Raw genomic sequence first — 99,621 nt, 5'->3', positions numbered from 1 at the left:
GAGACGAGCTTTCCGTCCGCCGGCAGCGGTGCCGCCCGCGTTCTTGAGGCGGTTTCTAGGCCCAACACCCCAATCTGTCAACGACCAAATCATAACCCCAACCCCATTTTGCCAATTCTTCATGACACCCTGTGGATAATCTCGCGCCACACAGCCCAAAACAACAGCAATCCTACAAAAGCCAGCACAGACCGGAAAGTGAGCGCGCGGCTTTCGCGATCTGCCTGCACTCGATAGGCAAATCGGGCCGAGAAATTCGGTTCGCTGGCGCCGTGATGCCGAGCCACGATCTGCGCCTGCCCAGATTGTCATCCGACGCGACCCGCCCGATCAGCCAGCCAACGTCGCGCAGGCGAGGCCGGAGAGCCGATCCACCAGTGTGATCGATCCATGCCTTTATCGCGTCAAGCGCGCCTTCGTCCGTCATGCGTGGATGCGCTGGCATGCTCGCTTGTGCCCCGGTCGCCAGACGTGGCATCGTGGATTCGGACGTTTCGCTCTCCAATGCTGGCCCCCGATGCTCGAGCCGTACCGCTTTTCGACATTCGGCGAGAGGGCTGAAGATCAGTTCGATGCCTGGCATTTCGCGATGGAGATGTCTATCGACGTGTCGCGGCCGCGCGACGAGCCGAATGCGACCGGATTTCCCGCCACGCTCGAAGTCTGGGACACAGGCGGCATCGGACTGGCCTCCATGTCGATGCCGGGCGCGGGCTATACGCGTCAATGGGCCCACAAGACCCGCGCGGCGGCTGATCACTGGACGCTGCTCGTTCCGGTCCGCAACGGAGCGGGCGCCCTCTATAGCGAGCGGCCGCTTTCCTTCGGCTCACTCGGACGCCCGTTCACCGGCGCTGGCGACGACACCAAAGTCGTATCACTCTTCATCGCCCGCGATCTCTTCGCCGGGAGCGCGGGGCTCTTCGACACGGTGTCGCCACGGATCGCGGATGCGGGTGTCGTCGGCCTGCTCGCCGACTTCATCGTGGCGCTGGAACGCAGGCTCGGCGAGGGCGACGGCCTCGACGCCGCAGCGCTCGGCGGCGCACTCCAGTCGATGCTCCTCTCCTGCCTCGTTCCGAGCCGGGACAGGCTCCAGGCCGCACGGCACCCGCTCAGATCGGCGCTCGTCGAGCGGATGATGGCCTATGTCAGGGCCAATGTCGCGTCTCCGGGACTGGACCAGGACGATCTCTGCCGGCGGTTCACGGTGTCGCGCACGACGCTCTACCGCCTGTTCGAGGAAACCGACGGCGTCGCGGCCTTCATCCGGCGCGCGCGCCTCGACGCTGCCCATGCCGCCTTGTGCAATCCCGGCGATGACAGCAGCATTGCGGCGATCGGCGAGCGTTTCGGCTTCGGCGATGCGTCGTCGTTTTCGCGCGTGTTTCGCGCCCAGTTCGGCGTATCGCCACGACACATCCGCGAGGCAGCCCTGGCACACGAGCCCTTGGCGCAGGACGAGAACCGCGCGCCGATCGGCCTCGACGCTTTCCTGCGCAGCCTCAGACGGGCCGATCGCGCCGCTTGAGCCACGCTGCTCTCAATCACAGGACATGATCCGACGCGCAGATCGGCGCGCCGCAGCATGCGCCGCCCTGCCCTGCCGGCAGCAAGGTCTCAGGCCGTCAGGTGCTCGATCAGGATCGAGACGCCGAGGCCGACCAGAGCGATGCCACCGATGATCTCGGCATAGCGGCCGAAGCGGGCGCCGACGAGCCGTCCGGCGAGGATACCGCTCGTGGATGCGACCGTCGTGGCGAGGCCGATCGCCAGCGCGATGACGATGATGTTCACGTCCAGGAAGGCGAGCGACACGCCCACCGCCATGGCGTCGAGGCTGGTGCCGATGGCGGTTGCGAGCAGCGTGCCGATGCCGCCGCTGCTGCGCGGCGCATCCTCCGCCGCGGCGCCGCGGGCGACGGCGTGGAAAGCCATGCGCCCGCCGACGGCCGCGAGCAGGCCGAAGGCGATCCAATGGTCGATCGCCTGGACATATTGGCTCGCGGCGATGCCGAGAATCCAGCCGACCAGCGGCGTCATGGCCTCGACGAGACCGAATATGGCGCCGGTCTTCAGCGCGGTCGGGAAACTGGGGCGATGCAGCGTGGCGCCGCGGCTGATCGATGCGATCAGGGCGTCGATAGACATGCCGATGGCGAGCACGGCAATGGCGAGCGGTGACATGGCGGATCTCGAAAGGACGGAAACCGGGCGGACTCGATCATCCTGTCCGACAGATGATCCCCACCACGGTCTTGCCGAGCCGGTCTATCCGGCCGACCGCACCACGCGCGACAGCGCGAGGATGTTGATACGGTCCCGTCCGCAGACGGTGGCTACTCCCCGATGAGGCCGACTTAGGGTCTCGCGTCGGGGGTGTCAACCACCATCTATCTCATTGAAACGCTTCTGATAATCGTTCGCAATACCCTCGTGGCGGGAGGGGCCCGCGCTCCTCAGGAGGCGGGCCTCAAATGCCGGACCGGGTGATAGGGCGCGAGGGCTGCGGCCGCGCGCGTGATCGCCGCGGCGTCGATGCCGTGATGGCGGTAGAGGTCGGCGATCGTGCCGGTCTGGCCGAAATGCTCGACGCCGAGCGAGCGCGTGCGATGGCCGGCAACCGCGCCGAGCCAGCCCAGCGTCGCCGGATGACCATCCATCACCGTGACCAAGCCGCAATGCGCCGGCAGCGGCTCGAGCAGCCGTTCCACATGCGAGCGGGCATGGACGAGGCCGCGCTCGCGGGCCCGCGCGGCAGCGGTCCAGCCGGCATTGAGCCGGTCGGCCGAGGTGATGGCGAGGAGGCCGATATCGCGGCGATCCTCGGCGAGAAGGCCCGTCGCCTCGATCGCCTCGGGCGCGACCGCGCCCATATAGGCGATGACCAGTTCGGCATTCGGCCCGGGCTCGCGCAGCCAATAGGCGCCATCGACGATGGCGCGGGCGAGCGTCTCGTCGATCGTCCGGATCGGCTGCTCCAGCGGTCGCGTGGAGAGGCGCAGATAGACCGAACCGCCGGTCTCGTCGCGGAGCCAGGTCCGCTCGTCCGGCTCGCCGTCGCCATCGCGCTGGATATAGTCGAAGCCGAAGCGCAGGATCGTCGCGAGTTCGTCGACAAACGCCGGCTCGAAGGCCGCGAGCCCATCCTGGGCGAGGCCGATCAGCGGCGTGCCGATCGACTGGTGCGCCCCGCCCTCCGGCGCCAGCGTCACGCCCGACGGGGTCGCGACGAGGATGAAGCGCGCATCCTGGTAGCAGGCATAGTTGAGCGCATCGGCGCCGCGATAGATGAACGGGTCGTAGAGCGTGCCGATCGGCAGCAGCCGCTCGCCATTGATCGAATGGCTGAGGCCGAGCGCCGAGAGCATCAGGAACAGGTTCATCTCGGCGATGCCGAGTTCCAGATGCTGGCCGGCGGGCGAGAATTCCCAGTTGAAGGTCGAGGGAATGCGCTCGGCCTTGAAGAGATCCGCCATGGTCTCGCGCGCGAACAGGCCGCGCCGGTTGACCCAGGGGCCGAGATTGGTCGAGACGGTCACGTCGGGCGCGGTGGTGACGATGCGGCTCGCAAAATCCGAGCGCTCGCGCGCGACCTCGTTCAGGATCTGGCCAAAGCCCGCCTGCGTGGAAAGCTGCTTGCCGCCGATTGCGGGCATGGGGAGCGCTTCGGGCACGGCGATGAAGGGCGTGACCGGCGCCGGACGGCGCTGGGCGAAGGGCACAGCGCGCAGGAAGGCGGCGAGGCGCTCGGCCGGAACGGGCAGCCCCTCGAAGGGCTCCCACTCATGGCCCGGGCGGACATGCATCGCCGCCTGCAGCGTCTCCACCTGCGCCGGCGTCATCAGGCCGGCATGGTTGTCCTTATGGCCGGCGAGCGGCAGGCCGAAGCCCTTGATCGTATAGGCGATGAAGCAGGTCGGCCGGTCATGCGTGCCGGCGCGGGCGAAGGCGTCGAGCAGGGTCGGCAGGTCGTGACCGGCGAGATTGGTCATCAGCCGCGCCAGTTCCGCGTCGGTGCGGGCCTCGATCAGCCGCGTGACCACGCCCTGATCGCCAATATCGTCCAGCAGGCGCTTGCGCCAGGCCGCGCCGCCCTGGAAGCAGAGCGCGGAATAGAGCTGGTTCGGGCAATGGTCGATCCAGTCGCGCAGGCGCTCGCCACCGGGCTCGGCAAAGGCGGATTCGAGCAGTGTGCCATATTTCAGGACAACGACGTCCCAGCCGAAATTGGCGAAGATCGCCTCGAAACGCTGCCAGAGGCCCTCGCGCACCACGGCATCGAGGCTCTGGCGGTTATAGTCGACGATCCACCAGCAATTCCTGAGCCCGTGCTTCCAGCCTTCGAGCAGGGCCTCGAAGATATTGCCCTCGTCCATCTCGGCGTCGCCGACCAGCGCGATCATGCGCCCCTCCGGCCGGCCGCCAGTCCAGCCCTTGGCGCGGACATAATCCTGCACCAGCGAGGAAAACAGCGTCTGTGCGACGCCGAGGCCGACCGAGCCGGTCGAGAAATCGACGTCGTCAATGTCCTTGGTGCGCGAGGGATAGCTCTGCGCGCCCTTGTAGGCGCGGAAATTCTGCAGCTTCTCGCGGGTCTGCCGGCCGAGCAGATACTGGATCGCATGGAAGATCGGGCTCGCATGCGGCTTGACGGCGACGCGATCCTCCGGCCGGAGCGTGGCGAAATAGAGCGCCGTCATGATCGTCGCGAGCGAGGCGGAGGAGGCCTGATGGCCACCGACCTTGATGCCCTCTTCATTCGCGCGCAGATGATTGGCGTTGTGGATCATCCAGGCGGCCAGCCAGAGCACCTTGTGCTCCAGCGCCGCGAGAATCTCCAGCGTTTCGCCGGAAGGCTGGCCGCCCGGCGTCAACGCATCGACCGGGGAACCCTTGGTCGTCGACATGGATCTTCCTCCCTCAATCCATGGCCTCTTCTCCCAGCCTAGCCGCCTTCCGCCCCCGCTGTCGATTGCATGAATGCTGCCACGCGATCATTCGTCACGGCGGGCGGGAAAGACGGATCAGGGGGGCGCGCTATTCGGCGGCGATCCGCTGCGGCGCGGCGGCGAGGAAGCCGACGATTTCATCGGTCGTCATGACGTCGGCGAAGATCGAGACCATGTTGTTGAGTGTCGCATTATGGTCGGCATCGGAGAGCGCGGCCGTGCCATCGGCGACGAAGATGACCTTGTAATCCATCTGCATCGCGTCGCGCGCCGTCGATTCACAGCAGCAATTCGTGACCGTGCCGGTGATGATGACGGTGTCGATACCGCGCGCCTGCAATTGCGCGTGCAGGTCCGAGCTGCCCGGCACGAGCGCGCTGAAGCGCGACTTCGGCACCATGAGATCGCCGGGCCGCACGACGAGATCGGATGCGATCGCGCCGCCATGAGCGCCCGGCGCGAACAGCGCCTTGGCGTTGTCACCCCGTTCCGCCGTGCAGAAATAGCCGAGCCAGGTCGACCAGTTCTTCGGTGTCTCGTCATCCACGACGAAATAGACGAACACGTTGAGCCCGCCCGCTTCCGCCATCGCGGCCGAAAGGCGGTTGATGTTCGGCACGATCTCGCGGCTCTCCGGCACCTCCATCTCGCTGCCGGCTTCCGTAAAGCCGTTCTGCATGTCGATCACGACCAGCGCCGTGCGGGCCGGATCGATATCCTCGAACATATGGTCCTTGCCGCGCCAGCGCGTGACACGCTCCAAGGTTTCCGGATCGATGGCGATCGTGTGCATCTCGGTTGGTCCCTGGCTTTGCGCTCGAATTCACCAGATGAAACCGCTTTACGAACCGCCCGGCAATGGCGGGGCTGGCGATAATTCAGGCATCGAGCCATGTTTGTCGGCGCGGCATCGCCCGTCGGGCGTGGAAGCGCACACGACCGGTCGCGCCGCGTCCAGACTGCACGCGATCCGTGCTTTGCCCGGCGCCGATGGCTGACTAGTCTGGCCGCGCCCTGTTGCTGCCGGAGCCTCCATGCCCTTCGATCTCGTCCTGCGCCGTGCCCATGTCCCGGAGCTCTCCCTCGCGCTGCTCGCGATCGGGATCAGGGACGGACTGATCGCCGCGATCGAGCCGGACGCGGCGTTTGCGTCATCCGACGCCCGCATCGAGGATGCCGGCGGGCGGCTGGTCGTGCCGGGCTTCGTCGATTCACATCTCCATCTCGACAAGTCCTGCATTCTCGACCGCTGCTCCGCCGAAGGCTCGCTCGCCGAGGCCATTGCCGAAGTCGCGCGGCTGAAGCACGATTTTACCGAGGATGACGTCTATGCCCGTGCCGAGACGACGCTGGTCAAGGCGATCCTGCAGGGTACGACGCGCATTCGGACCCATATCGAGATCGATCCGCGGATCGGGCTGCGCTCGTTCGATGCGCTCACCCGGCTGAAGCGCGATTATGCCTGGGCCGTCGATATCGAGATCTGCGTCTTCCCGCAGGAGGGCCTGACCAACGATCCCGGCACGGAGGAGCTTCTGGTCGAAGCCTGCGAAGCGGGCGCCGACCTGATCGGTGGCTGTCCCTATACCGATACCGACCCGGACGAGCAGATCCGGCGCATCTTCGCGATCGCGCGGCGCTTCGACCTCGATATCGACTTCCATCTCGATTTCGACCTCGATGCCCGCTGGACCCATCTCGATGCCGTTATCGCCGCGACGGAGGCGGCCGGCTGGGGTGGGCGCGTCGCGGTCGGTCATGTCACCAAGCTTTCGGCCATGCCGCCGGACGCATTCGCCGCCATGGGCCGACGCCTGGCCGCTGCCGGCGTCGCTGTCACCGTGCTGCCGGCGACCGATCTGTTCCTGATGGGCCGCGCCCATGACCACAACGTGCCGCGCGGCGTGACGCCGGCGCATCGGCTCGCCGATCTCGGCGTCACCTGCTCGCTGGCGACCAATAATGTCTTGAACCCGTTCACGCCATTCGGCGATTGTTCGCTCAACCGCATCGCCAATCTCTACGCCAATATCGCCCAGCTCGGCCGCAAGGCGGAACTGGCGCTCTGTCTCGACATGGTCACGACGGCGCCGGCGCGGCTGATGCGCTGCGCCGATTACGGCATCGCCGTTGGAAACCCCGCCGATTTCGTGGTGCTGGATGCGATTGCCCCCGCGCTCGCCGTGGCCGAGATCGTGCAGCCGCTGGCCGGTTTCAAGCGCGGCATCAAGACGTTCGAGCGCGCCCCGGCCCGCCTCCTCCGGCCATGACCGGCGGGAAGACCGCGTCGTCGTTGACAAGGCGAGCCCGCTCCTGTCCGATCGCCGGACTGTGAGCGGCAGCGCGAGGTTCGGGTGACTGGGGAAACACGCTTGGGGACGGCGGCGATGATCGCGCTGATCGTCGTACTGGCGGGGCTCGCCGTGGTCGACGCGCTCGACCAGTTCGGCGCCGACACGCTGGTTGTCTCGGTTTTCCCGGTCATACCATTGGCGATCGCGCTCGCCATCGCCTTCCACCTGCGCGGCATCGGCTTTGGCGACATCATTCGCGGCGGCGCGATCGATTCATGGGCGCCGGGCGGCGCGCTCGCCGGCACCAGCCTCTCGGCCGTCGTGCTGGTCGGCAGTCCGGCTGCCGTCGCGCTCGGCGGATGGTACGGCCTTGCGCTGATCGGCGCGCTGGTCGCGGGCCTGCTGCTTTCATCCATGCTGGTCATGCCGGAACTCCGCGCAACCGGCAGCGCCACCTTGGCCGAGGCGATCGGCACGCGTTTCGGCCGACAGGCCCGGCTCCTGTCCGTCGTGGCGATCGTCATGGCAGCCCTGCCGCTCATCGCCGCGGAAGCCACCCTCGGCGGGACGATCGCCGGACGGATGCTGGGATTGACGCCGGCTTTTGCGCGCGACGCGATTATCCTGCTGGCCGCCATCGCCTGCATTCTCGGCGGGCTGCGCGCGGCCCTCGGCATGGCCGCCGTTCTCGCGCCGATCGTGGCGCTCGCCTTTCTCCTGCCCGTCACGATCGTTGCGGAACGACAAGGCCTGCTGCCGCTCCCCTGGACGGGACTGACCGATCCAGCCGCCTTCGAGAGCGCGGCCGCGATTCCGTTCAGCGTCGTGCTGGCGCTGCTCGCCTCGCTCGTCGTCGGCGTCGCCGCCATGCCGAGCCTGCTCTTTCCCGCCTGGTCGACCTTCAAGCGCCCGCCCCATGGCCGCAAGCTCGCGCTCGGGCCGCTGATCGTCGCGGCCGTGCTGCTCGCCGCGCCGAGCTATGCCGTCTATGGCCGGCTCGCCGCGATCGACCCGACCACCAACCCGGCCGGCCTCGTGCTGAATTTCCCCGAGCGGATCGGGCTTTCGGCCGCCCCTTCCGTACTTCTGATCGGAAGCCTGCTCGCGGCGGCACTCATCGCCATGGCAATGGGCCTCGCGACGCTCGCGGCATCGATCGGCCATGATCTCTATGGCGGGTTCGTCGAGAGAACGGCGCTGGAGGGTCGGCGCGTCTTCATCGCGCGGCTCGCCATGCTGCTCGCGGCAGCAGCCGCGATCGGCGTCGGCCGCCTTCCCGGCGCCAATGTCGCCATGCTGGCGAGCGTCGGCCTGTCGGTGAGCGCGGCGAGCCTCGGTCCGATCCTGCTGTTCGGCTGGCGGCGCCGCGCGGTTACGAGCGAGGCCGCAATCGCCGCGATCGCCGTCGGCCTCTGGCTGACGGCCGCCAATGTCGTGCTGGCGACACTTGCGCCCGATTTCTCGGGCCGGTTTCTCGGCATGGGCGTCGTGGCGCCGACCGTCCTCGGCCCGACCGGCTGGTTCGGCCTCCCCGTCGGCCTTTCCGGCCTGATCGGCCTCGTCTGCGGGCTGATCACCCTGGCCGCCTTCACATGGCTCCCCCGCTTGAACTGGCCATTGCTGCGCCTCAAGTTCCGCTGGCTCGCGCGCCATTTCCGCCGCAGGGTCGAAACGGCGCTGGCGGAGCGATCGAGGGCCCGGGCCCCAAAGGCCGTGGCGAAGCCGGCCAGTGTGGCGGAGAACCCCGCGCCTGCGCCGGACGCTCCCCGCCCCGACAGCACGCCGCGCAACAACGCACACCCCGCTCAACCCATCTGATTGTCTGGAGCCTCCCTTGACCGCCGATTCCGCCGCGCAGAGCCGCCTGCAACTCTTTCCGCCGATCGAACCCTATGCCGTGCACCGCATCAGGGTTTCGGACATTCACGAGATCTATTTCGAGGAGTGCGGCAACCCCGAGGGCAAACCCGTGCTGATGGTGCATGGCGGCCCGGGTGCCGGTGCCGGCCCCAATATGCGCCGCTATCACGATCCCGCCGCCTACCGGATCATCCTGTTCGACCAGCGCGGCTGCGGTCGCTCGACTCCGCACGCCGAGCTTGCCGAGAACACCACCTGGGATCTCGTGGCCGACATGGAGCGCATCCGCGAGCGGCTCGGCATCGAGCGCTGGCAGCTCCTCGGCGGCTCCTGGGGCTCGACGCTGGCCCTCGCCTATGCCGAGACCCATCCGGAGCGCGTCAGCGAACTGCTCCTGCGCGGCATCTTCACATTGCGGCAGAGCGAACTGCTCTGGTTCTACCAGAACGGCGCCTCATGGCTGCTGCCGGAGGCCTTCGAAACCTATCGCAACGAGATCCCACTCGACGAGCAGCACGACATGATCGGCGCTTATTACCGGCGGCTGACGAGCGACGACGAGGCGGTGAAGCTCAGCGCCGCGCGGGCCTGGAGCATGTGGGAAGGCGGGGCGCTGTCGCTCCTGCCCGATCCGGGGCGTGTGGCGGCCTTCGGCTCGCCGCATTACGCGATCGCCTTCGCGCGCATCGAGGCGCATTATTTCGTCAATAAGGGCTTCTTCGACCAGGACGACTACTTGCTCGCCCATGCCGACCGGATCGCCGCGATCCCCGGCGTGATCGTCCATGGCCGCTATGATCTCTGCACGCCGGCGGCGATCGCCTGGGACCTCCACAAGGTGTGGCCGATCGCCGACCTGCGCATCGTTCCGGATTCCGGCCATGCCATGTCGGAGCCCGGCATCGTGCACGAACTCGTCGCCGCGACCGAACGCTTCAAGGCTGATCCGGCCTGACCCGACGGAACAACCTGCACCTTTCGGCAGGGCTCAGGTCCTGTCGTCGCTTTCGGCGCGCTTCATCTCGCGCACCATGCCGAAAAAGCGCTGCATGAGTTCCTGGCTGAGATTGAGGGCCCGATCGACATCGTCGTCGGTCGGGCTCGGGGCCTGAGCCTGGGGTCGCTGTTCGAGCGCATCGACGCGCATGCGCAGCGCCGCGACCGTCTGGCCGAGCGTCTCGACCGCCTCGGTGAGCTCGGTCAACGCGTCGGGCTTGTTCAGTGTCTCCTCCGGGATGGCGGCGCAGCGCCAGACGCCGGCGGCGCCCTCGCCTTCGCGGCGGCAATGCGACACGACCCCGGTCTCGGTATCGAGCCGCACGAAGCCGCCTTCGGCGGGCACCATGGTGAAGCGCCCAGTACGCGGCGCCGGAGCGTCGCCCGGGGCAGTTGCTGGCGCGGCGTCATCGGCCCGCGCGCCGGTCGCCATGGCGAGCAGGACGAACATCAGCACGGTGATCAGGCGGGCGGCAAGGCCGTAAGGCATGGCTCTCTCCCTCGATGCCACGGTTGCTATCCTATCACATCCGCCACCCAAGATCGATTGCGGGGCGTTCATGAGGTCCGTGGGCGCGACAATGGCCGGATGCCGTGCATGGTGCCGGCAAGCCAAGGCCGGCACCCGCGGGAGGAGAACGAGCACCGGCCCCGATTGCCGCGCGTACAATGCCGTCGCGGCAACCCGATTTCCTGACCGGAAAGCGCCTCAGCCGCCGCCGGCTTCCTTCTGGCGCAGCAATCCCGCGACGACGTCGACCGTGCGACGCAATTCGTCCAGCGCCTGCTCGATATCGACCTTCTGGCGCTCCAGAACCTCGATCTGCTCGTTGAACTTCTTCAGCGCCAGGCGCATCTGCATCACCTGGCCGTCCTTCAGATCGTAGAGATCGAGCATCTCCTTGATCTCGGTCAGCGAGAAGCCGACCTTCTTGCCCATCAGCACCAGCTTGAGGCGCGCGCGGTCGCGGCGCGAATAGATGCGGTTCAAGCCTTCACGGCGCGGATTGAGCAGCGCCTTGTCTTCATAGAAGCGCAACGTCCGCAGCGTGACGTCGAACTCGCGCGAGAGGTCTCCGATCGTGAAGGTCGTCTGCTTATTCCCGTCGTTCGGACCAGAGCCATCGACATCGTCACGCGAGATTCCCGCGAGGTGCGCCATGCTCATCCTATCATCCTTGCATTCGTGGTGGGGGGGACACCGACGGCTGTCAGCCGCCGAACGAATGCCTTCCTCATGCAGATGTCGCAGCGTCAGGTAAAGCGCTTTAGCCCCAACTTACGGAAATCCGCGTGCTCATTACCGTTAAGTGACGCGATTTTTGACGCCCATGAGCGGGCGACCGAGGAAATCTCGTTAAGGGACATTACCGAACCGTGCATGGGCCTCAATCAAGTTAACCCATTGTTTACCATGTCGGACCCAAGGTTGACCTGGGCAATGAGATTCGGCCGGCCGCGAGGGTCAGCATACGATCGGCGCCAGATTACCTCGAGGTGATCGGGCGCGCTGGTCGAGGCCGGGAATACAGGCATGCTGGGACGGCAGGCAATGAGATCGGGCAACAGATTCGGCTATGATGCACCCCGCTCCGCCCCTGCCCAGGCGCCGAGCGAGCCCACCCGCGCCCGCCAGCCAAACAGCGCCACGCGTCTCGCTGCCCTTGCCTCGCTCGTGGATGAACTCGGCGCCCAGATCGACGCCATCGAAGGCGCCTCGCGGCGCGGCGCGATCAAGCGCGGCATAGAGCAGGCGGCGACAGCGCCACGAGAGCCTGTTTCAGCTTCGAGGGAAGCGGCTTCGACCCGGCCGGCGCGCCAGCCCAACGACGCCGAGCGCCTTGCCAATATCGAAGCCCGGCTCGCCTCCATCAGCCAGCACCTGACCGGCCCGCAGAAGGAGGCCTCCGCCCGCCCGACCGTGCCACCGGCCAGGTCGCGCAGCGCGGACTCCACACCGGCGAGTCAGGCGCTGGACGAATTGCAGGCGGCGATCGCCGAGATCTCCGCCCGGCAGCACACGATCGACCGCGACGAGGGACGCGGTCTCCCGACGGTCGATACGATCGCGCTCGAGGATGCGATCGCCAATCTGCGCGACGACATCGTCGCGATCGGCCGCAGGGTCGGCCTCGACCAGCGCCGTGGCGCCGAGAGCTTCGATGTGGTGCGGGACAATCTCGCCGAGATCCGCCAGGCGATCGAGCTCACCGCGCGCGAAGCCACGCTCGCCAGCATGGAATCCGGCTATGGCCACATCGTCGAGCGGCTCGACGAGATCGTGCGCCGCGTTCCCGAGCGCGACCGGATCGACGATATAGCGCGGGAGATCGCGCGGCTCGCGGCCATTGCCGAGCGCCCGGCCGTGAGCCTCGCCGTGGAGGCCGAGCTCGACGATATCCGTGACGCCATCGCATCGTTCTCGACCGCGCGCCCGGCGGCGGATGCCCATGAAATCGCCGAATTGCGCAAGGCGATCGACGCGCTCGCCAGCCGGTCGCCACAACCGATCGACCTGACGCCGGTGGAGCAGGAGATCGCCGCCATCCGGCGCGAGATCGGCAGCCTCGGCAAGAGCATCGATCCCGCGCTTCTCGCCCGGCTCGAGGATCAGGTCACGGCCATTCGCGGCGCCATCGACCGCTCGCCCAGCCCCGAAACGGGCCTGCCGGCTGCCGCGCTGACGCGGCTGGAGGATCGTCTCGACGCGCTCGCCGGCCGGTTCGACGCGCTTGTCGACCTGCCCGGCCTCAAGGCGCGGCATTCGACCGACGCCATAGACCTTCTCCGCAACGAGATCGGCGCCCTGCGCCGGGACATCGTCGCGCGCGAGCCCATTCGCCTCGATTCGATCGAGGAGCAGATGCGCGGGCTGATGCGCCGGCTGGACGACACGACGAGCCGCGACGACAATCACGGCTTCGCGCAGCTGGAAGCGCAGGTCGGCGCGCTCGCGGCGCAATTTTCCGAAGCCCGTCCCTCGCCGGGCGCGCTCAGCAAGGTGGAGCAGAATCTCGACCGGCTCGAGGCCCTGCTCGGCGATACAAGGCGCGAGACCGTCGAGGCGGCGCGAAACGCGGCGCGGCTGACGGTCCAGGAATTCGCCGGCGCGATGCCCGCCGCCGACGAGAGCCTGATCGGTGCCCTGCGCGACGATCTGCGGGCGCTGCAGGCGGCCGCCCAGCGCTCGGACCGCAAGACGCACGACACGCTCGAAGCCGTGCACGACACGCTCGCCAAGGTCGTCGACCGCATTGCCGAGATCGAGGGCAATAGCGACGCGCTCGCCACGACCCGCCCGCCCACGGCCGGCAGGACCGACCGGCAGGCATCGATCGGCATCGATCCGATCGAGGATTACCGGCCGCTCGCGCCCGGTTCCGGCAAGCCGAAGCCGTCCACCGAGCGCCCACCGGTCCGCGACAGCAGCGCCAATGCCGGCGGCGACCGCAAGGCCGATTTCATCGCCGCCGCCCGCCGCGCCGCCCAGGCGGCGCAGGCTGAAACCGCGCTTGCGCGGATGGAAGAGGAAGCCGCGCAGGAAGACGACCGGCCGGGCGCGCTCGCGCGCATCGGCCAGGCCTTCCGCGCGCGCCGTCGCCCGCTGGTGCTGGCGATCGCGGCCATCGTGCTCGCCCTCGGCGCGGTCCAGCTCGGCCCGACGATCAGCGAACAGATCGCCAAGGCGACCAACACGCCGGCGGCGCTCGACCCGGTTCCGACCGGTTCGGTCGCGCCCAAGCCGATGCGTGACGTGACGCCGGCCCCGGCGCCCGCGCTGGTGCCGCAGCCCGCGGCATCGACATCGACGCCGCTGGTGGCGCCCGCCGGCAATGGCGATACGCCGCTCGCCTTCCAGCCGGCCGATCCGATCACCGACTATATCGCCGCGCTGCCGACGGCGCCCTCGCCCTCGACCTTTGCGACGCCCGGACAGGCGGCAAAGACCCTCGACATCGGCATCGTCCAGGCGGCGGCCGCGAAGGGCGACGGCGTGGCGGCGTTCGAACTGGCAAAGCGCTTTGCCGATGGCGATGGCGTCCCGCGCGACGCCGCGCGCGCCGCCAACTGGTATGAGCGCGCCGCCAAAGCCGGCCTCGCCATCGCGCAGTACCGCCTCGGCAGCCTCCATGAGCATGGCGAAGGCGTGAAGCTCGACCGGGCGATCGCGCAGGATTGGTATGAGCAGGCAAGCGCCGCCGGCAATGCGCGCGCCACGCACAATCTCGCCGTCCTGATCAGCGAAGGCGCCAATGGCGCACCCGATTTCGCCAAGGCGGCGGCGCTCTTCGCCATCGCCGCCGATCTCGGCGTCGCCGACAGCCAGTATAATCTCGGCGTCCTTTATGCGCGCGGGCTCGGCGTCAGTGTGGATCTCATTCAATCCTACACCTGGTTCGCGCTCGCCGCGCAGCAGGGCGACCAGGATGCCGGCAAGCGCCGCGACGAGGTCGCCAAGGCGCTGACGCCCGACAATCTCGCCAAGGCGCGCGCGGCGGTGCAGGCCTTCCGGCCGAAGCCGCTCGACGCCGTCGCCAATAGCGAGCCCACGCCCAAGCCCGAATGGCTCACGGCCGCCGGCCAGACCACGATGCTCGCACCTGCGGCAAGTGGCTCAAAAGGCTGATTTCATCGCCTCGGGGAATCGAAAAGCCGCGCGTTGACAGCCGCGTTATGAAAGGCTTTATCGCCGGCACGGCATAATGGGCCGGCAAGCGCCTTTTTGAAGCTCCCAACGGCCAGCGGTTCTGTCGTCGTGCAGATCTACCTCCCCATAGCCGAACTGCCGGTAAACATGTTTCTCATCTTCGGCATGGGTGCCGCGGTGGGATTCCTGTCAGGGCTTTTCGGCGTCGGCGGCGGGTTCCTGCTGACGCCCTTGCTGATCTTTTCCGGCATTTCCCCCGCCGTCGCGGTGGCGAGCACCACGGCGCAGGTCGTCGCCTCCTCCTCTTCGGCCGCGCTGACCTACTGGCGGCGGCGGATGATCGATCTGAAGCTTGCCGGGGTGCTGGTGGTCGCCGGCGTGATCGGATCGTCGATCGGCGTCGGCATCTTCAGCATGCTGCGCCGCTTCGGCCAGCTCGATCTCGTCATCTCGATCCTCTATGTGACGTTTCTCGGCCTCGTCGGCGGGTTGATGCTGACGGAATCGATCCGCGCCATCATCAATACGCGGCGCGGCCGGCCCGCGCCGCTGCGCCGGCCGGGACAGCACAACTGGGCGCACGGCCTGCCCTTCAAGATGCGCTTCAAGCGCTCGAAGCTCTATGTCAGCGTGATCCCGATCATCGCGATCGGCGTCGGCATCGGCATTCTCGGCTCCCTGCTCGGCATTGGCGGCGGCTTCATCCTCGTGCCAGCGCTGATCTATCTGCTGCGCGTGCCGACCAGCATCGTGATCGGCACCTCGCTGGTGCAGATGACCGGCACGATGGCAGTGGCGACGGTGCTGCAATCGGGTGCCAATCATTCCGTCGACGGCGTGCTGGCGCTGATCCTGATGGTGGGCGGCGTGATCGGCGCGCAGTTCGGCGCCCGGGCCGGCGCGCTGGTGCGCGGCGACCAGCTCCGCGCCATGCTGGCTCTGCTGGTGCTCGCGGTCGGCATCCGATTCCTGGTCAACCTCGTCATCACGCCGGCCGAGCTCTATTCGCTGACGACGCTTGCGGGCGATGCGCGGTGAAAGAGCTCGCCACCGCGTTCTCACCCGTCCTGCCGGCCTTCCTGGCGCTCATCGCCATTCTCGTCGGCCGGCCGGTGATGGCGGAGGAACTGATCGTCGCGCTCTCGTCCGAGGAAGTGAAGATCACGTCGAACTTCACCGGCACCGGCATCGCCGTCTTCGGCGCCATCGAGCGCGACGCGGCGACCATATCGCGCGGATCGTTCTACGATGTCGTCGTGGTGCTGAAGGGGCCGCCGGAAACGGTGGTGACACGGCGGAAGGACCGCCTTCTCGGCATCTGGCTCAACAGCGCCGCGCGCACCTATCCCGACATGCCGTCATTCTATGCGGTCAACTCGTCACGTCCTGTGGCCGAGGTCGCGACGGCGCCGGTCCTGAAACGCTTCCAGCTCGGCTTCGACAATCTCGCCTTCGAGACGACCGAACACGAGGAAGCCATCACGCCGGAGGATATTTCGTTCCGCGACGCCTTCGTCCGGCTGAAGCAGCAGGCCGGCCTCTTCCGGCAGGAACATTACGGCGTCACCTTTCCCGGCACGAATGTCTTCCAGACGACGCTGCAGATCCCGGCCAACGTCCCGGTCGGGCGCTATGAAGTTGCGGTCTATCTCTTCCGCGATTCCGCCTTTCTCGCCTCGGACAGCGCGGAAATCCGCATATCCAAGACCGGCTTCGAGCAGTTCACCTTCGATCTGGCCCATGGCTACGGCTTTCTCTACGGCGCGATCTGCGTGGTGCTGGCGATCTTCACGGGCTGGCTCGCCGGCGTGATCTTCCGCAAGGATTAGCTTCTTCGCCTCCGAGCAACACTGCGCTCGAATGCGCGCGCCTCAGCCGCGTCCGCTGCCCATATTGAACAGGCGGATGATGATCCAGAGCGGTACAACGATGACGGCGCCGAGCAGGAAATAGCGCCAGATCCATTCGATCGCGCCGAAGCCCATGTTCCAGACCCGCATTATGAGCTGCTGGACCTTGTCGATGATGTCCATCGGCGAGAGGCCGAGCGCCGACAGGATGATGCCGACGATGAAGGAGAGCACCACGAGGCGCAGCAGCACCTGCCCGGGCGATCCGCCCATGAAACGCTGAAAACTGCTCATCGATCGTCTCCCGTCGCGCCCGAATCGGCGGCTCGATGGTAGCCTGCGGCAAGATCGCGGCGATAGAATTTCGTATCGACCGCCACGCGCGGAAAAGCGGCCGGCAGGGCATCCGGCGCGATCTCGGCGAAGCCGTTCTTCTCATAGAAGCGATGCGCGGCATGAAGCGCATCCGTCGTGCCGAGATAGACCTCAGCGAGGTCGCATCGTTTGGCGTGGTCGAGCAATGCGTCGAGCAGCCGGCGCGCCGTGCCGTCGCCGCGATGGTCGGCGCGGACATACATCTTGCGCAGGGCGCCGCCGCCGCCGAAATCCTTGAGGCCGATCGTGCCGACGAGCGCCTCGCCGTCGACCGCGACCCAGAAACCGCCCCCGTCCCGCTGATAGACGTCCTCGATCGCGGCGAGGTCGGGCTGCCCCTCATACGTGACGGGAATGGCGAACTCGTCCTGCTGGATCGGCAGGATCAAGGCGGCGATGGCGGCCGTGTCACCGGCCTGGAACGGGCGAATGATAACCATCCTGCCTCCTTAAGGCGGCCGCGCCGGCTGTCAATCGCTGGTCGCGAGCAGCGCTTCCAGCATCTCGATCCGGTCGGCCTCGCGCGGCGGCTTGTCCCAGCGGAGCCGCGAAATGCGGGGGAAACGCATGGCGACGCCGGATTTATGGCGGCTGGACCGGTTCAGCCCCTCGAAGGCGACTTCGAAGACGAGGCCCGTATCGCCATCATGCGTCACCTCGCGCACCGGCCCGAAGCGGTTCACTGTATTGCGGCGGACGAAGCGGTCGATCTCCGCCAGTTCATCGTCGGTGAAGCCGAAATAGGCCTTGCCGACCGGCACGAGCTCGTCGCCGCCATCGCCTGCCTTCCAGACGCCGAACGTATAATCCGAATAGAAAGAGGAGCGCTTGCCATGGCCGCGCTGCGCATACATCAGCACGGCATCGACGGTATAAGGATCGCGCTTCCATTTGAACCACGGCCCCTTGGGCCGGCCGGGCTCATAGACCGAATCCCAGCGCTTCAGCATCAGCCCTTCGATGATCGGCGCAGGCGGAGCGATCCGCCGGGCCATCAGATCCTCCGCCGTCTCATAGGCGACCAAGGGGGAGAGATCGATCCGCCGCGCCAGCGACGTCGCCACGAGGCGTTCGAGCCGGTTCCTGCGCGCGCGGAACGGCAGGGCCCGGACATCCTCGGCGCCATCCATCAGGCAATCATAGGCGCGGATAAAGGCGGGATGGGAAATGACGAGCTTGCCCGAGACGGTCTTGCGGTTCAGCCTCTGCTGCAATTCCGAGAAGGTGCCGGCATTGATCGCCTCGCCTTCGAGGCGGCCGACCAGCAATTCGCCGTCGATCGCGCCCTCTATGTCGAGCGCGTCGAGCACATCGGGGAACGCATCGCCAATATCCTCGCCCGTGCGGGTATAGAGCCGGCGCACGCCCTGATCCGATACGGCCTGGACGCGGATGCCGTCCCATTTCCATTCCGCCGCATAGATCTCCGGCTGGATCAGCTTCAATTCGGGCTCGTCGAGCGGCTGCGCCAGCATGACGGGCCGGAACGGCGCGCGCGCCGCGGAAACCGGCTTTTCGGCCCGTCCCTCGAGCCAAGCGAAGAAGGCGACATAAGGCGGTTTCAGCCCATGCCACAGCTCCTCGATCTCGATGATCTCCTTGCCGCCGAAATCGGCGAGCGCCTGCTTGGCGAGGCGGGACGATACGCCGATGCGCAACCCGCCCGTGACGAGCTTCAGCAGCGCCCAGCGTCCGGACGGATCGAGCGCATCGAGAAAGGATGCGACGAGCCTCGGCCCGTCGGAGCGCGAGGCGATGAGCAGCGTCTCGACGATGGCTGAAAGGGATGGCGTGTTGCGGCGGGGGCCCCTGAGGTCCGCGGGATGGCTGGCTCCAGAGGCCGTGCGGCGAGCCCCCTCTCCAGCTCTCCCCCCTTCGGGGAGAGAGGGCGGGCCTGTGTCTGCGACAAAGACATCGGAAACGCCGGCCGAAAAGCCCTCTCCCCGAAGGGGGGAGGGTTGGGAGGGCGTTCCACGCGAAGTCCCGTTCCCAGGGGAACGAGCGTCCTCCTCCCAGACCAGCGCAATCGTCTCCGCGAGATCGCCGACATAATCATAGGAATAGGCGAACAGGATCCCATCGATCCGCTCGGCCACCAATGCGCGCAGCATGGCGGGCTTCACGGCCGGTATGTCGAGCTCGCCCGTCAGCGCCGCCAGCGCCCAGCCGCGATCGGGATCGGGCGTCGCGCGGAAATAGTCGGCGATGAGCGTCAGCTTCGCATTGCGCGAAGGCGTCAGGATCAGCCGGTCGAGGAGGGCAGCAAAGGCTTCCATGTCCAACAAGTAGAATGCGCGGCCACGGCAAAAAAGTCTTGGGCCGACCGATATTGCGATGCGATGTGCGATTGCCTAGATTTGGCGGGCTCGGGCCTTGCCCGGGTCTCGTTCTCAGGGCGGGGTGAAACTCCCCACCGGCGGTAAGAAGACATCCGTCTTCAAGCCCGCGAGCGCCTTTCCGTTCCAACGGAAAGGGTCAGCAGATTCGGTGTAATTCCGAAGCCGACGGTCATAGTCCGGAAGGAAGAGAACAGCCGATATCGGGGCGTCCCGGCTCATGGCCGGCGCGCGCCTCATCGCATCGGCATGCCCTGATTTCGTGTTCTTCATTCTCGGGAAGCAACATGAGTCAGAATTCGCAGTCCACCACCAGCCTCCTCCCCTCCACCAGCGCACCCGTCTCCGGCGCCTTCTGGATGGTGCTCGCCGGCGTCGCCTTTGCCGGCGTCAACACGCTGGAGCAGATCGCGACCACCACGGCCGGCCTGCCGGCGCCGACGGCCGCCTTTCTCCAATATCTGATCGCCTTCGTCGTCGTGCTGCCCTGGGCGGTGCGCAAGGGCCTGCCCTCGCTGAAGACGCGGCGTCCCGCCCTGCAGGCGATCCGCGTGATCCTTGCGGCGCTCGGCGTGCAGTTCTGGGTCGCGGGCCTCGCGCATGGCGTGCCGATCGGCGCGGCCATCGGCCTCGTCATGACCTCGCCCTTCTTCGTGACGCTCGGCGCCGGCCTCTTCCTGCGTGAGAAGGTCACGATCGAGCGCTGGCTCGCCGTCACCGTCGGCTTTGTCGGCGGTCTGCTCATCCTCGATCCCTGGTCGGGCGTGTTCAGCGTGGCGAGCCTCTATCCGATCGCGGCGGCCGCGCTCTGGGCAGGCGCCTCGCTCTACCAGAAGCGGCTGCTGGCCGAGGAAAGCCCGGAATCGACGACCGCCTGGCTCCTTTTCCTGCTCGCGCCGATCAATCTCGTGCTCGCGGTCCCTTCGGGCCTGCTGCCGCATACGGTCGAGGCGTTCTGGATCATCGCGGCCGTCGGCGTGCTCACGGCGCTGGCGCAGGGTTTCCTCGCGCTCGCCTACTCCAAGGCCGATGCCGCCTATGTGCAGCCCTTCGACCATATCAAGCTGCCGCTCAACGTGCTCGCCGGCTGGCTGGTCTTCGGCTGGATGCCGCCGGGCCAATTGTGGATCGGCGCGGCGCTGATCATCGGTGCATCGATGTATCTGCTCTGGCACGAGCGCCGCTGAGGCAGGCCGGGGACGGGGCTATTCGGCCTCGTCCTCATAGCCGACCATATGCAGTGGCCGCGCGCGAATGCCGGCGAGCGTGCACCAACGCACCAGCGCCTCCTCGCGGCCATGCGTCACCCAGACTTCGCCCGGGCCGATCTCGGCGATCGTGTCGGTCAGTTCGTCCCAGTCGCAATGATCGGAGATGATGAGTGGCAGTTCGACGCCGCGCTGCTTGGCGCGCTGGCGGATCGTCATCCAGCCGGACGCGAAGCAGGAGACGGGATCGGGGAAGCGTCGTGCCCAGCGATCGGCAAAAGCCGAGGGCGGGCCGATCACCACCGCGCCGGCAAAGTCCGTCCTGCCCGAAGACTTGCGGCCGGCCTCGATCGTCGCCGCTTCGAGCGGACCGAGGTCGATGCCCTCTTCCTGGTAGAGCGTGCAGAGCTTTTCGAGCGCGCCATGGATGTGGATCGGCGCGTCATAGCCTTCCTCGCGCAGCCGCTTGATCAGGCGCTGCGCCTTGCCGAGCGCATAGGCACCGACAAGATGGGCGCGCTCGGGAAACGCCTTCAGCGAGGCGAGAAGCTTGTGGATCTCGATGCCGTCATCGGGATGACGGAAGACCGGCAGGCCGAAGGTCGCCTCGGTGATGAAGACATCGCAGGGAACAGGCTCGAAACCGAGGCAGGTCGGATCGCGGCGGCGCTTGTAATCGCCCGAAACGACAATCCGCATGCCCTTCGCCTCGACGGCGATCTGCGCGGAGCCCAGCACGTGGCCGGCCGGATGGAATGAAACGCTCACCTCGCCGATCCGCATCACTTCGCCCAGCGTCGCGACCTGCTCGTGGCCGGCGAAATTCTCGCCATAGCGCGCGGCCATGATCAGCAGCGTCTCGCGCGTCGCCATCACGGCCGCATGGCCTGGCCGCGCGTGATCGGCATGGCCATGAGTGATCAGGGCGCGCTCGACCGGGCGCACGGGATCGATATGGAAGCCGCCCAGCGGACACCAGAGACCATCGGCGGTGGGGACGAGGAGATCTTCGGGGCGGATCATGAGGGCAAGATAGTGTCGAGGGCCCGCATAAGGAAGGAAGCCGCGGCCGGCGACGGCTCGACTCCCCGGCTGCGCGACACTACCTCTAACGTGTGACAGCGCGCGCCAAACCCCGACCGACCGACGATCTGTTGCCCGCGCCCTTTCGCGACTGGTTTGCCCGGCGCGGCTGGGTGCCGCGGCCGCATCAGATCGCGCTTCTGGAAAAGGCGCGCGAAAACCGCTCCGCCCTGCTGATCGCGCCGACCGGCGCCGGCAAGACGCTGGCCGGCTTCCTGCCGAGCCTCGCCGATCTCGCGACACGGCCCCCCGCCGGCAAGGCCGGGCGCGGCCCGCATACGCTCTATATCTCGCCCTTGAAGGCGCTCGCGGTCGACATTGCCCGCAATCTGGAAGCGCCCGTCGCCGAGATCGGCCTCAAAATCGCGATCGAGACACGGACCGGCGATACACCGGCCCATAAGCGCCAACGCCAGAAGCTGAAGCCGCCGGACATCCTGCTCACCACGCCGGAGCAATTGGCGCTCCTGCTCTCCAACTCCGATGCCGGGCGCTTCTTCGCCGATTTGAGGACCGTCATCTTCGACGAATTGCATGCGCTGGTGACGGCCAAGCGCGGCGATCTGCTGGCGCTCGGCCTCGCACGGCTCCGGAAGCTCGCGCCGGATCTGCGCGTCGTCGGCCTCTCCGCGACAGTCTCCGAGCCGGATGATCTCCGCGCCTGGCTGATGCTGCAGCCGGATGAGGGCGAACGCCGGCTCGCCGATCTCGTCACCGTCGCAGGCGGCGCCAAGCCAGAAGTCTCGATCCTCGATACGGAGGAGCGCCTGCCCTGGGCCGGACATTCGGCCGTTCACGCCATGGGCGAGATCTACGCGGCGATCAAGGCGAACCGCATGGTGCTCGTCTTCGTCAACACGCGCAGCCAGGCCGAACGCATCTTCCAGGAACTCTGGCGCATCAATGAAGACGTGCTGCCGATCGCGCTCCATCACGGCTCGCTCGATGTCGGGCAGAGGCGGCGGGTCGAGACGGCCATGGCGGCGGGCAGCCTGCGCTGCGTCGTCTGCACCTCCACGCTCGACCTCGGCATTGACTGGGGCGATGTCGATCTCGTCGTCAATATCGGCGCGCCGAAGGGTGCGAGCCGGCTCGCACAGCGGATCGGCCGCGCCAATCACCGCATGGACGAGCCCTCGCGCGCGATCCTCGTGCCGGCCAACCGCTTCGAGGTGATGGAATGCACCGTGGCGCTCGAAGCGAACACGATCGGCGCGCAGGATACGCCGCGCCTCAAGACCGGGTCGCTCGACGTGTTGGCGCAGCATGTGCTCGGCATGGCCTGTTCGGCACCATTCTCGCCCGATGATCTGCATGCCGAGATCGGTTCGGCCGCGCCCTATCACGCGCTCACGCGTGAGGCTTTCGACCGTGTCGTCGAATTCGTCGCGACCGGCGGTTATGCGCTGAAGAGCTATGAGCGTTTTGCCAAGATCCGCCGCGGCCAGGATGGGCTCTTCCGCATCACCCACCCTTCGGTGGCGCAGCAATATCGGCTGAATGTCGGCACGATCGTCGAGGCGCCGCTGTTGAAGGTCCGCTTCGCCTCGCGCAAGCGCGGCGGCCCGGTCGGCATGGGCGGGCGCGTGCTTGGCGAGGTGGAGGAATATTTCGTCGAGACGCTGGCGCCGGGCGATACGTTTCTGTTCGCAGGCCTCGTGGTGCGGTTCGAGGGAATCCGCGACAATGACGCGGTGGTGAGCCGCACCATAGACGAGGCGCCTAAGGTTCCGGCCTATGCCGGCGGCAAGTTCCCGCTCTCGACCTATCTCGCCGCCGGCGTGCGTGGCCTGCTCGCCGATGAAGGCTCATGGGCGCGCCTGCCGGACCAGGTTTCCGATTGGCTACGCCTGCAGAAGCGGGCTTCGGTGCTGCCAAAGCGCGACGAGCTCCTCGTCGAGACCTTTCCGCGCGGAAATCGCTTCTACATGGTCGCCTATCCCTTCGAGGGCCGGCTCGCCCACCAGACGCTCGGCATGCTGCTGACGCGGCGGCTGGAGCGGGCGCGGCTGAGGCCGATGGGCTTCGTCGCCTCCGATTATGCGCTCGCCGTCTGGGGCCTCGGCGATATGGGCGCTGCCTTCGCCAAGGGAAAGCCGACGGTATCGGACCTGTTCGACCAGGACATGCTGGGCGACGATCTCGACGCCTGGCTCGCGGAAAGCCATCTGCTGAAGCGCACCTTCCGCGCCTGCGCGCTGATTTCGGGCCTGATCGAGCGCCGCCATCCCGGCAAGGAGAAGACCGGCCGGCAGGTCACGATCTCGACCGACCTGATCTATGACGTGCTCCGCAGCCACGAGCCGGACCACATCCTGCTTCAGGCGACCTGGGCCGATGCGGCGACGGGCCTGCTCGATGTCCGTCGCCTCTCCGACATGCTCGGCCGCGTGCAGGGACACATCCTGCACAAGCCGCTCGACCGGATCTCGCCGCTCGCCGTGCCCGTCATGCTCGATATCGGCAAGGAGCCGGTCGGCGGCGAGGCTTCGGAGGACATATTGCGCGAGAACGCCGACGATCTCGTGCGCGAGGCGATGGGCGAATTGCAGGCGGAAGCAAAGGCCGGGGAGACGCTTTCCTGAGCCTTCACCATCGGGGCAGCGCCGCGCCGTTCCTTTCGGGAGGACCCGAAGGCAGTCGGCTGCGATGGCACCCAGCTTGCGCCGGCGAATGTCTCTTCCCTATGATCGGATGAGAACGAATCGAGATCATCCTGAGATGCACGGCACCATCGCCCCCTCGCACGAACGCGCGCCCGACCCGTTTGCGGCGTGCACGGTCGCGTCTGTGCCGCTGGCATTGCTCGCCGAGGGCGCGCTCTGGTGGGCCGAGGAGCGGACGCTCGTCGTCGCCGATCTTCATCTCGAGAAAGGCTCGGCCTTCGCCGCGCGCGGGCAGATGCTGCCGCCTTACGACACGATCGCGACGTTGAAGCGGCTCGCGGCGCTGGTGGCGCGGATGAAGCCGGAGCGCGTGATCGCGCTCGGCGACAGTTTTCACGACATGCGCGGCAGCGGCCGCATGAGCGCGACCGACCATGGCGCCCTCGCGACGCTGACCAGGGCCGCCGAGTGGATCTGGATCGCCGGCAACCATGATCCCGAGCCGCCGAAGGATCTCGGCGGACGCGCGATGCAGGAACTCACCATCGGGCCGATCATCTTCCGCCACGAGCCGCGCCCGGGTACGGCGCCGGGCGAGATTGCCGGCCATCTCCACCCTTCGGCGCGGATCGTCGGCCGTGGCCGTTCGATCCGTCGCCGCTGCTTCGCCAGCGACGGCCGGCGGCTGGTCATGCCGGCCTTTGGCGCGCTTGCCGGCGGGCTCAACGTGCTGGACGAGGCCTTCCGGCCGCTGTTTTCGGGCCGCGCCTTCCACGCCTTCATGCTGGGCGAGAGCGTCCATCCAGTTGCCGGCCGGCGTCTGGTCGGCGGATAGCAGGCGCGCGGGACCTCAGCGCGCGGTCCGGACCCGGATCGCGGCGGGGCGTTGAACCGGCTTGGCGGGTTCCCGGCTGCGCCGGCCGTGATGCGGCGTCTTTTCCCAGCGGTGCGGCGCGATGACGAGCTGGAACAGCGCGCGATAGCAGGCGAGCGATTGCAACAACCAATAGCAGGGCAGGAACCAGAGCGCGCCGGGCGGCCGCCTGATCCGGCGCATGCGCAAGGTGGCGGCGGAGAGCAGCGCGAAGACGGCATAGGCCGAGACGAAGTTGAACAGGCTGAGCGCGAGGGCTGCCGCCATGATCGGGCTGTTCGCCCGCCAGAGCACGCTTGGATCGACGAGGAGCAGGACGGCACTGGCGAGATAGAGCGGATGCACGGCCGCCGCGACGATCGAACCCAGCGATGTCAGCGTGAAGCCCAGCACCCGCCTCCCGCCGATTTCGCGCCAGAGGCGGCGCGGCTGGCGCGTATGGACCAGCCAGGTCTGCATCCAGCCCTTCAGCCAGCGGGTTCTCTGCTTCAGCCAGAGCCGGCTGCTGCGCGGCGCCTCCTCATAGGTCGGCGCGGCGATGGTCGACGTGCGATAGCCGAAGCGGGCGAGGCGAACGCCGAGATCGGCATCCTCGGTCACGTTGTAGGGGTCCCATCCCCCAGCGGCGACCAGGGCGGAGCGGCGGAAATGATTGGATGTTCCGCCGAGCGGCAGCGGCATGGAAAAGGCGGCGAGCGTCGGCAGCAGGCCATCGAACTGGATCGAATATTCCATGGCGAAGAGCGCCGTCAGCCCGTTGAGTCCGGCATTGTCGATCAAAAGCGGCGCCTGGACGCAGGCGAGATCGTCGCCGCCAGCCATGAAGGCGGCATAGGCCTCGCGCAGCTGACCGGGATCGGGCCGGTCCTCCGCATCATAGACGGTGACGAAATCGCCCCGCGCCAGCGGCAGCGCGAAGGCGAGCGCCTTCGGCTTGGTCCGGGGGCTGCGATCCGGCACGATCACGATCTCGAAGGGCGGCTCGAGCCGAAGCGCCTCCGCGGCTCGGCGCGTCGCGCGGTCGCGCGCCTCCAGCACGAGCTTGATGTCCAGCCGCTCGCGGGGCCAATCGAGCCGGGCGAGCGCGCGGACGAGTTCCGGCACCATATGCGCTTCGTCATAGAGCGGGACGAGGATGGAATAGATCGGCAGCGCCGCCGGATCGATCGCGAGCGGCGGCGGAGGCCGCAGCATCCGGTCGAGCACGACGCTGATCGCCAGCGTCCGGAGCATGATCAGCGCCAGGAAGAGCAGGCCGAACATCAGGTTGAGCGCGGCTATGGCCTTCCAGCCGAAGAGCCAGAGGGCGATCGCCAGCAGCAGCGCGCAGAGGGCGATCGCGACCGACTGGCCCGCCGAGAGCAGCCGGCGCGCGGAGAATTCCGGATGACGCGTCGCGAGGTCGCCGAGCGCATGGTCGAGCAGCGGCTGAGCGGCGGCTTCCGTCAGCAGGCGGCGGATCGCCGCCGGCGTCGTAACCGTCAGCCGTGCCCTGATGTCGTCGAAGCCCTCGAGCTTCTCGGCGATCCGCTCGATCTCCGCCGCGCGCGGGGCGATCGCCAGCCGGACCCCGGTGGGTTGGCGCAGGAAGGCGACGCGGCCGACACGAATTCCAGCGGCAAACGCCTCGATCCCCTCGGCCTTCCTTTCGACCGGCAGGAAGGCCCTTCCCTTGGGCTGCGCCTCAAACGGCAAGCCGAGCCTCCGGGCGCGCTGGGCATAGGCGCGATCGCCGGCGAGACCATCCTCCTCCGGGAGGAAACGTTCGCGAATGCCCAACCCAGCCGCCCCCGCCGCTGTGGCCGCGGGGCTCTCGCCCGCGCGGCAAACCGTCTATACTCCCGCGAAACCTCGGCCCCCGTCAGTGACGTTAGGGAACTGCAACTTTGAGTTATAGAGATGCGAAGTCGTCCTTGGCAACTCGTGCCGTGATGGTCGTGGCGCTCGTGATGGCGCTGGCCGGCATCGTCATGCCCCCGCGAGCGGCCGCACAGGACGCATCTGCACCGAATGCAGCCGCGGCAAGGGCGCCGCGCACGGGCGGGACCGTCGCGATCCCCGATTTCTGGGACCCGAACCGCCGTCTCGATCGCCCGCCCGTCGAGGCCGTGAAGAGCATCCGCTTCACCACGACGGACGATTTCCCGCCCTTCAACTTCATCGGCAGCAATGGCCAGCCGACCGGCTTCAATGTCGATCTCGCCCGCGCGATCTGCGACACGCTCGCCATTCCCTGCACGATCCAGATCCGTCCGTGGGACGGATTGATCGAGACGGTCGCCGCCGGGCGCGTCGATGCGGCGATCGCGGGCATCGCAATCACGCCGGAAAGTCGCGCCAAGCTCGCCTTTTCCGATGTCTATCTGCGCCCCGCCGCCCGCTTCGCGACCCGCACGGGCCAACCGGCCGGGCCAATCACGCCGGGCGCGCTTTCAGGGCGGAAGGTCGCGATCGTCAAGGGCAGCGCGCATGAGGCCTATCTGGCCGCCTTCTTCCCGAAGGCCGAGCGCGTGCCCTTCGATACAGCTGCCGCGGCGCGCGAGGCGCTGAAGGCCGGCACGGTCGATTTCCTGTTCGGCGATGGCGGCCAGCTGGCCTTCTGGCTGCAATCGGATGCGGCGGCGGGTTGCTGCGCCTTTGTCGGCGGCCCCTATACCGAACCGCTCTTTTTCGGCGAAGGCCTCGCCATCGCCTTCCCCCCCGGCCACCCGGAGATCAAGCAGGCGGTCGACTGGGCGCTGGACAGTCTTTATGACAAGGGGACTTTCGCCGAGCTCTATCTCCGCTATTTTCCGGTAGGCTATTTCTAGGACGATCGGTCGTTTCAGCGAGCGCGGAAGGGAGGACGCCCGTGCAAGCGGACTATGTTCGAACCTTGATCATCGGCAATTGCGGCGCCGGCAAGAGCTGGCTCGCCGAGCGGATTGCGCGGAACCTCGACATCACCGCGATCGATCTCGATGCCATCAACTGGGAAAATGGCGGCTATGAAAGGGCGCGCGACAAGGATGTCGCTCGCGAAATTGTCCGGAGCGCCGCCGCGGAGCCGCGATGGGTCATTGAAGGCGTCTATGGCTGGCTGGCGGAGCAGGCTGTAGGCCGGGCGACCGCCCTGATCTGGCTCGATCTGGATGTCGACAAGTGCCTTGCCGCGCTGAAGGCGCGCGGACCAAGCCCGGGCGCCAACGCCACGCTCCATGCCGAGTTGATCACGTGGGCGGCAGAGTATCCCACCCGACAAAATTCGAGTTCCCTGTCGGGCCACCACGCACTGTTCTCGTCGTTCAGGCGGCGCAAGATTCGTCTTCACGCACGGAACGAGGTGCACGATTTCCTCGCCACCGCCTTCGCCGACTAGGCTCTCATAACGAAAGGGCTAGATCGTCCGGTAGCGTGCGCGGGCGCCGCGCTCGATCGCGGCGGCGGTCAGCGCATCGACATCGAGCACGTCGCGCAGCAGTTCGAGGAAGCGAAGCTCCTCCTGCTCGACATGCAGGTCGGCCGCGGCGACCTCGACGGCCAGCGCATAGGCGGTCTCGTGCAGCTTCTTCGGCAGCGAGGTCGCGATCGTGGCGAGCACGGCATGGAGCCCGTCCTCTTCCCGCGCGATGGCGCCGCAGGCCTCGGCGACCGTGACGAGGTTCTTGGAATCGAACCCGCCGAAGATCGGCAGGGTGCGGACGATATCGCCGATCTTGCGCAATTCGCGATCCGTCATCTGGCGGTCGACCGCCGAGAGCGTGACCATGGCGTAGATCAGCGCCTCCTGCGGGGAAACGGTGCTGCCGGTCGCCTTGTCCATCATCTCGCTCCTCATTGGCCGGCGGGTCGCCGCCAGTGTCCCGGGCCGGCAGGTCGCCGCCGTCATCTTGGCGCCGAACCTATGATTTCTTGGCAGGCTCTTCAACCGGGGGCGCGCAGGAAGCGAGGGGGCTCATTCCCGCTTTCCGCGCCCGTTTCGCCCCGGCCATTGACGCCAAGCCGCGCGCTCCCTAGGGTCCGCGCGCCTTCACGAGGCATTTTCCCCAACGAGGTTTTCCATGTCGACCGCCACGCCGCCCATTCTCGATCTGACGCCCGCCCTGGTCGAGGCTGCGCGCGTCTCGAAAGCGTGGCCGTTCGAGGAAGCCAGGCGCATCATCGCGCGGCTGGAAAAGCATGGTGGCGCCAAGCAGGCGGGCACCGAGCCGGTCCTGTTCGAGACCGGCTATGGCCCGTCGGGGCTGCCGCATATCGGCACGTTCGGCGAAGTCGCCCGCACGACCATGGTGCGGACGGCATTCCGCCTGCTGACCGAGGACAAGATCCCGACGCGGCTGCTCTCCTTCTCCGACGACATGGACGGGCTCCGCAAGGTGCCGACCAATGTGCCGAACCAGGAGATGATGAAGGCGCATCTGGGACAGCCGCTGACCCGCGTGCCCGACCCGTTCTCGAACGAGTATCCCTCGTTCGGCGCGGCCAATAATGCACGCCTCAGGGCCTTCCTCGACAGCTTCGGCTTCGCCTACGAGTTCGCGAGCGCGACCGACTACTACACGGCCGGCCGTTTCGACGCCGCGCTGCGCCGCATGCTCGAAGTCTATGACGAGGTCATGGACATCATCCTGCCGACGCTCGGCGCCGAGCGGCGGGCGACCTATTCGCCCTTCCTGCCGATTTCGAAGAAGACGGGCGTCGTGCTCCAGGTTCCGATGGTCGCCCGCGATGTCGAGGCCGGCACGATCACCTATATCGACCCGGAAGACGGCGAGCGCGTCACGACCGAAGTGACGGGCGGCGCCGTCAAGTGCCAGTGGAAGGCCGATTGGGCCATGCGCTGGTTCGCCCTCGGCGTCGATTATGAAATGAGCGGCAAGGACCTGATCGACAGCGTGAAGCTTTCGACGCGGATCTGTCGCGCGCTCGGCACCGAGCCGCCGGAGTGCTTCACCTATGAGCATTTCCTGGACGAGAACGGCGAGAAGATCTCGAAGTCCAAGGGCAATGGCCTGACGATCGAGCAATGGCTGACCTATGCCGCGCCCGAGAGCCTGTCATTGCTCATGTACACCAAGCCGAAGACGGCCAAGCGCCTGTCCTTCGACGTGATCCCGAAGACGGTCGACGATTATTTCGGCTTCGTCGATGCCTATCCGCGCCAGCCGCTGGACCAGCAGATCGGCAATCCTGTGTGGCACATCCATACGGGCCATCCGCCGGAGACGAGTTCGCCGATCCTGTTCTCGATGCTGCTCAACCTCGTCAGCGTCTCCGACGCGACGGAGAAGGGCGTGCTCTGGGCCTATATCTCGCGTTACATGCCGCATCTCTCGGCCGCGACGCATGCGAAGCTCGACGAACTGGTCGGCTTCGCCATCCGCTACTTCAACGACGTGTTGAAGGCCGGCAAGCATTACGTCGTGCCCGAGGGCGCGATCCGCGATGCGCTCCAGGCCCTCGATGCGGCGCTGGCGAAGCTGCCGGCGGAATCGACCGCGGACGAGATTCAGACGATCGTCTTCGATATCGGCCGGGCCTATTTCCCCGATCCGAACAAGAAGGGACCGGACGGCAACCCGCCGGGCGTCTCGCTCGACTGGTTCCGCGGGCTCTACCAGGTCCTGCTGGGTCAGGATCAGGGGCCGCGCTTCGGCTCCTTCGTCGCGATCTACGGCATTCCGGAGACGCGCGAGCGGATCGCCAAGGCGCTTTCGGGTGAACTCGCCAGCTGAGGCGACAGGGAACCACCAACAACCTCCGCCGTTTCAGCGGCGGAGGATCTCGCCATGACACGCCCCAACCGGGCCAGCCTTGCGATCGCCGCCGGCCTGCTCGTGCCCGTTCTGGCTGCCACCACGATCGTCCACGCCGATGAAGCCGGCTTTCTCAATCGCTTCGAAGGCAACTGGTCCGGCAGCGGTCAGGTCCGGCGCAATGCGGGATCTTCGCCCTGGAACGTCAAATGCTCGGTAACCGGCAACCCGTCCGGATCGGGCATGGCGATGGGCGGCCATTGCCGCGGCGCGATCATTGTCTCGCGCGCGATCGGCGCCAACCTCGTCTATGATCCCGGCACGCGCAGCTATAGCGGCACCTATATCGGCTCGAAGCTCGGTCCGGCGGCGCTGAACGGACGGCGCAATGGCGATCGCGTCGACCTCACCATCACCTGGCCAAAACCGGTCAATGGCGACACCAAGGCGCGGATGAGCATCACCAATGACGGCCGCGGCCGATTGCGGATCCAGGTCCTGGACGAGATCCGCCCCGGCGGACCGACACGAACCATGTCGGACCTCACCTTCCGCCGAAGCTGAGACGGGCGCTTGCACAATCTCGCTTTCGGTGGATTGATGCCCTCGATTTTCGAGGGAGTTTCGTCCATGTCGTTCGAACATTGGCTCGCTTTCGCCGCCGCTTCCGCCGTGATGCTCGCCATTCCCGGGCCGACGGTGCTGCTGGTGATATCCTATGCGCTCGGCCATGGCCGCAAATCGGCCGGCGCGACGGTCGCCGGCGTGGCGCTGGGCGATTTCACGGCGATGACGGCCTCGATGCTGGGCCTCGGCGCCCTGCTCGCCACCTCGGCCGCGCTGTTCACCGTGCTCAAATGGGTCGGCGCCGCCTATCTGATCTATCTCGGCATCAAGCTCTGGCGCGCGCCGGTGGCCAAGGGCGCCGTGGCCGAGGCGGACGATGCCAAGCCGGTCCGCATCTTTCTGCACGCCTATGCCGTGACGGCGCTCAATCCGAAGAGCATCGTCTTCTTCGTCGCCTTCCTGCCGCAGTTCCTCGTCGCGGGCGCGCCGCTCCTGCCGCAAATGGTGCTGTTCGAGGCGACGTTCCTGGTGCTGGCGACGCTGAACGCCCTCACCTATGCGCTGATCGCCTCGGGCGCGCGCAAGACGATCCGCCGGCCTTCGGTACAGCGGGTCGTCAATCGCGTCGGCGGCTCGCTGCTCATCGGCGCCGGCTTGCTCACCATGGGCTGGCGCCGCGCGGCCGGCTGAAACCGCGCTGCTCAGCCGCCGGGACAGGAGGATGGCGGTTCGCTATCCTGCCAGAGTCCCTTGCGGGCGCAGCGCGCGCCCGTCTCGGCCTGGCGGTAATTATCCGGTGCATCGGCTGTGGGCGTGACCCAGCCCTGATCCAGCAGCCAGACCGCGAGATCGGTCGCGCCGATGCGACAGGGCACGATTGCGGGATCGGCCGCATCGTCGGGCGAGAGTTCGCATTCGACGCCGAGCGCGCGCACGCGCTTGCGAAAATCGGCGAGCGCCAGCCGCGCGCAGGGCTGCGTTGCGGCCTGATCGGGCAGGACACGGCACGTCGCGCCGGGATCGGGCGGGGCGATCCATGCCAGGCGGATCTTTCGCTTGCCCGTATCGAGCAGCCCGGTTTCGGTCACCGTGACACGAGGGAATGTCAGCCAGCGCGCGGGCTCGGCCGGTTTGGGCGGCTTTGGCGGCGCGGCCTCGCGTGGCAGCGGGCTGGACGAGACCGGCCCGGGCGTGATCCCGGCCCCGGTGATGACGCGCGGCGTGCCACCAACCGGTGTCGCATCGGTTTCGGCCGCGCGGATCGATGGCGGGGCGTCAGCGTTCGACGACGGACGCTCGGGCACGGCCGGCGATGGCTCGTTCAGTCCGGGCGGGGCATCGGCGGGCGCATCGCCATCGTCGGGCTGGGCATCGGCCACGGGCAGTTGGTCGGAGGCGACACGGTCGATCGCGAGCTCCGGGCCGAGCAACTCATGGCGGAAAAGCTCGATCACATGCGAAGCGCCGATGACGGCGAGCAGCGCCACCAGCACGAGGCAAAGGGCGGCGAAGACCGTCCTCACTGGCTCGCCCAGATGATCCGCGCCACCCAGTCGATGTCGCGCATCGCGATGATGCGGTTGGCGTGATCGGGATTGAGCGAGAGCAGTTCGATCTGCTTCGTCGTCTTGCGTGCCAGGACCTTGGCCATGACCTCGCCTTCCCGCGTGCGCACGACGACGCGATCGCCGCGCCGGCACGGCGCAGTCGGCGAGACGATGATCACATCGCCGTCGCGATAGAGCGGCTGCATGGAATCGCCGGAAACCTCCAGCGCATAGACGCCTTCGCTTTCGATCGCCGGTGGAAAGGCGACTTCCTCCCAGCCCTGCCCGGCGGGAAAGCCGCCATCATCGAAGAAGCCGCCCGCGCCGGCCTGTGCGAAGCCGATCAGCGGCACATGAGGGAGATGGAACGGGCGATCAGGCTCCGGCGGCGTGACGCTCATGGAGATCATGCCGAGAAAGGTCTCGATGCGCTCGCCCGTCGCCTCAAGGATCTTGGCGATGCTCTCGGTCGAAGGCCAGCGCGGACGGCCATCGCTCGCGACCCGCTTGGAGCGGTTGAACGTGGTCGGGTCGAGGCCGGCCTTGCGGGCGAGGCCCGAGGCCGACAGATCATTGCGGGCGGCCAGAAGATCGATCGCCGCCCAGATCCGCTCGTGTGACAACATGACGGGACCCTCCGCGAATGCGAACCTACGCGCCGCATCGAACGCCGACGGGACTCGAACGCATGGACAGGAATAAATCCCTCTGCATTCCCTTTATCCCCGCGCGCGCGGCCTGTCCAGCCCGTCCGATGCGTGATCCGCATGTGCGGCCGCAATGGCATCTTGTCCAGCGCCCCCGCCGCCGATAGGTTCCGCCGAACCGCCGAGGAATCCCGATGACAACCGTCTACAAGATCGTGCCCGAACCATTGTGGCGAGCCGCCGAGGCCGCGGGCGTTTTCGCCGGCGCGTCGATCGATCTCCAGGACGGCTACATCCATTTTTCGACCGCCGAGCAGGCCCGCGAGACGGCTGCACGGCATTTTGCCGGTGTGACGGGCCTGCTGCTCGTCGCCATCGATGGCGATGCGCTCGGCGCGGCGCTGAAATGGGAAGTCTCGCGCGGCGGCGCGCTGTTTCCACATCTCTATGCGCCGCTCTCGACGAGCGACGCCCTCTGGGTCCGTGACCTGCCGCTCGGCGATGACGGGCTGCATGTCTTCCCGGACGCGATGGCATGAGCGCATTCGGTCTGCTGCGCCCCGCCCTCTTCCAGATCGATCCGGAAACCGCGCACGGCCTGTCGCTGAAGGTCCTCGCTTCCGGGCTCGGGCCACATGTGCGGCCCGATCGTGACCCGCGGCTGGCGCGGCACCTGTTCGGGCTCGATTTTCCCAATCCGCTCGGCCTCGCCGCCGGGCTCGACAAGAATGGCGAGGTCGCCGACGGCGTGCTGGCGCTCGGCTTCGGCTTCGTCGAGATCGGCACCGTCACGCCGCGCCCGCAGGCCGGCAACCCGAAGCCCCGCCTCTTCCGCCTCGTCGCCGACCGCGCCGTCATCAACCGGCTCGGCTTCAACAATCTGGGCCATGAAGCCGCCCGCCAGCGGCTGGCCGCGCGCGCCGGCAAGGGCGGCATCATCGGCGTCAATATCGGGGCCAACAAGGATTCGGCCGACCGGATCGCGGATTATGTCGCCGGTATCCGCGCCTTCTCGGCGCTCGCCTCCTATCTGACCGTCAACGTCTCGTCGCCCAATACGCCGGGCCTGCGCGACCTGCAGGGCAAGGCGGCGCTCGACGAACTGCTCGGCCGCGTGATGGAAGCGCGCGACGGCGAGGCGCGGCGCGTGCCGATCATCGTCAAGATCGCGCCCGACGTCGACCAGCCCGGCCTCGCCGACATAGCGGAGATCGTGCTGGCGCGCGGGATCGACGGCGTCATCGTCACCAATACGACGATCAGCCGCCCGCCTCTGCGTGATACGAACCATGCCAAGGAGACAGGCGGACTTTCCGGCCGGCCGCTGTTCCGGATGTCGACCAATGTGCTCGCCCGGTTCCGGAAGCTGGTCGGTCCCGATCTGCCGCTGATCGGTGCCGGCGGCGTCGATTCCCCCGAGACCGCTTTCGCCAAGATCACGGCGGGCGCCGATCTGGTCCAGCTCTATAGCGGCATGGTCTATGAGGGGCCGGGCCTGCCGGGCGCGATCCTCGCCGGCCTCTCGCGCATTCTCGACCGGCGCGGCCTGCCCTCGATCGCCGACGCGGTCGGGATCGAGACCGAAAAATGGGCGGCCGAACGCGTCTGATCAGGCGAAGGCCGTCTCGATCTTCACCCGCATCCGCAGGAAGAGCGAGATGCCGCGCGCGGAGAGGAAGACGAGCAGGGCCAGCCAGAGGCCATGCGCGCCGAAGGCCGGCTCCGCCACCGCCCAGACCATCAGGTAGAGCGCCAGCGAGAGCAGCATCATGTTGCGCATCTCGCTCGACCAGGTCGCGCCGATGAAGACGCCGTCCATCTCGAAGGCGAGCACGCCGGCGATCGGCGTCAGCGCCGCCCAGATCAGATAGGTCCGCGCCGCCGTCCGCACCGCTTCGTTGACGGTCATGAAATCGATCAGCATCGGGCCGCCGAACCAGAAGGCGAGCGCCGCCAGCGTCGCCAGCGCATAGCCCCAGACGAGCGTCAGCCTGACCGAGCGCACGAAGGCAGCGCGATAGCGCGCGCCGATCGCCCTGCCGGCATATTGCTCGGCCGCCGCCGCGAAGCCGTCGAGGAAATAGCCGCCGACCAGATAGAGGTTCATCAGGATCGCATTCGCCGCCAGCACGGCATCGCCCATCTTGGCGCCGCGCGCCGTGAAGAAGGCGAATGCGAAGAGCAGGGTAAACGAACGGATCATGATGTCGCGATTGACCGCGACCATGCGCAGGATCGCCGTGCGGTCCAGCACCTCGCTCCAGCGCGGCCGCGTGGCGGCATCGAGCGAGCGGAAGGCGATCGAAAGGCCGAGCAGCGCGGTCACCGCCTCGCCGATCGTCGTGCCCCAGGCGACGCCTGAAACGCCCCAGCCGAGCCCCATCACGAAGAAGATGCTCAAGCCGATATTGAGGCCGTTCAGGAAGGTCTGCAGGAAGAGCCCGGCACCGGACCGGCCGAGGCCGATCAGCCAGCCGAGCATGACGTAATTGGCGAGCGCGAAGGGCGTCGAGAGGATGCGGACATCGTAATAGGCGACCGTCGCCGCCTGCACCGGCGGGCTGCCGCCGAGCATGGCGAGGCCAGCGACCAGCATCGGCTGGGCGAGGACGATCACGGCGAGGCCGATCGCGACGGCGACGATCAGCGCGCGGAAGAATGTCGCCTGGATCTCGCGCCGGTCGCCGGCGCCGAGCGCCTGCGCGGTCAGCCCGGTCGTGCCGCTGCGCAGGAAATTGAACGTCGCGAAGATGAAATCGAAGATGACCGCCCCGAGCGCGACGCCGCCGAGCAGCGCCGCATCGCCGAGCCGGCCGATCACCGTCATGCCGGCAATGCCGAGCAAGGGCGTCGAGAGATAGGCCAGCATCATCGGCACGGCGATCGCGAGAATGCCGCGATGGGTGACCTCGAACGGGCGGATGGCGGTCTCTGTCGTCATCGGGCGGCAATCGCGAGAGGCAGGCGTCTTCACCGTCTCCGGGCGGAGCTGGCGACGCGCAGTGGCGGCGGGCAGGGCTTGAATCAGGCAAGGGCGTGGGGACCGTCTCCACGAGGCGCTTCAGCCTGCGGAAGCTCGATCCGGCCGACCGAGCGATAGACTGTTTCCAGGCGCCCGTCGACGGCAGCGTCGCCGCGCCCTATTCTTTCGCGCCATGCCGTTGCCGATTGTCCACCATCCCGCCTATACCGCCGAAATCCCGGCCGATCACCGCTTCCCCATGGGCAAATATCGCCGCCTGGCGGAAATCCTGGTGCAAGACGGCCTCGCGCCCATGGGCTTCATCACGCCCGAGCCCGCGACGGCGGAGCAGCTCGCCCTCGCCCATGACCGCGCCTATGTCGACGCCGTGCTCTCGCTGACGCTGCCGCGCGCGATCGAGCGCGAGATCGGCCTGCCGATGAACGAGACGGTGGTGCGACGCGCCGCGGCGGCGACGGGTGGGACGATCCTCACCGGCCGGCTGGCCCTCACCAATGGCCTCGCCTGCAACACGGCCGGCGGAAGCCATCATGCCCGCGCCGAGCAGGGTGCCGGCTTCTGCACCTTCAACGATGTCGCCGTAGCGATCCGCGTGCTCATGGCCGAGCGGCTGATCGGCACGGCGCTGGTTGTCGATTGCGACGTGCACCAGGGCGACGGCACGGCGGCGATCTTCACGGGCGACGCCAACGTCACCACGCTCTCGCTCCATGCCGAAAAGAACTATCCGGTGCGCAAGCGCCCCTCGACGATCGACGTGCCACTTCCCGATGCTATGGGCGATGCCGCCTATCTGGAGGTGCTGGCCGGGATCCTGCCGCCGCTGCTCGACCGGCTTCATCCCGACATCGTGTTCTACAATGCCGGCGTCGATCCGCATGTCGATGATCGGCTCGGTCGCCTCGCGCTGTCCGATGCCGGACTTGCGGCGCGCGACCGCTTCGTGATCCTGGAGGCGCGGAAGCGCGGACTGGCGCTCGCCGGCGTGATCGGGGGTGGCTATGGCGCCGATGTCGACCGGATCGCGGCGCGCCATGCGCTGCTCCATCGCGCCGCGACGGAGGCCTGGGCTTGACGGTCAGACGCGGCGGGCAGCCTTGGCAGCCTTGGCTGTGCCGCTGGACGGCGTCAGGCATTCCGGCGCGATATAGGGCCAGGACTGGATCTCGCAACCTGTGCGTCCGCCGACCGTGGCCTTGTCGAAGGAAATGACCGCCGTCGGGTCCTTGGTCCCGTTGCCGCCGCCGATCGCCGCCGTGCCATAGGCCGTGACGCCGAAGGCGACCAGCGCCGCCGTGCCGATGACGCTCGCCGCCGTCTTGATGTTGAACTTTGCCATGATTGCCCGGCGCCTGTTTCGGCGCCCCCCTGTTTGTTCCGGCTGCGCATCAACGCCGCCTGCCATGACTTGGTTCAATCACGTCCACGCGGCGCTCTCAGTGATCTGGATCACCACGGGCCTGTGACGATCGTCACGTCGGGCTCAATCTCGCAACAGACCCTTATTCGGATCGGATTTTCTCTCAAGGGGGATTTCGAGATAATCTATTTCCTTGATCAAATTAGTCGTTTTTCGATCCAATAGAGCCACGTTCGGAATGGCACGCTGCGGTTGATGGACGGGGTCCGGTTGCAGCCGATCTTGGGGAGAATGACGATGAAGTTGACACGCCGGGGCTTCGGCCTCCTTGCCGGCGCGGGTCTGGCGGGTCTTGCCGGTACGACGATCAGCCCTGTGCCGAGCCGCGCCGCGGAGCCATTGAAGGAACTCAAGGTCGGTTACCAGAAGGCCGGCCTGCTGGCGCTGGCCCGGCGCGAGAAATCGATCGAGAAACAGCTCGCCGCTTCTGGCACGTCGGTCAAATGGGTCGAGTTCGCCTCCGGCCCGCCACTCCTCGAGGCGCTCAATGTCGGCGCGGTCGATATTGGCTGGACGGGCGATGCCCCGCCGATCTTCGCCCAGGCCGCCGGCGCCAATCTCGTCTACATCGCCGCCGCCCCTTCGAACGGCAAGGGCGAGGCGATCATCGTCAAGGACGGATCGCCGGTCCAGTCGGTCGCCGACCTCAAGGGCAAGAAGATCGCCGTCACCAAGGGTTCGAGCGCGCATAACCTCGCAGTTGCCGCGCTGGAGAAGGCGGGCGTCGCCTGGGCCGACATCACACCGGTCTATCTCTCGCCGGCCGACGCCGCGGCGGCCTTCGCCAATGACAGCGTTGACGCCTGGTCGATCTGGGACCCCTTCCTGGCGCTTGCCGAAAGCCGCCAGAAGGTTCGCCAGCTGACCACCACCGCCGATACGATCGCGGTCAACACCTATCTCCTCGCCAACAGGACCTTCGCGACGGACCATCCCGAAGCGGTCGTCGAGATCGTGAAGGCGCTCGGCGGCACCGCCGAATGGGCCAACGCCCATCGCGGCGAGGTCGCGCAGGCGCTCTCCGAGATCACCGGCGTACCGATCGGCCCGCAGACGGTCGCCGTCGACCGCGCCGCCTATGCGATCCTGCCGCTCACCGACGCGATCATCGCCGGCCAGCAGACCACCGCCGACCGCTTCCAGAAGCTCGGCCTGATCCCCAAGCCGATCGTCGTGCGCGAGATCGTCTGGACCAGCCCAAAGGCCTGAACCCGCAAGGTCTGACCTGCCAACCCTGAACAGAATGCCGAACAGGAGAGCTCGGATGATTACGCGTCGTGGTTTCAGCCTTCTCGCGATTGCCGCGCTCGCCGGTTCGGCGTTGGCCTCGCTTGGCACTGCAGGAGCCGAGGAGCCGCTCAAGGAGCTGCGGCTCGGCTACCAGAAGAATGGCGTGCTCGTGGTGGCCCGCCAGCAGGAGCGCATCGAGAAGCGCTTTGCCGACCAGGGCATGACCGTCAAATGGGTGGAGTTCGCCTCGGGCCCACCGCTACTCGAGGCGCTCAGCCTCGGCGCGATCGATTTCGGACCGACGGGCGACGCCCCGCCGATCTTCGCTCAGGCCGCCAACGCCAAGCTCGTCTATGTCGCCTCCTATCCGGCGCCGGGCACGGGCTCGGCCATCCTGGTCAAGCAGGATTCCCCGATCAAGACGATCGAGGACCTGAAGGGCAAGACGATCGGCTTCACCAAGGGTTCGAGCGCCAACAACTTCGTCGTCCAGACACTGAAGAAGGCCGGTATCGGCTATGACCAGATCAAGCCGGCCTATCTCTCGCCGGCCGATGGCGGCGCCGCCTTCGTCAAAGGCGCGATCGACGCCTGGGCGATCTGGGACCCCTTCTACGCCATCGCCGAGCGCACGCAGCACCCGCGCGTGCTGACCACCGCCGAGGGCATCGTCAATTCGGCGAGCTATTTCTTCGCCAATCGCGATTTCGCGGCCGAGCATCCGGCCGCCGTCAAGGCGATCATCGAGGAACTCACCGCCGCAGGCGCATGGGCGGAAGAGAACCGCGACCAGGTCGCCGCCGCCCTCTCGGCCGCGACCGGCGTGGATATCGAGGCGCAGAAGCTCACCGCCGCGCGCGGCAGCTTCAAGGTCGGCCCGATCACGCCGCAGCAGATCGCCAACCAGCAGCAGATCGCCGACACCTTCTACGAACTCAAGCTGATCCCACGGAAGATCACCGTGAAGGACGCCGTCTGGGTTCCGCCGCAGAGCTGACAGCGCGACGGGCCTCTCCGCGAGGCCCGCGCCCGACCATCTGAACCATCTTCGAGAGACCGCCGCCTTGACCCACGATCCGATCAACTTCTTCTGGTTCATCCCCACGCATGGCGATGGATCCTATCTCGGCTCCGAGACGCAGCAGCGCCCGCCGGAGTTCGGCTATTTCAAGCAGGTGGCGCAGGCCGTCGACCGGCTCGGCTTCCAGGGCGTGCTGCTGCCGACCGGCCAGGCCTGCGAGGATAGCTGGATCACGGCGTCGGGCCTCGCCACCGTGACGGAGAGGCTCAAATTCCTCGTCGCGCTCCGGCCGGGCGTGGTCTCGCCGGCCTTCGCCGCGCGCCAGACGGCGGCGCTCGACCGGCTCTCCAACGGGCGCCTGCTGCTTAACGTCGTGGTCGGCGGTAATCCGGCCGAGCTCGCCGGCGACGGCATTTTCTTAGCCCATGACCAGCGCTACGAGCAGGCGAACGAATTCCTGACCATCTGGTCGCGTCTTCTCGCCGGCGAGACGGTGGATTTCACCGGCAAGCACTACCGCGTCGAGAACAGCCGGCTCGATTTCCCGCTCGTGCAGGAGCCGCGCCCGCCGGTCTATTTCGGCGGCTCGTCCGATGCGGGGCAAGATCTCGCCGTCGACCAGACCGACCTCTATCTGACCTGGGGCGAGCCGCCGGCCGGCGTCGCCGAGAAGATTGCGGCGGTGCGCAAGAAGGCGGCCGCGCGTGGCAAGACGATCCGCTTCGGCATCCGCCTGCACTTCATCGTGCGCGAGACGGAGGAAGAAGCCTGGGCGGCGGCGGACAAGCTGATCAGCCATGTCACCGACGCGCAGATCGAGGCGGCGCAGGCGCGCTTCACCAAGGAAATGGATTCCGTCGGTCAGCGGCGCATGGCGGCGCTGCATGGCGGCCGGCGCGACAAGCTCGTCGTCTCGCCGAACCTCTGGGCCGGCGTCGGCCTGGTGCGCGGCGGCGCGGGCACGGCCCTCGTCGGCACGCCGGAACAGGTTGCGGAGCGTCTGCGCGAATATCAGGCGATCGGCATCGACACGGTGATCGGCTCCGGCTACCCGCATCTCGAGGAGGCCTACCGGGTCGCGGAACTGCTCTTCCCCGCGCTCGGCCTCGGCATCAAGCGGCGCGGCCTGCGGCAGACGATCGAGAACGAGTTCGGCGTGGGCGGGCGCAAACTCGCCGCCTCCTCCTGAGCGGCGCGATGAAACGCCTCGGGCCTCTCGCCGGCTGGATCCTGCCGGCCGCCATCCTCGTGATCTGGGAGTTCCTCTCCCGGATCGGCTTCATCCCAGAGAACGTGCTGCCGGCGCCGTCCGCGGTCGCCGCCGCCTTCTGGCGCGTGCTCGTCTCCGGAGAGCTCGCGCAGAACATCTCGGTCAGCTTCTGGCGCGCCAGCATGGGCTTCCTGATCGGCGGCTCGATCGGCTTCCTCTTCGGCCTCGCCAACGGGCTTTCGCGCTTCTCCGAGACGCTGACGGACACGACGTTGCAGATGGTGCGCAACGTGCCCCATCTCGCGCTGATCCCGCTCGTCATCCTGTGGTTCGGCATCGATGAGTCGGCGAAGCTCTTCCTTGTGGCGCTCGGCGTGTTCTTCCCGATCTACATCAACACGCTGCACGGCATCCGTACCGTCGACCCCCAGCTCGTCGAGATGGGCAGGACCTATGGCATGAACAATTGGGACCTGTTCCGCCGCGTGATCCTGCCCGGCGCGCTGCCCTCGATCTTCGTGGGCCTGCGCTTCGGGCTCGGCATCATGTGGCTGACGCTGATCGTCGCCGAGACGATCTCGGCCTCGTCGGGCATCGGCTACATGGCGATGCAGGCGCGCGAGTTCATGATGACCGATGTCGTCGTGCTCTCGATCATCATCTACGCCCTGCTCGGCAAGCTCGCCGACGCCGTCGCCAGGCTGCTCGAGCGCTACACGCTCGCCTGGAATCCAGCCTTCCAAAGCCGATGAGGACGCGGCAGCACATGTTCGCAGACGCCATGACCTTCATTGAAACGGCCACGCGCCGTCCCCCGCGCGAGCTGACTACCGGCACGGCCGTGCCTTTCGAGGTGCTGACCGAGGTGGCGCCGACGCGCGGCCAGGGCAGCGCCCTCTCGATCCGCGGGCTCGTCAAGACCTTCGACCAGGAGCCGGTCATCAAGGGGCTCGACCTCGATATTCCGGCCGGGCAGTTCGTGGCCGTCGTCGGCAAGAGCGGCTGCGGCAAGAGCACGCTGCTGCGGCTTATCCTCGGCCTCGAAACGCCGACATCGGGCTCGATCGAGGGCGTCGGCGCCACGGGCGGCACGGCGCGCTTCATCTTCCAGGAACCGCGACTGCTGCCATGGGCGACCGTCGCCGACAATGTCGCCGTCGGGCTCGGCCGCAGCGGCAGCCGCACGAGCCGGCGCAAGGCGGCGCTGAAGGCACTGTCCGAAGTCGGCCTCGACGGGCGCGGCGATGCCTGGCCGGCCGTGCTCTCCGGCGGCCAGCGGCAGCGCGTGGCGCTCGCCCGCGCCCTCGTCAGCCATCCGCGCCTGCTCGCCCTCGACGAACCGCTCGGCGCGCTCGATGCGCTGACCCGCATCTCGATGCAGGGTCTCGTCGAGCGGGTCTGGCAGGATCAGGGCTTCACGGCGATCCTCGTCACCCATGACGTCTCCGAGGCGATCGCGCTCGCCGACCGCGTGCTGCTGATCGACAATGGCCGCATCGCGCTCGATCTCGCCGTCGACCTGCCCCGGCCGCGCCGGCGCGGCACGCCGGCCTTTGCGGCACTGGAGAAGACCGTGCTCGACACGCTGTTCGGCTTCGAGGGCGGCGAGGCGATCTGAGGCCCGCTCCCTGCACGCGAATTCGGCGATGCGCGATCCCGCGCAATCGTCTATGCCATGCCTGCATACGCTGCGATGGAGGCAAGGCATGAGCATCGAATCCAACCGGGGACGACTGCGTCTCTTTCTCGATACGGCCGACCGCGACGCGCTCGAGCGATGGCTCCCGACCGGCCTCTTCCACGGCGTCACGACCAACCCCACCATCCTCGCGGCGTCGGGCGTTGCCTGCACCATCCCCGCGATCGCCGATCTCGCCGCGACACTGTTCGCCTTCGGCGTCGCTGAAATGCAGGCGCAGAGCTGGGGCCGCAGCACGGAAACGCTGCTGCGGCATGGCCGGCTGATCGCCGGGATCGATCCGCGCATGACGGTCAAGGTGCCGATCACGCGGGACGGCATCGTCGCCGCCTCCATGCTGAAGCAGGAAGGCATCCGCGTCACGCTGACCGCCGTCTACACGGCCCATCAGGCGCTGTCCGCCGCCGCGATCGGCGCCGACTATGCCGCGCCCTATCTCGGCCGCATGAACGATGCCGGGCGCGACGGCTATGGCGAGATCGCCGCCATGCAGGAGATCGTGCGGGCGAATGGCGGCGCCATGCGCATCCTCGTCGCCAGCGTGCGCGAGACATCCGACCTCGTCAGGCTGGCGCGGATCGGCGTCGACACCTTCACCTTCAGCCCCACCATCGCGACCGGCCTCTTCGCCGAGCCGCTGACGGACGCCGCCGCCGAAGTGTTCGAGCGAGCGGTCGGCGACTGACCGGACCCGCTGTCATCTGCTTGCAGTCTCCACCAACTAGATTAGAGTTATTCTAGAATCCGGATGCGCAAGGAGTTTGAGGCGATGCAGGTCGGCCCTGTCCGCGGCTATACGTCGAGCCAGATCATTCTGCACTGGCTGATCGTGGTGCTGGTGCTGTTCCAGCTGATCTTCGGCGAGAGCATGTCGTCGGTCTTCCGTGCCGCCCAGCGCGGCACGACGCCCGATCCGAACGATGCGACGCTCGCCACGCTTCATATCTGGGTCGGCTTCGCGATCCTCGCCGCGGTCGTCATTCGCCTGGCGCTTCGCCTGCGCCAGGGTCCGCCGCCTCCGCCCGAAGGCCAGTCGCCCGTGCTCGAATGGATCGCGACAGCGACGCACTGGCTGTTCTATTTCCTGCTCTTCGCCGTGCCGATCAGCGGCATCGTCGCCTATTACTGGCAGCCCGCCGCCGGCGAGGTGCACGAACTCGGCAAGCCGGCCTTCATCATCCTGATCGTGCTGCATGCCGGCGCCGCGCTCTGGCACCAGTTCTGGCTCCGCGACGGCTTGCTGATGCGCATGTTGAAGCCGGGCGCCTGAAGGCGCACCGGCTCACGCAAAGGAAACGAGATGGATCATCTCAGCGTTTCCCGTGAAACGATGAAATGATCCAGGCCCCTATCCGCCGATCGCGGTCGCGACGGCCTTGCTCCAGCCCGACAGGATCGCGTCGCGACGCGCCGGCTCCATGGCGGGCGTGAAGCGCAGGACGGCCTCCTCGGCCGCGCCTTCGTCCTCCGTCGCGGCATAGAGGCCGACAGCCACTCCGGCCATCATCGCGGCGCCGATGGCGCTGAGTTCGACGGCCGCCCCGCGCAGCACCGGCCGGTCGAGCAGATCGGCCTGAAGCTGCATCAGCAAATCGCTCCGCGCCGCGCCGCCATCGGCCGAAAGCGCGGAAAGCGCGATGCCGAGATCGATCTGCATCGCGTCGAAGACATCGCGCACCTGCAGCGTGATCGCCTCCAGCGTGGCGCGCGCGACATGGGCCGGCGTGCTCCCGAGCGAGAGGCCGGAAATGGCGCCCCGCGCATGGGCCTGCCAATAGGGCGCGCCCAGGCCCGCCAACGCGGGGAGAACGACGACGCCGCCACTGGTCGGGACCGTGCGGGCGAGATCGGTCAGCGCATCGGCATCCGCGAGCCCGAGCAGCCGCGCCACGAAGGCCGCCGCCTGACCGGAGACCGTGATATTGCCCTCCAGCGCATGATGCACCCGGCCGCCCGCCATCCAGGCGATCGTCGTCGAAAGCCCGTTCTTCGAAAGCACCGGCTGCTCGGTCAGCGTCATCAGCGACGAGCCGGTGCCGTAGGTCGCCTTGACGATGCCCGGGCCGCGCACGCCATGGCCATAAAGCGCGGCATGGCTGTCACCCATCATGGCATGGATCGGTATGCCGGAGGGCAGGTCCGGCGCGGCACTGACGCCGAAGCGACTGTCCGACGCCTTCACGTCGGGCAGGATGGCGACGGGAATTTCGAACAGCGCCGCGAGCGGGTCGCTCCAGCGCAGCGCATGGATATCGAAAAGCTGGGTGCGTGACGCATTTCCGGCGTCGCAGGCGTGGACGGCGCCGGCCGTGAAATTCCAGAGCAGCCAGCTGTCGATCGTGCCGACGGCGAGTTCGCCTCGCTCGGCGCGTGCCCGTGCGCCGGGGGTGGCGTCGAGCAGCCAGCCGATCTTGGCGGCGGGGAACATCGGATTGAGCGCGAGCCCGCTCAGCACCGCGACCAGCGCCTCGGTCTCCGCCGAACGCAGGCGATCGAGCCGTTCGGCGCTGCGCATGCATTGCCAGGTGACGCAGGGGCCGACTGGCCTGCCGGTTTCGCGCTCCCACAGCACGACGGATTCGCGCTGGTTGGAGATCGCAAAGGCCGCGATCTCGGCGCCGGGCACAGCCGCAATGCAGTCCGAGAGGCATTCGGCGACGCTCTGCCAGATCGCCTCGGCGGATTGCTCGGCCCAGCCTTCCTTTGGATGCGAAACGACCATGGCCCGCGACGCCCGCGCGACGATCGCGCCCCTGGCGTCGAGCAGGAGCGCCTTGGTGTTGGTCGTCCCCTGGTCGATCGCGAGGATGTGGCCGCTCATCGCCCGTCCCGCATGGCGATGACCTCATGCACGGCGCGCACGATTCCCTCCGAGGTCAGGCCGAAATGCTCGAGCAGGAACTCCGCCGAGCCGGTCGGCGCGAAACCGGGGAAGCCCAGAATGCGCATCGCGGCCGGGCGCGTGGTCGAGACGATCTCGGCGACGGCCCCGCCGAGGCCGCCACGGATCGAATGCTCCTCGATCGTCACGATCGCCCCGGTCTCGGCCGCGGCGAGGATCACCTCGCGATCGATCGGCGCGATCGACGACAGGTTGATCACCCGCGCGGCGATGCCGGCCTCCGCCAGCGCCTCGGCGGCGACCAGCGCGCGCGTGACCATGACGCCATTGGCGATGATCGCGGCATCCGTTCCCGCCCGCAGCACCTCGGCCTTGCCGAACTGGAAGCGCGCGCCTTCCGGCCGCTTCAGCTCCGGAACGGGCATGCGGCTCAGCCGCAGGAAGACAGGCCCTTCATGCGCCACCGCCGCCTTGACCGCCTCGGCCGTCTCCCATGGATCGGAGGGCACGACGATGGTCAGGTTCGGCAACAGGCGAAGCCAGGCCAGATCCTCGATCGAATGATGCGTCGGCCCCAACTCGCCATAGGCGACGCCCGAAGAGATGCCGGCGAGCTTCACATTGGTATTGGAATAGGCGACATCGGCCTTGATCTGCTCCAGCGCACGGCCGGTCAGGAAGCAGGCCGCGCCCGAGACGAACGGCACCTTGCCGCCATTGGCGAGACCGGCGCCGACGCCGACCATGTTCTGTTCGGCGATGCCGACATTGACCAGCCGCTCGGGCCAGCGCTTCTTGAAGCCGCCGAGCTTCGACGAGCCGACGCTGTCATTGACGACGGCGACGATGCGGCCATCCGCCTCGGCGAGCGCTTCGAGCGTCTTCGCGAAGGCATCGCGGCAATCATGCAGGCCGGGGGCATTCTGGACTGCGGCGGCCATCAGGCGAGTTCCTCCATGGCGAGTTCATATTGTTCCTGGTTGGGGACGCCATGGTGCCACTGCACCTGGTCGACCATGTAGGAGATGCCGTTGCCCTTGTGGGTATGGGCGATGACGCAGAGCGGCTTCACGCGGTCGCCGACCGGCGCGCCGAGCACGTCGAGCAGCGCCGCATGATCGTGGCCGTCGACATCCACTACATGCCAGCCAAAGGCGCGCCACTTGTCGGCCAGCGGCTCGAGATCATTGGTCTCGTCGGTCCGCGCGCCCTGCTGCAGGTGGTTGCGATCGATGATCAGGGTCAATTGCGCGAGATGGCGGTGGCCGGCGATCATGCCGGCCTCCCAATTGCTGCCTTCCTGCTGCTCGCCATCGCCCGTGACGACGAAGACGCGCCGGTCCGAGCCGTCGATCTGGCCGGCGATCGCCATGCCGACCGCGACCGGCATGCCATGGCCGAGCGGACCTGTATTGGTCTCGACGCCGGGCACGTAATTGCGGTTCGGATGGCCGTTCAGCATCGAGAGCGGGCGCATATAGGTCGCGAGTTCGTCGAGCGGGATGAAGCCGGCCTCGGCGAGGGTCGCGTAGAGCGCGCCGGTGCAATGGCCCTTGGAGAGCACGAAGCGATCGCGCGCGGGATCGTCGGGCTGGGCCGGATCATAGCGCAGCACGCCGAAATAGAGCGTCGCCAGAATATCGGTCACCGACATGTCGCCGCCCGGATGGCCCTGCTTGGCGTCGAACACCATCTGGATCGCGCGTCGGCGGATGATGCGCGCCTTCTCGCGGATGGCGGCAATCCGCTCATCGGATGTCTGACTGATCTTTTCGAGCATGATCGCGTTCCAGTTCAACGAAGGTTGGGGCCTTATCGGAAGAAGGGCTGGGCGCCGGAGAAGCGCGGCGCCGCCTCATGGCGATAGATCGGCCAGCCGAGATAGCGGTCGATCGCCTCGGTCACGATCGCTGCATGCTCGCCGCGCACCATCGCGACGTGATGCTCGAAGCCGTTGCGCGCCACGAAGCCCATGAGATCGCGAAGCCGCGGCACCTCGGTCACCGCGATGCCGCCATCCATCGGGAACGGATCATCCGTGAAGGCGCCCTCGCCGACATAGGCCTTGATCGTCCCGCGCCGATCATCCGTCGAGACGCGGAAGAAGGTCATCGGGCCGGCCCTGACCTTGCCCTTGACGGCGCCGAAGCACTTTTCACGGCCGATCGTCTCGCCGAGCACGTCGAGCTCGGAGATTTCGGGACGGTCGCCGATGAAGCTCTTTGGGAAATTGCCGCAATGCGTGCAGACGCATTTGTCGGCCTCGTAACCGTAATTATTGTTCCAGTCGAGGATGGCCGGCGGAGCGCCGGAGGCGAGCGCCAGCGCATACATCGAGATCGCGCCCATGACGTCGACCTCGCACGCGCTCGGCATCAGCTTCTCGCTCAGCATGCTCATGGTCAGGCAGGTCGCGCAGCCATAATTGTCCTGCAGGCTGCGCCAGCACTGGATCGAGGAGGCATCGCATTCGTTCTCGTCGATCCAGCGATCGACGGCGATCGACCACTTGGCCTGCTTCATGATGTTGGCGCGGTCGATATGACCGGGAATCGTGCCATAGGCGAAGATGTCGTCGAGCTTGGCCTTCACGTCGGGCGCGTCGTCACCGATCGCCCGCGCGCTGCCCATGATCTCCGAGAGATCGACGGTCACGACCGTGATGCCGGACGATTGAAGCAGCTTCTCGCTGAAGCGCATGGTCTGGAACGCGCCGGTGCGGGCGCCGATCGCGCCGATGCGGGCGTTGCGGAGGCCACGAACGGTGCGGCAGGTCCTGGCGAAGCGATCGAGATCGCCACGGAATTCCTCGCCCCAGACATCGGAGGTGTGGCTGGTCGTGTCGGTGAAGGCGACGTCGTACTGGTAGAAATTATTCGTCACCGACAGCTTGCCACAGAAGGCGTCGCGCCGGCTCTTGACGTCGACCTTGTCGGTTTCGTCATTGCTGGCCTGGAGCAGGATCGGCAGGTTGAGCCGCGTCATGTTGACGAGTTCGGCCACCGCGATCTCGTCGCCGAAATTCGGCAGGCAGATCACCAGCCCGTCGAGCACGTCGCGTTTCTCGCGGAAGAACTCGGCATAGAGGCGCGCATCCTCGCGCGACTGGACGGCGCCGTTCACGGTCGCCTCGAAAGGCGGGATGCAATAGTCGATGCCGAGCGCATCGAGCTGCGCCGTCAGTTCGTCGCGCGCCGCCTTGCACGGTGCGCCGTTGAAGAACGCGCGCGACCCGATGACCAGGCCCAGCGTCACCTTTGCACGAAACCTCGATCCCATCCCGAACCTCCCCTTCCGTCTAGCCGGCGCTTCGACGTCGCCGCTCGATACCCGCTCTATAGCACCGCACGCCGGCCGTCGCTATCGATCACTATCGTTATTTCTCGTTTTCTTTCGTATTATCTCGAATATCGACACTCGCACCACGGAATCAGCGGCAGGGCCGATTGACATGCCCGGCGAGGCCGTGCCATCCAAAATGAAACGAAAATAAAAGGCAATTGCCGAAAACGGCTTGCGCGCCGCCTTTGAGGAAGGGTGGTTGGGAGGAGGAAGAATGTCGTATCTGTCGCGGCCGTCGAGGCCGTGTACCCTGCCCCGCGCCCTGATCGTCGTGGCCCTGATCGCCACGGGCGGCCTTTCCGGCTGCAAGATCCTGCCGATCCAGACCGAGGCTGAAAAGGCGAGCGCGAAGGCCCAGAAATTCGACGCGAAGAACTTCGCCGACACGCTCTGGACGTCGAAGGGCCACCAGGAACTGCTCGGCCGGGCCGTCGATCTCGCGACGCTCCTGCCGGCGCTCGACGAGAGCTTCGATACGGCCGGTCAGAAATACGGCCTGAAGGCCGCTGGTGAAGGTTCGCCGACGGCGTTCGTCGTCAAGGGCGAGGGTCGGGTCACGAAGGTCGACACCGCCTCCCGCGCGGGAACCGCCACGCTCTCCATCGCGACGCCGAAAGGCAACCGCGAGGCAACATTGCAGACGGGACCTATCGTCAAGGGCAATGCCATTCGCGATAATCTGCCCGATGCGAGCTTCGGCAAATTCACCAACCAGATCGAATATGCGCAGGCGGGCCGCGCGCTGAACGAGGCCGCCCTGGCGACCGCCAAGCCCGGTTTCGGGGCGCTTGTCGAAGGCGCGAACGTGACCTTCACCGGCGCCATCACGCTCAACAAGCCCGACGACGCTCTCCTCGTCATGCCCATCGCCGTCGCCGGAGCGGGCCAATGACCGTACCGGATTCCGTCGCACCGATCCTGAGCGCCGAAAAGATCTCCAAGATATTCCCCGGCACGACAGCGCTCGCCGATGTCGATTTCCACGTCTATCCCAATGCGGTCAACGTGCTGATCGGCGAGAACGGCGCCGGAAAATCCACATTGATGAAGATCCTCTCGGGCGTAGAGCGCCCCACGTCCGGGCGGATCGTCATGGAGGGACGCGAGGTTACTTTCGCGTCCGTGCGCGATGCTGCCTCGAAGGGCATCGGCATCGTCTTCCAGGAACTGAATCTCTGCCCGAATTTGAGCATCGCCGAGAACATCTTTCTCGGCCATCCGCTGACGCGCGGCGGCTTCCATCTCGACCTGGCGCGCCAGAGGAGCCGGGCGCGCGCATTGCTGCAGCGGCTGGAACATGACCTCGACCCGGACACCAAGGTCGGCGACCTGCGCATCGGCCAGCAGCAGATCGTCGAGATTGCCAAGGCGCTATCGGAAGATGTCCGCATCCTGATCATGGATGAACCGACCTCGGCGCTGAGCGTTTCCGAAGTCGAGGTGCTGTTCCGCGTCATCGATGAACTGAAACGCTCCGGTGTCGCCATCGTCTATATCTCGCACCGGCTGGAAGAGCTGGTCCGGATTGGCGATTTCGTCACGGTTCTGCGCGACGGACGACTGCAGGCTTCCGCCCGCATGGACGAGATCGACGTCTCCTGGATCATCCGCCAGATGCTCGGCACCTCGGAACTCGCGGCCCGGCGCCCCGTGCAGGCCCGGGCGGGCCGAGAAATCCTCAGGATCGAGGATGTCTGCCTGCCGCGCATCGGCGGCGGCATGACCGTCGATCATGTCTCGCTCTCGATTCATGCCGGCGAAATCGTTGGTATCTATGGGCTTTTGGGTGCCGGGCGATCCGAGCTCTTCGAATGCCTGTTCGGCGCGCGGCCCGATGCGAGCGGGACCATCGTGCTCGACGGCCTCGACATTTCAGGCCTTTCGATCAACCAGCGCATCGCCAAAGGCCTGTTCCTGACGCCGGAGGACCGTCAGCGCGACGGGCTGGTCCAGAACCTCTCGGTCGGCCGCAATATGAGCCTTTCGAGCCTTGGCCGCTTCACCCGTTTCGGCCGGATCACCACCGCCCGGGAGGGCGACGAGGTCGCGCGAATCTCGCGTGAGCTTCAGGTCAAGGCGCCCTCGCCCCATACGATGATCACCTCGCTCTCCGGCGGCAACCAGCAGAAGGTCGTCATCGGCAAGAGTTTGATGACCTCGCCCAAGGTGTTGCTGCTCGACGAACCGAGCCGCGGCATCGACATCGGCGCCAAGGCCGAGATCTTCCGCGTCATGCGCGAACTGGCCGAACAGGGCCTCGGCATCATCTTCGCGACGTCGGATCTGAAGGAAGTCGCCATCGCCGACCGGATTCTGGTGATGTCATCCGGGCGGATCACGCTCGACGCCAGCAGCAACGACGCCACGGACGAGCTTCTCGTCTCCGCTTCGGTGGTCGGCCACACAGCGCATGCGAACAACGCATCGACCAGCAAGGGATCCCATCATGGTTGACCACGCCGCCATCCGCGACGTCGCACATCGCAATGGGCCGTCGACGACGCTCCTGCTCATCCTCAGGCTCCGCACCTTTATCGCCCTTGCCCTGGTCGTCGCCTTTTTCGGCCTGATGGCACCGAACTTCATGTCGGTCGCCAACCTCGTCATCGTCTCCAAGCATGTCGCGATCAATGCGCTGCTCGCCATCGGCATGACCTATGTCATCCTGACGGGCGGCATCGATCTGTCAGTCGGCTCGATCGTGGGGCTGACCGGCATGATCGCCGGCGCGCTCATCACCTATGGCATTCCCCTCCCCTTCCTCGGCGTGGTGGTCTGGCCTAACGTACTGGAAACAATGGCGATCGTGCTGGTGGTCGGCGCCATCATCGGCGCCTTCAACGGGGTCCTGATCACGCAGCTCAACGTTGCCCCCTTCATCGCCACGCTGGGCACGCTCTATGTGGCGCGCGGCGCGGCGCTGCTGCTTTCCAACGGCGCCACCTTCCCCAATCTCGTCGGCAAGCCCGAACTCGGCAATGAAGGCTTCCCGATCCTTGGCGCCGGAACACTCTTCGGCATTCCGCTCTCGATCGTCATCCTCGTGGTGGTCGCACTGATCGCGGCCTATGTCGCCGCGCGCACGCCATTCGGGCGCCGCGTCTATGCCGTTGGCGGCAATGAGCGGGCGGCGGCGCTCTCGGGCGTCTATGTCAACCGCGTCAAGCTCGCGGTCTATGTCATATCGGGCTTCTGCGCGGCGATCGCCGGCCTCATCGTCTCCTCGCAGCTCGTCGCCTCGCATCCGGCGAGCGGCGAGAGCTTCGAATTGAACGCGATCGCAGCCGCGGTCCTCGGCGGCACATCCCTTTCCGGCGGACGCGGCACGATCGGCGGCACCATTGTCGGTGCCTTCGTGATCGGGGTGCTCAGCGACGGACTGGTGATGATGGGTGTTAGCGAATTCTGGCAAATGGTCATAAAAGGACTTGTGATCGTTTCGGCGGTCGTCCTCGACCAGATGCAGCGAACCCTGTCGCGGCGTGCCCGACTGGAGTAGCGACTGGCGCGAGATCGTCGCCGCCAACTCCGATATGGGGATATTGATGCAGCACAGTGCCGGGGCCCGCTCGTCGAGCAGAAAGCGGATCAAGCAGGCAGCGAAGCCCGAGAGCGACGAGGCTGAAGCCGCCCCGAGTCCGCTCAGCGGTCTGCTCGCCGAACCACGACGCATGCGCATCCTCGCCTGGCTGCAGGAAGAAGGCAGCGCCCGGGTCAAGGATCTGAGCCAGGCTTTCAGCGTCTCCGAGGCGACGATCCGGCAGGACCTCGAGCGCCTCGATTCGGAAGGCCACATCGTGCGCGAGCATGGCGGCGCCTATCTGAAATCGGTGCCGCGCCAGGTCCAGGCCATGGCGCTGCAGCACCTCGTCAACATGGACGCGAAGCGCAAGATAGGCCGCGCCGCCGCCGCCCTTGTCGGAAACGGCGAAACCATCATCCTCGATGCCGGCTCGACGACGACGGAAATCGCTTCGAATCTCGTCACGCGACAGGACCTGACCGTCATCACCAACGGCCTCAACATCGCGCTGATGCTGGGTGCCGTGCCGTCCTTTTCCGTCCATATGCCCGGCGGGCAGTTCAAGGCACCGACGCTCTCGCTCAGCGGCGAGAAGTCGGGCGATTTCTTCCAGGACATCTTTGCCGGCAAGCTCTTCCTCGCCACCGCCGGTATCTCGTTCGAGGCCGGGCTGACCTATCCGAGCCTTGCCGACATGCATATCAAGCGCGCCATGATCAAGGCTGCCTCCAAGGTCTATGTGGTGGCCGACAGCACCAAGATCGGCGCCGTTTCCTTCTCCTCGCTCGGCAAGCTCGACATGGTGCAGACGTTCATCACCGACGAAGGCATTCGCGACGAGGATCGACTGCAATTCGAGCGCCTGGGCATCGACGTCATCATCGCTTCATAGCGAATAAGGACGAAACACTGCATCGGCCAAGAAAAACGATAGAAATCGAAAGCGTTTGAAATTGACGCTCAGCGTTTGATGTGCAAATCTCCAAAAACAAAAAAATTCGAAGCCAATCGACATTGGTTCGATGTGAGGCCGGCAACCGGCCCAACGAGGGAGAGCACGTCCGATGAAAAAGAGAAGCGCATTTGCCGCGGCCGCCATGGGCCTCGCCGCGGGATTGATGATGTCGGCCGCGGCCTTCGCCGCCGATGGCAAGCTGATGGTCATCATCACCCCGTCGCACGACAACCCCTTCTTCTCGCAGGAAGCGGTGGGCGCCGAGGCCCGGGCCAAGGAGCTCGGCTACGAGACGCTGGTGTTCTCGCATGACGACGACGCCAACAAGCAGAACGAGCTGTTCGATACCGCGATCGCGCGCGGCGCCGCCGCGATCGTCCTCGACAATGCCGGAGCCGACGCGACGGTCGCCGCCGTGAAGAAGGCCAAGGCGGCCGGCATTCCCTCGATCCTGATCGATCGTGAGATCAATGCGTCCGGCGAGGCCGTCGCGCAGATCGTCTCGAACAACTATCAGGGCGCGACGCTCGGTGCGCAGGAGTTCGTCAAGCGCATGGGCGAGAAGGGCAATTATGTCGAGCTGACGGGCAAGGAATCCGACACCAATGCCGGTATCCGCTCGCAGGGCTATCACGACATCATCGACCAGTATCCGGATTTGAAACTGGTGGCGCAGCAGAGCGCCAACTGGAGCCAGACCGAAGCCTTCTCGAAGATGGAATCGATCCTCCAGGCCAATCCCGACATCAAGGGCGTGATCGCCGGCAACGACACGATGGCGATGGGTGCGCTGGCCGCACTGGACGCCGCCAACCGCAAGGACGTCATCGTCGTGGGCTTCGACGGCTCGAACGATGTTCGCGATGCCATCAAGGCCGACAAGATCGCCGCGACCGTGCTGCAGCCGGCCTTCCGTCAGGCTCAATATGCGGTCGAACTCGCCGACAAATACCTGAAGGAAGGCAAGACCGGGCAGGACGAGAAAATCTCGATGGATTGCGTCCTGATCACCAAGGACAATGCCGACAAGCTCGACAATTTCGCGCTCGCGAACTGATCCTACAGGTCACCCTCCAGCGGTAAGGCGGCCCGATCTCATATCGGGCCGCCTTACCCATTTCGATTGCCCGGAGCCCCTGGCACGAATGCGCTGCGGCACGGCCACAGGATTCGTGAAAGGCAGCGCAAGACAACCACATGGCGGGCGGCAAGAAGTTGGCGAGTGAATGCCATGAGCATGATTAAGGTCGGCTGACGGCTTGCCATTCGGGGCACAGAACGGATACAAAATGTCCAACTCGGCGGCCAATCGCCGTCCGAGTTGGACTTCTGGCCAGAAATCGCAACGATTTTGACGGCCTGCGGCGCGGGTGTAGTTCAGAGGTAGAACGTCAGCTTCCCAAGCTGAATGTCGTGGGTTCGATTCCCATCGCCCGCTCCAATTTCGCGATATATTTCAACGGCTTTCCATCAAGACGCCTCGCCAGACATCAGAGAGGAACGTCGGGATTCCTGCTTGTCTCGGGTGTCCGGTCCGGGAAGCCGAGAGGCAGCCGATCGAGCTGCCATTGATCGTCCGCGGCTGGCACCTTTGACCGAGCCACCCACGTCCCCGCCCTGAACGCGGCTCAGCGCCGCTTTCGGCCGGCGCTGAGGGCTACGGCGACGACGATGATCAGGCCGGTGGTCAGGTCCTTGAAGAACGGGTTCACGTTCAGGATGTTGAAACCGTTGCCGATCAGGGCGAGGAGCAGGACGCCGGCGATCGAGCGCCAGATTGCGCCCTTGCCGCCATAGATCGACGTGCCGCCCAGGATCACCGCGGCGATCGCGTCCAGTTCCATGCCAAGGCCGGCCTGCGGCTGGCCCATCGAGATGCGTGAGACCGAAATGACGCCGGCAAGGCCGGCTGCGAAACCCGTCAGGCCGAAGGTCGCTATCTTGACCAGCTTGGTGCGCACGCCGGAGAGGATCGCCGCCTCTTCATTGCCGCCGACGGCGAAGACGCGCCGGCCGAAGGTCGTGCGGTTCAGGAGGAACATCATCGCCGCCGCAAAGACGAGGAAGACGATGACGGCGATGTTGACGATGCCGATACGGCCGCGGCCGAGCCAGGCGAATGCCTCCATGCGGACGGGAATGAGCGAGCCGCCCGTGATGAGCACGGCAATGCCGCGGAACACCATGCTGCTCGCCAGGGTCGCGAGGAATGAATGGACGTTGAAGCCGGTGATGATCAGGCCGTTGACGATGCCGAGCACCAGGCCGATGAACGGCCCCGCGATGATACCGAGCGTGGGATCGACATTGACCGCGAGCCAGGCGGCCGAGACGCTGGCGACGCCGAAGACCGCGCCGGCCGAGAGATCGAACCCGCCGCCGATGATCACGAGTGTGAGTGCGCAGGCGATGATCGCGAGCGGGGCGCTCTGGTTCAGTATGTTGAGCAGGTTGCGCTGCGTCAGGAACGAATCCGACAAGGCGGTCAGCCCGATCATCAAAAGCGCAATGATGATGAGGATGCCGTATTTCTGCAGGATCGCGAGCAGGCGCCTGCCGGCGGGAACGGTGGAGGTCGCGCCGGTGCGGGTCACGGAAGAAGTCTCGGTCATGATGTGGCTCCCGCGCGCGCGGTGTCGCCGGCGCTTCGGTCTATGTTGAAGAGGCGGAAGAGCGCATCTTCCACGGTCAGCGTGCGGCAATCGGCGGTGCCGACAATGCGGCCCTCACTCATCAGATAGCCGCGATGCGAGAGGCTGATGACTTCCTCGAGTTCGGACGAGATCAGCAGCACCGCCGCGCCGCCCCTGGCGAGCTCCACGACGAAATCATGGATGCGGCGGCGAGCCCCGATATCGACGCCACGGCTCGGTTCGTCGAGGATGACGATCTTCGGATTGCCATAGACCCATTTCGACAGCAGCACCTTCTGCTGGTTGCCGCCGGAATAGAACGCGACTTCGCCGTCGATCTGGCCCGGCACGATGTTGAAATGGCGGATCATCTCGGCCGTGCGCCGCCGCTCCTCCTTCGGGCGCAGCACACCGAAGCGAGAGACGAGGGCGAGGTGCGGCAGCGACATGTTCGGGCGCACCATCTGGACCAGGTCGAGGCCCTGCTTGCGCCGGTCTTCTGGTACGAAGCCAATGCCACGCGCGACGGAACGGCGCGGGCTGCGATCGTCATAGGGAGCGCCGGCCACCTTGACCGCGCCCGTGGCCGGATCAGCGCCGAATATGGCGCGTGCGAGCTCGCTCCGCCCACTGCCGACGAGGCCGATCAGACCCACGATCTCGCCCGGCCTTATGTCGAGCGAGACGTCCTGCAGGCCGGTATCGCTGGAAAGATGGCTGATTTCGAGAATTGGTGCGACCGAGAGAGCCGGAGGCGCGGGAAGCGGCGGGAAAGCGACGTCGGCAGGTTCGCCAAGCATTGCCTCGACCAGGCTCGCCTTGGTTTCGCCGGCAATATCGCCGCTGCGCACGATACGGCCGTCGCGCATGATCGTAACGCGATCCGCGGTCGCGAGCACATGATCGAGGAAGTGGGTGACATAGATGACCGTGCGGCCATCATCGCGCAGCCAGCGGATGACGTGGTGCAGCTTCTCCGCCTCGTCGGCCGTGAGCGAGGACGTGGGCTCGTCCATGATGATGACGCGGGAATCGCGCGCGATGGCGCGCATGATCTCGACCTTCTGCCGCTCGGCGATGCGGAGATCGGCGACGATCGTGCCCGGCTTCAGGCCGAAGCCGCATTTCTCGTCGAGGGCGCGAAAGCGTGCAGCCTCGGAGCCGCGCAGCACGCCCGCGCTATTATCCTCGATGCCGAGAAACACATTCTGCGCGACGGTCAGCTCCGGCACGAGCTGGAGTTCCTGATGGATCATGGCGATGCCGCCCTGGAGCGCGGCGCGGGGCGTCCAGTGGCCAACGGGCTTGCCGAAGACGGTGAGCGTCCCGGCATCGAACGAATAATAGCCGCCGATGATCTTGCCGAGGCTCGACTTGCCGGCACCGTTCTCGCCGATCAGCGCGTGGACCGAGCCACGGCGAAAATCGAGCGTGATGCCGTTCAGAATCTTGGCGCTGCCGAAGCTCTTCTCGATGCCGACGAGGCTGATGGCGATTTCAGGCATATTGGTCGTCTCCTCACCTGCATCATCGCAAGAAGATCCGGACAACGAGACCCGTCGTCATCCCGGCTGCCCCGGGATGACGACGCGTTCCTGTCTGTGTCTGGCGCTCTTGCCGCGAGAGCGCGTCAGATCAACCCTGCCATTCGGGCTTGTAGTCCGGATGGGCGTCCAGAACCTGCTTGGTGATGATCGGCGGCACGGTGCCGAGCGTCATCTCGTCGGTATAGGCGGGCGTCGCCTTGCCCTCGAGCGCGTCGACAACGCCGTTCAGCGCATATTCGCCTTCGCTCTGCGGCAACTGGGCGAGCGTCGCATCCCAGCGGCCGGCCTTGATCGCGTCGATCGCGATCTGGTTGGCGCCACCGCCGATCAGATAGAGCGACTTGACGTCGATACCTGCGTCCTGAAGCGCGATCTCGGCGCCGACGAGGTGCTGGTCTGCGTTGGATAGCACGACATTGATGTCCTTGTGCGCCTGCAGCACGTCCTGCATGCCGGTCATCGCCTTGTCGGGATCGTAATTGCCTTCGACGGTCGCGACGATCTCGATATTCTTGTGCTCGCCGAGCGCCTTCAGATAGGTTTCATAGCGCAGATTATCGAACGGGTAGATCTTCTGGCCGATGATGATCGCAACCTTGCAGGGCGTCTTGTCCTTGCAGAAATCGATGACGGCATCGGCCTGCGCCTTGGCGCCGATCGCCGGGTTGGAGGCGACCGTGGTGGTCAGGCCGGGGACCTGCGGCTCGAGCACGTCGAGCTTCGGCCCGATCGGAAACAGAGTGGTCGCGACCTTGACGCCGGCCTTGATCGCCTCGTCGACGGCCGTCGCGATGCCGACGGAATCGTTGGGCGTGATCACGATCGCCTGGAACTTGCCGCCGGCGACGATGTCCTCGATCTGCGAATATTGCTTGGTGGCGTCGAATTCGCCGTTGAAGATCTCGACTTCGACGCCGCGGGCCTTGGCGGCCTTCTGAACGCCGGCCCAGATCGCCTGGTTGAAGCCGTTCTGGCTGGAGGCTGCGAGATAGGCGACCTTGTAATCCGCGGCATGGACGAAGGCGGCGCTGGAAAGCAGACCGGCGAGGCCGACCGCCAACGCAAGGACTTTCGATTTCATGATCTGAACTCCGTGGTTCCCTAAGGCCTCGGGGACAATCCCCTGCCCGTTGATCTGGATGGCCGGCTGTTCAGTCCGGCTCTTCTGTTGGAGGCTTGGCCTCAATGGAGCGTGTTCTTGAAGAAGCGGCCACCGCGCATGATCGCCGCCATATGGGCGCCGTCGCCTGCTAGGCGCGTGATGTCCTTGTAGGGATCGCCGTCGATGACGAGGAGGTCCGCCGCGGCGCCCGGCGCAATCACGCCGATCTCGCCTTCCATGCGGCAGAGCCTGGCGCCGACCAGCGTCGCCGAGCGGATGATCTCGGCGTTGGGCAGCACCCGCGCCAGGATCTCGAACTCCATCGTATGGTATTTCTGCAATTCGCCGAGCAGATCGGAGCCGAACGCCATGGGCAGGCCGGCGGCCCGCATGATCTGCAGCGACCTGAGCCCGGCGGTGCGGACGGTCTCGATCTTGGCCGCCGCCTCCTTGGAAAGGCCGAAACGCTCGCCTTCGAGCGCCAGGCCTTCATAGGCGACGAGCGTCGGCACGGCGATCGCGCCGGCCTCGGCCGCGAGCCTGGCGGTTTCGGGCTCGATCAGATTGCAGTGTTCGAGCGAAAGCACGCCACATTCGACGACGCGGCGGATCGCCTTGTCGGTGTAGACATGGGCCGAGACATAGGTGCCGGCATTTTCCGCCTCCTCGACGATCGCTTTGATCTCGTCGCGGGAATATTGCAGCGAGTGGATCGGATCGGTTGGCGAGGCGACCCCGCCATTGGCCATGATCTTGATGAACTTCGCGCCCTTGCGCAGTTCCTCGCGCGCGGCCTTGCGGACATTGTCGACGCCGTCGACGATGCGGCCGAGCGTGCCGAGGCGCTCCTCCATGATGGAATCGCGATCGTCGGTCCGGGCGCGCTGGTCGCAATGACCGCCGGTCGTGGTCAGCCCCTTGCCGCTGATGATGAGGCGCGGGCCATCGACCAGCCCCTCCTCGATCGCCATGACGAGGCCGAGATCGGCGCCGCAGCAATCGCGCACCGTGGTGAAGCCGCGCTGAAGGATCGTTTCCAGGATGCGCCTGGCGCGAAGCGCAATCAGCGAGGACGGCGCCATCGTGTTCGCCCAGCCATCGACCGTCGTCGAGACGACGTGAAGATGGCAGTCGATCAGGCCCGGCATCAGCGTCCGCCCCTTGAGGTCGATCCGCGTCGCGCTGCTGGATGAAATCGGCGTGTCGGAGACCTCGACGATCCTGCCGCCCTCGACCAGCACGTCCATGCCATCGAGGAGTTCATCCTGCGCCGGATCAAGGAAACGGCCGCCTGTGAAGAGCGTCGCGCTCATCGTGCTGCCTCCGCTGCTGCGGGCTTGTAGCCGTAGATCTCGGCGGCGCGCTCGGGCGACAGATAGCCGTTGCGGACATCATCCTCGATTGCGGACCGTGCGCGCTTCTTCGGGTCGCCGACGCCACCGCCATTGCCGGTCACGACCTTGACGACATCGCCGATATTGAGCGGGATATCCGTACCGAACGAATAGCGCTCGGCCGCCCCGCCGGGGCGCAGCACCTCGACATAATTGGGCGTGCCGTCGAGACCACCATCAACGCCCCATGGCGGAATACGCGAGCGCGTATAGCCGACGGAGAGGAAGTTGTTGTCGGCGCGAACGCGGTAGTGGACGTTGATGCCCTTGCCGCCACGCCATTCGCCTTCGCCGCCCGGCGTCGGGTTGAGTGCCATCCGATCGACCGCAAGGCCGTAGCGTGCCTCGGCCACCTCGGCCGGGCAATTGAACGTGTCGCCGTGGAAACCGGAGAAGATCGCGCTGTTGCCGTCGCGGCCGACCTGCGCGCCCCAGCCACCGAGTTGCGGCTCGACGATCGTATAGTGCCGGCCATGGTCCGGATGCGGGCCACCAACCACGGTTCCGCAGATCGAGGCGAAGTTGCCGGCGGGAACGAGACCCGGCAGATGCGGCGCGAGGCAGCGCAGGATCAGATCGAAGAGCCGGATCTCGACCTCGGAATAATAACCGAGCGCTCCGGGCTCCTCGACATGGAAGATGGTGCCCGGCTGGGTGATCACCTCCAGCGGCCGGAAGAAGCCGCCATTGCCCGGCGCGGCCGTATCGGTCACCGCCTTGAAGGCGAGCTGGGCCGAGATCTCGACGCCCTCTCGGCTTGAATTCTTGGAGCCGGACTGCTTCGGATTATCGCGCAGATCGACGACGAACGCGTCGTCCCTGATCTCGATGGTGACCTTGTGGATCGCGCCGTCGTCCTGCTCTTCCTCGAAGTGGAAGACGCCCTTTGGCAGGCTGGCAAGGGCGGCGCGGGCGCGGCGCTCGCCGAGATCCATGAAATCAACCAGCGCGGCCTCGAAGGTCTCGGTGCCGTACTTCTCGACCAGTTCGAGGATGCGGCGCTCACCGATACGGACGCCGGCGATCCCCGCCCAGAGGTCGCCGCGCAGATAGTCCGGCAGGCGCGTATTCACATAGAGAATGTCGAACACCGCCTGGTTCGGCACGCCGGCATCGATCAGCTTGACTGCAGGAATGCGGACGCCTTCCTGGAAGATCGAGGTCGCATCGGATGACATCGAGCCCGGCACCATGCCGCCGACATCGTTCCAATGCGCGATATTCGAAGTCCAGGCGACAATGCGGCCGTCGGAGAAGACGGGCATAGCCAGGATCATGTCGTTCAGATGCGTGACGCCGCCCCAATAGGGATCGTTCGACGCGAAGAGATCGCCTGGACGGATCGTCTCAGGCGGATGCTTCTCGATGATACGCTTCACCGCCTTGTCGAGCACGCCGACAAAGGCCGGGATGCCCGCACCCGACGAGGCGATTTCGCCGTTCGCGTCGCAAATGCCCGTGCCGAGGTCGAGCACTTCATAGATGATGGCGCTCATCGAGGTTTTGCGCTGGGCCGCGAACATTTCGTCGGCGACCGCTTCGAGCGCGTTCTGGATGATGTCGAAAGTGACCGGATCGTGCGTGATCTCGCTCATCGCTCAGCCCTTGATCTCGATATGGGTGTTGCCGAAATCGTCGATCGACACGTGGTTGCCCGGATGGACGACGATCGTCGTGCCCGGATCCTCGATCACCGCGGGACCGGCGAAGCTCATGCCCGGCTCCAGCTTCTCGGCATTATAGATCACGGCCTCATGCACGCCCTCGGTCGCGTAATCGACCATGCGGCGGCTCTTGATCGCATCCTCGAGGCTCGCGCCGGTCTTCGGCTGCGGCACGATTTCGAGCTTGCCGACCTCGGCAGAGGCGATGAGATGCAGTCCGACGATCTCGACCGGCGCATCGAGGCGATAGGTATATTCGCGCTCATAGAGTTCGTGGAACGCCTCGACCATGGCCGCAATCTCGACCTTGCCGATCCTGCCGGCGGCGATCGGCACTTCGACCGAATGTTCCTGGTTCTGGTAGCGGCACTTGATCAGCGGGCTGAACCTGACCTGATCGGCCGCGATACCCTCGGCGCCGAACTGCTGCGCCGCATGGCCGATCGCCTCCTGCACCAGGAGATCCAGCGAGACCGCGTCGGTTTCGTCGATGAGCCTCGTCACGAAATAGTCGCGGCGCAGATCCGACATCATCATGCCCCAGGCCGAGAAGACCGGCGCGCCGCGCGGGATAACGACCTTCTTGACGCCGAGCTCCTGGCCGAGCGCCACGCCATGCATTGCGCCGCCGCCGCCGAAGACGACGAGCGTGAAGTCGCGCGGGTCATAGCCACGGTTGAGCGAAACCAGCTTCAGCGCATTGACCATGTTGGAATTGGCGATGCGGATGATACCGCGCGCCGCCTCGATCGGGCTGACGCCGAGCTTTGTCGCGACTGCACCGAGAGCCTTGTCGACGGCCGCCATGTCGGCCACGACTTCGCCACCACAGAAATAGTCGCGGTTGATGCGGCCGAGCGCGAGGTTCGCATCCGTCGTCGTCGCATTGGTGCCGCCTCGACCATAGGCGGCGGGACCGGGCGAAGCGCCGGCCGATTGCGGCCCGACATGCAGCTTGGAGAAATCATCCACCCAGGCGATCGAGCCGCCGCCATTGCCGATCTCGACCAGATCGACGACCGGGACCATGATCGGATAGCCGGCCGACTTGCGGCTGCGTTCGATCCAATAATCCGTCTTGATCCGGACCTGGCCGTTCTCGATCAGCGAGCATTTTGCCGTCGTGCCGCCAATGTCGAGGGCGAGCACATTGGGCTCGCCGATGATGCGGCCGAGTTCGGCGGCGCCCCAAAAACCCGAAGCGGGGCCGGATTCGACCATGGTGATCGGGATCGCCTTGGTCGAAGGCAGCGAGTCGACGCCGCAGTTCGACTGCATGATGTAGAGGCGGCCCTTATAGCCTTCGGCCAACAGGCCATCCTCGATCCGACCGAGATAGCGCTCGGCGACAGGCTGGACATAGGCGGAGAGCACGGCCGTATTGGTGCGCTCATATTCGCGCCATTCCCGCGTGATCTGGTGCGAGGCGACGACCGAGACTTCCGGCCAGAGACGGCGAATCTCTGCAGAGACCGCCTGCTCATGGCTCGGATTGGCGTAGGAATGCAGCAGGCAGATCGCCACCGCTTCGACGCCGTCCGCCTTGAAGGCATCGAGGATCACCGGCAGGCCGGAGAGGTCGAGCGGCGTCGTCTCTTCGCCGCGATAGGATATCCGGCCCGGCACTTCGCGACGCAGATAGCGGGGCACGAAGGGCTTCGGCTTCTCATACATCAGGTTGAAGAAGTCGGGCCGGTTGCCGCGCGCGATCTCGAGAATGTCGCGGAAACCTTCGGTCGTGATCAAGGCCGTCTTGGCGCCCTTGCGCTCGGTCAGCGCATTGATGACCACCGTGGTGCCATGGGCAAAGAAATCGACCGCCTCGATATCGACGTCACCCTTCTTCAGGACGTTCAGAACGCCAGCCTCGAAGTTCGGCGGCGTCGTATCGGACTTGGCCGTGCGGATGGTCTGCTTGCCGGTCGCCTTGTCGGTCTCGAAATAGACGAGGTCGGTGAAGGTGCCACCGACATCCGTTGCCACTCTCAGCGTCTTCTCACCCATGTCGGTTTCCAGCTCCCTAAGACATCAGTTCGACGGCGGCCATCTTCTCGGCCGTCAGGAAGGCGACCGCCGCAAAGGGCCGCAGCTTCATCGCCTCGGCGACCCGCTCGGTCGTGTAGTAACCGGCCTCATGCAGCAGGTTGATCGTGCCGATCACACGGCCATCGACGACGACGGGAATGTTGCAATTGGATTCGCAACCGAGCGACTGGATGAGCGGCCAATCCGGAAACACGACGGCGATTTCCTCGATCGTCAGCGACGAGAATGGCTCATGACGGTCGATCACCGTCTCGGACCAGAGGCCGAGCGACATCGGCTTGAACCCACCGGTCGGATAGGCCGCCTCGTTCTCCGAATAGGTCCGGCGCGATTGTCCGATCGCCAGATCGAAAGTGGTCGCCGTGAAGAGCTTGGTTCCGACCGTTTCCTTGGTCAGCCGCTCCAGGGCCTGAAAGACCGAATGCGGCTGCCCCTTCTGCGCAAGGGCAACCAGGAAATCGCCCCAGTGATCCGAGTCCGATGCCAATGAAGTATGTCCTTTTAAGTCACACCTCAAAATACCCTGCATTCAGACTGTCGACAAGACGGATCTGGCGAAATTCGCCTAACTTTTGGGCGTGCCCGCAATCTCCATCGGTCATCGCCGACGCGATGCGCGGTTGATGCCTCTCCTACCAGGTGGGGGGCCTGCAGAATCGGTCGCGCAACGTCGATCCCACACGTTCGAAGCGTGGGTCCGGCATATGAGTGTCTGCCTGAAGGAGGTTCGCGCCGTTCCGCGCGAACATCAGCCGGCGGAGCGTGCATCCAGCGGACGGACGCCGCACCACTCGGCAATGAAGAGGGCGATCGCTTTGGTCGTCTCGCGCATGCTGACCAGATCGGTGCGCTCGGCCGCGCTATGGCTCCCTGAGCCGCATGAGCCATAGCAGAGCGTCGGGATGCCGTAATAGAGGTCGTATTGGCGTGTATCGCTCGTCGCCGTCTGACTGAAGGTCTCGAGCGCGGTACCGAACACGGCCTTATGCGCCTCTGCGAGGACCGCTTCGGCATCCGTGCCGGGATGAAAGACATGCCCGTCGGCCTGGAAGCCTATCCATGTCACCTCCGGCGCCTTGTCGTTCCCCAGCCGGCGCGCGCAGTCTTCGACCGCCTCGATCACCCATGAACGGACGTCAGCCAGTGCATCGCCGGGCAGCACGCTCAACCGACATTCGATCTCGCACCAGGCCGGCACCGAGCCGAGCCAATCGCCGCCGCGAATCTTGCCGCAGCTGAACTTGACCGGATTGTCGATATGACCGAACCAGGGGTGGGATTTCGCGCGCTCGTTGATCCGCGCCGTCAGCGCCTGCAGCGCGCCGATATAGTCATAGGCCGTGAGAATCGCGCTCGCGCCCGCCTGCGCCTGAAGGACATGGACGGGCTTGCCCAGAATCCGCACGCGGAACCATACCGAGCCGAGTTCGGCCCGCAGCAGCTTGTTGTCGAGCGCCTCGGGAATAAGGCAGGCATCGGCACGATAGCCCCGCACCAGGGTCGCGAGCGCGCCGTTGCCCGTGCATTCCTCCTCGCTGACCGTCTCGACGAAGACATCCGCCGCGGGCTGGAGCCCGAGATCGCGCAGCGCGTCGAGCGCAAATACCATCGACGCAACGCCGACCTTCATGTCGTTGGCGCCGCGGCCATGCATGAAGCCGTCGGCGATATGAGGCTCGAACGGCGGATGGTCCCATTGTTCGAGCGGCCCCGGCGGCACGACATCGATATGGCCCTGCAGAATCAGGCTGCGGCCGGTCGGCTCTTCGGCGCGGCAGGTTGCGACGACCTGCACGGCCTTCGAATAATCGACATCGACCGCCGGCGAATAGCCCGGCTTGCCCTCGATCGGCACTTCGTCGATCGTGAAGCGGTCGACAGACCAGTTCCGCCGTGCAAATTCGCTTGCGAGCCAATCCTGGCATGGCCCCTCATTGCCGCGCGTGCTCGGGAATTCCACGAGCCGCTTCAGCCATTCGATCTGACGATCCCAGTTGCCGTCCACGGCTGCCGAAATGCCGTCGAGCAAGGCTTCGCGAGCCAGAACCATTGTCCACTCCCATGACTGCTTTGCGAGGAAACTGGTGCGTCCTGGCACGCCGAAAGCTGGGAGGGCGCCGGATCGAGAGCTTTCCCTGCACGATTCGTCGCGGAGCTGCCACCGGCGCGGGGTTGCGCGCCGTCATCGCCAACGACCCGCGAGGCTGTTCGAGCATCGTCTCCCGCGGCTCTATTCGACGATCCGTAAGGCGGCAAGCCAAGAGCAACGGGCGAAAGCTGCAACGCAACCAATCGCCTTTGCACGTGCCGATAAGAGAACGGGGGCGTTGCCGATTGCGCAACGGGCCGTAACGAAATCAGCGCTTTGTAGGCTCAAACCAAGCCGGCACACTCTTCCATATTCTCCGGGACAGAGAGTTGATCTCGGTCAAATGGAGAAGAAAAATAGAAAAAATTGGGTCTTCCGAGCTGATCGGCAGCATCTGCCGAGCTTTGAAAGATCTATTAGGCAAGGGAAAACGGGACGGATCGTATCCGTTCCGAGCAGACCAAGGAGACGACCGGTTTTTCTTGCCGCTGCTGCATCGCCAAGGCAGCGCGGTGGAGTGTTGTCCATGGTTGCCATATCGTCCGAAGGCGGCATGTCCATTCGGGATGTCGGGATGGTCTATCGTCGTGGCGAACAGGTCACGACCGCGCTTGTCGGCTGCAATCTTGAAATTCCCGCGGGCAACTGGGCCTCGCTGATCGGTGCCTCGGGCTGTGGCAAGTCGACCTTGCTGCGCATCCTGGCCGATATCGTCAAGCCGACCAGCGGCACGGCGCTCATTGGCGGCGTTTCCCCGGCCGAGGCGCGCGCCGCCCGCACCTATGCCCTCGTCTCCCAGCAATCCACCATGCTGCCCTGGCGCAAGATCCTCGCCAATGTCGAACTCGGGCTCGAGGTCGCAGGCGTCGACAAGGCCGACCGGCGGCGGCGGGCGGAAGAGGCGATCGAACTGGTCGGCCTCAAGGGGTTCGAGCAGGCTTTTCCATCCGAGCTTTCCGGCGGCATGCGCCAGCGCGCCGCGATTGCGCGCGCCCTGACGCTCAAGCCGCGCTTCCTGCTGATGGACGAGCCCTTCGGCGCGCTCGACGAGATCACGCGCGAAAAGCTGAACTTCGAGCTGCTGCGCATCCTCAAGGAGACATCGGCAACGCTGCTTCTGGTCACGCACTCGATCAGCGAGGCGATCATCCTGTCCGATACGGTCGCCGTGATGTCGCCGCGTCCCGGCCGGATCTCGCATCGCGTCGAGATCGGCTTCGGCCATGACCGCACGGCCGACATGCGCGACGATCCGCAGTTTGCGGCCTACGAGGCCGAGTTGCGCCACGCCCTGCACGGACCGGCGCCGACGGCGCGGCCTGCTGTCCATACCGCCTCAACTTACGCCACCGCCTAGGAGAAACTGATGCCGACAGGCCCTTTCGCAACGATTGAGACAAAGCGCCGGCCGCTCCGCGCCACCGCTGCCGCGCTGGGCTTTGCCGCCATCGCGCTGGCCGGCCTCGGTCAGGCCCAGGCGGAGGAACTCACCAAGCTCTCCGTCGTGCTCGGCTACGTGCCGAACGTCGAATCCTTCGGCGCCGAATACGCGCTGAAGATGGGCTACTTCAAGGATGAAGGCCTCGACGTCACCATCATCCCCGCCGGCCAGGGCGTGGACCAGGTGCAAATGGTCTCGGCCGGTACGGTGGATATCGGCATCTCCAATCCCGAGCAGATCCTCGCCGGCACATCACAGGGCGGCAAGTTCAAGGTCTTCGCGGCCGAGTTCCAGAAGACGCCGGTGGCCATGACCTGCCGCAAGGATTCCGGCATCGAGAAGGCGACGGACCTCGCCGGCAAGCGCCTCGGCGTCAAGACGCCGTCCAAGCCCTTCGCCGACCTGTTCATGAGCAAGAACAACATCGACCCGGCCACAGTCCAGACGACCACGATCGGCCCGAACGACATCTCGGTGCTGATCTCCGGCCAGATCGACTGCGAGGTCACGACCTTCGCCTTCAACGAGCCGCGCCTGATCGAGGCGGCGGGCGTTCCGGTGAACGTGTTCTCCTTTGGCGATTACGGCCTCAACTCGCAGAATGATTCCTACTTCGTGACGGAAGCGTTCTTCAACGATCCGGCCAAGAAGGAACTGCTGGTCAAGTATCTCCGCGCCGAGGTCAAGGCCTGGATGGACTTCTTCAAGGATCCGGACGCGGCTGCCAAGTTCATGGTCGACGGCGGCTTCACCGATGGTCTCGACATCGACCAGCAGACCTACCAGGCCGGCAAGCAGGCGCTTTACATGAAGGACGCCTTCACGGCCGAGAAGGGCTTCATGTGGGTCAACCCGAAGACCTGGGCCGAGACGGCCGAGAACGCCTTCGTCTCCAAGGTCACGGACACCAAGATCGACCCGACCAGCATGCTGACGACCGAGATCCTCGAGAAGGTCGCCCCGCCGAAGATGTAGTCGGCGACGCCTGACCCAAGGCGGGGGCCGGACATGGCCCCCGCGAACCATTTTGAATGACCAATGTCGGCCGCTTCTAGTCGACGTTGCACTCTGCGGAGAATGACCATGAGCAGCATCACGGTCGCTGATGCCGGATCGGCCGAGGACACAGGACGCTCCGAGACGCCGGGGTTTCGCCTGCCGCTTGGGCTGATCCTGCCGCCGGTCCTGTTCACCGTCGCGCTGATCGCGATCTGGGCCGCGCTCTCGGCCGCCGGCATCATACCGCGCTATATCCTCCCGTCGCCGGAGGCCATCTTCAACGAATTCATCAAGAATTACAGCGTGCTGACCAAGCATGCGCTCTACACGATCAGCGAGGCTCTGGCCGGCTTCGTGATCGGCAATTGTGCCGCCGTACTGATGGCGATCGTCTTTTCCTATTCGGGCCTGCTCAAGGATGCCTTCTATCCCTTCGCGCTGATTTCGCGCGCGATCCCGATCATCGCCTTCACGCCGCTGCTCGTCATCGTCCTCGGCCGCGGATTGCCGCCGGTCATCGCGGTCGTGTCGATCTCGGTCTATTTCCCGGCTTTCCTCAACATGATCCGCGGCCTCGCCTCCGCCGATGTCGACTATCACGAGATGATGCACACGCTCTCGGCCAGCCGCTGGCAGCGGCTCAGGATCGTGGATTGGCCGGCATCGATCCCCTATCTCTTCGCCGCGCTCAAGGTCAGCGCATCCGCCGCGTTCATCGGCGCGATCGTTGCCGAATGGATCGGCGCCAATAAGGGCCTCGGCTATCTCGTCGTCATTTCCGGCCAGTATTTCAAACTGCCGACCCTCTGGGCCGCGATCATCGTCGCCGCCGGGCTAACGCTGATACTCCTCGCGATCGTCGTGCTGGTGGAGCGCATGCTCCATCGCTGGACCGCGACGGCGACCGATCTCTGACGGACGGATCCATGGCCCTTCAAAGCGAAACCTTTGCCAAATCCGGCTCCTTTGGCCTCCCCGCCTGGCTCGGCGCCGGACTGGCAGCCATGCCAAGGCCTCGCGCGATCATCGCGCCGATCCTGGTCTTCATCCTCGTCATCGGGCTTTGGCAGTTCATCACCGAGGCCGGCTACATCTCACCGCTGATCCTCCCCTCGCCGACCGCCATCCTGAACGCGTTCGCGATCGATGGCGGCACCATTCTCTACAATACCGCCTTCACGACCATCGAGGCCTTGACGGGCTTCGTGCTCGGCAACCTGCTCGGCTTCCTGCTCGCCGTCGTCTTCCTCTATTCGGAGTGGAGCCGGCGCACGGTCTATCCGCTCGCCATGGCCGCGCAGGCCGTGCCGATCGTTGCGGTCGCGCCGGCGCTGATCATCTGGTTCGGCAATGGCATGGCGCCGAAGATCTTCGTGACGATCTTCCTCGTCTTCTTCCCCATGCTGGTCAACGCGCTGCGTGGATTGAAGAGCGCCGATGCCGAGGTGATGGAGCTTCTCTACACGCTCTCCGCCACGCGCCGGCAGCAATTGTGGATGGTGCGCCTGCCGGCCTCGATCCCCTTCCTCTTCAACGCGCTGAAACTCTCGGCCTGCGCCTGCTTCGTCGCGGCGATCGTCGCCGAATGGATCGCGGCCGATCGCGGCCTCGGCCATCTGATCGTGCTCTATGGCAGCCAGTACCGCATGCCGCAGGTCTGGGCCGTCGTGCTCGTCGGCACCATCGTCAGCATGCTGGTTTACGGCCTCGTCGTGCTCGCCGAAGCCCGTGTGGCGCCCTGGCTCGTCAGCCGCAAGCGGCCCGCATCCGAATAGAACTGGAGGAGACGCCTATGCCCGCGACTGCCACCCGCCTCGCCCCGATGGGCATCATGAACCAGATGTGGGCAGCCAATGACGTCAGCGACCGCGACGCCATCCGCACCGCGCTCGACGAGATCATCTGCGCCGACGAGCTCGGCTTCGATTCGATCTGGATCGGCGAGCATCATCATGTGAGGCCGGACAATCCGTTCTATGGCCGCGTGCCGGCATCCGAAGTCTTCCTCGCCCATATCGCGGCCAAGACGAAGCGGATCAAGGTCGGAACCGGCGTTCGCGTGCTCTCGACCACGACGGCCCAGCGCACCGCTGAGGAAATGAGCCTGCTGCACATACTAGCAGAGGGACGGGTCGAGTTCGGCGTCGGGCTCGGCGCCAACCAGCTGGTCGAGGAAGATCGCGCCACCAAGGCCGCCCGCTTTCGTGCCCTGCTCGACGAATTGCTCGGCATTCTCGCCGGCGAGATCGGCCCGGCGATCGCACCGCGACCCGATCCCGCCATCCGCGGCGCCATCTGGGCCGCCGCGCGCGATGAGAGCAGCATCGACCATCTGGCGCTGCGCGGCATCAATCTCGTGGTCGGCCAGGCCGAGATGCCCCATGTCCAGGCGCCCTATATTGCGCGCTACCGGGCGGCCGGCGGCACGGGTCGCACACGCGGCGTTCGCCTCGTCTTCGTCGCGCCGACGCGAGCCGAAGCACTGGAGCGCAGCGCGGCCGCAGCTGAAAGCTATTTCCGGCTGATGCTCGGCAAGGGCTATCACAAGCACGCCGTCGAAACCGGCATGGCCCCGGCGACGATCCAGAGCGACGAGGAACGCCGGCGCCTGGCGAGCTTCATCATCGGCTCGCCGGAAGACGTCGCCGCCGAACTCAACGCCTATATCGAGACGACCGGTATCGACCAGCTCGACATCATGGCCCAGATCCCCGGCCTCGCCACCGAGGATGTGCGCCGTTCCATGTCGCTGGTGCAGACCGAAGTTCGCCCGCTGATTTCCTTGAACGACGTGACCGCAGCGCGCTCCGTCGCCTGATCTCCCTTGGTAGAACGCATGACCACACCACAAGCCACCCTCGACGTCGAACGCCGCCCGCTGATCGCCGAGCCGATCACGGCGGAGGCCTTTCTGCCCTTTGGCCGGCTGATCGAGCCGACCGAGGACATGGTTCCGGCAGGCGCCATCGACGCCGCCCTCGACCTGTCGGGCGGCGCGCCGCGCTTCTACATCATGCGGCTCGACTATCGCGGCTATGACGTCAACGGCATTACGCGGCATGGCGACGTGACCCAGGTGCTCGCCTCGGTTGGCGGCAAGTCCTGGCTGCTCTGTGTCGCGCCGCCGGTTGGCGACGGCGACAAGCCGGATCCGGAGGCGATCCGCGCCTTCGTCATTCCGGGCGATGTCGCGGTGCTGCTCTACAGGGGCAGTTGGCATGCCGGGCCCTATTTCCACGACGCGGAAATGAAGTTCTTCAATCTGGAGCTGATCGACACCAATGTGGTCGATCATTTCACCGTCAATCTCGGCCGCACCTTCGGCTACAATTTCAAGGTGATCGACCCCGCGAAGAGCTGACGCCCGCGCCACTGCAGACCGCATCTTGCGACGCAACGGCGCGGCACCTAATGTCGCCACATGCCTTTCCTATAGGCTAGCCCGATAACCCCACGGATCGGCAGCCATGTCAGCATTCATGCACGTCCACCTCGTGGCGCTGCGCTATTTCCGCGAGACGGTGCGCTGCGGATCCATGCGCCAGGCTGCGGAACATCTCCATGTCGCCGCCTCCGCCATCAATCGACAGATCCTCAAGCTCGAGGATCAGATGGAGTGCAAACTCTTCGAACGGCTGGCCGAGGGCGTACGCCTGACGGCTGCCGGCGAGGTGCTCTATCGCTATGTGCTGCGGCTCGAGCGCGATCTCGACAAGGCCATGTCGGAAATCGACGACCTGCGCGGCCTGAGGCGAGGTCATGTGTCGATTTCCTGCGAGGATGGCATTGCGCGCGATTTCCTGCCTCAGGTGCTCGCCGCATTTCACCGGGAGTTTCCGAAGGTCACCTATTCGATCGACGTGACGGTTGCGCTCGGCGTGATGGCGGCGGTGGTCGATGGCGGCGCGGATATCGGCATCGCCATGGCGCCACCGCACCGGACGGACATCTCGGTCGAATCGGAAGCCGCCATGCCCGTCGGCGTCATTGCCGCGCCGGACCATTCGCTCGTCGGACGATCGACGCTCAAGATGTCGGACCTCGTTCACGAGCAGATGGTGCAGATGCGGGAGGGCAGCGGCGGCGGTACGGTGCTCTATTCGCTCATCAATGGCTGGACCGCGCGCCACTCCTTCGTCGAGACGAACGCATCCGACGCGGTGACGAATCTCGTCCGGGCCGGGCTCGGCATCGGCATTCGCTCGCCGGTCGGGATATTGCGGGAGATCGCCGCACGCGAGATCGTCTTCATCCCGATCCGCGACCCTGCCATCGGCGCACCACTGCTGACGGTCTATGCGAAGCAGGGACGGACGCTGCCGACGGCCGGCGCCGTCCTGCTCGAGCGCATCAAGCAGGGCATGACCGAGTTTTCCCGCCATGTCGCGGCGACGCTGGAGACGGCCGGCCCGAAGGCGGACAGCGACAGGCAGAGGCTCGACATCGCCACGCCGGCAACCGTCTGATCGGCTCGGCAATCCGTTCGACGCTATGAGGACCCGCGCTTCGCGACGCCGAGTCGGGCTTTGGTGCTGCGTGGTGTCGCGAGCAGAAGATTGGTCTCGCTGCTGGTAATCCCGGCGATCATGCGGATCCTCCGCAAGACCGTATCGAAGGCCGTCAGCGTCTCCGCGCTCAATTCCACGACCAGGTCCCAGCGGCCATTGGTCGTGTGAATGGTCGATATCTCGGCGAAACCACCGAGCGCGCGGATCACACGCTCTGTCGCATGCCCCTCGATCTCGATCATCATGATGCCCCGAACCGGCTGCTCCACCGCCTCGGCGCGCAGGATCACAGTGTAGCCGATGATCTCGCCGGACCGCTCCAGCCGCTCCATCCGGGCGCGCGCCGTCGCCCGCGAAACACCGAGATCAAGGGCGAGATCGGAGATGCTGCGCCGGGCATCATGGCGCAGGAGCGTGATCAGCTTCTCGTCGAGCGAATCCATCGCTGTCCATATTGTTCGAAGAACTATCCAATCTGATAAGTATCATATCGATATTTGCCATTATATACCGTTCATTTCGCCATCCATTCGCGCTTTGATTGTTCGTGCACCCGAACGGAGCGTGTGGCGCGATGCATTGCAAGATCCTCGGGATTCCGCTGCAGGACGGGTCGCGGCGCATGGGCTGCGAGATGGGACCGAGCGCGCTCCGCACCGCCGGGCTCATGGCGGCATTGCGCGAGCTTGGTCACGAGGTCACCGATCTCGGCGCGGTGCAGCCCGGCGCGCCTCGCGCCGTCCGCCATGCTAATCCGGCGATCCATGCGCTGCCCGAAATCGCGGCCTGGACGACCGCCATCATGGATGCGGCCTACGCCGCCAGCGCGGATGGCATGCCGATCTTCATGGGTGGCGATCACGCGATCTCCGCCGGCACGCTGGCTGGCCTCGCTCGCCGGGCCAAGGCGCTGGCGCGACCGCTCTTCGTGCTCTGGCTCGATGCCCATCCGGATTTCCATACGCTCGACAGCACGATGACCGGAAATCTGCATGGAATCCCGCTCGCCTATGCCAGCGGCCAACCCGGCTTTTCCGGCCACTTTCCCGATCTTGAAGCCGCCATCGACCCGGGCCGCGTCTGCGCCCTCGGCATTCGCAGCGTCGACCAGCCCGAACGCGAAGCGCTGCGCAACGCCGGTGTCACGGTGCATGACATGCGCGCGATCGACGAGCATGGGATGGCGCCCTTGCTGCGCGCTTTCATCGAGCGTGTCGTGAGCGCGAACGGCCTGCTTCACGTCAGCCTCGACGTCGATTTCCTCGACCCCTCGATCGCGCCCGCCGTCGGAACGACGGTTCCGGGCGGCGCCACGCTCCGCGAAGCCCATCTGGTCATGGAGATGCTGTCGGATAGCGGTCTCGTCACGAGCCTCGATCTCGTCGAGCTCAATCCATTCCTCGACGAACGCGGGCGCACCGCAACCCTTCTTGTCGATCTCACGGCGAGCCTGATGGGTCGCCGGATCATGGATCGCCCCACACGGAGCTATTGACCATCATGAACACGATGCAGATTACGACCGGAAGGCGCGTCGCGGGCGCCGGGCTCAACATCGTTCCCTTCGTCAGCGTCGATCACATGATGAAGCTGGTTCTCGCCATCGGCATCGAGCGCTTCCTCAAGGACCTGGCCGGATATATCGAGGAGGATTTCCGCCGCTGGGACGTTTTCGACAAGAAGCCGCGGATCGGTGCGCATAGCGCCGAAGGCGTCATCGAACTGATGCCCACCAGCGATGGCGAACTCTATGGCTTCAAATATGTGAACGGGCATCCGAAGAACACCCGGGCGGGCCGGCAGACTGTCACCGCCTTCGGCGTGCTCTCCAATCTCGGCAATGGCTATCCGATGCTGCTTTCGGAGATGACCATATTGACGGCCCTGCGGACGGCGGCCACATCAGCGCTCGCCGCGCGCCATCTGGCCCGGGAAGGCGCGGATTGCATGGCCATTATCGGCAATGGCGCCCAGTCGGAATTCCAGGCGCTCGCCTTCAAGGCGCTGCTCGGCATTCGCAAGCTCCGCCTCTTCGACCTGGACGCTGGAGCGACGCGCAAATGCGCCCGCAATCTCGCGGGCGAGGGCTTCGAGATCGTCTCCTGCCAGTCGGCCCAGGAGGCCGTCCTCGGTGCCGACATCATTACAACCGTGACAGCCGACAAGCAGCGCGCCACCATCGTGACCGACAACATGGTCGGCGCCGGCGTCCATATCAATGCCGTCGGCGGCGACTCGCCGGGCAAGACCGAACTGCATCGCGATATCCTCGCGCGGGCGGACATCTTCGTCGAATATACGCCGCAGACCCGCATTGAGGGCGAGATCCAGCAACTCGCGTCGGATCATCCGGTCACGGAACTCTGGCAGGTCATAACCGGTGCGGCTGTGGGCCGCCGCGATCGCCAGCAGGTCACGCTGTTCGATTCCGTCGGCTTCGCGATCGAGGACTTCTCGGCGCTCCGCTATATCCGCGACCAGTTGGCCCGCACCGGACTCTATCAGGGGCTGGACCTCCTCGCCGACCCCGACGATCCCCGGGATCTCTTCGGCATGCTGGTGCGCGCCCGCAACCCGGCGCAACATGCCGCGGCACGCGCCTGACGCGACGAGCCCTCACCGGCCGACCAATTCCTTTGCCAGCGTATATATCTGCGTTGCCGCGGAATGATTTTCCAACTTGTGCCAGCGCGGATTGTGCCGCGCCTGGCTAGGGCCTATATTGCATCCTTGGCGTGAAGATTTTGACGCCGATACGAAGCCCCGTCGCCGATGAGGCGAGCCGGATCGCTGCGATCACGGAAGCCGGGCTGCTGCCCATCAATTTGAAGTCGACTATTTGCAGATGGCACGGTGTGCCATGCTCGACGCGGAAGGATTCGAACGCACGAGACAATGACGAGCCCACTCCAGCCTCAACATCAGATCGCAGCTCTCCCCGTACGCGAGCGGGACGGCAAACTCGAAGTGTGCCTCATCACGACACGCGAGACGCGTCGCTGGACCATCCCGAAAGGGTGGCCGATGAAGGGCAAGAAAGACCGCGTGGCGGCAGCGATCGAAGCCAATGAAGAGGCCGGGCTCATCGGCGAGGTCGGCAAGAAGCCGGTCGGATCGTTCCTTTACTGGAAGCGTCGCGAGGGCTTTCTCGACCTCATCCGCGTTGAAGTCTACCGCATGGATGTCGTCAGCCAGTTGCCGACATGGAAGGAATCTGCGGCGCGCGAAGCCGCCTGGTTTCCGGTGCGAACCGCAGCGACGTTGGTCGATGAACAAGGCCTCACCGCGCTGATTTCGAAGCTCGAAACCGCCGAGCACATGGCCGAGAAATAGGCGCCCCCGCCGCCTCCTCGCGGAGGCGGCGGGGTCGGATCGGCCTCCGAGTGGGGCGTCTTTGACCGATCGCGCGGAACAATAGCGCCTTATCAGCGCCATGCAACACGTCCCCGAATTGTGCCCGGCGTCCCGACGTCAACCATGACACCGCGGATAGCTGCGAGGCGCCGGAGCCCGGAAAGTGGACAATGCACCTCGGCTCGTCACCCCCGACAACCATGATATGGGGCAGGAGTTCCCGGTCGCGGCGCCACCCTCGGCCCCACATGGCCGTGGAGCCATTCTGATTTGAATTGATCGATTTCGATGTCCTTGGCAGTATCGACATCATTTCTTGATGTCATGCGGTGGCTTCCCCCTTTTCGGCTGTCCCAGGCGGGGCGGCCAGTCTCGCAAGGCCAGCAGCAGGATCGAAGTGCCATGCGGATCACGCTCACCGATATTGCACGGGAGGCCGGCGTCTCCACGGCGACCGTTGACCGGGTCCTGAACAACCGAAGCGGCGTGCGCAATCGCACGCATCATCGCGTAATGGCCGCGGCCGAGCGCCTCGGCTATATCGAGCAGGCCCCGGTCCGCAGCCATCATCCGGCCGATCCAGCCGAAGCCGTTCAGCTCGATTTCGTCCTGCCCGGCGGCACCAACAGCTTCATTGCCAATCTCAACCACCAGATCAGCCAGATGGCCGCACTGCGGGACGATGTCACCCTGCGCATCCACATGGTCGACGGCTTCAACCCCGATGTGCTCGCCCGCACGCTGGAGGCCATCCGCCCGACCACGTTGGGCGTTGCGCTGGTGGGCCTCGACCACCCGACCGTGCGCGAGGCGATCCGGGCGCTCGCCGCGGCCGACATACCGGTCGTGACTCTCATTTCCGATATCAGGCATGTGCCGCGCATCGGCTATATCGGCATCGACAACCGCGCCGCCGGCCGCCTCGCCGGCTATCTGCTCGGTCGCTTCCTGAAACGAGGGACCGGGAAGGTCGCTCTCTTCGCCGGCTCACTATCCTATCGCGGGCATGAGGAGCGCGAGATGGGGTTCCGCAACATTCTCCAGGAAGAGTATCCGGACCTCGCCATCGTGGAGCTGCGCGAGGTTCGCGACGATATCGATCGCGCCTATACCGAGGCGAAGGCGCTGCTCGGCCGCCATCCCGATCTCGCCGGCATCTACAATATTGGCGGCGGCAATCGCGGCATTGCGCGCGCGCTCGAGGAGGCGGGGCGGGCAGAAAGCACGATCTTCATCGGCCACGAACTGACCGAGCACACACGCCGCTTTCTCGTCGCCGGGGCGATGGATGCCGTCATCGACCAGAACCCGCGCGTCGAGGCGCGCGAGGCGATCGATCGGCTCGCGCGGGCAGCCCGCGGCGAAGCCCTGCCCGATACCCCATCGATACGCGTCCAGGCGATCTTTCGAGAGAATATGCCGGATTGACGCGCCCGCTCGCGGCACCCATCGACGATATCGTAGATACTCTTATAAACAGTCTCCCTTACAATACCGTTCATTGGCGTGGCAGCGAGGCAACAGCCCCCGTGAGGTTCGACCGCCGTTCGCGCCCATGAGACGAATGAAGTGAAATCAATCACTTAATCTCTTTTCGACAAAGGACCACCAGGTTGCAGGGCCTCGCGCAATGGTTGCTCGCGCAACTGTGATGACCCGCACGGCGCCGGATCCTTGACGAGACGGCAGCGCTGGGGCTGATCTTGGAAGCTCCACAATATCGGAGCGCAGAGACGGCGGCCGATTGCCATCTCGCCCACTGACCGGGCGGCATGGTCTGCAGAACCCCCTGCCCTGAAGCCGCCGAAATGAGCTGATCGAATTTCGATCGAGCGAGGGCCCGTCGCGTGCGACGGGCCCTTTTTTTCTGGCGCCATTGCCGACGAGCATCATCAAGAAGTGCGGGTTGATCTCGCTACTCGACATCAGCCGGCATGGCTTCCCAGGCGAGCGCGTCTACGGCGTCCGTGACGTCGTCATCAACGCCGAGCAGCACGACCAGCCGCAGGCCGTCGGTGACATAAGGATCATCGGTCAGGTTGACCCTCGGATGCGCTGCAGGCGAAACGCCGACACCGCTCGCAAAGCCGAACCGCTGGACCGAGCCGGAAAGCAGCAGATCCTGAAGCAAATAGTCGCGATCGAAATCGACATCGGGATCGACCTTGTGCGTGGTCAGGTACCAGGACGTGTCGGTCAGTTCGACGCCGATATCGCGGCTGATCTGGCCGACCCAGACATCATGGCCCTCGAAGCTCAATGGCGCGCGCCAGAGCCTCAGATGATTGCGCTCATTGATCGTATTGCGCGCCTTCTCGAGCGCGAGGTCCTGCTGGCGCCCGAAGAGATAGAGCGGGCTCACCGGAGACGTCGCGTAGTGCGTCCCGATCAGGAAGGATTTGGTCGTGTCGACCGCACTATGGATGTCGAGCGGCTCCGTGAGACGCCAGCCCCGCGACACGAACGGGAAGATCGACGCCAGCCCATCACCGACAATGACGAGATTGAGCGGATCACCGTTCTTGGTCGCCTTCGCATCGGTGGTGCAGCATGGCAGTGCCTCGATCGCCGCGCGCAAGCCCACGAGGTCGACGGCTTTGATCGCATCGGGCGGATAGATCTTGTCGAAATCGACGCGCTGGACGGCGTAGGGCGGGCCGGCCACCGGCACGGTGAAGTGGAACTCGAGCTCGTCGTCGCCTCTCAGCATGCCGAAGGTCAGGAATTTCAGGCCGGTCTCCAGATGGGTGAAGACGAACCCCGAGACCGTCTTGCCCGGCGGCACCACGAGATCCATGCGCAGACTGTTGAAGCGCGCCTCGCGGGCCGTATTGACGGCGCCATCGAGATCATCATGGAAGCGATAGGCGACCTCGAGCGGCGCAAAATAGGTCTCGTCCGTCGTGATCGGCATGTACCAGAGCGGCTCGCTACCGCCATTCGTGATCTCGACCCAAACGGGCTGGATACCCTTCTCGATCACGGGCACGCCGAAGATCGCCTCGACCTGCTTCGCGTCCGGCACCGACGTACGCACGGTGACGCCCTCCTGCGTATCGCTTTTGATCGCGCCGAGAAGTGCGGGATCGAGCGCCGGTGTCGTGGCCGCATACGCCCCTGGGGTGAGAAGCCCTAAGGCAAGCACCAACCAGGCAGCGAGCCGTGTCCATTTGGCCGAGAAGGCACGATCGTCGCGCAAAATATGGTTCAAGATTCGAGCCTCCCCGGGGCAGCGCAACCAGAGCGGGGAGTGAGCCGCGTCATGCAAACGCCGTCAATGGAAAACTGCGGCTCTCGTTTGCGGGCCAACCGTCGCCGAGCAATCGCAGAAAGCTCAATGCGAGCTGCGGCGGAGGAACTGCCCGTGCTGCACGATCTCGGTGATCGAAGGCGCCACGAGGGCGGCCAGGATCAAGGCGAGCAGGCAGGCGAAGAAAGGCCCCACGGTGCTGAAGCCAAACGCGCCGACGACGCCGCCCGTGACGAAAGCCGTCAGCAACGAGGCGAGCAGGCCGAGCTTTGCACGATCGGCGACGACTCGCGTGCCATCGGCCTCACGGTGGGAAACGCACTCATAGGCAAACTTGCCGAGCTCGATACCAATATCCGTGACGATGCCGGTGACGTGGGTCGTGCGCATGCGGGCGCCCGAAATCTTGGTCACCGTCGCGTTCTGCAGTCCCATGATGAAGCAGAGCAGCGGGATCGCGATCCATTCGATCACATGGCTCGGCAGCGCCAGCGCGGCGATGGCGCCAAAGGAAAGGAGTAGCACGCATTCGAGCGTGATCGGCAGTACATATTGCGTGCTGCCGTAATGGCGGCGCCCCCAATTGATCAGGATGGCCGAGCAGGCCGCCCCGGTCAGGAAGGCCAGGAAGGCCGACAGGCCGCCGACCACGAGGCTGAACAGGCCCAGCGCGATATGGTCGGCCATCGCTGAAACAATGCCCGACATGTGTGAAGTGTACTGGCCGACGATCAGGAAACCGCCAGCATTGACCGCCCCGGCGACGAAGGTCAGCACCAGGCCCAGCTGGGTGTCGGCAATGCCATTTCGCTCGGGCGCAACGATGCGGCGAGCCGTATGGCGATAGGACTGAGACAGGTGCCGGCCGGGCCGGTGCGCCTCGTGTTCGAGCATAGGAATCCTGCAGTAAAGCCCGTATCTCCCTATACGCTCACACCACACGGGAATGAAGGCATATCGATGTCGCGCTATCGGACCAGGATAGCGCGGAAGTCGTTGACATTGGTTAAGGTTGGGCCCGTGACGACCAGCCGGTCGAGCGCCTCGAAGAAGCCGTAGCCGTCATTGTTGGCGAGATGAGCCGCGGGGTCGAGACCTCTCGACCGCGCCTCGGTCAGAATATGCTCGTCGAGCCATGCGCCGGCATTGTCCTCGGAGCCGTCTATGCCGTCCGTGTCGCAGGCGATCGCCGCGATGCCGCGATGGCTGCCGAGTGCGACGGCGAGCGAGAGCAGGAATTCGGCGTTGCGGCCTCCCCTTCCCTTGCCGCGGACGGTCACCGTGGTCTCTCCGCCCGAAAGGATGACGGCAGGCTTCGCCACCGGCTCGTCATGCGCGCTCGCATAATGCGCGATGGCGGCCAGCACCTTGGCGACATCGCGCGCCTCGCCTTCGAGCGCATCGCCCAGCACGATCGGGTTGAGGCCCAGCTTGCGCGCCACGGCCGCAGCCGCATCCAGCGCCATCTTCGGCGTCGCCAGCATCTCGACCGGCCCGCCCGCCCCCGCCGTCACCGCATTGGCGCGGATCGCCGCCTCGACACGCGCGTCAACGGCGATCCCATATTCCGCCAGGATCGCGAGCGCCGCATCGGGATCGGAGGCTTCCGGAATGGTCGGCCCCGAACCGATGGCGCCTGGATCGTCACCGGGAACGTCGGAAATCAGATAGGTGATCATGCGCGCGGGGGCTGCTGCGGCGGCGAGCCTGCCCCCCTTGATCGCGGATGCCGACTTTCGAACCCGGTTCATCGCGCCGATCGGTGCGCCGCTCTTGAGCAGCGCGCGGTTGAGCGTCTGCTTGTCCTCCAGCGTCAGCCCCTCGGCAGGCAAAGAGAGCAGCGCCGAGGCGCCGCCCGACATGAGGAACACGACCAGATCGTCCGGGCCCGCCTCGCGCGCCAATGCCAATATGCGCTCTGCCGCCTGCATGCCGGCAGCATCGGGCACGGGATGGGACGCCTCGACGACCTCGATCGACCGGGTCGGCATGCCGTGACCATAGCGTGTCACGACCAGCCCCTGTGGCAGGCCGTGGCCGGCCTTCTCCCAGGCATCCTCGAAGGTCTTGGCCATGCGCGCCGCGCCCTTGCCGGCGCCGAGCACGATCGTGCGCCCCCTGGGAGGCTCGGGCAGGCGGCCCTCATAGCGGCCGTCGGGAAGCGAGGCCGCAAGCGCGGCATTGAACAGTTCGAGAAGGATGGTCTTGTCGGAGGATGCGAACGTCACGCTGATACTCGTCTCATTTGGGGGCGCGTTCTCGGGGCAACGGTCAGTCGCGGACGCCGAGCACATAGTCCTGCTGCTGGTCGATGAGCGCGCCCGTCATCGGGATCGAGGCGTCGCTCAGGAGGAACAGGGCGAGCCGCGCAACGTCCTCCGGCTTGATCAGCCGCCCCCATGGCTGGCCGGCCTCGGCCTCGGCGAGCCAGCCCTCGCCCTTGCCGAGCGTGAGGGCCTGCATGTCGCGCTCGCCCGGCGTATCGGCCCAGCCGAGCAGAATGCCGTTGACGCGCACGCGGTCATAGCGATGCGAATAGGCGGCGTTCTTGGTCATGACGGCAAGCGCCGCCTTGCTCGCGGAATAGACGCCGAGATCCGCCGTGCCGCCATGAGCGTTGACGGAGAGGATATTGACGATCGCGCCCGGCTCGCGCCGCTCCCGCAGATGATGGATGAGTTCCTGCATCAGGAACATCGGCGCACGCGTATTGACGGCGAACATGCGGTCGAAGAAATCGATATCCGCTTCGGCGATCGAGCCGCGATCCGTCACGGCGGCCGCATTGACGAGCCCGTCGATCTGGCCGAAGCGATCGAGCGTCGCCTGGACGATCATCATCGGCGCATCCGGATCATCGAGCGCCGCATCGACAAAGCCCGCCTCGACGCCGAGCGCCTCGATCTCGGCCGCCACGGCGGCGCCGCGTTTCGAATTGCGGCCCGTGATCATCACGCCCTCGGCCCGTGCGCGCGCTGCCTGCAGCGCGATGGCCCGGCCGATCCCCTGCGTGCCGCCGGTCACCAGCAGGACCTTGCCGTCTACCCCCACATCCACGATCGATCCCTCCCCGACGCGAAGCATGCCGAGTGAGCATGGATCAGCCGCGGCTTCAAGGGCAAGGATCTGTCGGCGACGAAGAGACGTTCAGCGAAAATGCTTCGAGAGCTTCAGGCCCTGCGCCTGATAGTTCGAGCCGAGGCCCGCGCCATAGAGAACGGCCGGCCTTTCCGACATGGTCTCATAGACCAGCCGGCCCACCGTTTGCCCATGCTCGAGGATGAATGGCACCTCATGGCTGCGCACTTCCAGCACCGCCCGACTGCCGGCGCCACCGGCGGCGCTGTGGCCGAAGCCGGGATCGAAGAAGCCGGCATAATGGACGCGGAATTCGCCGACCAGCGGGTCGAAGGCGACCATTTCCGCAGCATAATCCGGCGGAACATGCACGGCCTCGCGCGAGACGAGGATATAGAACTGGTCCGGATCGAGGATCAGCTCGGCGCGGCCCCGCGTCGGGATCGGCTCCCAATAATCGAGCACGTCATAGCCGGCGCGCTTGTCGACATCGACCACGCCGGTGTGGCGCTTGGCGCGATAGCCGAGAATGCCGTCGTCGCCGCCCTTCAGGTCGATCGAGAGCAGCAGCCCGCCCGAGGCGCGAAACGCGCCATCGACCAGCGGCTCGCGCGCATTGAGCGCCGCGAGCGCCTCGTCGGTAAGGTGCGTATCGCCGCGGCGAAAGCGAATCTGCGACAGACGCGACCCGGTGCGCGCGACGATCGGGAACGTGCGCGGACTGACCTCCAGATAGAGCGGCCCGCTATAGCCGGCACCGATCGTATCGAAGGACTGGGCGCGATCGGTAATGACGCGTGTGAAGATATCGAGACGGCCCGTGGAGGATTTCGGATTGGTCGAGGCCTGGATATCCGGCGTCAGCGCGAGGCTTTCGAGCAGCGGCACGATATAGACGCAACCCGTTTCGAGCACGGAACCCTGGGTCAGGTCGATTTCGTGCAGCGTCAGCTCGGCGAGGCGATCCTTCACCAGCACGTTCGGGCCGGGAAGGAAACTGGCGCGGACGCGATAGGCCACCGCGCCCAAGCGCAGATCGAGGCTCGCGGGCTGGATCTGGTCGGCATCGAGCGGACGTTCGGTGAGAATATGGCCCTGTGCCACTTCCGCCGCGATCTGCCCAGCCGAGAGAATCCCGATATTGATAGCGCCCGTCATGCCTGCTCCGTCTCCACGCCCCTTTCCCATAGGCGACAGGGCCGGATGCAGCAAGCACCTCGGCCACGGCGCGGCAAAGTCTCGTTGACGTGACGGGGCAACAGGCCTATCAAAACGTCTACTACCGTGGTCATTTGAGCCGACCGGCTTGCCGCCACGTTAAACAAGGTCGCTAAAAAGGTCGGTTGCGGATTCTCCGTTGCCCGATCTTTTTGCCCGACCCCGCGGTCGGGTTTTTCGTATCCGGGATCAGAGAGAATGTCCGAAAACAAAGCTCCTCGCCGTCGTCGCCCTGCCACCGAACTCGTCCATGGCGGATCGCTCCGCTCGCAGTTCGGCGAGATGTCCGAGGCGATCTTCCTGACGCAGGGTTTCGCCTATGAGACGGCAGAGGCGGCCGAGGCCCGCTTCAATGGCGAGGATCCGGGCTTCATCTATTCGCGCTTCTCCAATCCCACCGTCTTCATGTTCGAAGAGCGGATGCGCCTCCTCGAAGGCGCCGTCGCCGCGCGCGCAACCGCGAGCGGCATGGCCGCCGTCACGGCTGCGCTGGTCTCGATGCTGAAGGCCGGCGACCATGTGGTGGCCGCCAAGGCGCTGTTCTCGTCCTGTCTCTACGTCGTCGAGGAATTGCTGCCACGCTTCGGCGTCACCTCGACGCTCGTCGACGGCACGGATCTGAACCAATGGCGCGACGCGGTGAAGCCGAACACCAAGGCCTTCTTCCTGGAAAGCCCGACCAATCCGACGCTCGAAGTGATCGATATCGCCGAGGTCGCCAAGATCGCCCATGAGGCCGGCGCGCGCCTCGTCGTCGACAATGTCTTCGCAACGCCGATCTGGCAGTCGCCGATCGCGCTCGGCGCCGACATCGTCGTCTATTCGGCCACCAAGCATATCGATGGCCAGGGCCGTGTGCTGGGCGGCATCATCCTGTCGGCCGACCAGTCCTATATCGACGATCACCTGCACAATTTCCTGCGCCAGACCGGCCCGAGCCTGTCGCCGTTCAATGCCTGGGTTCTCCTCAAGGGCCTCGAGACGATGGAAGTGCGCGTCCAGCGGCAGACATCGAGCGCCGCGCGCATCGCCGATGTCATCGCGGCCCACCCCAAGGTCTCCAAGCTGATCTATCCGGGCCGCGCCGATCATCCGCAGGCCGATATCGTCAAGAAGCAGATGCGCGCCGGCTCGACGCTGATCGCCTTCGAGGTCGATGGCGGCAAGGAGGCGGCGTTCCGCGTCGCGAGCGCGCTCGAGATCGTCAAGATCTCGAACAATCTGGGCGATGCCAAGAGCCTGATCACGCACCCCTCGACGACGACGCACCAGCGCCTCTCCGAGGAGGCGCGGCTCGGCTACGGCATCACGCAGGGCATGCTGCGCCTTTCGATCGGCCTCGAGGATCCTGAAGATCTCGTCGAGGATATCTCGCTTGCGCTCGATCAGGCATAGCGGCAAAAATCGCACGAACGCGCAGATTCGAGACCGGTGGCCCGCCGCCACCGGTCTGTCACATATCGTTCTTGTGCCTCGGATAGGCCGTTTCACGGGGTGATGGAGCCGACCATCCCTGGGGTGGGACCTCAGGCCGGCCGGAGGCTGTTCGATGCCTGATTGGGAACGATATCCATGATACGAGCACTTGGCATTCTCTCTGCGGGAGCGCTGCTCCTCGGTGCATTCCCGGCCGTTGCAGCCGATCTCGGCGCCGTGCAGATGCCCGATGGCGCGATTGCCGCGCCCACGGCGGCGCCGACGACGACCTTCGGCATCGAGGTCAATCCGGAATTCTATGCGAGCTCCAGCGGCTCGAACGCGATCGGCAACTATGCCGATACGGCGATCAAGGCCAGCCTCTCGCACACATTCGGCGGCGTCTGGGTGATCGGCGGCTCGCTCCAGGCGACGCTCAAGGAAAACGACACGCAGCAATATTATGCCGAGGCATCGGCAGGCTATAAGTTCAAGTTCGACAAGTTCACGCTGACGCCGTCGGTCGCGCTCGGCGACACCTGGGACGCGACGGGGCTCGGCGACAACAAGGATTCGAACGCGCTCTACTATGCGTTCTATCTGGCCGGCGATCTGAAACTCAATTCGCAGTGGACCTGGAACGCGTTCAACCTGCGTTATCGCGATGCATTCGATTATGAATGGATCACGCCCAAGGTTTCGACCGGCGTCACCTATGCGATCGACAGCTATAATTCGGTCTACACCAATGCCGGCTACAGCTGGAAGGATACGGGATCGGGCATGAAGGGCGACAAGATGAACATCGCCTTCGGCTACAAGCGCGCCTTCTGAGGGCCGCCCCCGCCGCCAATCAACGACGTTCCGCCGCGCCGTTTGATGTGAATCAAGCGACGCGGCCATCGCCATCCGTAAGCTGTTGGCGGCGAGGACAGAACGTCCTATGCGGTAAATTGCGCCATGGCGGCGCGATGTTGCGCATGGTTAGTGACGTGAAGTTGAATGCCGCCGTGGCGAACTCGTGTTGGACTCGGCTTTAGTCCTTCGCTAGTTTGGAACCTATCCAATCAGCGGGCCCCTTGATGGACTACCAATCATTTTTCGTGGACGCGATCGAAGCTCTCCACAACGAGAAGCGCTATCGCGTCTTCGCCGATCTGGAACGCATTGTCGGTCGTTTCCCGCACGCCATCTGGCGTTCCGAGCGCGGTCCGCGCGAGATCACAGTCTGGTGCTCGAACGACTATCTCGGCATGGGCCAGCACCCCGATGTCGTCAGCGCCATGGTCGCGACGGCTCAGGGCATGGGCACGGGCGCCGGTGGCACGCGCAATATTTCAGGCAACACCCATCCGCTGGTCGAGCTCGAGCATGAGCTCGCCGACCTGCATGGCAAGGAAGCCGGCCTCGTCTTCTCCTCAGGCTTCGTCTCGAACGACGCTGCGATCTCGACGCTGGCCCGGCTGCTGCCGGACTGCCTGATCCTGTCGGACGAACTGAACCACGCCTCGATGATCGAAGGCGTGCGCCGCTCGGGCGCGCAAAAGCGCATCTTCCGCCACAATGACCTCGGCCATCTCGAAGAGCTGCTGAAGGAGGCCGGTCCCGGCCGCGCCAAGCTGATCGTCTTCGAGAGCGTCTATTCAATGGATGGCGACGTGGCGCCGATCGCGGGCATTTGCGATCTCGCCGAGAAGTACGGCGCCATGACCTATATCGACGAGGTCCATGCGGTCGGCATGTATGGCCCCCGCGGCGCCGGCATTGCCGAGCGCGACGGCGTCATGCACCGGATCGACGTGATCGAGGGCACGCTGGCCAAGGCGTTCGGCACGTTTGGCGGCTATATCACGGCCAGCCGCGCCGTCGTCGACGCCGTGCGCTCCTACGCGCCGGGCTTCATCTTCACGACCGCGCTGCCGCCTGCGATCGCCGCCGCGACGACCGCTTCGATCCGCCATCTCAAGACTTCACAGACAGAGCGCGAATTGCAGCAGCGCCACGCGCAGCGGACCAAGGAAGTGCTGATCGCGGCCGGCTTGCCGGTCATGCCGTCCGAGACGCATATCGTGCCGCTCTTCGTCGGCAATCCGGACCTTTGCAAGAAGGCCTCGGACATGCTGCTCGAGGAGCACGGCATCTATATCCAGCCGATCAACTACCCGACCGTGCCGCGCGGCACGGAGCGGCTGCGCATCACGCCGACGCCCTGCCATGACGAGGCGCTGATCGAGGGCCTGCGCGACGCGCTCGTCGATGTCTGGCACCGCCTCTGGCTGCCGCTCGGCCGCACAGCGCCGTCGCAGCTCAATCGTCGGGATTCCGTCGACGGCATCACGCGGATCGCGGTCTCGTCGGCTGGCGGTTGATATCGCCGCCATTCGTTCTCGACATTTCAATACCGCATGCCGGCTGAACCACCCGAGAGGGTGGATTCAACCGGCCTCTGCGCATTGATGAATCGGGCGGGCCGCCACTCTTTGCACGGCCCCGGCCCTGTTCGTCGTCAGCCGCGTGCCAGCCAGATCGCGAGGCGCTCCGTCGCCTCGGTCAATTGGGCAGGATCGCGCAGGAAACACATGCGCATATAGCCCGCGCCGCCGGGTCCGAAAGCGTCGCCCGGCGCGAGGCCGACATTGGCCTCGTCGACCAGGCGGAGGCCGAGCTTGCGGGTATCCGGCTCACCATCGACGGAAAAGAACAGATAGAACGCGCCGGCCGGCCAGCTGAAGCGCACGCGACCCGTGGCTTCCAATCCAGCGCAGACGATTTCGCGAGCCCGTTTTGCCCGCTCGATCTGAAAGTCGATGAAGGCGTCGCCCTGCTCGATCGCGGCGACTGCGCCACGCTGCATGAACTTCGCGGTGCCGGAGCTCGAATACTGGATCAGGTTCTCGACGACCTGCCCCAACTCTGGCGGCGCCGACAGCCAGCCGACGCGCCAACCCGTCATCGCCCAGTTCTTGGAGAGCGTGTTGACGTAGAGGATGCGCTCGTCCGGCTCGGCTATGTCATAGAAGGACGGAGCCCGGTCGGCCTCGTAGAAGAAGCGGTTATAGACCTCGTCGGCAATGATCCAGAGGCCCCGCGCCCGCGCGAAATCGCGGATGGCGATCAGTTCTTCACGGGTCGCCGTCCAGCCGGTCGGGTTGCAGGGGGAGTTCAGGAACAGCGCAGTGGTGCGCGGCGTCACGGCGGCAAAATAGCGATCGAGATCGAGCATCCAGCCCGCATTGCCGAAGCTCATTGGCACGGCGACCGTGCGCGCACCACCAATCTCGGCAGCGGCGGCGAAGTTTGGCCAGGCCGGAGTGGGAACGACCACCTCGTCACTTTCGCCCGCAACCATGCGCAGCGCGATCTGGATCGCCGGCATGCCGCCCGACGTCACGAAGAAACGCTCGGGATCGAACGGCTTGTGGAAGACGCGCGCATGATAGCGGGCGAGCGCGGTGCGAAGCTCCGGAATGCCACGCTGATAGGTGTAGAAGGTCTCGCCTTCGGAAAGGCTGGCGCGCGCCGCGTCGGCTATGAAATCCGGCGTCGGCAGATCGCCCTCGCCAACCCAGAGCGGGATCAATCCCGGTCGGTCGCGGCCGTAATTGAACACTTCGACAATGCCGCTTTCGGGGGCATTTGTCGCTTCGGATCGCAGGCGGCTCGGGGCGGGCTGGGCGGACACTGAACTTTCCAGATTTCCAGGAACCGGAGCCGTAGCGGATCGCCCGGGCCGGTACGCTTCAAAACAAGGCGGTCGAAGAGACAAACACAGGCGATCGGCGGGCGCTGTGACCGCCGTCACATGGCTCGATCGTGTTGGAACGGGCTATTTCTTGATGGCGTCGCGGATTTCGCGCAGCAGCAGGATGTCTTCCGGGGTCTCGGTCGGCTTGGGCGCTTCGGCCTGCTGGCGCTTCAGCTGGTTCATGCCCTTGACGACCATGAACAGGATCCAGGCGACGATCAGGAAGTTGATGAGCAGGGTGATAAAATTGCCATAGGCGATCGTCGCACCGGCCTTGCGCGCAGCATCGAGCGTCGCCTGCGGCTCGCCGGCCAGCTGGATGAACTTGTTCGAGAAATCGATGCCGCCCGTGATGCGCCCGACGATCGGCAGGAAGATGTCGTTGACGATCGAATTCACCAACCCGCTGAAGGCCGCGCCGATGATGATACCGATGGCCAGATCGACCATGTTGCCCTTCAGCGCGAACTCGCGAAATTCCTTGAGCATCGAAGCGCTCTCCTGTCACGTCCGGCGCCAGGCGCCATGTTTTTGATTTGCCGACGATTCAATCTAGCCGAGCCATGATCGGCTGAAAACCTTTCGCCGCCAACTGGCAAGGGCGCCAATTTTGCCGCCGTGACGGGACGCGATTGACGCTCGCCCCCTGAAGCGATTAAGAGCGCAGTGAAACCGCCGGAGTATCCAGATGTACCGCTCAGTGACGCGATCGATCCAGGTCACCGTGCAGCCGAGCTTCATCGAGGACGAGTCGTCGCCGGGTGAAGGCCGCTATGTCTGGGCCTATACGATCGAGATCCTCAATCTCGGCGTCGAGAACGTCCAGCTGCGCTCGCGCTGCTGGCGCATTACCGATGCCTCGGGCCGGACGGAGGAAGTGCGGGGGATCGGCGTGGTCGGCAAGGAGCCGACGCTGAAACCCGGCGAGAGCTTCGAATATACGAGCGGCTGCCCGCTCACGACGCCCTCGGGCATCATGGTCGGCACCTACCAGATGCAGACTGAGACGGGCGAGCTCTTCTCGGTCGATATTCCGGCCTTCTCGCTCGACATGCCGAACGCCCCGCGCGTGGTGCACTGAGGCTGATCGACCTGCGGCTGGGCGGCCACGGACATGCCGCGGCCGCTATCGCATCGGTTCAGTTCGAAAATTCGGCCGGATCGAAGCGATAGACCAGGCCGCAGAATTCACAAGTCACGGTGATCTCGCCATCCTCGATCGATTCCGTGATCTCCTCGGCCGAGAAGCTCCGCAGCACACCCTCGATCCGCTCGCGCGAGCAGGAACAATGATCCTGGACGGCGGTCGCCTCGAAGACGCGGACGCCTCGCTCGTGAAACAGGCGATAGAGCAACCGCTCGGTCGAGACATCGGGATCGATCAGCTCATGATCCTCGATCGTCGCGACCAATGACTGCGCCTCGACCCAGGCATCGTCCTCGTCCAGTTCGAAATCCAAGTCGGACGGCGCATCACCGCCAGGAAGATCGCGGTGACGCATGCGATCCTCGGATTCCGGCAGGAACTGAACCATCAGGCCGCCGCCACGCCAGCTATGCGTGACCTTGCCGTCCTCGCGCGTCATCATCTCGGCGACGGCAAGGCGAACAGCGGTCGGGATCTGTTCCGACTGCTCGAAATAGGTATGCGCGACATCTTCGAGCGAGGAACCATCGAGGGCGACGATGCCCTGATAGCGGCTGGTATTCTCGCCCTGGTCGATCGTCATGGCGAGGATGCCATTGCCGAGCAGCAGGGCGGGCTCGAGCGTGCCGGCCGCTTCCATCTCCGCGACCTTCTCGGCATCGAAGCGCGCATAGGCGCGCAGATCGCCGGGCGTACGGAAATCGACGACCAGCATGTCGACCGGCCCGTCCGTCTGCGTCTGCAGGATGAACTGGCCCTCGAACTTGAGCGAGGAGCCGAGCAGCACGGCCAGCACCACCGCCTCGCCGAGCAGCTTCGACACCGGCAGCGGATAATTGTGGCGGTCGAGCAGGGTCGACAGCGCCGGCCCCATCTGGATCGAGCGGCCGCGCACGTCGAGCCCTTCGACCTGGAACGGCAGAACGGCATCAACGCCGGCCGGCGCGATCGAGCCGGGGCCGAAATCTTCAATATTCGTCATCAGAACGTCTCCGGACCGCCCATGCACCAGGCAAGAATGCCTTTTTGCGCGTGAAGACGGTTTTCCGCCTCGTCGAAGACGACCGATTGCGGGCCATCCATGACTTCAGCCGTGACCTCCTCCCCGCGATGGGCGGGCAGGCAGTGCATGAATATGGCGTCTTTTTTCGCGCGCGCCATAAGGCGGCCGTTCACTTGATATGGCTTCAGGAGATTATGCCGGCGCTCGGCCTCGTTATCGCCCATCGAAACCCAGGTGTCGGTGACAATGCAATCGGCCGCATCGGCCGCTTCCTGCGCATCTTCGCCGGCAATCACCTCGCCGCCATTGGTGCGCGCCCAGTCGAGCAGCTTGTGCGCCGGCGCGAGTTCGGGCGGCGTCGCGATCTTCAGCTTGAAGTCGAAGCGCGCCGAGGCATGAACCCAGGAGGCCATGACATTGTTGCTGTCGCCGAGCCAGGCCACCGTCTTGCCGGCGATCGGGCCGCGATGCTCCTCGAAGGTCATGATGTCGGCCATGACCTGACAGGGATGCGAGCGGCGCGTCAGCCCGTTGATGACCGGGATGGTCGCGTTCCTGGCAAGCTCCGTCAGCGCATCATGATCCAGGATGCGGATCATGATGCCGTCGACATAGCGCGACATGACGCGGGCCGTATCGGCGATGGTCTCGCCGCGGCCGAGCTGCATCTCGGCGCCGGTGAGCATCAGCGTCTGGCCGCCGAGCTCACGCATCCCGACATCGAAGGACACGCGCGTACGCGTCGAGGGCTGCTCGAAGATCAGGGCCAGGACCTTGCCCGCAAGCGGGCCGACGCCGTCGCGCGCACCATCGCGCGAGGCCTTCAGCCGCTTGGCGCCGTCCATGACGGTCCTGAGGGTTTCGGAATCGAAATCGGTGAGGTCGAGAAAATGACGAACCATGACAAACCCGATCAGGCCGAGAGACGCGCGGCGTCCGCCGCAGCCTCGAGCGCGGAACAGGCCGCGTCCAGTTTCTCGATTGCAGCATCGACCTCGGCGCGGCCGACGGTGAGCGGCGGCAGCAGGCGGATGACGTTCTCGCCCGCACCGGCGACCAGCAGATGCTGCCCGCGCAGCGCCGCGACGATCTCCGGAACAGGCCTGACGCCATGAATGCCGACGAGGAGCCCCTCGCCGCGCACGCCGTCAAGAATGGTCGGATGCTGGTCGACCAGCGACGCAAGGCGCTGCTTCAGATAAAGCCCGGTCTCGCGGACATGATCGAGGAAGCCATCGGCGAGCACCACGTCGAGCACGGCGTTGCCAACGGCCATGGCGAGCGGATTGCCGCCGAAGGTCGTGCCATGCGTTCCGGGTGTCATGCCCTTGGCCGCTTCGGCCGTGGCAAGGCACGCGCCGATCGGGAAGCCGCCACCAATGCCCTTGGCCGAGGTCAGAATGTCGGGTGTGATCCCCGTCCATTCATAGGCGAAGAGCTTGCCAGTCCGGCCGATGCCGGTCTGGACCTCGTCCATGATCAGGAGCAGGCCCTGCTGGTCGCAGAACGTGCGCAGATCGCGCAGGAAGGCATTCGGGAAGGCGCGCACGCCGCCCTCGCCCTGGATCGGCTCGATCATGATCGCCGCCGTCTCCGGCGTCACGGCGGCCTTGATGGCGTCGAAATCGCCGAACGGAACCTGGTCGAAGCCGTCCGCCTTGGGGCCGAAGCCCTCCAGATATTTCTGCTGGCCGCCAGCGGCCAGCGTCGCGAGCGTACGCCCGTGGAAGGCGCCCTCGATCGTCAGGATGCGGAAGCGCTCGGGATGGCCGCTCACATAATGATAGCGCCGCGCCGTCTTGATCGCGGCCTCGTTGGCCTCGGCGCCCGAATTGGCGAAGAACACCTTGTCGGCGAAGCTCGCCGCCACAAGGCGGTCGGCGAGGCGCTCCTGCCCCGGAATGCGGAACAGGTTCGAGGTGTGCCAGAGCTTCTGCGCCTGCTCGGTCAGAGCCTGCACCAGGACCGGATTGGCATGGCCGAGCGAGTTCACCGCGATGCCGGCGGAGAAATCCAGATAGGCATCCCCATCTCGCGTATAGAGCCAAGCCCCCTCGCCTCGCTCGAACTCCAGCGGAGCACGCGCGAACGTGTCGAAAAGGGTGGTGTTGGGCTTGGATACGCTGGTCTCGGGGGCGCTCATATCCCCTCCTCGGGTCTAACCACGGAACTAGGGTGCCTAAAAATCAAAGGTGCCACCCGAGGCCGACGCGCCGGGCAGCACCTTTTTGCGTTGCCCTTATATCACGGTCATGACGATTAGTGTCAACGGAATCCCCGGTTTCTGGCCGAACAAGTCGGCTAACCGATTGACGCGACTCAATGATCACGCCCGAAGGCCGAAGTTGGGGAAAAGCGCAAGATCACCGTCTCAGATTCCCGCCGACTCTTGTCACGGAGTCCGGCCATATAGTATCTTAATGATTGTTAAGATACGACATATCGAGCGGTTGTCTCCCCCCGATCCATGTATCATGTCGCAGCGCCGCTCGGAGTAGCGAACGGCGGACATGGAAGGATTCTGACCATCGCTCCGACGGACAAGGACACACGAATGACTTGGACGGACGAACGGGTTGAGTTGCTCAAGAAGCTTTGGATCGACGGCCTCAGCGCCAGTCAAATCGCAACAGAGCTCGGCGGCGTAACGCGCAATGCCGTTATCGGCAAGGTGCATCGCCTGAGTCTCTCGGGACGTGCCAAGCCGGCTTCGACACCGGTGGCTCGCGCCCGCAAACCTTCGACCACCAATGGCCGATCGACGGCGACGAGCCGACCGGCCACGACGATAAGGCCGATGGTCGCGGGCAACACCGCGCTGAAGCCGGTGGGCCAGCTCGTTGCGGAACCGCGACGGCTGCCGCGCATGTCGGAAAGCGACGATGTCGTCGTGCCGATCAGCCTGCATGCCACCATCCTGACGCTGACCGAGCAGACCTGCAAATGGCCGATCGGCGATCCCAACACCGACGGTTTCCATTTCTGCGGCTGCAACTCGAAGATCGGCGTGCCTTATTGCGATTATCACGCCCGCATCGCCTACCAGCCGGTTCATGACCGGCGCCGCGAGCGCAAGGTTGTCGGCGCCTGACAGGGCCGAGACGGGGGAATTTGAGAGCCCGGGTCGCACAAGCGGCCCGGGCTTTTTTGTGTCCGCTTCCGGCGTAAGTTTTCGGGCCTTCCTCGGGCATGCGCTCGCCGCCCGCCGCCGGGCAGCCATGGCGAGATCGCGCGCAAACGAGATAGCCGGGACTTGCCCGGCAACCTCGATATCGCGTGCGGAATGAATGTCTGCGGAGGAATGATCAGACGACGGCAACAGACGGGCAGCGAGGCGCTGCCGCGGCCGTCCGTAGTCAGTTCACGGTTACGAACTGGTCGTCGAACGCATAGCCGGCGCCCCGGACCGTGCGGATCGGGTCCTTCGTGCGGCCGCGATTGACCGCCTTGCGCAGGCGGCCGATATGGACGTCGACCGTGCGCTCGTCGACATAGACGTCGCGACCCCAGACGCCATCGAGCAATTGCTCGCGCGAGAAGACGCGGCCGGGACTCTTCATCAGAAATTCGAGCAGGCGGAACTCGGTCGGCCCAAGGCGCAGCTCGCGCCCCGACCGGCGGACGCGATGCGTCTCGCGATCGAGCTCGATGTCGCCGGCCCGCAGCAGCGAGGCGATAACCTCGGGGCGCGAACGGCGCAGGATCGCCCGCACACGCGCCATCAATTCCGGCACGGAGAAGGGCTTCACCACATAATCATCGGCGCCAGTGGCGAGACCGCGGATCCGCTCCTGCTCCTCGCCGCGGGCGGTGAGCATGATCACGGGCAAGGTCCGCGTCACGTCGCGCGCCCTCAGCCGGCGGCAAAGCTCGATGCCGGAAATACCCGGCAGCATCCAGTCCAGCAGAAGCAGGTCCGGAACCGTCTCGCGCAGCCGCGTTTCAGCGTCGTCGCCGCGCGGGACGACCTCCACGGAATAGCCCTCGGCCTCCAGATTGTAGCGAAGGAGGAGGCTCAACGCCTCCTCATCCTCGACGATCATCACGCGGGGGGTCATTCGATCATCCTAGCCAAGTCTCGTCTCAAGCATCACGCCTCGACCGCTCAAGCGAACGGTCAGGTCGTCTCGTAGGGAACAGTCGTAATGCTCGAATCGTCGTGCTTCGGCCGCTCGTCGGGCAGAAGCTCGCCGGTGACGGCATACTGGATCGTCTCGGCGATATTGGTGGTGTGATCGCCGATGCGCTCGATATTCTTGGCGCAGAAGAGAAGATGCGTGCAGAAGGTGATGTTGCGCGGATCTTCCATCATGTAGGTCAGCAGCTCGCGGAAGAGCGAGGTGTACATCTGGTCGATCTCGGCGTCGCGCTTCCAGACTTCGAAGGCCTGCTTGACGTCGCGCAGCGCGTAGGCGTCCAGGACATCCTTGAGCTGGGCGAGCGAGAGCTCGGCCATGTGCTCGACGCCGGTCATGAAGCGCTTCGACTGGAACTGGCCGTCAAGCGCGATGACGCGCTTGGCGATGTTCTTGGCGAGGTCGCCGATCCGCTCCAGATCGTTGGAGATGCGCAGCGCGCCGATCACTTCGCGCAGGTCCATCGCCATGGGCTGGCGACGGGCGATGATCAGGATCGCCTGCTCTTCGCATTCACGCTGCAGCAGGTCGAGCCGCTTGTCGTCCGAGATAACCGAATTGGCGATCGTCGTGTCGAGCCGCGTCAGCGCCGTGACGGCATGATCGACCAGGCGCTCGGCCATGCCACCCATCTCGGCGATGCGGCGGGCGATGTCCTTGAGTTCGTCGTCGTATCGGGAAACGGTATGTTCCGACATTTCGTCCTCCTGTCCGGCCCGATCAGCCGAAGCGTCCGGTGATGTAGTCCTGGGTACGCTTGTCACTCGGCGCGGTGAAAATCTTCTGCGTCTCGTCGAACTCGATCAGCTCGCCGAGATACATGAACGCCGTATAGTCGGAGACACGCGCGGCCTGCTGCATGTTGTGCGTCACGATCGCGATCGTGTAATCGGCCGTCAGCTCGTCGATCAGCTCTTCGATCTTGGCGGTCGAGATCGGGTCGAGCGCCGAGCACGGCTCATCCATCAGCACGACCTCCGGGCGAACCGCAATCGTGCGGGCGATGCAGAGGCGCTGCTGCTGGCCGCCCGACAGGCTGAGACCGCTGGCGGTCAGCTTGTTTTTCACTTCGTTCCAGAGCGCGGCGCGGGTCAGTGCGGATTCGACGCGCGCATCCATCTCGGCCTTGCCGAGATTCTCGTAGAGACGGACGCCGAACGCGATGTTGTCATAGATCGACATCGGGAAGGGCGTCGGCTTCTGGAACACCATGCCGATGCGGGCGCGCAGGAGATTGAGGTCCTGGCCCGGATTCAGGATGTTGCCGCCGTCGAACAGCACTTCACCCTCGGCATGCTGCTTCGGATAAAGGTCGTACATCCGGTTCAGAATGCGCAGCAGCGTGGACTTGCCGCAGCCCGACGGTCCGATGAACGCCGTCACCTTCTTCTCGTAGAGCGGCAGGTTGATCGACTTCAGCGCCAGGTTCTGGCCGTAGAAGAACTTCAGGTTGCGGATCGAGACCTTCTCGGCCAGTCCGTTCTGGGTCGTGGCGGTCTGCGTCATTTCGAGGTCCTCGGGCTAAGGAAGGCGCGCGCGACGATATTGAGCGCCAGGACGGTGATGGTGATCAGCAGCGCGCCGCTCCAGGCGAGCTTCTGCCAATCGGGATAGGGCGAGAGCGCGAACTGGAAGATCGTCACCGGCAGCGACGACATCGGTCCGTTCAGATTGGTGCTCCAGAACTGGTTGTTCAGCGCGGTGAACAGCAGCGGCGCCGTCTCGCCGCTGACGCGGGCGATGGCGAGCAGCACGCCGGTCACGATGCCCGACATGGCCGCCTTGTAGGCGATGTTGCGGATCACGATCGAGCGCGGCAGGCCCAGCGCGCTGGCGGCTTCGCGCAGCGTGTTCGGCACCAGGTTGAGCATATCCTCGGTGGTGCGGACGACGACCGGGATCACCAGGATGGCCAGCGCGATGGCACCGGCGAAGGCCGAGAAATGCCCCATCGGCGCCACGACGACCTCATAGACGAAGAGACCGATGACGATCGAGGGCGCGGCCAGCAGGATGTCGTTGATGAAGCGCACCACGGTGGTCAACTGATTGTGGCGGCCATATTCCGACATGTAGGTGCCGGCGAGGATGCCGATCGGCGTACCGATCAGGACACCGGCGACGGTCATGATCAAGCTGCCGACAATGGCGTTCAGCAGGCCGCCGGCCGAGCCGGGCGGCGGCGTCGTCTCGGTGAAGACCGAGAGCGACAGGCCGCTGAAGCCGTTATAGAGCAGGGCTGCGAGGATGAGCACCAGCCAGGCGAGGCCGAAGATTGTCGCGGCGAAGGAGAAGGTGAGCAGGATCCCGTTGCCGCGACGGCGGCGGCGATAGATCGCCTGAGCCGTGGGCGTGGAAACCGCCGATGTTCCGAGCGTTGCCATTGTCGCGTGCCTCAGTTGCCGGCCTTGGCGTTCATGCGCATCAGCATGAGGCGCGCACAGGCCAGGACGATGAAGGTGATCACGAAGAGGATGAGACCAAGCGCGATCAGCGAGGAGGTGTAGAGATCGCCGACGGCTTCGGTGAATTCATTGGCGATCGAGGCGGAGATGGTCGTGCCCGGCGCCATGATCGACGCGGAGATCTTGTGGGCATTGCCGATCACGAAGGTGACCGCCATGGTCTCGCCGAGGGCGCGGCCGAGGCCGAGCATGATGCCGCCGATCACGCCGACGCGGGAATAGGGCAGCACGACCTTGGTGACGACCTCGCCCGTGGTGCAGCCGAGGCCATAGGTGGCCTCCTTGAGCACGGCCGGGACGGTGTCGAACACGTCGCGGGTGATCGAGGTGATGAAGGGCAGCACCATGATGGCGAGGATGAAGCCTGCGGTCAGGACACCGATGCCGTAGGGCGGGCCGGCGAAGACGCTGGACAGGCCGGGGATATTGCCGAAGATGTCGATCAGGACCGGCTGGATCTCGGTCTGGAAGAAGGGAGCGAAGACGAACAGGCCCCAGATGCCGTAGATGATCGACGGGATGCCGGCGAGCAGTTCGATCGCAACGCCGATCGGACGCTTCAGCACGGGCGGGCAGAGCTCGGTCAGGAAGATGGCGATGCCGATGCCGACGGGCACGGCGACGACGAGGGCGATGATGGAGGTGACGATCGTGCCGTAGATCGGGGCGAGCGCGCCGAATTTCTCGGTGACCGGATTCCAGGACTGCGTCGTCAGGAAGTCGAGACCAAAAGCCGAAAAGGCGGGGATCGAACCATGGATCAGCGAGATGATCACGCCGCCGAGCAGAAGCAGCACAAGCAGCGCCGCACCGAAGGTCAATCCGCGGAAGGTCGCGTCCCCGACGCGGAAGCTATTCATACGCTTGAGCTTGGCGCTATCGACGCCTGTGCTCCGCAAACCCGTCATCGCCGCATCGACCAATGTCGCCTCCCGGGCTCCGTCTTCGGAGCAACTATGCTGAGCAAACATGTTGAAGAATGCGGGGGAGGGCGAAAACGCCCTCCCCCTGTATCGATCGAGCGATCCTACTTGCCCGCGAAGACCGGCTTGCCGTCAGCGCCAAGGATCTCCTTGGCCCAGGTCTCCTTGATGGAGGCGACGACATTGTCGGGCAGCGGGATGTAGTGCAGGTCGGCAGCGGCCTGGTCGCCCGTCTCGTAAGCCCACGAGAAGAACTTCAGCGCCTCGGCAACGGCAGCCGCATCATCCGGCTTCTTGTAGACGAGGATGAAGGTGGCGGCGGTGATCGGCCAGGACGTGGCACCGGGCTCGTTCGTCAGGATGACGTAGTAGCCGGGGGTGTTGGCCCAGTCGACATTCGCAGCGGCCGCGGCGAAGTTCGCCGATTCCGGAGCGACCTTCTGGCCGTCCCTGTTGATCAGGTTGGTGAAGGTCATGCCGTTCTGGGCGGCATAGGCGTATTCGACGTAGCCGATCGCGCCCTTGGTCTGGCCGACGCCAGCGGCGACGCCTTCATTGCCCTTGGCACCGAGACCGACCGGCCATTCGACGGCCGAAGCGGCGCCGACGCCATCAGCCCAGGCCTTGCTGACCTGCGACAGGTAGGTGGTGAACACGAAG

General features: G+C 65.6%; 90 protein-coding genes, 1 tRNA gene and 3 riboswitches (1 of these 94 cut by a window edge). Of the genes, 47 read left to right on the top strand and 44 right to left on the bottom strand.

Annotated features, from left to right (window positions below; genetic code table 11):
- Nucleotides 1–589: 589 nt before the first annotated feature.
- A complete protein-coding gene (locus tag QO014_RS24315) occupies nt 590–1,531 on the top strand; it encodes a helix-turn-helix domain-containing protein (protein WP_266351368.1) in 942 nt (313 codons plus the stop codon).
- A gap of 89 nt (nt 1,532–1,620) precedes the next feature.
- Here QO014_RS24315 and QO014_RS24310 read toward each other — a convergent pair whose 3' ends face one another.
- From QO014_RS24310 to QO014_RS24300, 3 genes are all read right to left on the bottom strand, one after another.
- The gene (locus tag QO014_RS24310; RefSeq protein WP_266351367.1) at nt 1,621–2,187 is read right to left on the bottom strand and encodes a manganese efflux pump MntP; all 567 of its coding nucleotides are present in this window, start codon (nt 2,185–2,187) and stop codon (nt 1,621–1,623) included.
- A 76-nt stretch (nt 2,188–2,263) separates the two neighbouring features.
- Nucleotides 2,264–2,365: riboswitch (yybP-ykoY riboswitch) on the bottom strand.
- A gap of 94 nt (nt 2,366–2,459) precedes the next feature.
- Nucleotides 2,460–4,910 (bottom strand): thiamine pyrophosphate-binding protein, encoded by a 2,451-nt coding sequence (locus QO014_RS24305; RefSeq protein WP_370877209.1) that lies wholly within the window; start codon nt 4,908–4,910, stop codon nt 2,460–2,462.
- Between the two features lie 130 nt (nt 4,911–5,040).
- Complete coding sequence (locus QO014_RS24300) at nt 5,041–5,745, bottom strand: isochorismatase family protein (protein ID WP_266351366.1); 705 nt, start codon at nt 5,743–5,745, stop codon at nt 5,041–5,043.
- A gap of 241 nt (nt 5,746–5,986) precedes the next feature.
- On the opposite strand from QO014_RS24300, the gene QO014_RS24295 reads away from it, so the two are divergent.
- The 3 genes from QO014_RS24295 to pip all read left to right on the top strand — a co-directional run bounded on the left by QO014_RS24295 (nt 5,987) and on the right by pip (nt 10,061).
- Complete coding sequence (locus tag QO014_RS24295; RefSeq protein WP_266351365.1) at nt 5,987–7,222, top strand: amidohydrolase family protein; 1,236 nt, start codon at nt 5,987–5,989, stop codon at nt 7,220–7,222.
- A gap of 117 nt (nt 7,223–7,339) precedes the next feature.
- Complete coding sequence (locus QO014_RS24290; RefSeq protein ID WP_266351364.1) at nt 7,340–9,064, top strand: sodium:solute symporter family transporter; 1,725 nt, start codon at nt 7,340–7,342, stop codon at nt 9,062–9,064.
- Between the two features lie 16 nt (nt 9,065–9,080).
- Nucleotides 9,081–10,061, top strand: coding sequence for a prolyl aminopeptidase (gene pip, locus QO014_RS24285; RefSeq protein WP_266351363.1), 981 nt, complete (start codon nt 9,081–9,083; stop codon nt 10,059–10,061).
- A gap of 33 nt (nt 10,062–10,094) precedes the next feature.
- Here the strand turns inward: pip and QO014_RS24280 are convergent, their stop codons facing one another.
- Both QO014_RS24280 and QO014_RS24275 read right to left on the bottom strand, forming a co-directional pair.
- Nucleotides 10,095–10,592, bottom strand: coding sequence for a hypothetical protein (locus QO014_RS24280; RefSeq protein ID WP_266351362.1), 498 nt, complete (start codon nt 10,590–10,592; stop codon nt 10,095–10,097).
- Nucleotides 10,593–10,811: 219 nt separating this feature from the next.
- Entirely contained in the window at nt 10,812–11,270 is a 459-nt protein-coding gene (locus QO014_RS24275) for a MerR family transcriptional regulator (RefSeq protein ID WP_266351361.1), read from the bottom strand.
- Nucleotides 11,271–11,654: 384 nt separating this feature from the next.
- Here QO014_RS24275 and QO014_RS24270 point away from each other — a divergent pair, with 384 nt between their 5' ends.
- The 3 genes from QO014_RS24270 to QO014_RS24260 all read left to right on the top strand — a co-directional run bounded on the left by QO014_RS24270 (nt 11,655) and on the right by QO014_RS24260 (nt 16,579).
- The gene (locus QO014_RS24270; RefSeq protein WP_266351360.1) at nt 11,655–14,729 is read left to right on the top strand and encodes a hypothetical protein; all 3,075 of its coding nucleotides are present in this window, start codon (nt 11,655–11,657) and stop codon (nt 14,727–14,729) included.
- A 129-nt stretch (nt 14,730–14,858) separates the two neighbouring features.
- Complete coding sequence (locus QO014_RS24265; protein ID WP_266351359.1) at nt 14,859–15,788, top strand: sulfite exporter TauE/SafE family protein; 930 nt, start codon at nt 14,859–14,861, stop codon at nt 15,786–15,788.
- The gene (locus QO014_RS24260; RefSeq protein WP_266351358.1) at nt 15,785–16,579 is read left to right on the top strand and encodes a TIGR02186 family protein; all 795 of its coding nucleotides are present in this window, start codon (nt 15,785–15,787) and stop codon (nt 16,577–16,579) included. The genes QO014_RS24265 and QO014_RS24260 overlap by 4 nt, the downstream gene beginning before the upstream one ends.
- A 42-nt stretch (nt 16,580–16,621) precedes the next feature.
- Here QO014_RS24260 and QO014_RS24255 read toward each other — a convergent pair whose 3' ends face one another.
- From QO014_RS24255 to QO014_RS24245, 3 genes are read right to left on the bottom strand one after another with little or no spacing between them, the layout of a single operon-like run.
- Nucleotides 16,622–16,894 (bottom strand): DUF6460 domain-containing protein, encoded by a 273-nt coding sequence (locus QO014_RS24255; RefSeq protein ID WP_266351357.1) that lies wholly within the window; start codon nt 16,892–16,894, stop codon nt 16,622–16,624.
- Nucleotides 16,891–17,415, bottom strand: a complete 525-nt coding sequence (locus tag QO014_RS24250) for a GNAT family N-acetyltransferase (protein ID WP_266351356.1) — start codon at nt 17,413–17,415, stop codon at nt 16,891–16,893. The genes QO014_RS24255 and QO014_RS24250 overlap by 4 nt, the downstream gene beginning before the upstream one ends.
- 30 nt (nt 17,416–17,445) lie before the next feature.
- Nucleotides 17,446–19,251, bottom strand: a complete 1,806-nt coding sequence (locus tag QO014_RS24245; RefSeq protein ID WP_266351380.1) for a cisplatin damage response ATP-dependent DNA ligase — start codon at nt 19,249–19,251, stop codon at nt 17,446–17,448.
- A gap of 106 nt (nt 19,252–19,357) precedes the next feature.
- Nucleotides 19,358–19,510: riboswitch (FMN riboswitch) on the top strand.
- An 88-nt stretch (nt 19,511–19,598) separates the two neighbouring features.
- Between QO014_RS24245 and QO014_RS24240 the strand changes: the two genes are divergently transcribed.
- Entirely contained in the window at nt 19,599–20,498 is a 900-nt protein-coding gene (locus QO014_RS24240; RefSeq protein ID WP_266351355.1) for a DMT family transporter, read from the top strand.
- Nucleotides 20,499–20,516: 18 nt separating this feature from the next.
- Here QO014_RS24240 and QO014_RS24235 read toward each other — a convergent pair whose 3' ends face one another.
- Complete coding sequence (locus QO014_RS24235; protein WP_266351354.1) at nt 20,517–21,542, bottom strand: ligase-associated DNA damage response exonuclease; 1,026 nt, start codon at nt 21,540–21,542, stop codon at nt 20,517–20,519.
- A 92-nt stretch (nt 21,543–21,634) separates the two neighbouring features.
- On the opposite strand from QO014_RS24235, the gene QO014_RS24230 reads away from it, so the two are divergent.
- Complete coding sequence (locus tag QO014_RS24230; RefSeq protein ID WP_266351353.1) at nt 21,635–24,187, top strand: ligase-associated DNA damage response DEXH box helicase; 2,553 nt, start codon at nt 21,635–21,637, stop codon at nt 24,185–24,187.
- A 136-nt stretch (nt 24,188–24,323) separates the two neighbouring features.
- A complete protein-coding gene (gene pdeM / locus QO014_RS24225; RefSeq protein WP_266351352.1) occupies nt 24,324–25,043 on the top strand; it encodes a ligase-associated DNA damage response endonuclease PdeM in 720 nt (239 codons plus the stop codon).
- Between the two features lie 15 nt (nt 25,044–25,058).
- Here pdeM and QO014_RS24220 read toward each other — a convergent pair whose 3' ends face one another.
- Complete coding sequence (locus tag QO014_RS24220) at nt 25,059–26,861, bottom strand: glycosyltransferase family 2 protein (RefSeq protein ID WP_266351351.1); 1,803 nt, start codon at nt 26,859–26,861, stop codon at nt 25,059–25,061.
- A 134-nt stretch (nt 26,862–26,995) separates the two neighbouring features.
- Between QO014_RS24220 and QO014_RS24215 the strand changes: the two genes are divergently transcribed.
- Nucleotides 26,996–27,892 carry a transporter substrate-binding domain-containing protein gene (locus tag QO014_RS24215; RefSeq protein ID WP_266351349.1) on the top strand — a complete coding sequence of 299 codons (897 nt, stop codon included), beginning with the start codon at nt 26,996–26,998 and terminating at the stop codon, nt 27,890–27,892.
- A 41-nt stretch (nt 27,893–27,933) separates the two neighbouring features.
- Nucleotides 27,934–28,440 (top strand): P-loop NTPase family protein, encoded by a 507-nt coding sequence (locus QO014_RS24210; RefSeq protein WP_266351348.1) that lies wholly within the window; start codon nt 27,934–27,936, stop codon nt 28,438–28,440.
- Between the two features lie 18 nt (nt 28,441–28,458).
- On the opposite strand, the gene QO014_RS24205 is transcribed toward QO014_RS24210, so the two are convergent.
- Nucleotides 28,459–28,884 (bottom strand): tellurite resistance TerB family protein, encoded by a 426-nt coding sequence (locus tag QO014_RS24205; RefSeq protein ID WP_266351379.1) that lies wholly within the window; start codon nt 28,882–28,884, stop codon nt 28,459–28,461.
- 238 nt (nt 28,885–29,122) lie between these two features.
- Here QO014_RS24205 and QO014_RS24200 point away from each other — a divergent pair, with 238 nt between their 5' ends.
- The 3 genes from QO014_RS24200 to QO014_RS24190 all read left to right on the top strand — a co-directional run bounded on the left by QO014_RS24200 (nt 29,123) and on the right by QO014_RS24190 (nt 32,074).
- Nucleotides 29,123–30,796 carry a lysine--tRNA ligase gene (locus QO014_RS24200; protein ID WP_266351347.1) on the top strand — a complete coding sequence of 558 codons (1,674 nt, stop codon included), beginning with the start codon at nt 29,123–29,125 and terminating at the stop codon, nt 30,794–30,796.
- A 54-nt stretch (nt 30,797–30,850) separates the two neighbouring features.
- Nucleotides 30,851–31,381, top strand: a complete 531-nt coding sequence (locus QO014_RS24195) for a hypothetical protein (RefSeq protein ID WP_266351346.1) — start codon at nt 30,851–30,853, stop codon at nt 31,379–31,381.
- Between the two features lie 66 nt (nt 31,382–31,447).
- Complete coding sequence (locus tag QO014_RS24190; RefSeq protein WP_266351345.1) at nt 31,448–32,074, top strand: LysE family translocator; 627 nt, start codon at nt 31,448–31,450, stop codon at nt 32,072–32,074.
- Between the two features lie 11 nt (nt 32,075–32,085).
- Here the strand turns inward: QO014_RS24190 and QO014_RS24185 are convergent, their stop codons facing one another.
- Complete coding sequence (locus QO014_RS24185; RefSeq protein WP_266351344.1) at nt 32,086–32,907, bottom strand: thermonuclease family protein; 822 nt, start codon at nt 32,905–32,907, stop codon at nt 32,086–32,088.
- Nucleotides 32,904–33,557, bottom strand: coding sequence for a S24 family peptidase (locus QO014_RS24180; protein ID WP_266351343.1), 654 nt, complete (start codon nt 33,555–33,557; stop codon nt 32,904–32,906). Before QO014_RS24180 ends, QO014_RS24185 begins: the two co-directional genes overlap by 4 nt.
- Before the next feature lie 215 nt (nt 33,558–33,772).
- Here QO014_RS24180 and QO014_RS24175 point away from each other — a divergent pair, with 215 nt between their 5' ends.
- Both QO014_RS24175 and QO014_RS24170 read left to right on the top strand, forming a co-directional pair.
- Nucleotides 33,773–34,117, top strand: coding sequence for a DUF952 domain-containing protein (locus tag QO014_RS24175; RefSeq protein WP_266351342.1), 345 nt, complete (start codon nt 33,773–33,775; stop codon nt 34,115–34,117).
- Complete coding sequence (locus QO014_RS24170; RefSeq protein WP_266351341.1) at nt 34,114–35,187, top strand: quinone-dependent dihydroorotate dehydrogenase; 1,074 nt, start codon at nt 34,114–34,116, stop codon at nt 35,185–35,187. The genes QO014_RS24175 and QO014_RS24170 overlap by 4 nt, the downstream gene beginning before the upstream one ends.
- On the opposite strand, the gene QO014_RS24165 is transcribed toward QO014_RS24170, so the two are convergent.
- The gene (locus QO014_RS24165) at nt 35,188–36,519 is read right to left on the bottom strand and encodes an MATE family efflux transporter (protein ID WP_266351340.1); all 1,332 of its coding nucleotides are present in this window, start codon (nt 36,517–36,519) and stop codon (nt 35,188–35,190) included.
- Between the two features lie 214 nt (nt 36,520–36,733).
- Here QO014_RS24165 and QO014_RS24160 point away from each other — a divergent pair, with 214 nt between their 5' ends.
- On the top strand, nt 36,734–37,636 hold the full coding sequence (locus tag QO014_RS24160; RefSeq protein ID WP_266351339.1) for a histone deacetylase family protein: 903 nt from the start codon (nt 36,734–36,736) through the stop codon (nt 37,634–37,636).
- A 3-nt stretch (nt 37,637–37,639) separates the two neighbouring features.
- Here the strand turns inward: QO014_RS24160 and QO014_RS24155 are convergent, their stop codons facing one another.
- Nucleotides 37,640–37,900 (bottom strand): hypothetical protein, encoded by a 261-nt coding sequence (locus QO014_RS24155; protein ID WP_266351338.1) that lies wholly within the window; start codon nt 37,898–37,900, stop codon nt 37,640–37,642.
- Between the two features lie 318 nt (nt 37,901–38,218).
- Between QO014_RS24155 and QO014_RS24150 the strand changes: the two genes are divergently transcribed.
- The 7 genes from QO014_RS24150 (at nt 38,219) to QO014_RS24120 (ending at nt 44,411) form a co-directional block, all read left to right on the top strand.
- A complete protein-coding gene (locus QO014_RS24150) occupies nt 38,219–39,190 on the top strand; it encodes an aliphatic sulfonate ABC transporter substrate-binding protein (protein ID WP_266351337.1) in 972 nt (323 codons plus the stop codon).
- 58 nt (nt 39,191–39,248) lie between these two features.
- On the top strand, nt 39,249–40,208 hold the full coding sequence (locus tag QO014_RS24145; RefSeq protein WP_266351378.1) for a sulfonate ABC transporter substrate-binding protein: 960 nt from the start codon (nt 39,249–39,251) through the stop codon (nt 40,206–40,208).
- 67 nt (nt 40,209–40,275) lie between these two features.
- Nucleotides 40,276–41,421 carry an FMNH2-dependent alkanesulfonate monooxygenase gene (ssuD, locus tag QO014_RS24140; RefSeq protein WP_266351336.1) on the top strand — a complete coding sequence of 382 codons (1,146 nt, stop codon included), beginning with the start codon at nt 40,276–40,278 and terminating at the stop codon, nt 41,419–41,421.
- Nucleotides 41,418–42,194, top strand: a complete 777-nt coding sequence (ssuC, locus tag QO014_RS24135; RefSeq protein WP_370877210.1) for an aliphatic sulfonate ABC transporter permease SsuC — start codon at nt 41,418–41,420, stop codon at nt 42,192–42,194. The genes ssuD and ssuC overlap by 4 nt, the downstream gene beginning before the upstream one ends.
- A 14-nt stretch (nt 42,195–42,208) precedes the next feature.
- Nucleotides 42,209–43,060 (top strand): ATP-binding cassette domain-containing protein, encoded by an 852-nt coding sequence (locus tag QO014_RS24130; RefSeq protein ID WP_266351334.1) that lies wholly within the window; start codon nt 42,209–42,211, stop codon nt 43,058–43,060.
- An 88-nt stretch (nt 43,061–43,148) separates the two neighbouring features.
- Complete coding sequence (locus tag QO014_RS24125) at nt 43,149–43,826, top strand: transaldolase family protein (RefSeq protein ID WP_266351333.1); 678 nt, start codon at nt 43,149–43,151, stop codon at nt 43,824–43,826.
- A 63-nt stretch (nt 43,827–43,889) separates the two neighbouring features.
- Nucleotides 43,890–44,411, top strand: a complete 522-nt coding sequence (locus QO014_RS24120; RefSeq protein WP_266351332.1) for a cytochrome b — start codon at nt 43,890–43,892, stop codon at nt 44,409–44,411.
- 78 nt (nt 44,412–44,489) lie between these two features.
- Here the strand turns inward: QO014_RS24120 and QO014_RS24115 are convergent, their stop codons facing one another.
- From QO014_RS24115 to QO014_RS24100, 4 genes are read right to left on the bottom strand one after another with little or no spacing between them, the layout of a single operon-like run.
- Complete coding sequence (locus QO014_RS24115; protein ID WP_266351331.1) at nt 44,490–45,962, bottom strand: FGGY family carbohydrate kinase; 1,473 nt, start codon at nt 45,960–45,962, stop codon at nt 44,490–44,492.
- Entirely contained in the window at nt 45,959–46,924 is a 966-nt protein-coding gene (locus QO014_RS24110) for a transketolase family protein (protein WP_266351330.1), read from the bottom strand. The genes QO014_RS24115 and QO014_RS24110 overlap by 4 nt, the downstream gene beginning before the upstream one ends.
- A complete protein-coding gene (locus QO014_RS24105; protein WP_266351329.1) occupies nt 46,924–47,763 on the bottom strand; it encodes a transketolase in 840 nt (279 codons plus the stop codon). Before QO014_RS24105 ends, QO014_RS24110 begins: the two co-directional genes overlap by 1 nt.
- A 32-nt stretch (nt 47,764–47,795) precedes the next feature.
- Nucleotides 47,796–49,262, bottom strand: coding sequence for an L-fucose/L-arabinose isomerase family protein (locus QO014_RS24100; RefSeq protein WP_266351328.1), 1,467 nt, complete (start codon nt 49,260–49,262; stop codon nt 47,796–47,798).
- A 277-nt stretch (nt 49,263–49,539) separates the two neighbouring features.
- Here QO014_RS24100 and QO014_RS24095 point away from each other — a divergent pair, with 277 nt between their 5' ends.
- From QO014_RS24095 to QO014_RS24070, 6 genes are all read left to right on the top strand, one after another.
- On the top strand, nt 49,540–50,217 hold the full coding sequence (locus tag QO014_RS24095) for a DUF2291 family protein (protein WP_266351327.1): 678 nt from the start codon (nt 49,540–49,542) through the stop codon (nt 50,215–50,217).
- Nucleotides 50,214–51,779 (top strand): sugar ABC transporter ATP-binding protein, encoded by a 1,566-nt coding sequence (locus QO014_RS24090; protein ID WP_266351326.1) that lies wholly within the window; start codon nt 50,214–50,216, stop codon nt 51,777–51,779. Before QO014_RS24095 ends, QO014_RS24090 begins: the two co-directional genes overlap by 4 nt.
- Nucleotides 51,772–52,824 (top strand): ABC transporter permease, encoded by a 1,053-nt coding sequence (locus QO014_RS24085; protein ID WP_266351325.1) that lies wholly within the window; start codon nt 51,772–51,774, stop codon nt 52,822–52,824. The genes QO014_RS24090 and QO014_RS24085 overlap by 8 nt, the downstream gene beginning before the upstream one ends.
- On the top strand, nt 52,808–53,740 hold the full coding sequence (locus QO014_RS24080; RefSeq protein ID WP_266351324.1) for a DeoR/GlpR family DNA-binding transcription regulator: 933 nt from the start codon (nt 52,808–52,810) through the stop codon (nt 53,738–53,740). Before QO014_RS24085 ends, QO014_RS24080 begins: the two co-directional genes overlap by 17 nt.
- 172 nt (nt 53,741–53,912) lie before the next feature.
- The gene (locus QO014_RS24075; protein ID WP_370877208.1) at nt 53,913–54,860 is read left to right on the top strand and encodes a D-ribose ABC transporter substrate-binding protein; all 948 of its coding nucleotides are present in this window, start codon (nt 53,913–53,915) and stop codon (nt 54,858–54,860) included.
- Between the two features lie 309 nt (nt 54,861–55,169).
- Nucleotides 55,170–55,244, top strand: a tRNA-Gly gene (locus QO014_RS24070).
- Between the two features lie 187 nt (nt 55,245–55,431).
- On the opposite strand, the gene QO014_RS24065 is transcribed toward QO014_RS24070, so the two are convergent.
- The 8 genes from QO014_RS24065 to QO014_RS24030 all read right to left on the bottom strand — a co-directional run bounded on the left by QO014_RS24065 (nt 55,432) and on the right by QO014_RS24030 (nt 66,239).
- Nucleotides 55,432–56,415 (bottom strand): ABC transporter permease, encoded by a 984-nt coding sequence (locus QO014_RS24065; protein ID WP_266351323.1) that lies wholly within the window; start codon nt 56,413–56,415, stop codon nt 55,432–55,434.
- Nucleotides 56,412–57,941, bottom strand: coding sequence for a sugar ABC transporter ATP-binding protein (locus tag QO014_RS24060; RefSeq protein ID WP_266351322.1), 1,530 nt, complete (start codon nt 57,939–57,941; stop codon nt 56,412–56,414). Before QO014_RS24060 ends, QO014_RS24065 begins: the two co-directional genes overlap by 4 nt.
- Nucleotides 57,942–58,071: 130 nt before the next feature.
- Nucleotides 58,072–59,064, bottom strand: a complete 993-nt coding sequence (locus tag QO014_RS24055) for a sugar ABC transporter substrate-binding protein (protein ID WP_266351321.1) — start codon at nt 59,062–59,064, stop codon at nt 58,072–58,074.
- Nucleotides 59,065–59,165: 101 nt separating this feature from the next.
- Nucleotides 59,166–60,398: a metal-dependent hydrolase family protein gene (locus QO014_RS24050; RefSeq protein ID WP_266351320.1), complete on the bottom strand. Its 1,233-nt coding sequence runs from the start codon at nt 60,396–60,398 to the stop codon at nt 59,166–59,168.
- Nucleotides 60,395–62,074 (bottom strand): hydantoinase B/oxoprolinase family protein, encoded by a 1,680-nt coding sequence (locus tag QO014_RS24045; protein WP_266351319.1) that lies wholly within the window; start codon nt 62,072–62,074, stop codon nt 60,395–60,397. Before QO014_RS24045 ends, QO014_RS24050 begins: the two co-directional genes overlap by 4 nt.
- 3 nt (nt 62,075–62,077) lie before the next feature.
- Nucleotides 62,078–64,147 carry a hydantoinase/oxoprolinase family protein gene (locus QO014_RS24040; RefSeq protein ID WP_266351318.1) on the bottom strand — a complete coding sequence of 690 codons (2,070 nt, stop codon included), beginning with the start codon at nt 64,145–64,147 and terminating at the stop codon, nt 62,078–62,080.
- 16 nt (nt 64,148–64,163) lie between these two features.
- A complete protein-coding gene (locus tag QO014_RS24035; RefSeq protein WP_266351317.1) occupies nt 64,164–64,676 on the bottom strand; it encodes a GAF domain-containing protein in 513 nt (170 codons plus the stop codon).
- A 261-nt stretch (nt 64,677–64,937) separates the two neighbouring features.
- Nucleotides 64,938–66,239 carry an ArgE/DapE family deacylase gene (locus QO014_RS24030; protein WP_266351316.1) on the bottom strand — a complete coding sequence of 434 codons (1,302 nt, stop codon included), beginning with the start codon at nt 66,237–66,239 and terminating at the stop codon, nt 64,938–64,940.
- 565 nt (nt 66,240–66,804) lie between these two features.
- On the opposite strand from QO014_RS24030, the gene QO014_RS24025 reads away from it, so the two are divergent.
- From QO014_RS24025 to QO014_RS23995, 7 genes are all read left to right on the top strand, one after another.
- On the top strand, nt 66,805–67,635 hold the full coding sequence (locus QO014_RS24025) for an ABC transporter ATP-binding protein (RefSeq protein WP_266351314.1): 831 nt from the start codon (nt 66,805–66,807) through the stop codon (nt 67,633–67,635).
- Between the two features lie 9 nt (nt 67,636–67,644).
- Nucleotides 67,645–68,694, top strand: coding sequence for an ABC transporter substrate-binding protein (locus QO014_RS24020; protein ID WP_266351312.1), 1,050 nt, complete (start codon nt 67,645–67,647; stop codon nt 68,692–68,694).
- Between the two features lie 108 nt (nt 68,695–68,802).
- The gene (locus tag QO014_RS24015; RefSeq protein WP_266351311.1) at nt 68,803–69,633 is read left to right on the top strand and encodes an ABC transporter permease; all 831 of its coding nucleotides are present in this window, start codon (nt 68,803–68,805) and stop codon (nt 69,631–69,633) included.
- 11 nt (nt 69,634–69,644) lie between these two features.
- Nucleotides 69,645–70,493: an ABC transporter permease gene (locus QO014_RS24010; RefSeq protein WP_266351310.1), complete on the top strand. Its 849-nt coding sequence runs from the start codon at nt 69,645–69,647 to the stop codon at nt 70,491–70,493.
- 17 nt (nt 70,494–70,510) lie between these two features.
- Nucleotides 70,511–71,536: an LLM class flavin-dependent oxidoreductase gene (locus tag QO014_RS24005; protein ID WP_266351309.1), complete on the top strand. Its 1,026-nt coding sequence runs from the start codon at nt 70,511–70,513 to the stop codon at nt 71,534–71,536.
- Between the two features lie 18 nt (nt 71,537–71,554).
- Nucleotides 71,555–72,079, top strand: a complete 525-nt coding sequence (locus QO014_RS24000) for an ureidoglycolate lyase (protein WP_266351308.1) — start codon at nt 71,555–71,557, stop codon at nt 72,077–72,079.
- A gap of 106 nt (nt 72,080–72,185) precedes the next feature.
- Nucleotides 72,186–73,184: a LysR family transcriptional regulator gene (locus QO014_RS23995; RefSeq protein WP_266351307.1), complete on the top strand. Its 999-nt coding sequence runs from the start codon at nt 72,186–72,188 to the stop codon at nt 73,182–73,184.
- 23 nt (nt 73,185–73,207) lie between these two features.
- Here QO014_RS23995 and QO014_RS23990 read toward each other — a convergent pair whose 3' ends face one another.
- The gene (locus tag QO014_RS23990) at nt 73,208–73,669 is read right to left on the bottom strand and encodes an Lrp/AsnC family transcriptional regulator (protein ID WP_266351306.1); all 462 of its coding nucleotides are present in this window, start codon (nt 73,667–73,669) and stop codon (nt 73,208–73,210) included.
- A 131-nt stretch (nt 73,670–73,800) separates the two neighbouring features.
- Between QO014_RS23990 and rocF the strand changes: the two genes are divergently transcribed.
- The 4 genes from rocF to QO014_RS23970 all read left to right on the top strand — a co-directional run bounded on the left by rocF (nt 73,801) and on the right by QO014_RS23970 (nt 78,008).
- The gene (gene rocF, locus QO014_RS23985) at nt 73,801–74,721 is read left to right on the top strand and encodes an arginase (protein ID WP_266351305.1); all 921 of its coding nucleotides are present in this window, start codon (nt 73,801–73,803) and stop codon (nt 74,719–74,721) included.
- Between the two features lie 5 nt (nt 74,722–74,726).
- Entirely contained in the window at nt 74,727–75,830 is a 1,104-nt protein-coding gene (gene ocd, locus QO014_RS23980; RefSeq protein ID WP_370877207.1) for an ornithine cyclodeaminase, read from the top strand.
- 291 nt (nt 75,831–76,121) lie between these two features.
- Entirely contained in the window at nt 76,122–76,559 is a 438-nt protein-coding gene (locus QO014_RS23975) for an NUDIX hydrolase (protein WP_266351375.1), read from the top strand.
- Nucleotides 76,560–76,982: 423 nt separating this feature from the next.
- Nucleotides 76,983–78,008: a LacI family DNA-binding transcriptional regulator gene (locus QO014_RS23970; protein WP_266351304.1), complete on the top strand. Its 1,026-nt coding sequence runs from the start codon at nt 76,983–76,985 to the stop codon at nt 78,006–78,008.
- A gap of 487 nt (nt 78,009–78,495) precedes the next feature.
- Here QO014_RS23970 and QO014_RS23965 read toward each other — a convergent pair whose 3' ends face one another.
- The 5 genes from QO014_RS23965 to QO014_RS23945 form a co-directional block, all read right to left on the bottom strand.
- Nucleotides 78,496–79,791: an LssY C-terminal domain-containing protein gene (locus QO014_RS23965; protein WP_266351303.1), complete on the bottom strand. Its 1,296-nt coding sequence runs from the start codon at nt 79,789–79,791 to the stop codon at nt 78,496–78,498.
- Between the two features lie 123 nt (nt 79,792–79,914).
- Nucleotides 79,915–80,724 carry a YoaK family protein gene (locus tag QO014_RS23960; protein ID WP_266351302.1) on the bottom strand — a complete coding sequence of 270 codons (810 nt, stop codon included), beginning with the start codon at nt 80,722–80,724 and terminating at the stop codon, nt 79,915–79,917.
- A 74-nt stretch (nt 80,725–80,798) separates the two neighbouring features.
- Nucleotides 80,799–82,058, bottom strand: a complete 1,260-nt coding sequence (locus QO014_RS23955) for a glycerate kinase type-2 family protein (protein ID WP_266351301.1) — start codon at nt 82,056–82,058, stop codon at nt 80,799–80,801.
- 43 nt (nt 82,059–82,101) lie between these two features.
- Nucleotides 82,102–82,887 carry an SDR family oxidoreductase gene (locus QO014_RS23950; RefSeq protein WP_266351300.1) on the bottom strand — a complete coding sequence of 262 codons (786 nt, stop codon included), beginning with the start codon at nt 82,885–82,887 and terminating at the stop codon, nt 82,102–82,104.
- Nucleotides 82,888–82,977: 90 nt separating this feature from the next.
- On the bottom strand, nt 82,978–84,066 hold the full coding sequence (locus QO014_RS23945) for a 2'-deoxycytidine 5'-triphosphate deaminase (RefSeq protein ID WP_266351299.1): 1,089 nt from the start codon (nt 84,064–84,066) through the stop codon (nt 82,978–82,980).
- A 116-nt stretch (nt 84,067–84,182) separates the two neighbouring features.
- Nucleotides 84,183–84,263, top strand: a riboswitch (SAM riboswitch).
- Nucleotides 84,264–84,324: 61 nt separating this feature from the next.
- On the opposite strand from QO014_RS23945, the gene QO014_RS23940 reads away from it, so the two are divergent.
- From QO014_RS23940 to hemA, 3 genes are all read left to right on the top strand, one after another.
- Nucleotides 84,325–85,521 (top strand): O-succinylhomoserine sulfhydrylase, encoded by a 1,197-nt coding sequence (locus tag QO014_RS23940; RefSeq protein ID WP_266351298.1) that lies wholly within the window; start codon nt 84,325–84,327, stop codon nt 85,519–85,521.
- A gap of 177 nt (nt 85,522–85,698) precedes the next feature.
- On the top strand, nt 85,699–86,376 hold the full coding sequence (locus tag QO014_RS23935; RefSeq protein WP_266351297.1) for a hypothetical protein: 678 nt from the start codon (nt 85,699–85,701) through the stop codon (nt 86,374–86,376).
- 248 nt (nt 86,377–86,624) lie between these two features.
- Nucleotides 86,625–87,911, top strand: a complete 1,287-nt coding sequence (hemA, locus tag QO014_RS23930) for a 5-aminolevulinate synthase (RefSeq protein ID WP_266351296.1) — start codon at nt 86,625–86,627, stop codon at nt 87,909–87,911.
- A gap of 137 nt (nt 87,912–88,048) precedes the next feature.
- On the opposite strand, the gene QO014_RS23925 is transcribed toward hemA, so the two are convergent.
- Together QO014_RS23925 and mscL are read right to left on the bottom strand one after the other, a co-directional pair.
- Nucleotides 88,049–89,224 (bottom strand): pyridoxal phosphate-dependent aminotransferase, encoded by a 1,176-nt coding sequence (locus tag QO014_RS23925; protein WP_266351295.1) that lies wholly within the window; start codon nt 89,222–89,224, stop codon nt 88,049–88,051.
- 144 nt (nt 89,225–89,368) lie between these two features.
- Nucleotides 89,369–89,776 carry a large conductance mechanosensitive channel protein MscL gene (gene mscL, locus QO014_RS23920; RefSeq protein WP_266351294.1) on the bottom strand — a complete coding sequence of 136 codons (408 nt, stop codon included), beginning with the start codon at nt 89,774–89,776 and terminating at the stop codon, nt 89,369–89,371.
- Nucleotides 89,777–89,975: 199 nt separating this feature from the next.
- Here mscL and apaG point away from each other — a divergent pair, with 199 nt between their 5' ends.
- Nucleotides 89,976–90,368 (top strand): Co2+/Mg2+ efflux facilitator ApaG/CorD, encoded by a 393-nt coding sequence (gene apaG / locus QO014_RS23915; RefSeq protein ID WP_266351293.1) that lies wholly within the window; start codon nt 89,976–89,978, stop codon nt 90,366–90,368.
- A 58-nt stretch (nt 90,369–90,426) separates the two neighbouring features.
- On the opposite strand, the gene QO014_RS23910 is transcribed toward apaG, so the two are convergent.
- Genes QO014_RS23910 through QO014_RS23900 form a run of 3 tightly spaced genes read right to left on the bottom strand, consistent with a single transcriptional unit; the run spans nt 90,427 to nt 93,580 of the window.
- A complete protein-coding gene (locus QO014_RS23910; RefSeq protein WP_266351292.1) occupies nt 90,427–91,416 on the bottom strand; it encodes an Hsp33 family molecular chaperone in 990 nt (329 codons plus the stop codon).
- The gene (gene argF / locus QO014_RS23905) at nt 91,416–92,339 is read right to left on the bottom strand and encodes an ornithine carbamoyltransferase (RefSeq protein ID WP_266351291.1); all 924 of its coding nucleotides are present in this window, start codon (nt 92,337–92,339) and stop codon (nt 91,416–91,418) included. Before argF ends, QO014_RS23910 begins: the two co-directional genes overlap by 1 nt.
- Before the next feature lie 11 nt (nt 92,340–92,350).
- Nucleotides 92,351–93,580, bottom strand: coding sequence for an aspartate aminotransferase family protein (locus QO014_RS23900; protein WP_266351290.1), 1,230 nt, complete (start codon nt 93,578–93,580; stop codon nt 92,351–92,353).
- 411 nt (nt 93,581–93,991) lie between these two features.
- Between QO014_RS23900 and QO014_RS23895 the strand changes: the two genes are divergently transcribed.
- Complete coding sequence (locus tag QO014_RS23895) at nt 93,992–94,528, top strand: GcrA family cell cycle regulator (RefSeq protein ID WP_266351289.1); 537 nt, start codon at nt 93,992–93,994, stop codon at nt 94,526–94,528.
- A 265-nt stretch (nt 94,529–94,793) separates the two neighbouring features.
- Here QO014_RS23895 and phoB read toward each other — a convergent pair whose 3' ends face one another.
- The 6 genes from phoB to pstS form a co-directional block, all read right to left on the bottom strand.
- Entirely contained in the window at nt 94,794–95,495 is a 702-nt protein-coding gene (phoB, locus tag QO014_RS23890) for a phosphate regulon transcriptional regulator PhoB (RefSeq protein WP_266351288.1), read from the bottom strand.
- Nucleotides 95,496–95,554: 59 nt separating this feature from the next.
- Nucleotides 95,555–96,271, bottom strand: a complete 717-nt coding sequence (phoU, locus tag QO014_RS23885) for a phosphate signaling complex protein PhoU (RefSeq protein WP_266351287.1) — start codon at nt 96,269–96,271, stop codon at nt 95,555–95,557.
- Nucleotides 96,272–96,293: 22 nt separating this feature from the next.
- Nucleotides 96,294–97,079, bottom strand: coding sequence for a phosphate ABC transporter ATP-binding protein PstB (gene pstB, locus QO014_RS23880; protein ID WP_266351286.1), 786 nt, complete (start codon nt 97,077–97,079; stop codon nt 96,294–96,296).
- Nucleotides 97,076–97,957, bottom strand: a complete 882-nt coding sequence (gene pstA, locus QO014_RS23875; RefSeq protein ID WP_266351285.1) for a phosphate ABC transporter permease PstA — start codon at nt 97,955–97,957, stop codon at nt 97,076–97,078. The genes pstB and pstA overlap by 4 nt, the downstream gene beginning before the upstream one ends.
- An 11-nt stretch (nt 97,958–97,968) precedes the next feature.
- Nucleotides 97,969–98,946 (bottom strand): phosphate ABC transporter permease subunit PstC, encoded by a 978-nt coding sequence (gene pstC / locus QO014_RS23870; RefSeq protein ID WP_266351284.1) that lies wholly within the window; start codon nt 98,944–98,946, stop codon nt 97,969–97,971.
- A 119-nt stretch (nt 98,947–99,065) separates the two neighbouring features.
- A protein-coding gene (gene pstS / locus QO014_RS23865) for a phosphate ABC transporter substrate-binding protein PstS (RefSeq protein WP_266351374.1) crosses the window boundary here: on the bottom strand, nt 99,066–99,621 show its 3' portion. 473 nt of this gene lie beyond the right edge of the window; the window shows 556 of its 1,029 coding nt (coding positions 474–1,029); its start codon lies beyond the right edge, outside the window; its stop codon occupies nt 99,066–99,068.

The organism is Kaistia dalseonensis, assembly GCF_030814715.1.
In the GTDB taxonomy this organism is placed as follows: domain Bacteria; phylum Pseudomonadota; class Alphaproteobacteria; order Rhizobiales; family Kaistiaceae; genus Kaistia; species Kaistia dalseonensis.
This window is presented reverse-complemented; position numbering and strand designations above follow the sequence as displayed.

Bases quoted from the DNA above. Each gene is read 5' to 3' on its own strand.
- QO014_RS24050 (WP_266351320.1), bottom strand. From the start codon at position 60,398: ATGAGCGCGACGCTCTTCACAGGCGGCCGTTTCCTTGATCCGGCGCAG.
- QO014_RS24270 (WP_266351360.1), top strand. From the start codon at position 11,655: ATGAGATCGGGCAACAGATTCGGCTATGATGCACCCCGCTCCGCCCCT.
- QO014_RS24165 (WP_266351340.1), bottom strand. From the start codon at position 36,519: ATGACGACAGAGACCGCCATCCGCCCGTTCGAGGTCACCCATCGCGGC.
- QO014_RS23995 (WP_266351307.1), top strand. From the start codon at position 72,186: ATGTCAGCATTCATGCACGTCCACCTCGTGGCGCTGCGCTATTTCCGC.
- QO014_RS24045 (WP_266351319.1), bottom strand. From the start codon at position 62,074: ATGAGCGAGATCACGCACGATCCGGTCACTTTCGACATCATCCAGAAC.
- QO014_RS24200 (WP_266351347.1), top strand. From the start codon at position 29,123: ATGTCGACCGCCACGCCGCCCATTCTCGATCTGACGCCCGCCCTGGTC.
- QO014_RS24180 (WP_266351343.1), bottom strand. From the start codon at position 33,557: ATGTTGTCACACGAGCGGATCTGGGCGGCGATCGATCTTCTGGCCGCC.
- QO014_RS24010 (WP_266351310.1), top strand. From the start codon at position 69,645: ATGGCCCTTCAAAGCGAAACCTTTGCCAAATCCGGCTCCTTTGGCCTC.
- QO014_RS24075 (WP_370877208.1), top strand. From the start codon at position 53,913: ATGAAAAAGAGAAGCGCATTTGCCGCGGCCGCCATGGGCCTCGCCGCG.
- QO014_RS24155 (WP_266351338.1), bottom strand. From the start codon at position 37,900: ATGGCAAAGTTCAACATCAAGACGGCGGCGAGCGTCATCGGCACGGCG.
- argF (WP_266351291.1), bottom strand. From the start codon at position 92,339: ATGGTTCGTCATTTTCTCGACCTCACCGATTTCGATTCCGAAACCCTC.
- QO014_RS24175 (WP_266351342.1), top strand. From the start codon at position 33,773: ATGACAACCGTCTACAAGATCGTGCCCGAACCATTGTGGCGAGCCGCC.
- QO014_RS23960 (WP_266351302.1), bottom strand. From the start codon at position 80,724: ATGCTCGAACACGAGGCGCACCGGCCCGGCCGGCACCTGTCTCAGTCC.
- QO014_RS23975 (WP_266351375.1), top strand. From the start codon at position 76,122: ATGACGAGCCCACTCCAGCCTCAACATCAGATCGCAGCTCTCCCCGTA.
- QO014_RS24310 (WP_266351367.1), bottom strand. From the start codon at position 2,187: ATGTCACCGCTCGCCATTGCCGTGCTCGCCATCGGCATGTCTATCGAC.
- rocF (WP_266351305.1), top strand. From the start codon at position 73,801: ATGCATTGCAAGATCCTCGGGATTCCGCTGCAGGACGGGTCGCGGCGC.
- QO014_RS24315 (WP_266351368.1), top strand. From the start codon at position 590: ATGGAGATGTCTATCGACGTGTCGCGGCCGCGCGACGAGCCGAATGCG.
- QO014_RS23940 (WP_266351298.1), top strand. From the start codon at position 84,325: ATGTCCGAAAACAAAGCTCCTCGCCGTCGTCGCCCTGCCACCGAACTC.
- QO014_RS24130 (WP_266351334.1), top strand. From the start codon at position 42,209: ATGTTCGCAGACGCCATGACCTTCATTGAAACGGCCACGCGCCGTCCC.
- QO014_RS24250 (WP_266351356.1), bottom strand. From the start codon at position 17,415: ATGGTTATCATTCGCCCGTTCCAGGCCGGTGACACGGCCGCCATCGCC.
- QO014_RS24170 (WP_266351341.1), top strand. From the start codon at position 34,114: ATGAGCGCATTCGGTCTGCTGCGCCCCGCCCTCTTCCAGATCGATCCG.
- hemA (WP_266351296.1), top strand. From the start codon at position 86,625: ATGGACTACCAATCATTTTTCGTGGACGCGATCGAAGCTCTCCACAAC.
- QO014_RS24195 (WP_266351346.1), top strand. From the start codon at position 30,851: ATGACACGCCCCAACCGGGCCAGCCTTGCGATCGCCGCCGGCCTGCTC.
- QO014_RS23900 (WP_266351290.1), bottom strand. From the start codon at position 93,580: ATGAGCGCCCCCGAGACCAGCGTATCCAAGCCCAACACCACCCTTTTC.
- ocd (WP_370877207.1), top strand. From the start codon at position 74,727: ATGAACACGATGCAGATTACGACCGGAAGGCGCGTCGCGGGCGCCGGG.
- QO014_RS23970 (WP_266351304.1), top strand. From the start codon at position 76,983: ATGCGGATCACGCTCACCGATATTGCACGGGAGGCCGGCGTCTCCACG.
- QO014_RS24000 (WP_266351308.1), top strand. From the start codon at position 71,555: ATGACCACACCACAAGCCACCCTCGACGTCGAACGCCGCCCGCTGATC.
- QO014_RS24025 (WP_266351314.1), top strand. From the start codon at position 66,805: ATGGTTGCCATATCGTCCGAAGGCGGCATGTCCATTCGGGATGTCGGG.
- QO014_RS23910 (WP_266351292.1), bottom strand. From the start codon at position 91,416: ATGACGAATATTGAAGATTTCGGCCCCGGCTCGATCGCGCCGGCCGGC.
- QO014_RS24150 (WP_266351337.1), top strand. From the start codon at position 38,219: ATGAAGTTGACACGCCGGGGCTTCGGCCTCCTTGCCGGCGCGGGTCTG.
- QO014_RS23935 (WP_266351297.1), top strand. From the start codon at position 85,699: ATGATACGAGCACTTGGCATTCTCTCTGCGGGAGCGCTGCTCCTCGGT.
- QO014_RS23990 (WP_266351306.1), bottom strand. From the start codon at position 73,669: ATGGATTCGCTCGACGAGAAGCTGATCACGCTCCTGCGCCATGATGCC.
- QO014_RS24060 (WP_266351322.1), bottom strand. From the start codon at position 57,941: ATGCCTGAAATCGCCATCAGCCTCGTCGGCATCGAGAAGAGCTTCGGC.
- QO014_RS24105 (WP_266351329.1), bottom strand. From the start codon at position 47,763: ATGCTCGAAAAGATCAGTCAGACATCCGATGAGCGGATTGCCGCCATC.
- QO014_RS24125 (WP_266351333.1), top strand. From the start codon at position 43,149: ATGAGCATCGAATCCAACCGGGGACGACTGCGTCTCTTTCTCGATACG.
- QO014_RS24245 (WP_266351380.1), bottom strand. From the start codon at position 19,251: ATGGAAGCCTTTGCTGCCCTCCTCGACCGGCTGATCCTGACGCCTTCG.
- QO014_RS24240 (WP_266351355.1), top strand. From the start codon at position 19,599: ATGAGTCAGAATTCGCAGTCCACCACCAGCCTCCTCCCCTCCACCAGC.
- mscL (WP_266351294.1), bottom strand. From the start codon at position 89,776: ATGCTCAAGGAATTTCGCGAGTTCGCGCTGAAGGGCAACATGGTCGAT.
- QO014_RS24305 (WP_370877209.1), bottom strand. From the start codon at position 4,910: ATGTCGACGACCAAGGGTTCCCCGGTCGATGCGTTGACGCCGGGCGGC.
- QO014_RS24005 (WP_266351309.1), top strand. From the start codon at position 70,511: ATGCCCGCGACTGCCACCCGCCTCGCCCCGATGGGCATCATGAACCAG.
- QO014_RS24095 (WP_266351327.1), top strand. From the start codon at position 49,540: ATGTCGTATCTGTCGCGGCCGTCGAGGCCGTGTACCCTGCCCCGCGCC.
- QO014_RS24255 (WP_266351357.1), bottom strand. From the start codon at position 16,894: ATGAGCAGTTTTCAGCGTTTCATGGGCGGATCGCCCGGGCAGGTGCTG.
- pstB (WP_266351286.1), bottom strand. From the start codon at position 97,079: ATGACGCAGACCGCCACGACCCAGAACGGACTGGCCGAGAAGGTCTCG.
- apaG (WP_266351293.1), top strand. From the start codon at position 89,976: ATGTACCGCTCAGTGACGCGATCGATCCAGGTCACCGTGCAGCCGAGC.
- QO014_RS24065 (WP_266351323.1), bottom strand. From the start codon at position 56,415: ATGACCGAGACTTCTTCCGTGACCCGCACCGGCGCGACCTCCACCGTT.
- QO014_RS24280 (WP_266351362.1), bottom strand. From the start codon at position 10,592: ATGCCTTACGGCCTTGCCGCCCGCCTGATCACCGTGCTGATGTTCGTC.
- QO014_RS24055 (WP_266351321.1), bottom strand. From the start codon at position 59,064: ATGAAATCGAAAGTCCTTGCGTTGGCGGTCGGCCTCGCCGGTCTGCTT.
- QO014_RS24090 (WP_266351326.1), top strand. From the start codon at position 50,214: ATGACCGTACCGGATTCCGTCGCACCGATCCTGAGCGCCGAAAAGATC.
- QO014_RS24040 (WP_266351318.1), bottom strand. From the start codon at position 64,147: ATGGGTGAGAAGACGCTGAGAGTGGCAACGGATGTCGGTGGCACCTTC.
- QO014_RS23895 (WP_266351289.1), top strand. From the start codon at position 93,992: ATGACTTGGACGGACGAACGGGTTGAGTTGCTCAAGAAGCTTTGGATC.
- QO014_RS24020 (WP_266351312.1), top strand. From the start codon at position 67,645: ATGCCGACAGGCCCTTTCGCAACGATTGAGACAAAGCGCCGGCCGCTC.
- QO014_RS24100 (WP_266351328.1), bottom strand. From the start codon at position 49,262: ATGGGATCGAGGTTTCGTGCAAAGGTGACGCTGGGCCTGGTCATCGGG.
- QO014_RS24110 (WP_266351330.1), bottom strand. From the start codon at position 46,924: ATGGCCGCCGCAGTCCAGAATGCCCCCGGCCTGCATGATTGCCGCGAT.
- QO014_RS24300 (WP_266351366.1), bottom strand. From the start codon at position 5,745: ATGCACACGATCGCCATCGATCCGGAAACCTTGGAGCGTGTCACGCGC.
- pstA (WP_266351285.1), bottom strand. From the start codon at position 97,957: ATGGCAACGCTCGGAACATCGGCGGTTTCCACGCCCACGGCTCAGGCG.
- pstC (WP_266351284.1), bottom strand. From the start codon at position 98,946: ATGACGGGTTTGCGGAGCACAGGCGTCGATAGCGCCAAGCTCAAGCGT.
- QO014_RS24295 (WP_266351365.1), top strand. From the start codon at position 5,987: ATGCCCTTCGATCTCGTCCTGCGCCGTGCCCATGTCCCGGAGCTCTCC.
- pdeM (WP_266351352.1), top strand. From the start codon at position 24,324: ATGCACGGCACCATCGCCCCCTCGCACGAACGCGCGCCCGACCCGTTT.
- QO014_RS24235 (WP_266351354.1), bottom strand. From the start codon at position 21,542: ATGATCCGCCCCGAAGATCTCCTCGTCCCCACCGCCGATGGTCTCTGG.
- phoB (WP_266351288.1), bottom strand. From the start codon at position 95,495: ATGACCCCCCGCGTGATGATCGTCGAGGATGAGGAGGCGTTGAGCCTC.
- QO014_RS23945 (WP_266351299.1), bottom strand. From the start codon at position 84,066: ATGACGGGCGCTATCAATATCGGGATTCTCTCGGCTGGGCAGATCGCG.
- QO014_RS24115 (WP_266351331.1), bottom strand. From the start codon at position 45,962: ATGAGCGGCCACATCCTCGCGATCGACCAGGGGACGACCAACACCAAG.
- QO014_RS24085 (WP_266351325.1), top strand. From the start codon at position 51,772: ATGGTTGACCACGCCGCCATCCGCGACGTCGCACATCGCAATGGGCCG.
- QO014_RS24205 (WP_266351379.1), bottom strand. From the start codon at position 28,884: ATGGACAAGGCGACCGGCAGCACCGTTTCCCCGCAGGAGGCGCTGATC.
- QO014_RS24120 (WP_266351332.1), top strand. From the start codon at position 43,890: ATGCGCAAGGAGTTTGAGGCGATGCAGGTCGGCCCTGTCCGCGGCTAT.
- QO014_RS24190 (WP_266351345.1), top strand. From the start codon at position 31,448: ATGTCGTTCGAACATTGGCTCGCTTTCGCCGCCGCTTCCGCCGTGATG.
- QO014_RS24275 (WP_266351361.1), bottom strand. From the start codon at position 11,270: ATGAGCATGGCGCACCTCGCGGGAATCTCGCGTGACGATGTCGATGGC.
- QO014_RS24015 (WP_266351311.1), top strand. From the start codon at position 68,803: ATGAGCAGCATCACGGTCGCTGATGCCGGATCGGCCGAGGACACAGGA.
- QO014_RS24030 (WP_266351316.1), bottom strand. From the start codon at position 66,239: ATGGTTCTGGCTCGCGAAGCCTTGCTCGACGGCATTTCGGCAGCCGTG.
- QO014_RS24290 (WP_266351364.1), top strand. From the start codon at position 7,340: ATGATCGCGCTGATCGTCGTACTGGCGGGGCTCGCCGTGGTCGACGCG.
- phoU (WP_266351287.1), bottom strand. From the start codon at position 96,271: ATGTCGGAACATACCGTTTCCCGATACGACGACGAACTCAAGGACATC.
- QO014_RS24160 (WP_266351339.1), top strand. From the start codon at position 36,734: ATGCCGTTGCCGATTGTCCACCATCCCGCCTATACCGCCGAAATCCCG.